Here is a 115,343-nt window from a genome sequence, read left to right as displayed (position 1 = left end):
TACAGATGCAGCAAGGCTCAGAGTAGTGCAAAGCGGCAATGTCCGCCGTGCCCTGAAAGTTTCCAAAAAAGAGCAAAGCGCCCGCAATCAGGCCAAAGCCGGCGAGCTGGATTTGATCACCTTTGATGAGATCGACCAGCTGTACAACAAACACCTGACGGATGCCCAAAAGGAAGTCTTTGTCTGGTACCAAACTAAGGTGCTGGGCCGCGCTATGGAAGGCGGGTGGAAGAAATACTACAACCCGGCTGCTCTGTCCAAAAAAGTGGTGCCCCTGGAGTGGGCCAAACAAGAGCTCGTGTACTGGTTTGATGATGGTTTCCTGCCAGCCTTTATTTACCTGTCCGGCAATATCGCCGAGCGCCGCGAGATGCTCGGCCAGGACCAGCCGAAGATTGAAAGCATGAAAGACGGCAAAGCCATCTTTGAGCAGCAGTCTGCCGCCCTTGGCCAGGTGTGGAACCGGGTTACGCTGCGCCGCAAGCGCCTTGATGCCGAGCGGATGGAGGACCGGCTGATCATCAAGCCCGTTAGCAACCTGGCCAAAAAATACACCATCAGGCACCTGAAAGGCGAAGTCCGGCTCAAAGCCAAAATCCGGCAGAACGGGCAGATCGACTACAGCCGTGCTTTGCAAAGAGGCATACAGCAGGAGCTCAAAGAGCCAATCTCCCTGCAGGGCGCGTTCGTGCTGTGGATGAGCGAGAATGCCCGGGAGCTGGGCATCCGGCGCGGGCTGACCTGGCGTTCCATCAAGGAGCTCTACCTGGAAAGCCGCAAGCGCGGGAAAAAGGAGGACGTGCAGGAGTTCAAGCGCAACAAGTCCGCTGCCCAGCAGGAGGGCATCCGCCTGTTCTCGGACTTCCTGGCCAAAGCCATCACCGATGAAGACCGGCAAGCCATTGAGCGCATCTGGAACGAGCGCTACAATAGCGAAGTGCCGGTAGACTTAGACCAGGTACCCATCGGCTTTACCATGGCCCGCATCTACAACGGCATGGAAATGGACATCCGCCCGGAAAAGCGGGAGGCCGTGGCTTTCGCCCAGATCAGGGGCGCGGGCTGCCTGGCCTACGGCGTGGGGCTGGGCAAGACCTGGTGCGCTATTTTCATCGCCGCCCAGTTCCTCGAAAACGGCTGGTGCAAGCGGCCCTTCTTTGTGCTGCCCAATCAGGTCTACAAACAGTTCATGGGCGAGTGCAGGGGCATACTGCCGCACATCCCCCAAAATGACCTGTACAACCTCAGCGAAGATTACCTTGAAAATATCCCGGAGGAGGGGCCCATGCCCGAAGGCTCTATCACTTTCCTGACCTATCAGGGCTTCAAGCGGGTGGGGCTGGACGATATGCAGGAACTGAACTTCTTCGGGGAGCTGATGTCCATTCTTGACCAGGAGGACCACCTGGCAACGGGCAAAGCGGCCGATAAAGCCTACGAGCGCCTCAAAAACAAGGTCGGGGGGCTGATCGGCGTATCGCAGATGGGCGCCCGGGCCAATATCGACCGCATGGGGCTCGACATGATGGTGGTGGACGAAGCGCACAGCGCCAAGAAGATCTTCACTACCGTCAAGGCCGAGGAGGAGGAGAACCTGGACAACGAAAAGCGCATCAAGCGCTACGATATCAGCTCCGGGGAGCCCTCGGCTATGGGGCTCAAAACCTTTATGATCGCGCAGTACGTCCAAAAGGTGAACCCCACCGGCAACGTCCTGCTGCTGACCGCCACGCCGTTTACCAACTCGCCCATGGAAATTTACTCCATGATCAGCCTGGTGGGGCTGCGCTATTTGCAGGAGCTGCAGCTGAAGAACCTCAAGCAGTTCTTCGACCAGTTTGTCAACACCTCCAATGAGCTGGTCTTCACCATTGCCCTCAACCCGGAGTTCAAGGATGTGTTCGTGGGCTTTTCCAACCTCGATGCCCTTCAGTCCATCATCCGGCGCTTTTTTCTGTACAAGCAGTCGACCAAAAACCTCAAGCGGCCCAACAAGATCGTCCTGCCCCTGCGCCGCAAGGTGGTCAACGGCATGGAGATCAGGCTCGGCGGGGACGAGACGATTGAAACGGTGCTGCCATTCAACGCCTACCAAAAAGAACGCATGGACAGCATCCTGGCCTACGCTGCCGGGCAGATTAGCGTGAACCAGGCTTGCCAAAACGCCAAGGTGGACTCAGACGACAACGGGGGCGGCGTGCGCATGCTCCGTGCGGCAGGCATGGCCAGAAAAGTAGCCTTCTCGCCCTACATTTTGGAGTGCGATGAGGAAACGAAGAACCCCGGCTCCCCCAAAGCCTTCATAGAAAGCTCAGCAAAGCTGGAGTTCATCACCGGCTGCATCCGTAGCGTAAAAGCCTACCATGAGCAGCAGGGCTCGCCTATGTCCGGGCAGATCATCTACAGCAATATGGGCGTGGAGTTTTTCCCCCTGCTGCGCGACTACCTGATCGAAAAAGTAGGCTTCCAGCCGCATGAGGTGGGCATCATCGTTAGTGAAAGCCGTATGAAAAAGATGGGCTTCAAGGACAAGCAGACGGTACAAAATGCCTTCCTGGGCCGCCGTTTCAACCCGGTAACACGCGATTATGAAGACATCCCCCACGAGTTCCGCTGCAAAGTGCTCATCGGCAGCGCCACCATACGCGAAGGCATCAACCTTCAGCGCTATGCCTCCTGCCTTTACATCCTGGAGCTGCCCTGGAACCCCACGGACGTCAATCAGCTCGAAGGCCGGCTGTGGCGGCAGGGCAACATCCACCGCAGCGTGCGCATCGTCAACCCGCTCATGGAGGACAGCATGGACATCTTCATGTTCCAAAAACTGGAAGAGAAAACTGCCCGCATCAATGCCATTTGGGACTTCGATAACAACCAGAGTACGCTGGACACCCGCGACTTTGACCCGGCAGAGCTTAAGTACGTCCTGATCAAAGACCCCTTCCGTATCGCGGAGCTGGAAGCCAAAGAGCGCAGCCTGGAACTGGAAGACGAGATCGTTGCCATTGATTCCCAGCTCACCACCCTGGAAGGGCTGCGCAACGACCGCTATCAGGCATTCAACCGTTTGGAAGAGGTTGCAGAGGCGGTAAGCTACTACCGCGGCCTGCCGGAGGGCGCAGCGCAAGGCCCCGACGAGATGCGGCGGCAGGTTTCCTATATCCTGCGCGCCAAAAAGCTCAAAGATGGGCGGCTGGTAGAAACGCTGCGCGAAGAGGTAGAGCGGGGCTATAAAATCAGCCATTACTACCGCAACCCCTACGAAGATGCCTGGATCAGGCCTGCCGGGGTAACGCCCCCTTATTGGTACTCCAACTGGAAAAAGAGCGTAGCGAAGTACAACCGGGCCGTGGTGGAAATCCTCAAGCCCAAAGGGCTGGACGACTCCGAAGAGGCCATCAAACAAGCGGTTGAGCAGCTCCAGGCAGAAAAAGAACAGAAGAAAAAAGAAAAGGAGGGCTTGCTCAAGGCAGAGCGCCTGCAGGAAAGAGCCGAAGAGATCAGGCTGAAAAAAGAAGCAGAGGGCATCGCTGCGGCTTCTATCGAAGCGCGGGTGGCACAGTTCGCACAGCTCAATTACCTGCTCGATGACCTGCGCGTGGAAGAGCCTCAGGAAAGCATCGCCGGTGAAGCGGCGGATGCGCTGTACCGGGCAGGAGAAACCGTAGGCTATGCCGGTAAAAAAGCCCGTGTTGAGAAGGCTTACCGGGGCAGCAATGGGAAGTTTTACTACCTGGTCAAACAAAGTTCTTATGTAGAGCTGGCCCTTGAGGCGGAGCTGTCCCCGAACAACGCAACTCAGCAAAAACGCCTGCAAGCCCGGCAGATGGGCGGCGTGCAAAAAGAGTTGCCGCAAATGGCTAATGCTAAGACAAGGATACTACTGGCCAAAGCCAGAAAACGCAAAAAACTAAAACTGCTGCAGCTCGCAGCCTAAAACTTGAACAGCTATGAAATCTAAGGCACAAGCGTACATCAAAACGATGGGCATGGACACCGAAAGCCTGCCCCAGAAATACCAGGAAAACTTTGAAGCCATGCGGGACTTCGAGGAAATACTCGATATCGCACAGCCCGGTTCTGAAGACTACAAAGAAGCCCTGTCCGAGTGGGAGGACTACGACGAGCAGATCCTCGCGGCATTGAAAAAGGACTACCCGGCACAGCAAGGCTACGGGGGCACCCTGCGCTGGAACTGGGTCAGGGAAGGGGAAGAAGTGCGGGTGGACTGGGACCACCCCGAACGGTACGTAGACGGGCGGTATTACATTATGCTGCCCAAACCAGCTGAGGGCAAGCTTGCCACTTACGAAAAAGTAGGCGAAGGCGATATCGAATTCCCCGGGCAGGATAAAAGAATACAGGAACTGCTCGCCCGCGCACCGCAGTGGGTGAAAGCCAAGACGCCTAACCCGGAGGAAAAAGAGGGGCTGGCTAATGTCAACCGTGAGTTCCGGCAGTACATGCAGAACCGGGAGAGGGAACGCACAAAGCTCCCGGATTCCCTGCCCTACATGAAAGGCGACAAAATCGTCGATGTAAAAGGCAGAGAGCATAAAGTCTACCTCGTTGTCGATGATGTGCCCCTTGCCATTTCTACCCGCCACCAAAGAGACGATGGGCACAAGCTCACCTTCCTGGAATACTACGACCGGGAGGCCAAGCTTTGGAAAAACGACGGCGAGCCTTACTATCATACCCATGCACCAACTGAAGCGGAGATCCGCGCACGCCCCCGTGGCTTCTTTGAAGAGCGTTCCGAAAGCATGCCCCCGGTGGATGAAAAAGGTAACCGCCGTATTGACAGCCAAGCCCTGGACGCCCTGGAGGCGCACCTGGAAAAGCTGCCGCAGACCAAAGACCTGCACTCGGAGTACGGGGAGTACACCGATGAGCGGAAAAAGCTGCACGATAAGATCATCAAGGAAGAAGTCGAAGGCAACACCTGCATCCGCCGCGAAGCCCCCATCGCCATACTGACCGGCGGGCTGCCAGGCTCCGGCAAGTCGACCTACATCCGCAACAACAAAGACTGGATGGACAACCCGGCCATCTTCAAAGTTGATGCAGACGACATCCGAGCCAAACTACCGGAATACGAAGGGTGGAATGCTTCTCAGACCCACAACGAAACGCAGGATATCGTCAAAACCCTGCTCGGCAAAGTGGGCAAGTTCGGCTGTAGCTATGATGTCATTTACGATGGCACCATGAACAAGTCCAAAAAGTACAAGCCCCTCATCGAAGTGCTCAAAAAGGAAGGCTACCGGGTGTTCATCATGTTCCTGAAAGTCGATAAGGCGACCAGCCTGGAACGGGCAATGGGGCGCTATCAGAAGTCCGGGCGCTACGTCCCCCGTTTTGTCATCGAAGAGGGCGTTCAAAATGGGCTGACGGCTTTTGAAGAGCTCAAGGGCATGGTAGACGGCTACGTGCTGATCGACGGCAAAACTCAAAAAGTGCTGGAAAAGGGCGGGGCAGAAATCCCCGACGACCGGGACTACAGCAAGCTGGACGATCAGCCGTCCCAAAAAACAAGCAAGCCCAAGCCTGGCAAAAAAGCCAAAAAGGTCTACAAAAAAGACTACTACGCCGCCATGGACAAAGCCCATCCGGGGCTCAGCAAAGCGCAGGTCAAAGGCATGAAGCAAAAGGAGTACGAAGCGCTGATGGACAAGCTGGAGCAGGGCGCGAAGGATATGGGGCTTACGGCAAAAAAAGCGTCAGAGTATGCGGAGGCTTACGTCAGCGTGCATTTGCCGAAAGGCAGCACGGCCCAAAAGCCCAAAGGGTTCACGCCACCTCCCTCTATGGAAGTCTTTCTGGTCATGGACCAGCCGGGAGAGCCGGGGCAGTATGATCTGGAAGATGCCGACCTCTACCTGTCCAAAGAAAAAGCCCTGTCCAATAAAGACGAAGGCATAGCCGTGCGGGCTTCGCTCGATATTGAACAGTGGATAGAAGACAACGAGCTCTCTTTCGAGTCTGAAAAAGACTTATTGAAAGAAGTGCAGCAACCGGGCTGGTCATGGGATGGTGTGGTGTCTATTGAGGAGGAAATTGATTACCCGGAGTACACGCTCCCGGAAAGCATCAAAGCCTACGGGGTACTCAGTTTCGTAGACAAGGAAGAAGATTACTATGAATACGATACACTGTCAATCGAGTTCGACAAGGGCCTTGTCGTTAAAACAGCGAAGGATTTAGGCCAGTGGGCGGTCGAATTGGACTTCAAAGCCGCAAAGTGGCTGGACAGGCTCAAACAAGAGGGCGGCCCGGTTCCTGTAATACAGTCTGTGGATGACCTGAAAACCGAAATCCGGGGCGGAGGGTATGAGTACGATGAGGGCATCGTTACTATCGGCAAGGTATTGCATAACCCGGACGATCTTTCCAATTTGAGAAAAAGCACAGGCGCTGAGCCTTCAGCAGGCACTAAGCCTTCCTTTTCCTGGCGTACCGCTGCGGACACCTCCAAGCTGATGCCCATGCTCAACCACTGCCAGGAGTATGCCCTGAAGGTAGACAAAGACTTGCCCGTACAGCTCAAAGGCACCGGCAAGGAAAGCATAACGGTAACCGCCCAGAAAGGGGAATACCTGATCTTCGACGATAAAGGACACCTGGTCTACGTGATGAATGCGGCAAGCTTCAAGCGCAAGTGTATCGAAAACACCACCCTCGAAAAACACCTGAAGGAGAAGCACCAAACCGCGCCCAAGCCCAATGACCGGCCATTGCCCAAAGCGCTGGAAAAATACCGGGGCGTCTTCGGGGATTACGATGGGGACGGCGTACTGAACGTGGACGACCCCGACCCCTACACGCCGGGCGACGGGACAACCGTGGAAGAGGTCAAGCTGGCCGATGAGATCGAAAAGATCATCGACTTCCGAAAGGATTACGATACTGCCCGAAATGAATTTGTGGAGATCCTCAAAAAGCATGCAGAGGGCGAGACGGATATCCTCAGCCGTACCAAAACGCCCTACTCCATCATCAACAAGCTCCGCCGTAAGCGGCTGGCCGGCAAAAAGGGCTTAACAGATGTCATCGGCACCATGGTCGTCTTCCCGGACCAGAAAAGCCTGGAAGATTTCAAAGACAAGGTCAATGCCGGGAAGCTGGGCGAAGTCCTGGAATTCGATGATTACTACAAAAAGCCACAGGCGGGCTACCGCGCCTACCACTGGAATGTCGTCTATAAAGGCTCACCGGTGGAGATACAAGCTAAGACCGAGCGGGTGAAGAAGATCGCCAAAGCCAACCACACCCTTTATAAGGAAGGCAAAGACGATGCCGAAAAGCTGGGCGCGCTGATGCTCCTGGCCAATCAGGCAGACAAAGGCGATCAGGCGGCCATGAAGAAGATCGACCCGGTGCTGAAAGACCCTAAGGCACTCAAACAGTACCTGACGGAGAAGAAGATGGACACCACCAAGGCAACCAAACAGCCGGATGCGCCCAAGGCAGATAAACAGTCAGCCACACCTAAGGCTGCCTCCAAACCGGCCCCAAAAGCACCCGACAAAGCCGCGCCTGAGGGGAGCTGCACAGCCGAAGAGCTGACCACCGCTCAAAAGGTTGCTAAGATCATGAAGATGGTCGATGAGAACACTATGGTCTGGTCGGACATTTTCGACACAAAGCAGTGGAAGAAAACTCGCGAGATTGAGGGCATCTATGAGCTACGTGCGGAAGCAGACAAAGGCAAGATTATAGTCAAAGTCCGAGATTGGAGCGCAAAAGGCAAAAAAGAAGCCGAAAAGTGGTACAGCCTCTGTATCGACTCTTACCGCCTGACCAAGATCGACACGCCACCCCAGGGCAGCTACCGGAGCGTAGTAAGCAAAAGCCAGTTGCAGGCAGCTTACACCACCAAGGGAGAGCGGAAATACCGGAAATGCGCTGCCTTGCACTCAGAGCTTGCTAAATGCCGCATGAAAGGCAACTGCACAACCGAACAGCGCGAACGCTACAAAAAGGAGGTCGACACCTGCGGCAACCTGGCGAAGACTAAAGTAGGTGTACCAAAGTACGTCATCTACCTCCATGCAGAAACCAAAAAGCGTAGAAAAAAAGGCGAGGCATATAGTGATGCACTCGCCCGGGTGGCCGAAGAGCTGCGCAAAGCAGCCGCTTAATCATATCGTTTTTTTCATACATGCTTTTCGTGGGTCGAAGTAAATAATGCTTCGGCCCTTTTCATTAGCTCTATCGGGTTTTGACCAGTCATAGCACAAATAATCAGAAACCGTGACAGATCCAGTTGGTATTTCCCGTTTTTGATCCTGCTCATACCAGACTTGTGGATACCCAGTTTCTCAGCGACTTCCCGGCTTGAAAAGCCTTTGTTTTTGTAGCCGGTAATCATGAGACTGACAATAATTTCTGTCAGTGTTTCAGCCTTCTCAATTGCAGTAATAATGCCTTTGTTCATAATCAGGAAGGTGCTTATTTAAAATGATCAAACTTCTGAGCTTTTTCAGCAATATCCATGTTGCCGGAGCGAAAATAGACAGCTAAGCTGGCAAGGTTTTTCCACCCCCCTAGCATCTTTATTCCATGCTGGCTCATTCCCTGCATATCCAAATTCGTTGCGGCGCTTCTTCGTGCAGTGTGCATACTTACTAATTTCCATTTTGGAACAAGCTCATCCCCATCCTCGACAAGGGTGCTAATTCCTGCTATCTCAGCAACACGCCTTATGCACTTGTTGCGATAGCTGTTAGTGTACCGCGAGCAATCATAATCGTATCTTTTTAAGATTGTTTTTGCCTTGGCACTTACAGGCACAATCACCTGTGTTTTAGTCTTTTTGTTCGTTCCTACGTAAAACACTTTGCTGTTTTTCTCAATGAAATTTGATTTTGAAATAGCCGTCACATCGCTATCTCTAAGCAAAAGGTAGTAGGCAAGCAAAAAGAAGTCTCTTACAATATACTGAGCCTTTGACAGCTCAGAATCTGGGGTTTTTTCGATTTGTGCAATTTCGTTAGGGGTTAAAAAAGGCTTTGGGCGAGCTCTGCCCTGTTTATGCTTGATTTTCTCTACATGTGGATTATCAACCCGCTGGTGCATAATTGCCTTCTTAACTCGACCTAAATGATAAGCAGTTGTAGCCTTAACAAACCCCATCTTCTTCATATAGGTGACGAAATCAGCAACCCATTTTTCGTCAATATCCTTGATATATGATTTGATGGAGTAGTGTTTTTCAAACTGCCTGACTCGGCTTATAGTATTCCGATAAGCTTTTGCAGTACCAGCAGAATATTCACCTTTGTTCAAAGTGATATATTCTTCAAGCGCTTCGGTCAATAGCTTGCTTTTTGAAGATTTCAAAAAGTTTTCAAACGTCCCCCCATTAAGGAAGTGTTCTTCAAGAGCTATTTTCCTGGCTCTGATCTTTGCATTATAAAGCCTTGCGTTGGGGTGTTTAGACTTTACGACTTGCTTGTTCTTATCCCAGAACTTTGATTCGATATAAATACCATCAACCATAAAATATCGCACTACCCCATTAAGGTTAACATATACCTTGACAGCAGCCGTGCCATCCTTTCGCGGTTGGCCCCACAGAACAGTCCGAATTGTCACTATCTTTTGCTTAAAAATGTCTTAAAAAAGTGCTGACCAAAAATAAATAAAAAACACCAAAAACAAGCAAAAGAAAGGTCTGTTACTCTTTTGTAATCAGAGTGAATTATAATTTGTGTATTTGCAAGTGCTATTTGCATTACAAAACTAAGGAAAATATTTAAAATAACAAATTTTATTTAATACCCTGTAATACAGAGTTTTAAAAAGCAATATTTTAAAGTTTATATTAAATCCTTAAAAATTGCCTTATATGAGGTTTTATCTAATGAAGATTTACACCTAGTTTTCGGTATAGGTAAGGATTAAAGCTATTCCACCTGTACGGGAATTCATGAATTATAACTATTTTCCCGCAGGAAAACAGAACGAGCAGCTCGCAATTCTCAGAGCTGTCCAACAAAAAAGCTAAAACCAATGAAGAAAATCCTTGTCGCCAACCGGGGCGAAATCGCACTACGTGTCATGCGGACCGCAAAGAAAATGGGTATACGTACCGTTGCTGTTTACTCTGAAGCAGACCGGCACGCGCCTCATGTCAAATTCGCTGACGAAGCGGTATGCATCGGCCCTCCGGCGTCCGCTCAATCTTACCTCCTGATTGATAAAATCCTTGATGTTGCCAAGTCCCTGAATGTAGATGGCATACACCCGGGCTACGGCTTCCTGAGCGAGAACGCAAAATTCTCTCAGGCTGCCGAAGATGCCGGCATCAAATTCATTGGACCGGGGCCTCACGCTATTGAAGTCATGGGCAGCAAACTGGCCGCCAAAGATGCGGTGAAAGCCTACGATATCCCTATGGTGCCCGGGCTGGACCACGCCATTACGGATATTGACGAAGCCAAAAAAGTAGCTAAAGAGATTGGATTCCCCGTACTGATCAAGGCCTCCGCCGGTGGTGGTGGCAAGGGGATGCGGATTGTTGAAAATCCGGATGAATTTGAAGACCAGATGAAGCGGGCCATTAGCGAAGCGACTTCTGCTTTTGGCGATGGCTCGGTATTTGTTGAAAAATATGTGACTTCGCCCCGCCACATCGAAATTCAGGTACTGGCCGATGAACACGGCAACTACATCCACTTCTTTGAACGGGAGTGCAGCATTCAGCGCCGCCACCAAAAGGTAGTGGAAGAAGCGCCTTCCTGTATTCTGACACCGGAGCTGCGGGAGAAGATGGGCAATGATGCCCTCAATGTGGCCCGTTCCTGTAACTACACCGGAGCCGGCACGGTGGAGTTCCTCATGGATGCCGACATGAACTACTACTTCCTGGAAATGAATACCCGCCTGCAGGTAGAACACCCGGTCACGGAGCTCATTACCGGCGTGGACCTGGTGGAACAACAGATCCTCATCGCACGGGGCGAGCCTTTGCAGATCAAACAGGAAGACCTGAGCATTACCGGCCACGCCCTGGAACTCAGGGTGTATGCCGAAGACCCGGCGGAGAACTTCCTCCCAAGCGTTGGTACTTTATCCCGGTACCGCCGCCCAAAAGGAGATAACATCCGCCTTGACGATGGGTACGAAGAAGGCATGGAAATTCCGATCTATTATGACCCGATGATTGCCAAGCTGGTGACCTACGGTGTTAATCGCGATGCGGCCATTCAGCGCATGATCGAGGCCATTGAGATGTATGAAATCGAAGGGGTGGAAACGACTTTGCCGTTCGGTAAGTTTGTCTGCGAACACGAAGCCTTTACAAGCGGAAAGTTTGACACTCACTTTGTCAAGCACTACTTCACGCCCGAAGCCCTTGAGAAGGGGAATGAAGGTGCCGCAAAAGTAGCAGCCAAGCTGTCTGCATACCTGTTTGAACGCAACAAGATCCAGCTCAACGTTCCGGAAGTGAATCATTCGGAATGGCAGAATCGATAGTCGCTTGTTGAAAGGGCTAAAAAGCCTTTTTCGCACCTGAAAGCGACAATCCTTCATCACGTTACCCGGAACAAATTGAACCGGGACCAAAGTGCCCGCCTCGATTTTACAATCCTGGCGGGTTCTTTTGTTGTTTTAAGGGTGCAGGGTATGAAAAGAGACGACCTTAACCGGTTGCCCCCACATGTGGATGGACATTTCCTCTTCCTCTGGTTTGAGTGTCACTTCGACCGATTCCCCATCGTGCTTGAGCTGTTCGGGCATTTGGACAGGCCGGTACTCCCGCCCGTCATCGGCTACAATGCCCCAGAAGCCGCCTTCCAGCTTCACGTGTTTGATGGTCCCTTTAATCCTGATGTTTTTCATGTGGCTCGGTGGTTGATTTATTATTCAACAAACGCTCCACCGTATCGTTGAGGTTGTTGATAAGCCTGGACTGATTTTGGATGGTTTGCTTGAGGTCCTTCATTTCATCGTGAAGGTAGCGCTTGATGTTTTGCGGGGAAGGCAGGAAAGGGCTGATTTTCGCCCGCACATACCAGATTTCCCGAATATCGCCCAGGTTGAGGTGGTAAGGTTCGTAGAAGTTGTTATCAGAATGCAGCTCCAGGCTTTGCTTCTCTTTCAGATGGTTGAACGCCCGCTTCACCACCACATCGCCCCGGGTAACGACTACATAAACGTAGCTGTCCTTGACTCCGGATTCCCAGAGGGTGGGCTCCAGGTAGCTGCAAATGACCTTGTCCCCTTCAAACAGCGTGGGCTCCATGCTATCGCCCGCTACATCAAAAGACCGGTGAGTTCCAATTTTGTACTTGTAATCCGGCAGCGTGAAATGCGGCAGTTCCTGAATGAAGGTGGGGTCGGTCATCTCGGCAGCATAACCTGCCTGCGCCGGTACGGGCACATGCACAATGCGCTCCTCCTCATTGGAGTTGGTCACGATAGTCAGTACCCGGAAACTTTTATCACCTTCCTCACTCATGAACATGGGGCCCTCACCGGTGTAGATATAGACCGGATTGATCTTATACTGTTCCACGGCTTTACGCAGCAGCTCTATCGTTACGTCGCGCCGGCCCTTCAGAATTTCGCTCAGGCTTTGAGGCAAATAATCAAGCGACAAGGCAAACTGACGGCTGGACCGAACTTGGTTTTCCGCCTTCAGTTTATCGTGGCACTTGACGAAACGCTGGGTAACGATATTACTCATAGGTTATGATTTCTAACAAAAATAAAATTTCTGTCCATAAAATGAGTAGTAACGCGGGTAAGTTTACCAAATAAGTGACACCTATACTCAAAATACTGTCATTACTGTACTGCAATCGTGCCCGGCTCACTGTCCAGCCCTACCAGTTTCTCCCCCAGATTGACCACTTCGATAGCAGTAGGCTGATCAATAATCTGCACCGGGCTTGATTGCCCACTCGCCTTTGCTTCAAAACAAACCGTGTAGAGCGGGTTCCCCGCACTTACCGTCACACCTTTGAGCGCATTATCGATCCAGGCCACCGGCATCACGCCTTCCTGTACCCGGGTTGTACCGAAGTTTTGGATGGTCAGATAAGGCAGCCCAAAGTCCTTTAGCCCCTTGAAGGTAAGCACATCCGGGTTCCATGCCACGGTATACTGCATGGACAAAAGGCTGTTGAAGCCCCTGGCGCGTACCGGCGTGCAGACCGTTTCCCCGGCAGCAACCGTTTGATCGTCGATGCTCAAAAAAAGGACTTCCGTACTCTGCGGGGGCTGATAAAGCGAAGGCTGCGGGCGGGCCTCTTTCTCATCAGGCACAACAGTTGCTGAAGTTGCCGGCTGATTCGTTTCGGATTGCTGATCAGCAGTGGAACCGGAGGCATCGCTCTGGCAGCTCCACAACATGAAAAAGACAGGCAGTAAGAAGATTAAACGGATGGTCATTGGATTATTTTTTCTGCAAAGTTAATGGGCTTACCTTTGGTATTGCAAAAAATCACGAATCAATCCGGCTGAAATAAATCACCGCCTGCAAACTAGACCATTGGAGAGATACGTTAAGAACAGGTGTTTCTGTGATTTCACAAAATTTGGTACATTGCACAAAAAATTTGCAGCATGAAGCCCCTTTTTCCAATTGCCATTTTATTTGTTGCGCTGCTGTCCAGCTGTGTGACCAAGAAGGAGTATCAGGAAATGGAAGAGCTCAAAGCCTTCTACGAGCAGGAAGCCCAGTCCACGGATTCTCTACAAAATGAGTACAACAAACTCGCTGAAGAAACCAGGCAGCTGGAAATTGAGGTCCGTAATACCCGCCTTGAGCTGGAGGAGTACGTTGTGACCAATAAAAGCCTGAACCGCAGCTATCAGGACCTGCTTCAGCGTATGGACCGCATCCTCGAAGAGCGCAATGAGCTTGACGAGACCGCCTCCTATGAAAAGGTAGCCCTGCAGCGGCAGCTCACCCAACAGCAACAAAATCTGGACAAGGACAGAGAACGCCTCGAAGGACTGGAATACGAGCTTTACCAAAAAGCCAACCGCCTCAATACCATGGAGTACGACTATACCGCGATGAAAGGCACCCTTCAGGACCGGAATATCCGTATTCAGGAGCTGGAGGAAATGCTCAACCTCAAGGAGGATAACATGCAGGGCGTTCGGGCCAGCCTGGATGATATTGTCGGGCAGTTCTCCTCCCGCGGGCTTAGCGTGGAAGACCGGGGCGGCAAGCTTTATGTTTCTCTTAGCGCTGAGCTGCTCTTCCCAAGCGGCAGTACCCGTATTGACCCCTCTGGCAAGGAAGCCCTGCGCCAACTGGCCGGGGCACTAAAGAACAACCCGGACATTGACATCCTCGTCGAAGGGCATACCGATTCAGATGGCAGTGAACTGGCGAACTGGAACCTCAGCGTGGACCGGGCTGTTGCCGTCACCCAAATTCTGACTCAGTTTGGGGTATCCCCACAGCGGCTTACCGCTGCCGGCCGGGGCGAAAACATGCCGGTGGCGACCAATAATACTGCTGCCGGAAAAGCACAAAACCGCCGTACAGAAATCGTCATTTCGCCAAAGCTTGACGAGGTATACGAGCTGTTGAGCAATTAAAACTATGTTTCCTGTCACTGCGCGTTTTCTACTGATTTACACTCTATTGAGCAGCGTAGTTGCGCTAGCTCAAGCTCAGCCACGCTGTGCGCTGAACACCCACAACAGCCCCTTGAGAAACAGTGGAGCCATCGTGCCAATACGGGAGCCTGTTGTCATACCCGTGGCTGTGCACGTAGTCTGGCATACCGCTGAAGAAAATATTTCCGACGAACAGGTCGTATCACAGATTGAGGTCCTGAATCAGGACTTCCGAAGCCTGAATGTGGAAGTCCCATTTGTCCACCCCCTCTTCGATGAGCTTGTCAGTGACCTGGAGCTGGAATTCTGCCTCGTTGCCATCACCCGCACTTACACACCGGTGGCGGGCATCACCAATACCTTTTCCAACGGCAAGCGGCGCCTTTGCTATACAGACCTGGGTGGCAGAGACGGCTTCGACCCCGACCGGTACCTGAACATTTGGGTGGCTGGCCGGAACGATGGCGCACTAGGCTCCGCCACTTTTCCGGAAGAGGGACAGGAAACGCCCGCTGAAGACGGGCTGTACATCCGGCCTGATGCCTTTGGCACGACCGGCACTGTAAGCCCCCCTTTTCACCTGGGGCGTACCTGTACGCACGAGCTCGGCCACTACTTCAATCTGCAGCACCTCTGGGGCCCCAATGCCAACAATTTCAACTGTGATCAGGACGATGGCATTGCCGACACCCCACTTCAGGCCGACACCTACCAAGGTACCTGCCCTACCCTGCCCCCGTTTTCCTGCGGCTCACCGGATATGTTTATGAACTTCATGAATTTCACGCAGGACGCTTGTATGTCCCTGTTCACACCCGGCCAAAAAGCGCGCGTGCTGAGCACCCTGCAGTCCTACCGCCCCGGGCTGCTGCAAGGCTCCTGCACGCCTGTTTCCATCCAAACAACGGGCACCTCTTCGTCAGAGGTCTCTATAATTGGGAATCCCGCCAGAGACCATCTTCGAATCCGCCTGCCTGGAAATGAACTGGCACAGCTTGCAATTTTTGACCTTGCCGGCCGTTTAGTACAGCAGGTTGAAGCCGCAGGCCCCGAAGCGGAGCTCAGTGTTGCGGGCTTTTATGCCGGAAATTATTATATAAAAATCCGGTATGGGAATAAAATGCACGTCAAAAAGCTTATTATTGCCCGGTGAGAACGATGGCGGTGGCCAGTAGCTGTAACCAACCAGAATTGTTGTATTATGGCAGTGAATCCGTGTGATAGGACTGAAGAAATGGGTGGCGAGCATTCCATACAAGAAGTTGTACCTGCCCGGCCATTCCGGTTTCTATCCACCGGCACACCCCGCAAGCGGAGCTGTGCTGCCATTATCCACTGCTTAAACCAAACCTTCGTTTCCTGATGAGTATCAATCCTCTCGTTCCCCCCAGGAATCTGGGCTTCCTGCTTTTTTTCGGTGCGGTCCTGACCATGCTCCACAGTTGCGGCTCCCCGGCTTCGGCTTCACTGAGTAAGCTCGACCCCCTCATTGAAATGAGCAAAGGGCCCTGCTACGGACGCTGTCCGGTATTCACCCTGACCATCTACGAAAATGGCATTGCCAGTTACAAGGGAGAACGCTATACCGACCGGCTGGGCACCTTCGTCAGAAAACTGGAAAAATCTGAAATGGAACGCATCCTGGGCGAATTTGACCGGGCCAACTTCTGGCAGTTCCGCGATAGCTACCGGGGGCGTATCCCGGATATGCAGAGCGTCACAATCTCCTACCATCAGAATGGCAAGAAGAAAACGGTGACCGGAAAGGAAATCCGGCCTAATGCGGTCAAATGGCTGGAGTCCCAACTCGATCAAATCGCACAAAGGGAGGGCTGGATCCTTAAAGAAGCACCGGAAGAACAAGTGCCGGACTTCCTAATCCCTGATCAGCTGCTGGTCGAACTGGGCGAAGAGACGGACCCGGAAGAATGGGCGAAAAAGTACACACAGACCGACATGACTTTCCTGCGGTCTCTCAACGATACCGGGTACTGGATTTTCTCCTACGATGATGAGACTATCACGCCGGATCAGATGCTGGAACAGGTGCGTAATGACGAAGAGGTCATTAGCGCAGAGTTCAACAAAAAAATCTACGACAACCTGGAAGAGGAAAAGGAGGCGGAGGAAAGCGCTACTACTAAGGAGGCGGCTCCCGCTTCTGATGCCGGTACCCAAAGCAAGGGAAAATCCAATACCCCTAAATCCGGCAAACAGCAATAAATTAATTGCACAAATAGTTAAGCAGCACCCCCAGCTTGTAAAGGTCGAAAGCCCGCAGGTTGGGGGTTTTGGCGTTTAGAAGGTGCTGCTTGAGCAGGGGCCGGGCCTGATCCAGCAGATAGCAGGCCGGTCGCGCCGCTTTCCAGGCATCAAGACGTTCGTAAGCGCGGAGCAGGCGGGTCTCCCTCAGGCTGCCCTCCTGATACAGAAATGCCAGGTTCTCAATGGCCTGTTCGGATTTGCGCAGAAATGTCTCTGCCGGCTCCAGCCCGGCGTGGATCAGCGGGTTATCGAGGTGCAAAATAGGAATGCCCCGCCGCTGCAGCTCCAGGCCAAAGAGTGTATCCTCATGCCCGTACTGCAACAAGCGCTCATCGAACTGTATCGGGGCAAACAAAGCTTTGGGGATGAGAAAATTATTGGTCATAAAGCTGTGGTAGGGCTGTTTTTGCCGCGCTTCTGCGCGCTGCACTTCCCGTGACCTGCCATAGTGCCAATGAAATCTGAGCCGAGGTGATTCCGGAGGCTCCGGCTGGTAAATCCGCCCACCGTAGAGCAAACGGCCAGGGGTGCAGTGCGACTGGTACTGCTCCAGGTAATCCGCCCGGGTGACCTCAGAGTCGCCATCCATAAACAACAAATAGTCGTACCGCGCCGCTTCCGCCAGGCGGTTTCGTATACGGGAGCGCCCCAGGTTTTCAGGCATCAGCCGATAAGTGACGCCCGGCAACTGCCCAAGGGGAGCGTTTATGTTTTGAAATTCAGGAAGGGACGCATCGTCCCAACAAAGGATTTCCACGGCCCATTCCAAGGCATCAGCCTGTTGGCGCAAAGCCTCCACCAACGGCCGCACGTCATAGTTGTAAACAGGAATCAGTATAGAAAGCCCGGAAGCTGGCATAGGAACATTGGGTTATGGTCGCTCAAACTTAGGTATTTTTTAAACCAACTCCTTTTCCCGGATCGCCATAATATTTTGTAACTTTAAACGGGGTCACTTGCTATCACTATACCGACGATAAAGTGGTTTGCCACAGCAAACCAACTTGATGCCGGCATAAACGCTGGAAAGTGGCCTGCTACGATATCGCAAACCACTTTGTTAAGCGCATACAATCCGGTACCCGCAATGAGAAAACGATTGCTCGCCATAATACTATGCTACGGCCTGATCAGCGGCCTGCATGCCCAGGACTTCATCCTGCAAGGCTGCTACTGGAGCTGCCCGGAAGATGCGCCCGGCAGCCTGCCTGATAGTGCCACCCTTCGTTTTTGGGTAGACCACCTGACGGAGCAATCCCCGGAATTTGCCCATGCCGGCTTTACCGCCATCTGGCTGCCCAACCTCACGGCACAGGCACCACCGCAGGTCCGCACCCTCATTCAGCGCCTCGAAGCACAGGGCCTGACTGTCATTGCAGAAATCGACCTGAGCCAGGACTCCCTTGGCTCGTTGGCGGAACAGGGCATAGCGCTCCGGGAAGCGCTGGGTGTGGAAGCTTTTAGCATTACCGACCTCCCCCTCTCCCCTGCCGAGGCGTTTGCTGCTGATTTTAAAACCCTTGCTGCGGCCGGCGTTGCTCCTAAGTTTGTCATTCGGGGCGTGCCGGGCTTTGACCGTAAGAAAGGACAGGTGCAATGGATACGTAATATCCTCAAAGCACTGGGGCAGGATGCCAGCCCTAAACCGCGCATTTACGATTACCAACTACGGGAGGTGCTCCGCCAGGCCTGTTCTGACTCCACCTACGATGTACGAAAAATTTATCAGGCCAGCATCCGGGATGCTTCCGCGCTATCGGGGTACAATATTGTGACCATGGCCAACCATCCGGCCTATAAAAACCAAAATGCAACGCCCGGCGACTACGATGACCCCATTCCCAGCCCCTTACTGGCCTATGCCTATCTACTGACCAATAATCAACTTGGCATGCCTACGGTTTTTTATGGTGACTACTTTGGTGGCGACTCGGAGCTGGCAGAGTATGCAGACAAAAAGCCCCTGCGGGCTCACATCGACCAACTGCTGGCCATCCACCGGCAGTTTATCTTCAACTCTTCCATGGTGGAATACCTGAATGCAGCAGGCAGTGACAAGCGTTCGGCCTACTACAGCGGAGATTCTACCCGGGCATTAGTTTTCCAGCTGGAAGGCAGTAATACGCCGGCGGGACTAAAGAGCAGCACACAGGGCCCCCGGGACGTGCTGGCAGTCATCAATTTTGGAAGGGACACGCTGTCCATTAAGCAAGAGCTCAACACCTCTAATATCAAAAACGGCGATTACTTCACAGATGTCACCGATCATGCCATTACGCCGAAAGCCACCCTTGTCCATTTCGATTCCCTGGATGCCTCGCCCTCGGCAGTAGCGCTCGAGGTACCTCCCCGGTCTTACGCTATATGGGTGCAGGGCAGAGCTCAAAAGGTCAGGCCCAGCCGTATTCAACTGACTGCCATTCCCTATCCCGACTATATTGAACTCAACTGGGAGGTCGCTTACGAACGCAAAGTGCTGGGGTACCAGATCGAACGCTCAGTCAATGGCGGAGCTTTTGAGCCGATCGGACAGCTCCCTCCGCTTTCCAATGAAAATGAGCCGGCGTCTTTCCTGTTCCTGGATAAGGATATTTTTCCCGAAGAGGAACTGCGCTACCGCGTAAAGCTGATTGATCAGGAAGGCAGGCATCAATTCAGCCCGGTTGCCGAAACCCGGCCTGCACAGCGTAACCTGAAGTTTGAATTAATAAAAGCACCGGAGCAGCACACCTGCGCCTTCAAAATGAGAAGCAATTACAGCGGGCAGGGGGCACTTGCTATTTATGATGCTGGCGGTACGGTTGTTTTTGAACAGCCGCAGACCATTAAAAAAGGGGAAAACGTGACCCGGGTTGATTTATCGAAACTCGACAAAGGCATTTACTACATCCGCTTCCGGGCGGAAGAAGGGGAGCTTTGGAGTACAAAGGTGGTAAGGCTATAGGTCGAGCAGCCCTTCCGGCAGTTGCATTTCCACCCGTTCTGCTTCCGGGTCAATTGCCTGAAGGAAGGTTTCATTCAATGGGATCAGGACTTCCCGCCCCTGATAACTGACCAGTGCCAGAATTTGCTCCGGATAGGCTTCCACGGATAGGATGGGGCCGATTTCGCCTTCCGTTTCCGTCACCACAGTAAAGCCCTCCAGCAGGCGGAAATCCTCAATACCCAGTTCCTCCGCCTCCACCTCCTCAGCGGGCAACAGGATATCCAGGCCCGTTAGTGCTTTGGCGGCCTCTTTCGTGTCCACATCTTCCAGCTTAATGACCAGCGGGCTTTCCAGAAGGACGCCCTCATTAAAATAGGGCACCGGGCTGCCATCAACCGGAGCGAACAGCACTTCTGCTTCAAGGGCCGCATCAAGAAAAGCATCCTCCACTAAGATGCGGATGCCTCCGTTTAGCCCATGCGTTTTGCCGAACCGGCCGACCTTGGTATAGGATTCTTTTGCCATAGTTTTATTTACGCGGCTCTGAGAACAGCTACCCCATCAATTCTGCCGCCCCTCGTCCAAAAAGCTGCCGTGAATAATACCACCGCCCAGCACATCATCCCCTTCGTAAAACACAGCCGACTGCCCGGGGGCCACGCCCTTCACATTAGCGTAAAAGTCAACATGGATATTTTCGCCCATATTGCTTAACTGGCTTAGCGTGCCCTGATCATTATAGCGGATCATGGTAACGGCTTCCGTGCCATCGGGGATTTGGTCGTACTTCATCCGGTTGACCTTGCCGACCATCATGCCATTACGCACAAGTTCCTCCTGCCGGCCCAGCACAACGGTATTCGTGTCGGGGCGGATTTCCGTCACGTACATCGGCTCCCCAAAGGCAACGCCCAGCCCTTTGCGCTGACCGATGGTGTAGAAGGGGTAACCTTTATGGGTACCAATTACGTCCCCTGCGGTATTGACAAACTGCCCCCCATCCACACGCGCTTCCAGCCCGTCGACCCGGCGCTTGAGAAAGCCCCGGTAGTCGTTGTCGGGCACAAAACAGATTTCATAACTTTCCGCCTTTTTGGACAAGGCTTCATACCCCCAGTCGGCAGCCATCTGCCGGACTTCAGGCTTTGTGTAGGGGCCCAGGGGGAAACGGCTGCGCGCCATGCACTCCTGGCTCAGCCCCCAGAGGACATAAGATTGATCCTTGTGCGCATCCACTGCCTTGCTTACATAGTGCCGCCCGTTGAGTTCATTGAGTTGGGCGTAGTGCCCGGTAGCAATGAATTCGCAGTCCAGCGCATCCGCCCGCTTTAGCAGGGCACTCCATTTGATGTGGGTATTGCAAAGGACACAGGGATTGGGGGTGCGCCCCGCCAGGTACTCGTCCACAAAATTGTCGATAACATAATCACCGAACTCATCGCGTATATCGATAATAAAGTGATGGAAGCCCACTTTTACAGCCACCTCCCGGGCATCGTTGATAGAATCCAGGCTACAGCAGCCCGTTTCCTTGGAAGACCCTCCGGAATTGGCGTAATCCCATGTTTTCATGGTGATCCCAACGACTTCATAGCCCATATCGTGCATCATCATAGCCGTGACCGTGCTGTCAATGCCGCCGCTCATGGCTACCAATACTCTTCCGTGCTTACTCATGAAAAAAATTACAGTTTTGATTCTGGCTAACTGCCTTCAAAATCAACACACAAAGGTACAAATTTGGGCGCTGATTAGTTCAACCGGTGGAGTAGAATGTAGTCTAAGGTAGCTTTCCGCTTTTCAATCTCTTCCCAAAGGACGCCTTAACGGAACCAATCTCACGGTTAGCAGGTTTTACGTAAGAACTATTTTACCAATCATGGCAGGAAACAACGACATTAGCTGGGACGAAATCAAAGCCCTGTTTGCAGAGACTAACCGCAAGTTTCAAGAAACAGACCGTTTATTGACTGAAAAGTTTCAAGAGACGGATCGACAGTTTAAGGAGACGGACCGCAAGTTCCAAGACACAGACCGCAAGTTCCAAGACACGGATAGAAAGCTGGATAAGCGCTTCAACGAACTCTATGGGTTGTTCTCCTCCCAGTGGGGGCGCCTGGTGGAGAGCCTGGTGGAAGGTGAATTGGTACGCACCTTTGAGAAGCGCGGCAGCAAGATAGAGCAAACAGCTCAGCGACTCAAGGGCAGCCACAAAGGACAACGCTTTGAATTTGACATCATTGCGCGCAATGGTACGGAAGTGGTGGTCGTGGAGGTTAAAACCATGCTTAAATCTAAGCATATCCAGAAGTTCGTGGACAAAATGGGCTCCTTCAAGACTTTGGTAAAAAGGTATACCCCCAATAACGTCTATGGTGCTGTAGCTTTCCTACAGGCAGATGCCGGAGCGGAGCAAATGGCAGAAAACAAAGGCCTTTTTGTCATCCGCGCTACCGGAGACTCGGCAGCTATTGTGAACAAGGCCGATTTTGTGCCGCGTACCTTTTGATCCATTTGTCTATTCTGATCAATGGTCCTACCGCACGTTTGATACTGCCATACTGCTCATTTTGCCGTCGCTTTTACCGGTCACTCCTTCACAAATTTACGCACCACCTGCTGCGCCCCTGCCTGCAAGCGCACCACATATACCCCACTTGGCCAGTCTGATACATCGACTTGCCAGCTTTGGAGGGTTGGGCTTAGATCCAAAGCTTCAGTATGAAGGGTTTGACCGGACAGGTTCTCGATTTGGAGCTTGCCTTGGGTGGATTGGGGAAACTGAAACTGTAGGTTAAGAGTAGAATTGGATGGGTTTGGAAAAATAACCAAATCATTGAGCAGCGGAAATAGATCGCTATTTGAGACAACTAAATCTGGAGTAACCTGGATTGTCATATACCGGGTTAGAGACTCTGCCATTTCACCATTTAGCCACCCATTGATTCTTACAGCAAATGCATAGAGACCTTCCTCTATAGGCTTGTCCCAAAATATGCAGCAGCGAACCTCATTTGTAGCCTCAGGAAAAGAGTAGCCCTCTTCTGTAGCAGGAATAAATTCATAGCTTAAGGAATCAAGGCTCCCAAAGGGAAGAATAGAGCCAACAACTTCATGATAAACAATACCATCTTCGTCCTGCTCTAACCAGTTAAAATTTAGAAGACACTGCGGAGCATCATTCTTTGCTTCACTTGTGGATTTGGCGTAAACCACTTCCGAAAGAACAAATTCCTTTTCTCCGGAATTTTCAATATTCGATATACCAGGGGCCCAATTACCTAAATTCTCAATTGAAATAGTGTAGAAACCTGTGTCAGGGTATTCATGAGTGCCACCAAGGTTAGAAACAAAGTTTCCATCGCTATCATTACGGAGTAATAATGTATTAAGCGTATCTTTAGTACCATCTCCCCAATCAATTATCCGATCTTCTATGTACGTGTCTAAGGTAGCAATATGTACGTTGACAGTTGCCGATTGATACCCCATAGAAGCTCGGTTTAACTCGCCAGCAATTATTTGTTGAGCGCCTAAAATATTGGTTAGAATCAAACAAATACAAGTAGTTGAAATTAATATTTTCATTTTTTTGCTTTATGATCGCTTTTAATTGTCTTAAGCTCCAAATTCTGGCGCATCACTCCACCACAAACCTCCGCACCACCTGCTCCGACCCTGTCTGCAAGCGCACCACATATACCCCGCTCGGCCAGTCCGCCACATCGACCTGCCAGCTTTGGAGGGCAGGGCTTAGATTCAAAGCTTCGGTATGAAGGGTTTGACCGGACAGGTTTTCGATTTGAAGCTTGCCTTGGGTGGATTGGGCGTGCCGTAGCTGTAGATGGAGGGTGGAAGTGGCGGGGTTCGGGAAAACGCTCAAGCTCAGCTCATTAGATGGCTGATTATAGGAATGGACCAGCAAATCTTCCGTGACCAAAAAAACCATAGCTCGCATGGTTGTAGAGAGAAAAGCAGTGTCAATTTGGCCGTTCTCATTGATATGACGCCTAAATTCCCTGATATTTACTCCAACTGCATATCGCCCCTCCCCTAATGGCCGGTCCCATATCAATGCCCCACCGATTGGGGGGGCCATATAGAGGCTATCTGTTGATTCGGGAAAGGAAAAGCCTTCGGCAGGAAATTCAGCTAGCTTTCCATTATAGACATCTGCTAAGGCATGGAATTCGTCTGATTCTATAGTCATTCCTAAAAAAAGAGAGCCATCCTCGCGTTTTCTGATATGCTCTTGTTTATTAAAAAATACAGGTGATGTGTTGGACTGTAGCTCAGAATTGGCTGGGAGTATATTAACTGTATCATAGAGCGTCAGCACTTTTTCAGCCGAATTTTCAATATTTACGATATCTCCGATGAGGAAACTATCCCGAAACCCCATAGCTAATATACCCGATGTATCAAATGTATGCTCTCCTTTATAGATATTTAAACGGTAAGTATCATTTCCTAAATTCCTTACAAAAAGGTCAGAAACCAATTCTATTGAATCCAGAGGGCTTCCATCTCCCCAATCGTACATGATAAAGGGTTTCGAGCCATTCTGCCGAAACACCCATGCTTCTACCGAAACATGTTCTGAAAAAACCTCTTTATAGACTTCGGCTCCATAAATGCGCTGGGCGTCTAAGTAGGAGAAAGAAACAGAACTGATTAAGAGTATTAATAATATGCTTTTCATGATTTGTTGCTCTTGCTTTTTTGTAAAGTATTTTATGACAAACACATCAGAAGCTTTAATTCATTTTAATAAATCTAGCACTGCCAACTGTAGAAACTATGTAATAAACACCAGGGGGGAAATTCGACACATTTACCTTATAGCTGCCGATTTCAGTGGCTGTAATTGAAGATTGCATTAATTTGCCTTCAGCAGAAAAAAGTCTGAAAGGGAGGTGTTTACCCGTTAAGCTCCGACAATCAAATTCAACCATAATAGTGTTACCTGAGGAAGGATTTGGATAAACGATTACACCTTTCCCTTTTTCTTCAAAATTATTTACATGGATAATGCCTTGGTTATTTAACTTCATTGTTATCCCATCAATACCGAACGCTTCTGATTGTTCATAGGCACCCAAAGGAAACCTTACAGGAAAGTATTCCACGCTACCAGTACGACCTCCTAGATATAGTGAACCGTCTTTTACAGTTTGGCAGCTTACCAAATCGTTATTTTCTCCTCCAAGAAAGGTAGAGTAAACTAGATTCTTATTCACACCTAATGCGCCAATAAATATATCTGTAAAACCAAAGTGAGTTGGTTCAAAAAAGCCGTTAAAACTTCCCGGACAAAGAGGGAAATGATCAGCATCTGGCACACTACAATAGTCATCTGTATCACTACCAGTTGAACATAGAGTACTACCAGAAAAATATAAGACCCCATTTCCATCATAAGCTACATTGCTATGATTCAAAGGGAAAAACGCCTCATCTTCATTACAACCAAAGCTTGTTTTCCATGACAACGTCCTACTCTCAAACTCAGCCAAAAAATACCCCTCTGAAATTCCGCTTAGCTGAAATCCTCCCCCTGTGTTGGATGGCAAGTTATTCAAGAAATTACTGTAACCAATAACAGAAAGTTTATTTTCATGAATCGAAATACTCGACGATGTAGATATGATCTCCGAGAACTGACCACCAAAAAATGTTGACCAATTTAATTCTCCTTGTGAACTAAATTCAGCTAAAAAAACATCTTGACCTAGTCCAACACTGGCTCCATTTGAGAAATCGAATTGTGAACTCCCTGTGGGATTACAATTAGGGAAGCCTGAGTCATTTGGTACACCACAATCAATTAAAGAATAGCTTTTCGTATTTGTATTTCCTGCAATAAAAATTTTACCATCTGAGTCACTGATTTCAATATCCACAACGATATCCATATCATTACCCCCAAAAAAGCTGCTCCATTCTTCTTCTAAATCAAAGCTATATCTAGCAATTAATCCATCACTCGTTCCTCCATTGAATGAACTATCATGAAAAGCCCACAAAGAGCTGATTTCAACATTATAGCTTGGATTTTCAACTTCTCCTCCTACAAAGAGCCCTAAGCTACTACCAGTAAACCCTGCTTGGGAATTAACATCCAAACAATTAAGCTCAGAGCCTTCTCCTAATACAATTGTTTTTTCCAGCTCCCCTGTAAAAGAATCAAATGCAGCGATGAATCCATGACCCACATTTGACGGGATACCAGAGTCAGTAGGAAAATCCTCTGATTCCGTTAATCCTACAGTGTAAATATTCCCATTTATTTCTTTTAAATCATTTGACCGGGTGTGACGGATTTTTGATGTAATTATTAAGCTGCATACCGCATTCTCTTTTTCCAATATTGCTCGTATCTGCCCGCAGACAGCTTGAGCGCACGGACGATAAGCATATCATCGGCATGCACATTAAGCCACCTCATGCCACTACCTCCCAAACGGGCTTTGATCAGCGTCTTGCACCCTGCCTCTACGGTGCCGGAACCGATAGGCAGCCCTTTTTCCTGCATTTGAAAATAATTCATCCGGTGCTGCTGGTTTTCCAGGTATACAACTTGCTGGCGGGCGATTTCGCGCCGCTTCTGCGTCTTGACACCCGCAGCCGCCTGACGCGCGCGCTCCACAACGAGGGCTGCGCCGCCCGGCTCGTTCAGCAGCGTACTCTTTTGCTGGCTTACCCACTGCGCACGTTTTTTGGAGGGCAGGGGCATTACTGCAGCCAGTTTGTAAAGCCGTTCAGTGACGTGGTAGTAGTCCGTTACCTGGTAGTCGGTTAACCGCTCCAGCTGTGTCCAGTTGTCGGGCGCCCCATCTGCAACCCCCACGTAAACCGGCCGTAGCCCAGCCTCTTCGAACTGTGCCTTAAGCCGCTCAGCCTCTTCTTCCAACAGATGGGTGAAAGCCCCTTTTTTCTCTTGCGCGCCAACCCCCAAGTAAATAGAGTGCAGCAACTTGCCCTCATGCCCGTAAAGGCTGATTACGCCGCACATCGCTTCCCGGTAGCCCGGTTTGCGCTTAGGCTTGCCAGGCAGGCCGTCAAGAAGGTGCACCATCGCACCGTCCCGGCTTATGCTCACTGAGCTGACCCCGCAAAGGCTTACCTCTTCCGGCATGGCGTAAGACCAGCGGCTTTCTACTTCTTTAGCGTGGCGGCTGATGCGCAGGCTCACATCACGCACAAGGTCTTTGCTCACTTCGACTTCATGGTGCTCCTTAAACCGGGCTGACACTTTCCTGGCTGAGCCCTCACAATAGTCGCTAGCCAGCAGCTTGGCCAGCCGTGGCGTCGATTTGCCTACTATGCCTGCCGTGCTGTCAGCTGGTACGTAGCTCACGCCGCCACAAACAGGCTGGTAGACGTGGCGCTTGACGCAGACTTTGCCGTAAGGTGTGGACATTAACTTTTTTTTCGCCCCTTGCTCGAAAGGCGCTGCCCTTTGTGGGTGATGGCAGTACCATCCGTATCGAAACGCTCGGCGGCAGCGCGCGTGGCGAGTTTGCCTGCTTCGTTTAGGGCTAGCTGTATCGCTTCTTCCTGGCTCAGCATGCTGCCGTTAAGCTCCATATCAACCTCTATCGTGACCTTACCCCCATCTTGCTTTACTATTCGTGCGCTCATACCTTCTTTTTGCTTTAAGATACGTATCTTTCTGTACATCAAAAATCCGTCACACCCATTTGACCAATCAACTTCCTCGCCTCCTATTATCGCGAGATACTTAATTGAAAGGTCTTCATTAAATTTTGCACCATAGGCATTAAGCGTGGACAAATTTTCACCAAAAGTCATTATACCAGTAACTTCCGGAAAGCTTAAGCTACTTGTTCTACCACCAATGAAATACTCATTTGAAAAATTTATATCATTGCATAAAACGGCATCATTTGAAGAAGTCCCCCCGAAGTAAGTAATCCAATCATCTTGAGAATTAACCGAAGTAACCTCAGGCCTACGCAACTCCACCACCAGCACCTTGGTACTATCATAGCTCCCCGTACTGCTAAAGCTCACCCGGCTGCCCGCAATACTGTATTCCGGTTTCCAGGTCGTGGATACCTCCTGGCCCAGGCTGTCTATCTGGAAAGCTTTAGGAGCTGGTAAATTAAAATCTCCTAATGAAGTGCCCACGAACAGGTTGCGCGCTTTCAAATAAAGAGAGTCTTGCCCGTGAAAATCCAGTTTTAGGTCATCGGGGTCCCCGCCCGGCTCTATGACAAAGTAGTAAACAGTGCCACTCTCATCAGCAAACATTTGCAGGTTGATGCCATCATAAAGGTCGGTTACGGCTACCCTGCCGTACTGGCCGACACGTGACCGGCCTTCCGGGATGTGCCCCAGATAGTAATTCCGGTAGTTGTCCAGTTTGTCCAGCCCGGCTGCGCTCATAAGGGAAGTCTTGCTGTCAAAAAACGTAATGTCAACGCGGTGCAGGGTGTCTGGCGTAGCGCTACTCGTATCTACGCTAGCGGTCACGAAGCTTAGTGTATCTTTCTTCACATACAAGGGCGGAAAACTACCTGTACTGTAAAAGCGCACACCCTCTACCGAAGTACCGGAAGTATCTGTCAGCTGCCCCCGCTGCTCTGTAAAAGCCAATGCTGGCGAAGCAGCCCCATCCCCCGGAGGTATGGTCAGCTCTTTTTTCGCATACCGCACCAGCATGTATTCTGTTTTGCCGCCGGACAGCCCGTTTTTGCCCAGTACGGACAAGCCGCCCTCGCCATCTAAAGATATCGAAGTGGCTTCATCATCTTTGCTGTGCAGCCCATTGAAGCTGGCAGACCATTCCGTTGTGCCGTCGCTGGCTTTCAATATGCGGGTGTGGTAGTCCTTTTGCCCCAGGGTATCTACAGAGCCAGTGGCATAGACCAGCCCATCTTTTCCAGCTACTAAAGCTTTGGCTTCATCATCGCCATGGCTTGCGCCATCGTACAGTGCTGCCCACTGCTGCGTACCGCTGTTATTGTACTTGATCACTGCAAAGTCCTTGCCATTGGAACCTATTGTGTAGCCCCCGACATATACATTGCCTAAGGTATCGATGTCCAGGCTGGAAGGGCGGTCGTCACTATTGGCAGACCCATTGTAAACAGACTCCCAGACCAGGCCTAGGGTGTCATCGAGCATCACCGTGACAATATCGTCCCCGTTACCAGCCGAATCACTGTAGCCAGTAACATATAGGTTCTGGTCGGCATCAGCTGCAAAACCTGTAATCTCGTCCAGGTCAACCTGGCTGTTTTCGGAAAACCCGCTCAGCGTGCTACCATCTGAGGTAGCCAACACAGCAGAGCCAACTCGGTGGGTGCCATTATTAAATTCAAGGCCCACGCCAGTCGTCAGCTCACCAGGGTTCCCTATTGACAAGGTTCCTATTGCTAAATCCCGGTTGTTCACTGTAGTGACATGGTCCCAGACTTCCGTCCCTCCATCAATGTACTTGATGCAAAGCGCACCAAACAATCCCGTGGTATCGGTGATCGCGCCTCCTACATATATGGTGTCACTGTCCACCAACAGGCTGCTGCCGCCATCGTACCCATTGCCAATGCCGTTGTAGGTGCTGTACCAGTCTACCTGCCCATTGATATCATATTTTAGCGTGAGGACATCATAGCTATTGGCGCTTCCACTGTAAACGGTACCTGTGATGAATAATTCTGTCAGGCTACTATTGGTCGTAATGGCTCCGGCAATAATATTTCCCGGGGTGGGCAGGTTAAAGGTGTCCTGGTACGCTATAGCTCCCACTAAATTATAGTGGGTCACTAACAAGTCGTAATATCCACCGCTTTCGTTGTAAGAACTCCCTACTGTATATACGCCTCCTAATCGCGAGGGCGTACTCAGGACCCGGTCTAAACTCACCGCAGGCTGCTCCCCCTGACTGGCCTGCCAGGTCTCCAGGTAGAAGGTGCTTTGTTGGGCCCTTAAGGGAATTCCTGATAAGAATATTGAAATCATCAACACCATACTAATGGGTTGGAATTTTAGGTGTAAACTTTTCATAAAAAATATATTAAATCGGTTAAGTAAATAGGCAATTAAAAAGCTGCTGTTACAAAATCAAGCTACTCCTTTTATCAGCTTACTCCACCACAAACCTACGCACCACCTGCTCCGACCCTGTCTGCAAGCGCAATAAGTAAACCCCAGATGGCCAGTCAGCAACATCTATCTGTTCTGTTCTGACTGCAGAGCTGCCTTCCACTTCGAGGTGGCGCATCATTTTACCTTCCAGGTTTAGGATAGTAACTTCTACGGACTGTCCAGGCGCTGCAAAATCTATATTGACCATAGAAGCTGCCGGATTAGGGTAGATACTGACTACAGCTGGCAATGATTCAGCTCCGGGCAAGGAGGATAGAATTAACTCTTCGGTTACCAGCATCGTCATCGCGCGCATCGTAGTGGATAGAAAAAAGGTGTCTAATTCACCGCTTTGGCTGTTTTGACGCCATTCCCTCACCACTATCCCTACTGCGTAGCGGCCAGGGGCTATGGGGTCGTCCCATATCATCTTAAGCCCTGCTGGATGAGACATGTAAATACTGTCGCTCGCCGCAGGCACACTATAGCCTTCGGACGGGAAAGGGGCGAGCTCTCCACGGTATAGTTCTCCAAGAAAATCTATTGACTCTAAATTAATAGGAAACTCAATATTTCCATCCATCTCTCGAATATTCCCCTGCTGCGTAAAAAACCGGGGCGTTTCGTTGATAGCCAGACTGTGCGTAAACTGAGAATAAATGGCGACCGTGTCAAACACTTCTATAAGTTTATTGCCCGAGTCTTCAATGTTTACGATATCGTCTACTAAGAAACTGTCCTGGAAGCCCATGACGTATACCCCGGCAGTATCAAAATTATGCGAACCTTGATAGCTGTTTAAATAGTAATCTTCACCTTCGAAAAAACCTAAATATTGGCTGTAAATTAAAGGCACTGTATCCAAAGGGCTGCCATCGCCCCAGTCATACAGAATGAAAGGCTTGGAGCCGCCTTGTCGCCATACCCATGCTTCTATATTGACATCGTCGATTAATACTTCTTTATACACCTCAGCGCCGTAGATGCGCTGGGCAGCAAGGGGGACAGCGTAAATTTGAAGTAAAAAGAAAAGCAGAGAAAAGATTATAAATTTTGACATGGCGTACTGTTTTTAATCATTTGAATTGGCAGAGGCTGCTTATCCGCAGCCTAAGCCGCCCCTGCCATTTGAATTGAATTACTGCTTAATAAACCGGCTCGTGTAACTTTCTACCACTACCTGGTAGACCCCAGCAGGTAACCTGCTTATGGGCAAGGTGCTCTCTTGGCGGTTCAGCAAGTATGCCCCAACTAATCTACCCGTCATATCGTAAATACGGGCTGAAAGAGCATTTGGGCCTAGATTTTCGGGTAGCCTGACAGTCAAAAGGTCGGTTGCTGGGTTGGGGAAGACCTTGATGCCTTGGGCTGCCGCTTGCGCTTCCTCAGTGCTTACAATCGTCCCAACATTTAATCTGGCAATAAAGCCGTCATTTTCACCGGCATTATAGCCTTGCTCATAGGCACCTACAGGAAAACTTAATGGAAAACTTCGGTCACTAAAAGTAGTACCTGTGAAATATAACAAATCATCTGCCGCAAGAGCACTTGATATGAATTCAGAATTGTTCCCGCCAAAATAAGTGGCATACTCAAGGGTGTGGCTAGAAGAGAAGGCTGCTAAAAACAAATCTATACCTCCCTGATAAGTGTCTTCAAAAAATACGCCAGCAGCAGGGGGGCAAAGAGCGAACTCGCCCGAAGAAGGAGGGCTGCAGTAATCCATTGAGGAAACTGGAGTGCTGCAATCAGAGCGACCAAGCACATAGTAGTTCCCAGCATCGTCGTAAGTAACAGATTGGGATAAGCCCAGTACGTTCGGATCACCATCCCAGCAACCATAATCGGTTTTCCAGGATAGCGACCTGTTGACAAATTCGGCTATAAAATAGCCTTCGTCTGTAATACTTTGCTGATACCCACCCCCTGTATTAGATTGCACACTGCTCAATTGCTCGCTGCCGCCCATGAGAATCACTTTATCCCCGCTTATATCAATGCTGGAGGAGCTCAGCACTCTGTCTCTTAGCGCCCCGCCTATAAAAGTACTCCAGCTCAGACTGCCTATGGCATCAAACTCGGCGAGAAATATATCGTCATCAATTACAAAGGAGTTCCCATTGGCAAAGGCGAACTGGGAGCTTCCCGATGGTTGGCAAGATGGGAAACCGCTGTCAGCAGGTACATCGCATGAAGTCGCAGAATAGCTCATGGTAGTCGTATTGCCCGCTATAAACAACCTTCCGTCTGCTGTATATTCTATGTCTCGTATACTTTCTTCTTCATTTCCACCGAAGTGAGTACTCCAGACAATATCAAGGTCTTCATTAAATTCGAGCATCAGTCCGTCTCGGCCAAAGCTACTGTTGTTACTGTCGTAATATTCCCAAGAGGGGCTTTCTGTAGTTGAAAAACTACCTACACGCACCTGGCCTCCAACAAAAATTCTTTTGCCCGCAGCCGAGACGCAGTATAGCTCAGTTTCAACTCCTGCTGAAAAATCAAGAACGGTTGACAACATAAGAGACCCATCGGACAACGAAATAGAGGCTATAAAACCTTGAGGTGCGGGCGAGGGTGTACCATTTGTCGCAGGAAAATCGGCAGCAAGTGTCCTTCCAACCAAGTAGGCCTTGTCTGATACTGAAATGTCATAGCCATTCTCGGGCCCAGTACCCCCAATCACGGTTAAGTATTCTAAGGATGCATCTGTGTTAAAACGAGCCATAAATGGAAATTGAAAACCTGGATTTCCTACGATTTGCACCATCCCCGGACCTACTTCTGGAAAAGAGATATTGAATGTAGTTCCGCCTACATAAAAGTTGCCATTTCCATCAATGTCTGAACCGTTTATATTGTCCGAATCATTACCGCCAAAGTAAGTAATCCAGTCCTGGCTTGGTGAACTTGTGACTTCCTCTCGCCGCAATTCCACCACCAGCACCTTCGTACTATCATAACTCCCCGTACTGCTAAAGCTCACCCGGCTGCCCGCAATACTGTATTCCGGTTTCCAGGCCGTGGATACCTCTTGGCCCAGGCTGTCTATCTGGAAAGCTTTAGGGGCTGGCAAATTAAAATCTCCTAATGAGGTGCCCACAAACAGGTTGCGTGCTTTCAAATACAGGGAGTCTTGCCCGTGAAAATCCAGTTTTAGGTCATCGGGGTCCCCGCCCGGCTGTATGACAAAGTAGTAAACAATGCCGCTCTCATCAGCAAACATCTGTAGATCAATGCCGTCATAAAGGTCGGTTACGGCTACCCGGCCGTACTGCCCGACCCGTGCCCGGCCTTCTGGGATGTGCCCCAGATAGTAATTCCGGTAGTTGTCCAGTTTGTCCAGCCCGGCTGCGCTCATTAAGGCTGTCTTACTGTCAAAAAACGTAATGTCAACGCGGTGCAGGGTGTCTGGCGTAGCGCTGCTCGTGTCTACGCTGGCGGTCACGAAGCTTAGTGTATCTTTCTTCACATACAAGGGCGGAAAACTACCTGTACTGTAAAAGCGCACACCCTCTACCGAAGTACCGGAAGTATCTGTCAGCTGTCCCCGCTGCTCTGTAAAAGCCAATGCAGGCGAAGCAGCCCCATCCCCCGGAGGTATGGTCAGCTCTTTTTTCGCATACCGCACCAGCATGTATTCTGTTTTGCCATTAGACAGCCCGTTTTTGCCCAGAATAGACAAGCCGCCCTCGTCATCTAATGCGATAGAGGCCGCTTCATCGTCTTTGCTGTGCAGCCTTTTTTTCATAGGTAATATATTTATCGGTTAAGAAAATAAAGCATCAAGTGTGCCAGATTCAGGGCATAAAGCCTCCGTCTTTCCGAAGCACAAGTCCTCAAAAAGCAGCAACAGGCATATCTATCGGGCAACCGAATAAACGCGAGCGCAGAACTGATGCGGAAGTAAACCATCCACCTCAGAGAAAGGAGCGAACGGGCGCGTCCGGATTTTTGGTAAGATACGCAAATGATAGCAAAGGTGCAATGTTAACAAGGAGAAAGGGGGTATGAATTCCGGCATACCGATAGATCAGCTCAAAAATTGCAGCCTAAAATATTGGCCTGCGCCCGGCAAACCGCAATAAAAACGCGCAAACCTGCGTATCTAATTAAGCTTGCCAATTTTTTTGATTAATTTCAAGCCGTCCAAAAAACGATAATCATGAAGAAACGACTGAACTTAAGCCTCCTCCTTGCCCTTTGTTTTACCGTAGCATTGTCTGCGCAAAGCAATGAAGAATGGGGTATCGCATCGTACTACCACGATAGCTTCCACGGGAAGGAAACCGCCTACGGCGTCAAATACGACAAAAAAGCCATGACCGCCGCCCACCGGGAACTCCCCTACGGCACAATGGTCCGGGTTACCCGGCTTGACAACGAAAAATCAGTCGTGGTGAAAGTGACTGACAAAGGGCCTTACAAGCGTGGCCGGGTGGTCGACCTTTCGCGGGCTGCCGCCGAACGGATTGGGCTGATTCAGGACGGATTGACGGAAGTCAAACTCGAAGTGGTCAAGCGGGGCACAGCAACGCCCGAAAAGCCTTCCAAAAAAGCGCAACGAAAGGAACGGCAGGCCAGTACCCCTTCCTCCTATGATAATACCAGCCGCGGGCGGATCGTAACGGATGCGGGCAATGCCCCTGCTCCGCCCGAAAAGAAGGTCGCCAGTACTACAGCTTCCAAACCTGCTGCCGCCGAAACAAAGCCCAAAGGCCAAGCTAAAGCGGCCGCTCCGGCTGCGCAGCCTAAACTTGTGGGCAAGGAATATCAAAAGTACGGCTTGTACAAAATCAGCATTCAGGAACCCGGCGAGAAAGGTTTTGCCGTTCAGGTAGCCTCGCTGACCAACTACGAGAATGTCTTCAAGCAAGTGGCCGACCTGCAAGCCAAATGGTTTGACAACGTGCTCATTAGCATTGAAGAGGGCAGCCGCATGCCATCCTACAAAGTCCTCCTGGGCCCGTTCAAAGAAGAAGCCGCTGCGGAAAACTACCGCAAAAACCTGCTAAAGAAGCACAAGATCAAAGGCTTTGTGGTAGACCTCAATGCTATTGAATACAGCAAAGAAAGATAGCCAAAGCACTCCTAAGCCTGAACGCAAACAGCTCCGTCTTCTTTAGGCGGAGCTGTTTTTGTTTACTGCAAGGACTCCTCAGGGAAGTACTGAAACGGGATATTAATGTGGAAGGAATCCTGCTCAAACCGGGCAGGGATGATCCGAAGGTGGTGCCCGCCAACGCGCTGCCCCTGCATCGACAGGTAGACTCTTATGCCATCTTGTTTGCTATCTTTTTGCTTGTACAGGTACAAACCGGATGGCACGACCACCGTGCTGTCGATCTTAAAGGTGTAGTAAGACTCCAGGCAGGCTTGCCGCTCCTCCCGCTCTCCATCTTCCCACTCCGGGCCACAATAGGCCTGAATGAGCTCCCGCTCGGTTTTAGGTACCGGCACAAAGACCGTTGCGACTGTCCCCCGAATGACATCGCTGCTGAGCATGGCAAAGCGGATATGCGCTCCGGGCGGCCTCAGGTTTTCGTAACGCTCTGCATACTGCACGCTCTCCCGCCCGGCCAGCCGCTTACGGATACCGGCATTCAGCATAAACAAATTGGAGTCCTGCACCCAAAAAACAAAGCCGATCATGAGCACAACCATATATCCTGCCGTGACCCCGATATAGCGGGTTTTGGAAACGTTGGTAGCCAGTGTCTGCCCAATGTAGGTGAATGGCTCCAGAAAGGGGCCGGCCATGATCCGGACGGAAAACAGATACAAAGGGAACTGTACTTTCTTCACCCAGCTCTTGTCCCGAAGCTTCTTATGATTGAGAAGCCCCTGAAACAGCAGCACCGAAGTAAGTAGAAAAAGTCCGCCCAGTGCGAAGTAGGTCGCGGGCAGCCCTGGAAAAACCATCGATAAAAAGTACCCGATCCCCCAAAATACCACCAAAATGATGGTGATGAAAGAAAAGGTGAGCACACTAATTCCTGCAATAGAAAAAAGGAGACTGCAGAGATTGTCCAGCCGTTGATTAAATCCTTGCAGGTCAGGGAAGCGGGCCTTGAGCCTGGCCAGAAAATGAGGGCTGTACCGATCGGAATGCTCATTGATCCCTTCCGGGAAAACTGATGCCAGACCGATATTCCCAATCCATAGGGTACGGAGGGAAAAATGAAGGATAAAGTTGAAAATCAGTATTAAAGCTCCGAACAGCAAGTAGATGAACAGATACCCGAGCAGTTCCTGCTGTTCAGCCGTGGTGCGCTGCAGGCACCAGTTCAGCAATTGGTCCAGCAGGCCCGGCAGTTGGAATGCCCCCAACAGCGCCACACCCGAGACAATAAGCTCTGCCTGATAGCTTTCCTGCTCCAGGCGCTCCAGCCACTGCGGTTTCGGCTTAGGGTTATTGGGGGCACTACTGCTCATGACCTAAAAGCTGTCCACGATGGCATTAAAGTCCGCCGCTTTGAGGGATGCACCACCAATCAGCCCGCCATCCACATCGGGATTGGCGAATAGTTCTTTGGCGTTGCCGGGCTTCACGCTACCCCCGTAGAGGATGGTGATGCTGTCCGCAATTTCCGGACCGTACTGATCACGGATCAGGCTGCGGATATGGGCATGCATTTCCTGCGCCTGTGCCGGAGAAGCCGTTTTGCCCGTACCAATGGCCCAGACCGGCTCATAGGCGATGACCACCTTTTGCAAATCCGCTGCGCTGAGGTGGAAAAGGGCGGTTTTGACCTGCTCTGCAACCAGCTCATTTTGCTTGCCGCTTTCGCGAACGTCCAGCTTTTCCCCACAGCAGTAAATCGGCTCCATGCCCTGTCCCAGGACGGCATCAATCTTTTTAGCAATGAGCTCATCCTTCTCGCCGAAATACTCCCGGCGCTCCGAGTGGCCCAGGATGACGTATTCCACCCCGCAGGACTTCAGCATGCTTGCGGAAACTTCGCCAGTATAGGCACCGCTTTCTTCCTGATGGCAGTTTTGCGCCGCCAGTTTCAGGTTGGAAATATCTTTGATTATGCTGGCCACATTGCGAAGATGGATGAACGGCGTACCGAGAATCACCAGCGCATCGGAGGGTTGCAGCCCATCGATGACCGCCTTGGTGAGGTCACGGCCCTGTTCATAATCCATATTCATTTTCCAGTTGCCGGCAACAATTTGCTTGCGTTTTGTCATAACTTATTTTTGAATGGCTTTTTTCTTGAGTTTTCCCTTCTTGGTGTATTCCACATGAGCCGGGATACGGTGCCCCGGGCGGCTCCATTTGGGGTTTTCCTTTTTGGCGCGCTCTTCCTCCGTCAGCGGTTCAGGCTGCGGGCGGTCGCCTTTAGCGAATGGCGCGGTGGGCTGTAGCCCCAGGATTTCAAACATTTCCAGGTCCTCGTTCGTAGCGGGGTTGGGGGTGGTGAGCAGTTTGTCCCCTGCAAAGATAGACCCGGCTCCTGCCATAAAGCACAGCGCCTGCCCTTCTTTGGTCATTGACAAGCGGCCCGCAGAAAGGCGTACCGTTGACTTCGGCATCACAATACGGGCGGTCGCTACCATGCGCACCATATCCCAGATCGGCACCGGCTCCTGATCTTCCATTGGGGTACCCTCCACCGCCACGAGGGCATTGATGGGCACAGACTCCGGCTGCGGGTCGAGCTGAGAAAGGGTCAGCAGCATCTTGCAGCGGTCTTCCACGGACTCGCCCATGCCGATGATACCACCGGAGCAAACGGTCAGCTTAGCTTTGCGGACATTACTGAGGGTTTCCAGGCGGTCTTCGTACCCCCGGGTGGAAATCACCTCCTTGTAGTAATCCTCCGAAGTATCGAGGTTGTGGTTGTAAGCGTAAAGCCCGGCCTCCGCCAGTTTTTTGGCCTGCGTCTCCGTGACCATGCCCAGCGTGGCACAGACTTCCATGTCCATGCTGTTGACGGTCTGCACCAGCCTGATGACCTGATCGAAATCCTCGTCGTCCTTCACGTTCCGCCAGGCAGCGCCCATGCATACGCGGGAGGCGCCCAGTACTTTCGCCCGGTTAGCAGCCGTGGTCACCTGCTCTACGGACATGAGGTCATTTTCTTCAATATCTGTGTGATAACGGGCGGCCTGCGGGCAATAGCCACAATCTTCCTGACAACCTCCTGTCTTGATAGAAAGGAGGCTGCTGATTTGCACTTCGTTTGGGTTGTGGTGCTTGCGGTGGACGGTAGCGGCCTCGTACACCAGCTCGAGGAGCGGTTTTCGGTGTACTTCCAGGATTTCAGCTAACGTCCATTCTTTACGTTCTTCCATGTTATGCTTTCTTGCGATTATAGAATGCTTCCATACCGATAGCAACCAGGCCTGCCCCCAGCATCATGAGGGCATTCCAGTACCAGGCTACCGGTGCTTCATTTTCATTGATGACGATGACCGGGGATTCCCAGCTGTAGCCTTTCTCTTTGAGCCGGTCCAGCCCCGTCAGGTTGGCGTCGGGCAGAGGGCGCACTACGCCTCTCAGGGTTCTTGTGCCGGCGGCGATGCAGGTGTCCGCTTCCACACAGGGATCAAAGAAGTCGGCGGTCCAGGCCAGCAAAGCCGGGGTTTGGTCCGGACTGCTTTCCGCAAAAACCGGATAAAGGATAATTGGCGGGCTGCCTGGCTCCTCTGCTTCCTGATACACAAAATCAGGCTCGAACCGGGCATTCGTGATTTCCACGTAGTCGGCATCCCCAATGCCCTTTTCGGCCACCTCTGCCATCTCAAAGGACCGCAGCTTGTGCGTGCCAAAAAACTGGGAGATCAGGCTGTTGCACCCGTTGATGAAAAACACCAGGCACAGGAGAATAATGATAATCCTTACGATCATAAGTTCAAACTATGCCCCCTAAAGTAGGGCCTATTTTTGATTTATCGGAGTACGGTCCGGGTAATTTTCGTCATCCTTCCGAAATCCAAAGCGACAGGTCAGGCCTGCTCCTGCAGCAGAAAGGCAGAAAAGGCGGCTTCCATCGCGCGGTAGGCCTGTTCGAGCTGCTCATTGGTGATGCAATAGGGCGGAATCATGTAAATCAGGTTGCCCAATGGCCGCAGCAGTACGCCCCGGTCCAGAAAATAGTGGTACAACTGATCCCTCAGGTTATTGAAATAGCCCGTGGCTTCCTCGCTTTCAAACGCTACCGCCAGTATGGTGCCCCGCTGCCGGGACGACCGCACTGCCGGGTGCTGCTCAATGCGCGCCCGGAATGCCCGGTGCTGGGCTTCCACCCGTTGACGGTCCCGGGCGGAGCCCTCCGACTCCAGAAGATCAAGGCTAGCCAGTGCAGCGGCGCAGCCCACCGGGTTGGCCGTGTAGGAATGGCCATGAAAAAAGGTCTTGTGCTTATCATCCGACCAAAAGGCTTCAAAAACCTCTTCCGTGCAGGACGTCACCGCGAGGGGCAAGGTCCCACCGGTCAGCCCCTTGGACAGGCACATGATATCCGGCTGCTCCGTCAGGTAATCACAGGCAAACATGCGCCCGGTCCGCCCAAAGCCCGTCATCACCTCATCGGCAATACAGAGGGCACCGTACTTTTTGCACAGCGCCATGAGCTGGCTGAGTATTTCGGGCTCGTACATGATCATGCCTCCGGCGCCCATCACCAGGGGCTCAAAAATAAAGGCGTAAACTTCACCCGTTTTCAGGTGCGCCTCCAGGGCTTCCAGTGCAGCCGCCTCCTGCCCCGGCACCGGGTTGGGAATGCGCTTGACCTCAAAGAGGAAGTCCTGAAATGCCGTAAAGAAAGAGTGGTCGCCACTAGCCGCCATAGCCCCGAAAGTCTCCCCGTGAAAGCCCATATCAAAGGCAACGAGCTGCGTGCGTGGCCGGCCCTGATTGAAAAAGTACTGAATGGCCATTTTGATGCCAATCTCTACGGCAGAGGAGCCATTGTCAGAGTAAAAAATCCGGTTTTGGCGGTCGGGAAGGTGGCTAATCAGGCGCTCCGCCAGCTCTACGGCCGGCGGGTGGGTAAAGCCGGCGAAGATGACGTGCTCCAGTTGCAACAGCTGTTGATGCACTTTTTCTGCGATATAGGGATGAGCATGGCCGTGCAAATTCACCCACCAGGAAGCTACACAGTCAATGTAGGACCGTCCCTGCTCATCGTACAACAACGCCCCTTCCGCTTTCACAACCGGGAGAGGTGGGGCAGCCGTTTTCATTTGTGTGTAAGGATGCCAGATATGCCGGGCATCGCGTTCCGTTAGGTTCATCGTATTTTGTGGTTTGTCTTGGGTAAAGTAAGTAAAAAACCGGCAGGGCTTCCAGGGCCCGGATGACCTGACCGTTTTATGACAAAATCACCCGAGCAGGCTTTTGCAGGCCGCGCCCACCCGCTGCACCTGCCGCTCAAAGCAGGGTTCTGTGAGCGCTTCCATTTCTCCCATACGGAAGAGCGGCTGTATGCCGGTCATTTTTCCGATAATGCTCTCGGTGGAGGGATGAGGGTCACCGTTGAAGACCAGCCCGGCAATCGGGATATTGCGGTGGCGCAGGGCCTCCACACTCAGCAGCGTATGGTTGATGCTGCCCAGGTAGTGGCGGGAAACCAGGACAACCGGCAGCCCGAGTTGCTGAATCAGGTCGATTACACAGTCGTGGTCATTCAGCGGGACATGCAGCCCGCCGGCTCCTTCCGCCACCAGAAAGTTATCGGTCTGTGGCAATTCGAAATGCTCCAGTCTGATCTGTACGCCATCGTCGGCAGCACTGGCGTGGGGCGACATCGGCAGGTTGAGGCGAAAGCGCTCCGGGTGGATTTGCCCGGCAGCAGCTCCGGCCCAGGCCGTGACCTTCATGGTGTCGGTATTATGGAGGTCACCGGATTGCACAGGTTTCCAATAGTCGGCTTTCAGGGCACGGACCAGGAGTGCAGAGACAACTGTTTTGCCCACTTCGGTGCCAATCCCGGTTACAAAAACGCCTTTCGTTTGCTTCATGATCTTTCGTTTTACGAGAACAGCAATTCACTTCGGGCGGCAAAAATAGACTTTTTTCTTACCTTCGGCGACATCACCAACTTCTTCTTCCAGGTATGAAATTTGGCAAACTTCCGGATATCAGTGATGTGGACTTCAGCTTGCCGGCAGATGCGCCGGGCAATGCGCAGCGTTTGTCCGCTTTGCCTGTTAACGGAGCAGCCCCACAGCTTTACATCGGCTGCACCGGCTGGAGCATGAAGGAATGGGTGGGCAGCGTTTATCCTAAGGGTACCAAAGCCAAAGACTACCTCAAAGCCTACAGCCTGCAGTTCAACACCATTGAGCTCAATACCACCCACTACCGCATTCCCAACGCTCAGACCATCGACAAGTGGTACCGGGAGTCCACGGCTGACTTCCGGTTCTGCCCGAAGGTGCCGCAAACGATTAGCCACAGCAAATCGCTGGGATTGGGCACCGATCTGATCCCGACCTTTTGTACCGCCATCGCCGGGCTGAAGGAAAAGCTGGGCTGCTGTTTTTTGCAACTCCCCCCCTACTTTGGCGCCGACCGCCTGCCCCAACTTGAGCAGTTTCTGCAAGCCTTCCCGGCTGAAATCCAACTAGCGGTGGAGGTGCGACACGAAAGCTGGTTCAAGGAGCCAAGCCTTGAGCCATTGCTCACCACCCTGCACCGTCTGCAGCGCAGCATAGTCATCACGGATGTGGCTGGCCGGCGGGATGTCCTACACATGGGCATCACGAATGCCACGGCGATGGTCCGCTTTGTAGGCAACGGGCTGCACCCCACCGATTACGCGCGGGCAGCCGATTGGGTGGAAAGGCTAAAGCAATGGGCACAACAGGGTGTGAAGGAAATCTACTTTTTCCCCCACGAGCCCGATAACCTCCTCGCACCCGAAATGGCTGCCCACTTTTATGAGGCTGCAGCAGAGGGGATTCCTGCCATTCAAACCCGTGGCCCGGAATTATCTGAGCCCGGCGATCCGAAAGGTGAGCAAATGTCCTTATTTTAGCCAGTGAACCTATTTGGCACTCGTCAGGTCAAACTATAAGACTTCTTTCAATGTCCAAACTTGTTGAACACCAGGAAATGCTGAGAAACGAAAACGCGATATCGAATTACGACACCTCTGAACTAATCCACCAAAGCAGTAAGGGTTTCCCTTTGCTGGAGCGCGACATCAGCTGGCTTTCCTTCAATTACCGGGTGCTTCAGGAAGCCAAAGACCCCACGGTGCCGTTGTTTGAGCGGATCAAGTTCCTCGCCATTTATTCCTCCAACCTCGATGAGTTCTTCCGGGTGCGCATGGCTAACCACCGCAACCTACTGCGTGTCGGCAAGAAGACGAAGAAAGAACTGCATATCAACTCCAAGCAGATCGTAAAAGACATCCAACGAATCGTCAACAAGCAACAGGAGGAATTCAGCCGGATTTTTGAGGAGGAAATCATACCCGAGCTGCGCAACCACGGCATTTACATGATCCGCCGCCTCGATCTTAACGATGCCCAGAAAGAGTATGTGGAGACCTACTTCAAGGATCATATGTTGCCTTTCGTGCAGCCGGTGCTTCTGGTCAAGAATAAAATCCGCCCTTTCCTCAACAACGCCGCCCTGTACCTGACCGTCCTGCTGGCCGAGCGCAACAACCCTAATGCGCCCCACAAGTACGCCATCGTCAAAATCCCTTCCGACCATCTCCCGCGTTTCATCCCTCTGCCGTCAGATGGCGGGCACAAGGATGTGATTATGCTGGACGATATCGTGCGCCACTCCGTAAGCTGGATGTTCCCGGGCTACGAGATCCTCGACACCTTTTCCATCAAGCTGACCCGGGACGCGGAGCTGTACATTGACGATGAGTTTTCCGGCGATCTGGTAGAGAAAATAAAAGCCAGCTTGTCCCGGCGGCAGGTAGGCCCGGCTTCCCGCTTCGTATACGACCGGGAAATGCCCGATGAGCTGCTCGATTTCCTTAAAGAGGCTTTCGACCTGGAGAAATACGATATCCTTCAGGAAGGCCGCTATCACAACAACTTCGACTTTTTCAAATTTCCGACCTTTGATATTGACCACCTGAGCAACCCGCCTATGCCGCCCCTGCCCTACCACCCGCTGGAAGATGCAGACGATTTTTACCAGGCCCTGCGGGAACGCGACCATTTGATACATGTTCCCTACCATTCCTATGAGTCCGTGGTGCGCTTTTTTGAGACTGCCGCCCATGACCCTAAGGTGACGCACATCAAGATTATTCAGTACCGGGTGGCCCGTAAGTCGCGCATCATGAAAGCGCTGATGGAAGCGGTGGAAGCCGGCAAGCAGGTCTCTGTTTTCATAGAAGTAAAGGCGAGGTTTGATGAGGAAGCCAACCTGCGCTGGGGCGAAAAGCTGGAACAGGCGGGCGTGAATGTACATTACAGTTTTCCTGGCGTTAAAGTACATTCCAAAGTAGCCCTCGTACGCCGGGTGGAAAACCGCCGGGCCCGGATGTATGCGTATTTATCTACTGGCAACTTCCATGAAGATACCGCGAAGGTCTACAGCGACTTTGGGGTCTTCACCTCTGACGAACGCCTCGTCAATGAGGCGGCACGGGTCTTTTCTTTTTTGGAAACGGTAAAGGTGCCGCAGCAGGGCTTCGAACACCTCATGGTGGGGCAGTTCAACCTCCGTACCGGGCTGGAGCAGCTGATTGACTATGAAATCGAGCAGGCCAAAGCCGGCAACCGGGCAGAGATCATTCTCAAGCTCAACAGCCTGCAGGACGAGCCCATGATAGAAAAGCTTTATCAGGCCAGTCAGGCGGGCGTAAAAATCGAGCTGATCATCCGGGGCATTTGCTCCCTGGTGCCGGGTATAGAAGGCGTCAGCGAGAACATACGGGTCATCAGTATTGTAGACCGGTTTCTGGAACACGCGCGGGTCTTTATCTTTTACCATGGTGGTGAAGAGCTGATTTACCTGTCCTCCGCTGACTGGATGTCGCGCAACCTCAGCTACCGGGTGGAGACTGCTTTTCCAATTTACGCGCCCCACATCCGCAATCAGATTAAGGACTTCATGACTATTCAGATGAGCGATAATGTGAAGGCCCGGGTGATCGACGCCGCCTCTTCCAACCATTACCGCAAGGATGGGTCAGATTTGGCGATCCGGTCTCAGATGGAAACCTATTATTACATCAAACGGCAGGCCGACCGGGAAAGCGGGCACGATCAGGAAGTGGTGCCGGGAATGATGTAAGGGCCCGCTTTTATCGAAATTTCACCCAGCTTAATCTATGCATCTGGCTTTCAAGGGCCTGAAGGATTAGTTTTGGAGCATTAATCAACGAAATCACGTTATGAAATTGCTCCGACTTATCACCCTTGGCCTGTTAGCCGCTCTTGTCATCAGCCTGAGTAGCTGCCAGAAAGACCCCGTCCCGACCGATAGCCTGGCCTACATTCCCGCCCACGCCGCTTCCGTCAGCACCTTCAATCTGCAACAACTGATGGACAAGGCGGATTACCCTACGCTGGTGCAAACGCCAGGCTTTCAAAAGATGGTGTCCGAAATTGCCGAAGACAACCCCACCCTGGCCGCCATCGTAGCCAATCCTGAGCAATCAGGCGTAGACCTGAGCCAGAACGTCTACCTGTCCACCCTGCTTAGCGATACGGATGAGCCCCTGATGGTGTTCTCCGCCTCACTTAGCGACACCGCTGCTTTTGGGCGTATGATACGAAGCACCGAAATCAAGGCATTGCCCGCCAGTCAGCCCTTCAACTATGCCACTACGCCCGACGATGGGGCCATGGCCTGGAACGGAGAGGTCGCCCTCCTTGCCGTATCTCAAAACAAGGATGATGTTCAGGGCCGCCTGAAGGCACTCCTGGACAACTCCTCTAAAGCATCCGTAGCTCAGAATACCAGCCTGCGCAAGCACCTGAATGGCGATTACGACCTGCTGAACTGGCTGTCCAGCGACTTCATCCTGCGCTCTGAAAAAATCAAATCGGGAGGCGCCCTGCTCAACTACAGCGAGAAAGACCTGCAGGGGCAACATATGGCGCATACCCTGACCTTTGAGAAAGGCTATGTGAACAGTGAAGTGGCACTCGACCTGCAGGGGCAGATTAAAAACGACCTCAGCATGCTCTTTAAGGACGAAGTGGAAACCGACTTCGCCACCTTAGCGCCCGCTGGCACGCCCATGTTTATGCTCACCGCTGCTTTCGACATCACCGGTCTGAACCAACTCCTGATCGAGAAGTACACCAAAGGCATGGCAGAAGAAAGCCTGGCTGCATTCGGCTTCGATGTGGAAGGCCTGATTGACGAGCTTGATGGGGACATCATGCTTGCCGCCTACGATGAGCTTAACATCATTTTTGCTGCCAAACTCAAAGACGAAGCCCGTTTCCTCAATAACCTGAATGCGGCGGTGGCGGAAGGCAGCCTTGATCAGTTATCCGACCGGCGTTTCCGCTTCCTGAAGTTCAGGAAAGGCGCACCAGCTGACTCCACCGGGCAATCGCAAGGCATTGACATCGACGGGCAGATTTTAATTCAGGATGGGCTGTTGTATCTTGCCAGCAATCCTGATTTACTGAAGCAGGTGGAAAGTGGCGACACCGGCCTGACAGGCACGGTCGCCGATGCTATGGGCGAGGTGATGATGGAGCAGATATTCACGGCTATCGGAACGCCTGCAGCCCTGTCCAAATGGGATGATGACCTCAGGCGCATTGAAGACGTGCGTGCCGGGGCCACCCGCGAAGGCGTGCAGTTCCGCGTGGACCTGGAAGAAAAGGAAATGAATAGCCTGCGTTACCTGATTGAGCAGATTCAGGAAGAGGAGGCTTCGGAGCTGTAGGAATGTATCAGGCGGCTGTGGGTGAGCTACAGCCGCCTGATGCTATTTGGCTATTTGGTCTCCGGCTTTTTTATGCCGCTCAATATCTTCTAAAGCATCGGAGGTAAATCGTAAACGATGGATCATAGCCCCAAGAGTTCTTCAATTTCCCGGGCGGTTGAAATTTCGATGTATTTTCCATCCTTTGCCTCCTGAGCACTCTTTTTAATTTTTTCAACCATTTTTTCATTGAAGTACAAGTGACCCCCACCTATAGGTGTCAATGCATACGCCTTGTCTTTTCCGCGTTGAACGATAATTTGTTCTCCCTCATCTACTTTATCAAAGTACTTCTTTTGATTCTGCCTGAATTCTCTGCTGCTAATAACTAACATAATCTTTGCTTTTATGTACCAGAATGGTACACAAAATAAATTTAAAAATATAGTTGCATGATATCAATAAATGGAGTGCGTCCCACTTAAATTAAAGTCAGGTTTGGCAAAGCCCCTTCAACTTTCCTGGTAAAGTTTTATGCCAGGCAAAAATCCAAAATCTTTAATATTATAGGTGTAAAGCGGGATATTATGCACTATTGCAGTTGCACCAATTATGGCATCCGGTATAAGCAGACCATGGCTAAGCCTATAATCTTCGATAAACCCTTATGCCATGATAGAAGTCGCTTTATCTATTTGAAGTTTATCATAGAAATTAATTCGCTTTTTCATCTGATCCAGCTCGGCTTTGTTACCCATACCCTGGTATAGCTCCATAACTGTGACCGCAGAGAGTATGATATTTGAAAGCCCGATCTTGTTTAGTTCGTCAATAGTGACAGTGTTACCATTGAAAGCATGTATAAAAATATTAGTATCACACAAAACCATCATTAGACCTTATGTATCGAGAATTACCAAATTCGCGCGCACACACGAGGATTTTGTGCTGTAAGAGTCTCTCAAACTGACTCGTAAGTTATGGAGGCCGACAGCCACCTGCAACGTTTGATCTGCCCGATAGGTTAAGAATTTTCTGACCCTCTCAAATGCTGACCGTAACCGTTTGACCCCTCCAATGGCGTCTTCGACTACTGTACGTATTGAACTGACCCACCGGTTGAACTCTTTTTGAAATTCAGTAATTGGATTGTCCCTAAATGGTTTAAATGGCTCGAGTATATTGATCCCACTAGGCAGATAGCCTTGGTAACCAGCATCTTTTGACAGCCATAAATCAGCAAATACAGGGTGTCCGAATGAAGTGACCTCTTCGTCGACCATGGCTTTGTCATGGATAGCACCTCTCCAGGTAAACCCTGCAAAATGGATGAATTGGTATTCGTCACAAATGATGGTGTTTTTGATGGTATGGCCCGCTTGTTTCCTGGAGTAGTCATTTCGCTGAGCTCCCTTGTCTTTATTGCGCTGGATGGGCCGCTCCGTAACATCTATGTGCATGGAGTCTATATTTTCATCTTTGTCTTTTTTTCTTTGCCGAGTGCGGAATAAGCGGATGAGCTCTTCTGTATTTCTGGCAGCATGTAAGTCCAAGTCTTTTAGGGCTTGTAGTAAAATTGGAGTTAAGACTTTCTTCCAGCGGCTGACTTGGCCTTGGTCCATGTCGAAAGTTGCTCCAGCAACATCCTGCAAAGGGTTTATCTTGTACAAATACAAAATGAAAAACAGTTTTTCCCTGTTTGTGGGCAATGTCTTAGTAGGCGCAAGTAGTTGTTTTGAAGTCAGGGGCTTGGAACGCCGCTTGCCCCGAAAGTTGTAATGCTTATGTGCTTGGAGCCATCTGGGTTCGAAGGCACGGAACAAAACATCAAATTCCTCTGGATAGATGCTAGTAATCGTTGAAAAGCGTTGCTCGTTTTGATATGTCTTCTTAAAGTCCATACCGAGAAGATACAAAATCTTGCGCACACGAGCGCGCGGTCAGCATTTTATGTGCATTTGGTCTATTACTGCTCAAATTTTCTGTCCCATGCAGTGGCACGAACCTGTTGTAAAGTCTTGGGGTGTTTACTCCATATACCAAATAAAGAGGTAGGGTCAATGCTTTTATCTCCCTTAATGTAACTCTCCGATGCTGTTGAGGGCTCAAGCTGAACATTCACACTGTTAATACCTAAAGTCTTGAGTAAATTCAGCACCTTCGCTAAAGCTTCTTTGTCGGCTGTCTGAATGGTAATGGTCATCTGTGGTATTTTTTAATCCAAAAATAAAACGTTTTTCACGATCATTAAGTGCCCAGCTTTTTTCACGATCAATAACAAATAATGCGTGGTTTCAACAACCCTTTTCGGACATTGCAAAATAAATGGTCAACGCTTTTCAGGAAGCGGCCAAAGTTACTCCTCCCCCATTCCCTTCCTAACCTGCGCTTCGCCGCCCACAACCGGTAGCACCAGCTTCGTCTTTTCCAGGTCTACGGTCAGCTCGGTACCCGGGTCTGGCCAAAGCGTAAAATCCCGGTCGGAGGAGAAAATCATCAACCCAATCTGTTGACCAGCGGGAATAACCTGATCATCCGGTTGAAGATCAAAGGAAACGGTATAGTACCGCCCGGGGTTCAGGGGCTCGCTTTCGCGAATGGAGGCGTGGTTCTGCGGGTCTGCCCAGCCGCGGGTGATGATGTTGTCGGTGATTTTGGTGCGGCGGCCTTCCTCCCAGGGCAGGGAGACCAGCCATACGGACAAGTTCGCTGCGGGCTTGCTGCTCGACAGGCGGATGGTCACGCGGGGGACTCCGGAAAGGTGCAGGTCTTCTTTCAGCTCCGGCGTGACATACATCAGCCGGTGGTTAGTGTACTCGGCTTGTGCCAGGGCTTTGCCATCAAAGGAGAAGTTATCGGTCAGCGTTTCCTGCCCGGGCTTTTTGGCGGGCTGTAGTTGCAGTGCCCCCTGCCCCGGTGCGCCACCCTTCAGGTAAAAGGTAACCGCTTCCGCTGCCGGATTCGGATAATCCTCGTAGGGCGTGGGGTTGCTGTTTTCATCCTCCTCTCTGACAATCCAGGCTACGGGGTCGTCCTCTACCCCATTGTCAACGCCATGCAGGTAGCGGGTAAACCAACGGTTCATGATCCGCATGGGTGGTGGGCCGCCGTGCCCGGCCTGATGGTAGTAAATCTGTGCAGGCAGCCCTTTCTCTTTGGCTGCTTTATAAATGCGATAGCTATGCTCCGGCATGACATTCCAGTCGTTGAAGCCATGCGACATCAATAGGGCCGCTTTCATCGGCTCCATGTCATTGAGGTAGTCGCGGCCCGCCCAAAAGTCATTGTAATCCCCGGTTTGACGGTCCATGCCTGCTTTCATTTCCTGATCGCGCACGGTGGCGTTATTGTAGGTCCGCTTCTCCGGATTGCCGCTGTGGATGAAATCATAGAGCACGTCTATATCTTCGCCCAGGTAGCCCCCCGGAGAACGCACCAGCCCGTTGCTGCGGTAGTAATGGTAGTAAGAGGTATTGGGCGCAATGGGAATGATGGCCTCTAACCCATCCACGCCGGTGGTGGCAGCGGCCAGAGGGAGGGTCCCGTTGTAGGACGTTCCGGTCATGCCCACTTTGCCGGTCGACCAGTAGGCTTCCACTTCTTCATCGCCATCGGGCGTAGTGTAACCTTTTACCCGTCCATTGAGCCAGTCGATGACTGCTTTGGGCGCTAAAGACTCATTGTCCCCCCCAACTGTGGGCGCCCCCTGTGACAAGCCTGTACCCGGAGAGGAAGAGTGCACGACAATATACCCCCTCGGCACCCAGGTACGGATATGGGAGTTGGAGATAATGGGGCGGTCCACACGCATTTCCACCTCAGGGTGTGCCCGCTCCGGGCCTATCTCCCCCAGCTCATGCCGTACATTCCAGAACAAGCCCTCCACATCTGGCGCTACACCGGCAAAATAGGGGCTGGATACATAAACGACAGGCAGTTTCAGCCCTTCCGTTTCCGTTTGCTTTGGGCGGGTCACAGCAACGTGCATGCGGTCCGGCTTATCATCGCCATCGGTGTCGAAGGTGGTTTCCACCCAGAGGTCGTGGCGTATCCATTCGTCTGCATTTTCGAAGGCGGGCACAATCTGAGCTTCGCCATCCTTGAATACAGGCTTGGTTTGTGCAAAAACACTGGCAGCAGCCAGGAAGCTGATCAGGGCAGCAAGCATTATGGTTCTGAATCGTAGCATTTAGGCATCGTATTGGTTGCCCGCTGAAGATAAGACAAAAAACTGAGGTGGAATATAGCGCGCAAACACTAGTGCCTTAAGCCGTCCTCCTCCGGCTCAACATTAGTATGTTTTAACTCCTCGGGCAAAACCAGATTGGGCAGTATGGTAGATTTGATGCCCGACAAAGCAGACTGCCATAAATAATGAAAAACAGAGCGGCTGTCGTCACGGTCAGCATGGATTTTTCCCAAACGGTGCTTTTCGCCCGCCAGGTTTTCCTGAGGGAATGCTAACCCTTCCACCACCCCATTCAGTATTTTTTTCACCAGTTTGGAGTCGCTGTCCAAGTACTGAATATCCAAGTCTTTATAAAAAAAACGCATTTCTCCTTCTACCTGCTGTGCATTAGCCACTGCGTTCAGGGTAAGCTCATCGACCATGCCGCTTTTAAAACGAAAGCCCGCTGCCTCCGCCAGAATGGCATTCGCTCTGGGCAACGGGAACTGTTCCAGCCGGGCATTGTACCGAAATGGCGCGCCGGGGTCATTGATGGGGAACTGTGCTGACAAATAAAGGGGCGCTTCTCCATAAAACGAGCATTCTACTTCAAGCGTTATGGGGCTAAAATCCGCATCGTTCCCTACCGTATGGATACTCGCATTCAGGTTTTTAAAGTCTACGGTTCCGAGTTCTTCGTGACCTGCATAAAGCTCTGCATATTGTATGTCTGCCTGCCTTAGCCGGATTTCGTCAACCCTCACGCTCCTGCCCAAGTCTGACAGCCAGGTATGCGGCAAAGACTTCTGACGGGAGGAATCATGAGGCACCCGCTTGTCCATCACCACGCGCAGCTGAGGAGATTCCAGCGTAAGGGAGTGGGCGTGGAGGCTGTCTCGCAATAGTGCTTTATAGCCCAGCCCTTCCACCTGTAGCGCCGGCAATTGCAGCGCGTAGCGCCCCTTCCGGTAGTCCATTTGCCGGGCGAAATCATTGGCATCATGTAAAGATTGAACAGATAGGGCTTTGATACTTAGCGTACTGTCACGGCTGTCCCCTGAGAGCTGCTGCAGGGAAATTTGGTGCAAAAACGCCCGGTCCGGCATTGTACAACTCCGGAAGTTGAAGGAAAGGCAGTCAGCCACCTTTGACGAAAGTCCCTCCCCTGACTGATAAGCGATCCCACCGATAGCTAGCGAAAAGGTATCTATGGTTGCCCGGGCGGTGGTGTCCTGGGCATCGGTGTAAATAAACTGCCCGTTTTGTGCGTAAAGCCGGCCGATTTCAAAGCGGAATTGTTTGCCGGATTGCCCGGAAGCCGTATCTGCCCTGACCTTGCCGGAAGTGTCCCTTTCCAAGTTTATCTGTGGAGCCTCCCATTGCACCTCCGAAACATGAAAGGTGGAACGAAGCAATTTCAACCATCGGATTTGGCGGACATGCAGGGCCTTGGCCTGATGCTGAAAGGCCCATCGCCCCGATGCGGTCTGCAAATCGCCCTTCACCTCCATACCAAAACAGGACACCTGCCGCCGAATGATGCTGACTTCCATTTTGTCATAGGAAAGGGCAACCTGACTGTTCCCGGCAGCCTGCTGAATTTTGTGCTCCACCCAGGAGGGTAAAACATAAAACATCCCCAACCCCAGTGTACAAGCTACCAGGAAGGCAATCAGCAAAAAGGTTTTCGATAGTTTTATTCTGGTCATTAACTATTCCAACCTGTGCTTTTGCCGTGTGTTCGATTTCAAAGGGCCAGGCCAGCCCCTTTTTCATCGGCCAGCCAGCAGGCCTTGCACCACCAGCTTAGGCGACCGGTCCACCCGGAACAAGCCCCAATGTTTCTCCGGCTCCATAGGGTCCGGTGAGCCTTTCCAGGGCTCGTCGAAGGCTTCGAAGACGAAGGTGAGGATTTCTTCTGCATCCGTCCAGCCCATCAGGTCATCGTAATAGGTCTTTTGCAGGGTTTCATTGACGTGGCCGGGGTCTATACCCTGACCGTTGGAGCGGGTGGTCCAGCCGGCCTCTGTGATAACGACCGGTGTATCCGGATAAAGGTTAGCGACACCGTAATAATTTTCTTTGGTGTACTCCAGGGATTCATGGATGTGTTTATACTCCCATACCGGATAAGTGTGAATGGAGATGAAGTCAACCTCCTGTGCCAGCGGGCGCAGTTTGTGCATCCAGGGCACATAGTTTTCACAAAAGGTGACGGGCTGTTCAGTAGCAGCCTTGAGGCGGCGCACAAAAGCAATGACCCGCCCCACCGGAACATAATGGTCGGTCCAGTCCACACAAGCTTCATTCCCGGCTGAGGTGCAGCAGATGATGTCCGGGTAGGCATTGGCCCATTTGATGAGTTTATCGATCTGCGCGTCGTTTTTAGCTTTGTTGGCTTCCAGCTGTTCTTCCGAATACACCCCACCGCCCCAGGGGCAGCCGTAGTTGTTCATTTCCGCTTCGATGTAGGCGCCCTGCATAACTTTGAAGTCCAGCTTTTCCTGTTGGATGACCTGCAAGACGGTCTCCGCATGCGGGTCGCAATCGTACAAACGCAGGTACTTCCAATGCCCCTGCAACATCAGCAAATCTTCTCTTACCTGCTCATAGGCAGGGTATTCACCACCCGGGTGTTGCCCTTCCCGAAACCCCGAGTAGCAAATTGCCCGGCCGTACGGAAAAGGCAAACGGTTGTTTTGATCCATTAAAATTTAAGCTTTTCGTTTTTGTCCCACAGGCCCCAATACGCGCCCACATCCCCTTCATCCCCCACCTTCCAGGACTCATCGAAAGAAGAGAAATAAAAGACTTCAATTTGCTCTGCCATCGTCCACTGCTGAATATTCAAAAAGTAGCGTAGGGCATTAATAGAAGAAGGTTCTGCATCTCCCAGCCCGGTACCCTGACTTGGCCAGCCCGTTTCTGTGATAATGACTCTTTTTCCCTGCCCGGCGTGCAAGGCCTGATAGTACATCTGACGAGCATGAATGAGGCTGTAATCAATGTGGCAGCCTTCCCAGTAAGGGTAGCAATTGGCCAGGATAACGTCACAGGCCTCTGTAATCCTGGGCCGGGCACTGAATTCGTAATAGGCATCCACATACCCTACCGGGATTTCATCTGGCAGAGCCGCTCTTACGCGGGCGATATACTCCAGCAATTCGTCTTCAGTGAGCTCTTTGCGATACATCACCTCATTGCCTACCGCAGCGATGTCTACATAACCAGCTTTTGCCTGACGGATCAGGCCTTCAATTTCCTGCTCATTCAGGTCTTTATCATCGCTGAGCCAGGCCCCAACAAGTGTCTTTAAGCCATACTCCCGGGCCACTTCCGGTACCAATTCATTCCCTTCCACACAGGAAAAACTGCGGACCCACCTGATATGCGGTGCAATAATGCCCATACGGCGCCGAATTTGCGCTTTGGTAAGCAGAGAACCTGGTTCCTGTCCTTCGTCGTAAGCACTGTAGCAAAGCCCGTGCAAACCTTCGCCTAAAACGCTACTAAATAAAGCCCCCAGCTCATCAGTGCGCTTACCGGATAAATCGAGGCCCTTGAGGCCTTCCAGCCTGTTATAACGTATTGACATATTGTTAGTTGGTTTTTACGTTTTGTGAAGCAAACTTGGGCTGTTCGTGCTTGTCCCAAAGCCCCCAGCGGGTACCCACCTCGCCTTCGTGGACCACTTTCCAGGACTCATCGAAGGAGGAGAAGTAAAACATTTCAATACCGTTGGCTTTTGCCCAGTCCTGGGCATTGATGAAGTACTTCATAGCGTTTTCAGCAGAAGGCTGTGCCGCTTCCACGCTCTGCCCCGCACTCGGCCATCCGGTTTCGGCAACAATCACTTTTTTGCCTCTGCCGGCTTCTGCCGCCAATGTGTACATCTGCTGCAGGAACAACAACGCGTGGCTACTGTCCGCTCCTTCCCAGAATGGGTAGCAGTTGATCGGGAGAATATCACAGGCATTAACCAGTTCAGGGCGCTCCAGGAACTGATAGTAGGCATCCACATAGCCCACTGGTATGCCTTCTGGAAGCTGCGCCTTCACCCGCTCAATGTAACCAATGATTTCCTGCTCCGAAAGCTCATTGCGCAGCAGCACTTCATTACCAACAGCTGCTATATCCACCAGGCCTTCTTTGGCCAGCCTTACCAGGGCGTTGATCTCGGCTTCATTCCGTGCTTTGTCTGCGCTGATCCAGGCCCCCACCATTGTCTTCAGGCCTTTCTCATGGGCAATTCGGGGGATCAGTTCATTGCCTTCTGTACAAGAGAACGAGCGGATCCATTCGGTATGCGGCATTATGATTTCCATACGGCGCCGAATCTGTTCTTTTGACAGGATGTCACCGGCAGCCTGACCTTCCACATAAGGACTGAAGCATAGCCCATGCAGATGGCCGTTGAGCTTTTCGGCAAAGAGGGCGCTGATTTCTGCGGTGGATTGGCCTGCAAAATTTATTCCAGTTGCGCCATTAAGATGCAGGTTTTCTTTGAGCGTGAGCAACTTGCCGGGCATATAAGCGGAGGAGCTTCCCTTCGCCATTTTTTTGCGGTCGATAGCGGCACGGACTTCCAGCGCTTTTTCTTCCGTTACATCGTAATCGCGCATGACCCACATCGCAATCAGGGTTCCTACAATAGGCAGTCCGGAGAAAAATATCCGCAGCCCGGTAATGGCCTCAGGCTGATCTGTACCCGGAATGCCTTCCTGAAATCCTACGATGGACAAAATCACCCCACTCAAACCACCGGCAATGGCAAAACCAAACTTCACCATCCACCAGTAAATGGCACCGAAAATACCTTCCCGCCGCTTGCCGGTATTCAATTCGTCCAGATCGATTACATCCGAAGTCATGGACATCATCAGGGTGAACAGGCTACCGATACCAAAGGAAAAGAAGGGCAGCGCAAAAATAAACAGGTAAGGCTTGCCCGGCACCAAAAGGAACCACAGCATCACATACCCGATAATTGAAATACCCTGCGACAAAATAAAAGCTTGCTTCTTACCTATTTTGCGTGACAGCCAGGCCACAATCGGAATAACAATAAAGGTGGTGGAAATCGCGCCAAGGCTACCGAAAAGTGTGGGCCAGAACCCCGCATTCGCAGCATCTGCGTCCCCATTGAACAAGTGGTATACGATGATGAAGAAAGTAAAGGTAGCTACGGTATTGAACGCATTGAAAATGAAGAAGGTGGAAATACAAAGCTTCCGGAACGGCTTGATCTTCAGTGCTTCCTTAAACCCAAGGATGATCTCATTGAAACTCCCGCCAATATTTTTAATTGTCATCGGAGAGTAGTCCTTCTCCAGAGTGGATTCACTTTTGATAAAGATGGCCGGCATCATAGCTACGACCATCAAAATGACGCCCACCCAAATGGCAAGGGTTCGGGTAGCTGTTTCTGCGTCCGGGAACCACCCATCCGGGCCATTATCATACATGATGACCCAAAACCAGGGCGCAATTACCCAGGCCCACTGCCCAATCCACTGCGCAGTGGCCATGATGTTGGTACGCTCGTGAAAATCATCGCTCATTTCATAACCCATAGCCACATATGGCACACTAAAAATGGTCAGTCCCAGATAGAAGACGAATGACCAGATCATGAAGTATGTAAAGTTATAATTCAGGGACACCAGCTCCCCCGTAGCAGGGTCTGTTTTGTAGAGTTGCCACATGGCTACGAACGCGATGCCCATAATAACCGCACCAGCCATCACATACTGCCTGCGCCGGCCCCACTTGGATTTGGTATTATCAGAAATGAAGCCCATAATCGGGTCCGTGAAGGAATCAAAAATCCTGGGGAAGAAATAAATTACCCCCCACATCCAACCCGGAAAGCCCAGGTTTTGTACCAGGACCACCATGAAAATCCCCAGCACAGCCGGGAACATTTGATTGGCGAGCATGCCAAGCCCGAAGGCGACCTTCTGCCCAAAGGGCACTGTATGTTTAGCTGTAGTACTCATCGCTGGTTTTATTTACGGTTTGATCACTATCGTCTGAATCGCTTGCTTGCTTATGGATAGCTGGGCGGACTGCCCGCTTAGTTCGATCGCAAAGTTTTTCTCTTGTCCGGTGGGATTAAAGACAACGACTGCAACGGAGCCGTCCGGATTGCTGACAGCGGTCACCATCATTTCGTCATCCGGATTTTCAAATCCGATGCGGGTGGCGCCGGGGCGTATAAATTTACTAAAATGCGCCAGGGTATGGTAAATAGGCGTAAAATAAACCTCATCCTGCTCAGGGTCGACAATGACCGGCGCCACGCACCAGTTTTTAAACCAGTTGGGGCCGCCCTGCCGGTTGAGGACCATATTCCAGTCCACCCAGCCGTCTACCCAGTTGTTCAGGCAGCCAATGATGTCACGGGCGTAACGGTAGACCGGTACATATTTCGGGTGCAGGTACTTTTGATCTTCCGGTGCCCAGTCCCAGCCCCAATCAGTCGCTTCTTTGGACCAGTACCAATCATCGTTTTTCCATTTGGGCACTTCCGCATCCACGCAGGCTTCGGTCTGAATGAGATGCTTCCCGGGTGCTTTTTTGTGAGCATACTGCAATTCCTCCGGAAAAACCTCATAGGTGCTGGCGTACCAGTGAATTGCTGTACCGTCAAAATATTTGGAAGTGGCTTCGTTTTGGTACATATCATCCACCCATTCTTTGAGGTGTTCCCGGTTCTGATCGTAGCCAAGGATTTTTGCACTATGCCCGTCCGCCTCTAAGCGGGGGCCTAGGTGGTTTTGCACAAAGGCCGTCATCTCCTCCGGGCTGAAGTGCATGCTCTCCCAGTTACTATCATTGCCCAGTGGCTCGTTCTCCACCGTAAATGCCCAGATATCAATGCCCTCTGCCTGATAAGCGTCCAGGTATTTGGAGAAAAACAGCGCCCAGGTATCATAGTATTGGGGCTGCAGCTTGCCCCCCATCCAGTCGTTGTTGTCTTTCATCCAGGGCGGGGCTGTCCAGGGCGAGGAGATGATTTTGAAGCCCTCTTCCGAGACAGCCATTGCATCCTTGATCATGGGGATGATGTCTTCGCGGTCTTCTTTTATGGTAAAATGCTGCAGGGCGGTATCGCCTTCCACCGGGGCATAGGAATAATGCCCCAGGGAGAAGTCGCAGGAGTTCATGTGCGTACGGGTGAGGGAGTACTTTGCGCCTTCCGTTCCGAAGTAAGCATTAATAATTATGCTGCGGTTCTCAGCGCTGAGCTGATTGAGCAGGTAAGCGGATGCTTCGGTAAAAGAGCCGCCAAAGCCCGTGATTGTCTGATAGGTTTCCTCAGGCAGCAGCTTTACCACGATGGGATTTTCAGCCTGGGCGAAATCCGACAAGGGCGTAAGCTGATGGCCACCGGCAGAGGTTTCGTAGACTTCCACCGGTAGTGGTTCCCTGGATTGACAGGCGGCAAGCATCATCAAGACCATCAGACAGGAGGATATGTGAATAGATTTTGTCATAGGTTTTAGCTAAAAAGCTGTTTTATGGTTCTAATGGGCAGGCGCTTCTTCCATCAAAGGAGGTACCTCCACGGATTCCAAAAGTGCCGCTTCGTCCCCATCCATAGTTTTAGTTACCGGCTGGCCGCCGCGCCCTAAACCTTTAAACACCCCGGCATCCACCATGTCCCAAAGGGCATACTTGGCTTTGCCATCGATCGTGAACAGCCCAAAGTGGTTCTCAGAGCCGCCCGGGTTGCCGGCATCTTTCCAGTTTTCATCAAATGCCTCAAAGTAAAAGCAGCTGATGCCATCTTCGTCGGTCCACTCCCGCATGCGCTTGTGGTAGATGGCGGACTTGTACTCATCGGTCGCTTTCGAGCCGCCCGGTCCGTAGAAGCTGTTGGAAGCGGTCGCCCAGCCCGTCTCTCCAATGTGGATGGGCTTTTCAATGCCCAGCCCGCTGATGTAGGCTGCAGTTTGCGCGTATTGCTGCTGCGCGTATTCCAAAGCACGCTCCATTGCGGCTTCAATCTGTTCGGCTTTGGGCTGCTCAGCTTCGGCTTCCGTTACCCCCCAAAAGTCCGGATTGTAGTGGGTGTCGTGCATAGGGTAAGTGTGCAGGGATACAAAGTCTACTGCCCGCAGCAACTGCTCCAGGTCCTCTACATGATACTCTGCACCGCCACCGCCCCAGGACGCAAAATTGTCTGAACTGGTAATCCAGAGGCTTTCGGGCAGTTCGCCATTAGCTTTCAGCCCTTGTAGGTGGTTGACCCATTTGAGGATCACCCCCGGCTGTACAAAATAGCTGGCGGCCCATTTCACCATAGCTTCGTTGCCCACCGCAATAACTTTGACGATATCAGGGTAGGCTTTCGCCATTTCCACTGCACGCGCGATTTCGGCAGCGTTGGCTTCTGCATCTTCGGCACTGTGGTCCGGATTAGCGGTAAAAGCACCTTTGCAGTTGATCCAGGCGCCCAGCATAACGTACATCTCGAAGCCAGGATCTTCGCTTTTCAGCTCGCGGATGGCGGCCAGCAGATTGGAGGCTTGCGCCAGATGGGTGTTATAGGTCCTTAGTACCTTGATGCCCATAGCCTGTAGCAAAAGCATGTCCTCCTTCAGCTGAGCGATGGTAGGCTGTACCTCCCGGCTGTTGGCACGGTAGCCTCCGTAGGAAATGGCCCGGTAAGCCGGGTCGCCAAGGATGTCAGCAGCGGTCACTTCATTTGGTTTTTCAGTTGGCGTTGCCGTTGCCTTTTCTGCAGATGGGCTGCAGCCAATGGCCAGGAAAATAACCACAGCTACACCCAGCAGTATGGACAGCATCAAAGTACTCAAGGGATGGTTTTTTGATTTCCGCATAGCTATTTCAAATCTTTAGGGTTCAGCGACACGACAATCCGGGCAACCTTACCGCTTCGTTCGAACACTTCCTTACTCAAATCAGGGCTTAAAGCGGTTTCCTCTGAGGCATGAACAGTACCATCACTGCCGACCACCATAATCCCGGCTGCATCTCTCAATTGATAGAGCACCGGCACCTGACAGATGGTGAAAGCCAGCGTACCTTCGCCCAGCTCTGCCTGTTGCTCCTCTCCTGCCACATCGCGGAAGGTAAAAGTGCGTGGCCGCTGCAGGAACTCTTCCTTACGGAGCAGACAGGGGTCGAAATGCAATTGCCCCTTTTCAAAAAAGACACCCAGTTCACCAAAGCGGCTCAGGATATCTTCCTTCACCTGCCCGGTCATACCCGGCTGCTGTGCCCCTTTGCCCGCCGGTGTATGCGAGTACGGGTCCGTAGGAAAAGCCCCGTAGAGGTCCGGCGATTTGTGTACGCCTATGCCCTCATTAATTTCGTAGTAATGCTCCAGCAAACGGCCAACCACTTCCTGGCTTGCCCCCTCACGGATGGCCTTCAGGCAGCATTCCTGTACGGCCAGCTGCAGCTTGGAAACCATATGCCAGTAGATGGAGCCCAACCCTTCGTACCCGAAGAAGGTGCCCGACCGGCCGGTGAAGGCTTTGTGGTTAAAGACTTTTTCGAAGGTCTGAAGCACAGACTTGCGCTCGGCTTCTGCCAATGCAGCGTACTGAGTATCCGCCAGGGCATCCAGCGCCACCTTCAGGTCGTTGGCGTTTTTAAAATTGCCATTGAAGTGGTAAGCGCCTTTGACATCCTGATAGAGGATTTGGGCATTGCCATCCGCGACCAGCTCTTGGAGAAGTTTGGACTCGCCCACCATTTTGGCGGGAATGTTGTTTTTGGCCATAAAACGCCCGAGGTCCTTATTGGGGTACAAAATATAGCTGTACTGATCCGGTCGGAAAAGGGCACTGTTTTTCAGGGCATCCAGGACCCGCAGCGCCTCCGTTGCGGAGAGGGAGCCTGCACTGAGCACCGCCACCTGCCCTTCGAGCATTTCATCCAGGTATTCGATGGACACGCCACCATCTTCTTCCACGGCCATGAGATTGTAGGCATGATAAAGCCCATCCTTTCGCTCATTTGCCTTTACAGAGTGGTCCAGGTACCGCAGGCTGAGGCGGACAAAAGTTTTGAGGTCTTCCAGCTTCAGCTCGTGCTTTTGCCCGGAGAAACCGTGATCGTATATCTTAGCCCGGTAACGGCTCGCAGCCTGACCAAGCCCCTGCAGCACGGTCATCCGGTCTTTATCGCTGAAGGTGCCGGATAACAGTTTTTCATTCGAGTCCAGCGCTTTGGCAATCCCTTCGAAGCAGTCCAGCAACTCAGCCGATACACTGACTGACTGGGCTTCTGACTGGGCGAACAGGTCATCAAAAAACTGTAGGAAACGACGCATGTAGTAAAGCGTCACCATTGACACCCCGTTACCTACTAATGCATTATTGGCATCATTCCACTCCGGGCGCTGGGTGTTCATCCAGATGCCTCCTTCGGGAATGAAGTTGGACATTTTGGCAAGCAGGGCCGCTAACATTTTTTCAATGAAGTTCACCTGATAGATCTGCCCGCTCTGATCGGTAAGCAGTGCTCCATCAGCCCCCATCTGATCTCTTTTCTGCCGGATGGCTTCATCTGCTTCATGATCAAACTCTATGGTATCCTTGGAGTCTTCCAGGATTTTCTCGAAGGGCTTGATTTTGTAGGGCACATTCGCGTAAACGAAGAGGTCTTCGCTAAAGTAGTGCTGCAGGTCGCCCGGCGACTGCTTTTCCCAGAATTCCAGCAGCTTCAGCAGGTAGATGATCTGATGGTCGCCCCAGTAGCCGATGTAGGACCAGGCATCATCGGGCTCGATGGTTTCCCAGTCGAAGCCATCCTTGGTCACCCGGTAGGGATTGTAACCATCGAAGGTGGTGGCATTGAGGAATTTGTGCACCATGCTCTCCACGAAGCGCGGGTAAGAATGCGCCAGGGCTTCCCAGTTTTGGAAGATGTCCCGCCAGTTGCCCTCATAGTCCAGTATCTTCGAGCCATCTACCTCACTGCGGGTATTGATGGAGAATTTGTTCCAGGGGCGGCTGGGGTCACCGTGACGGCGGCTGAACTTCAGGGGCATGTACTCCAGGCAAAGGCGGAGTAGATGGGTATTGCCTGTAGCTTGAGCGGCCTTGCGCAGCTCGCTGAGTGGAAAGGTATCCGGCAGTTCAGAAAGCATCGGCTGAGCCGCCTTGAAGACAGTCCTGTTGGCTTTCGCCAGGTAGAGGCTCAGGTCTGCTTTCTCAATCTGGTAGTGATGATCGAAGATACCGCCACGCATGATGTTGAACAGCACGTTGGAGAAGTGGCGGGCATCCCGGAATTCATCCGCCGTCATTTGCAGCCCATCGGCCTGAGCATCCAATGCGATAAGCCGGTCCGTACCTTTGCGGATGTCCTCCTCAATCTCAATGGCCAGGTTCGGGCTGGTCTGAATTTCATGCATAATACGGGCAATGTCCGCATGATTTTTGTTGACATCGGCCATGATCATCCACTCCTGAGTGCCTTTGGCGGGCAGCTCCATCTCTTTACTGACGAAGTAGGCGCCTTTCTCCGCCCGCATATCGACTTCCTCCTCAAGCGGTTTTCCTTTACGGAAAGTATCAAGTTGGCGGGAAGTCAGCAGGTAGGTAGGCGACTCCAGCCCGCAAGACCAGGCAATATTGGCTTTAAGGGCTTCGCTGGGCTCTGCCCGGTCAACGATGATGGCACTAAGGGCGTAGATACCCAGGCCAGCATCTTTTTCCAACTCGCTCTTTTTGTAGGCATCCACGAGGTTGCTGGAGCGCATCTGCAGCTCACTGTTGACCCCGTAGGGCAGGATGTTCTGAATGCCATCCAGCAGGTGGACCGAAACCGCTGCTTCGTTGTGATTGATCAGGGCGGAGCGGCGTACAAATCCAAAGCGGTCACTGGAGCTCCATTCATACTGGAATGTAAGGCCCAGATCGTGATTGACCTCTTCGAAGCGAACCTTATTGCCGTACACATTTTTGTACAGGTTGCGGCTCAGCTTGTACTGCCCTTCCTGCCGAACAGAGAACGGCTCCCAAAGCGCCGAGTCGCCATTTTGCTCCACCCGAAACAACGCCTTGCTGCCCGTTACTTCAGCCGATTCCGTGATTTTGTCATCGGTGTAGTAAGGGAACAACGCGTACTCTGAGTTTTTGCGACCTGCAGTCAGCCCGCCATTGCTGGCAATAAAAAGCCAGTGATTGGAGTCGCTGACGATGCTCATGAAGAAGGGCCGCATGGCATCGCTGTTCGAGATTTTGAAATAAGGTTCGCCATTGATGTTCACCCGTTGGATATCAACGGAAGCAGCGGTTTGGTGGTCACCCATAAAAGTTGACACTTTATTTTTAGCAAATGTTAATTGATGTCTTTAGTTAGGCCCGTTGTAGACCCGGACATAGTCCACTAGCAGGGTTTGCGGAAAAACGGTATCAGGGCCTACTGCCCCGACAAAGTTGCCGCCCACAGCCAGGTTCAGAAGGATGTAAAACGGCTGGTCAAAGACCCATTCGCCCTCCACATCTTCGGGTGTGATCTGATTGTACAGCACATCATCCACATAGTAATTGATGTACTCCGGGCCCCACTCAATACCAAAAATATGGAAGCCCGTATCAAACCGGTCCTGAGGCAGGACGTACTCTTTGCTTACCGCATCTCCGGCGGAGTAGCCCGGTCCATGTACGCTGCCAATGAGGGTTGAGGGGTCCTGTCCGCGGTATTCCATGATGTCGATTTCACCGCACTGCGGCCAGCCCACTTCATCGATATTGCTGCCCAGCATCCAGAACGCCGGCCAGAGCCCCTGCCCCCATGGCAACTGCATGCGGGCTTCAATACGGCCATAGCGCTGCTCCACTTTGCCTTTGGTTGTGATGCGGGCGGAGGTGAAAGCAGCGCCTTCAAAGTTCTCCCGGAGCGCGGTGATGTGCAACATTCCTCCTTCGACTTTGATATTTGCCGGGCGGTCGGTATAGTACTGCAATTCATTGTTGCCCCAGCCTATGGGCAGGCCGTTGTTGACGCCGTTGCCGAGCTCATAATTCCAGGACGACTCGTCAACCGGACCGTCCGTATCAAAATTATCCTCAAAGGCCAGGTCAGTGAAAGTGACCACGGTTTGGGTCTCACTGTTTTCACAAGCCGTGAACCAAAGCCCCAGGGCCAATGCAAAAAGGATGCTGATAGCAGGCCTGCGGGTTTTATAAATTGGTGTCTGCATTTTTATTTCGTTTTAATGGTTATTGCAATGGCTACTGCTGATAGTAATAGACATTGTCCACAAAAAGGGTACCTCCGCCAGCGGGCAGTCCGGAGAAAATGAGCTGTGCCAGGTTCGAAGTCCCGGTCAGGTTCTCAAAGTCAGAAAGTGGAATATCATAGGAAACCCATTGCCCCTGAGCCGGATTATCGAATACCAATTCGTGCTCCGTATCATCTCCGCCACCGAAGGCAGCATCTGCACCAAAATCTACCAGTTTGATCCGGAAGGTGGTCATATTTGGTGTCCATATATCGACCCGGAAATGGGTCATGGAAGAAGCATCGATGAGATTCCCACCAGTGGTTTCTATGCCGACAAAATCAAGAGCGGTGTATTTTTTCACGTCATTTCCTGCGACCTGAATGTCCTCCAGAGTTGCTGCCGACCAGTCTGTCCGCCAGGTATCCACTCCTACGTTGGTGTAGGCATTGCTAAACATAGAGATGACGTCCCCTGCGTTTTGCGAGGGAGTCGGCGCTGCAGCTGTAGGCTCATCTCCTCCTCCACCTGAAGATTTGTAGAAGTAGATATTATCCAGATAGATATCGCCGTTGCCATCAAACTTCATTTGAATAATATCTGCCAGGTCCACAGGTGAGAAATCACCCAGCGGAATGTCCACGCTGGCCCATCCGGATGTAGGCACGGGCAGTGCACTCGCCGTCTCAGTAGGCCCGGTGCTGATCAGGAAAGCGTTCAGAGCAGAAGAATTTTCCGTCCAGTAATCAATGTGCAGGAATTCCATTTCGCTTACATCGGTGCTGCTCTCTAATTCCAGCCCCTGGAAATTCAGCCCGGTGTAGAGTAGGGTGTTGTTGCCCTCAATGCTCACCTGGGAAACCTGAGTGCCCTGCCCCCAGTCCGGGTTCAGGTTGGAATTGATATTCGTATAGGCATCGCTAAAGATGGAAATCACATCCGCAGCACCCGCTGTTGGTGCCGGAGCAGCCATGGTTGGGCCAGTAGGGCCACCTGATCCTCCGTCATTATAAAAGTAGACATTATCCACGTAGATACTGGATATAGTGGCGTCAGAAACGAAGATGACCTGCGCTAAATTAGACCGGCCAGTCAGCCCTCCCAAATCCGAAAACGGCACATCAAGGCTATACCATTCCCCCTCGGTCAGACTGGAACCAGGAATTGAAATTTCGCCGGAAGAATCATCACCGGTGCCAAAGGCATTATCCGGGCCAACATCAGCAACCTGTATGTTCAGATAGTCACCAGGCTCCACCGGCTCTCTGGGCTGAATGTCGATGTGGAGATGGGTCATGGAGGAGGCGTTGATCGTTGGGGCATCGTCGAGAAACTGTATGCCCACGAAGTTCAGTTCTCTGTAGAAAATAATGTTATCACCGGCAATATTGATATCATCTTGCCCCTGAGTGGTCTGGAAGGGAGCCCAGTAACCGTTATAATAGTCTACCGGTTCATTGGTATACGCATCCGAGAAAATGGATATTACATCTGCGGGATCTTGCGTAGGAGTCGGAGCGCCGTTAAACTCACCAGTGACCGTGACCCTGGCCGAACCAGCTGCCTCAACCCCACCTAAGGTAGCAGTGATCACAGCTTCTCCCGGGCTTACGCCCACAATATTGCCTGCCTCATCAACGATAGCGACGCCGGGGTCAGAAGAAGTGAATTCAAAGTAACTGGGCGCGACTGTAAGGGTTTGGTCTCTGCCGTTGCCCAGGTTGACGATTAGTTTCAGGCCGGCTGGCTCTGCGGCCACCCCGACAAAAGTTTGAACCGAGGCATCTGTGCCATCAAAAATCAAAGGCCTTTGCTGGGCTACCTTACCGGTTTTTTCGAACTTCAGCTCATCAATCCAAAAAGAGTAACCTACGCCGTCTTCCGGGCCTTCAGAATACCAAAACAAGCCATCAATCTCCGTCAGCTTGGAGGGATCAGGAATGGCGATGGTATACTGCCGCCAGTTGGTGGTCAGCTCCAGGTTAAGGAGGGTTACTTCATACTTATTTTCTGCAAAGTCTTGTCCAAAACCAATTTCATTGATGGTAGCGGCCTGACTGGCTTTCGCCCAGAACGTGAGGGCATCGAAACCGGAAAGGTCACGCCCGCCGTAGTCCGGGAATATAGCGCCGGCATAAGCGCCGTCCGGGTCCCCGACATTAGGCACGTCAAATCGCATGGCGGATTCGCCTTCGTATACGGTCTGCTCGTCTACGGAAAACGCTTCAAAGTAAGAGTCACCGAAGGGCAGGTATTCCAGGCCCGGGCTAAACCCGTCAATGTATACATCCCCGTTGGCTGGGAAAGTAGCAGGTTTTGCCTCTTCAGAGAGGTCTCTTGTGCAATTGCTAAGGACCAGCACCAGCCCAAATAAAAGTAGGATATTAAGTTTCATGACTATATTCTTCATGGCTTTATTTTTTCAAAATGGCAGTTATTTGCCAATGTTGACGTGGAGGTAAGTTCTGAATTCCCATTCGGTCCCGTTCTCAAAACCTACCGGGCTGATGGTCGGCTCTTCCGCAAACTCAGAAGCCGTCAGGTTGGGCAGGTAGCGGGGAGAGAACTCGTTTAGGCTACGCCACGTCCAGCGTACGCCCAGCTGAGTGCCCGGCAGTATGTACCAGTCTGGTTTGCCCAGCGTAGTGGATATGTCCACCATCAATTGCAGCGGATAGGTAAGGTTGAAGTCCCGGTGGTAATCGAAGGGGCCCCAGTCATTGACTTTGAACTGGGAAACGAACTTGTACTTCTTGTAGATGGCCCGCAGGTCCATAGCGTAGCGTTCAAGCAGCCGGTCGCTGTCCCCGTTAGCCTGAGCTGTTCCGAACAGGATGTTGGCGATGAGCCCCAGGTCCGGATTGACTTTCGAGACCATCCGGATATTGGATTCCCAAAGGTCCTGTGCAGGTGCCGCGCCGGGAAACGCGAAGGAAGTACGATTACCCAGGAAGCCAATAGCTGCATCCATAGAGGTGGGCAGGTGGCGGTAAACGAAGCCAGCGCTCATCGCGAACTTGGCATCTTCCGAACGGTCACTGTCCCAATCGTACATCCAGGTACCTGGCGTAGGGTCGAACGTGATCAGCAGCTCTCCTGCAATGGTTTCCCGGTTACCGTCTCTGACTGCAAAGGGGTCGTCCAGGATATTCCTGAGCCGCCCTGGCCCGCTGACATCACCGGGGATAGGATCAACCAAAGGCTTCTGCCACATAAAATTAGGTGCAATCTGGAAGTTACCGATCAGGTAGGTAAAGCCCGTCAGGAAGTTGTTCATATTGCCGCTGCCGCTGTCCTTAAGCCTCCAGCCGGTGAAGGTGCGGGTCGCATCAAAACCACCATTGGCGACAAGCCCCATCACAGAGCCCTGCGCATACCAGTTGAATGCCCCTTTTGAAAACTTAACCTTGGCTTTGCCGCCCCAGTTATCAGAAGGGTTAATCTGATCCTCGAATACCTCATATCGTCCCGGTTCGCCCTGAACAATCTGGAAGCTTCGCCCATTCAGGGGCGAACCACCCCAGATACCACCTAGTTCGATATCCAGAGGGCCTAATTCCCGTTCTACATGAAGGGTTGCTCTCCGGGTTTTAGGCAGCGGCACGGCAATAGAAGTAACGAATTCGGGAGCATCGTCAATATCTTCGTGAAAGACACCCGTAACTTTGAAGTGCTTGATTTCACGGCCGTATTTCACCAGAACTGCCGGGTTGGCGCCCCACCACAACTGAGGGCCAAAAGCTACATTCAGCCCACTGAATTCATTTTTGCCGTCAATTTCCATACCCAGAATTTCACCATTGTAAATATCCAGGTTGGGGCCGTAGTTCGCTTCCGGGTACAGCCCAAAGAAGTCGCCCTCATATTGCCAGTGATAATGGCCGGTCCGGTAGAAGCCTCTGACATCAAAGTCCTTTCCGGTCCAGTCTACTTCAGCGTTGTACAGCCTTAAATTGCCGTCGCTCCTGTTCCCGGTACGGTCACGTACGATATTTTCGTAAAAGATCTCATCAATTGGGTTATCCGCGACATTGCCAACCAGGTTAAAATTGGCAGTAGCCCTAAGATTTGAAGTGGGATTAGCCTCCACACCAAAGAAGAAGGACTGCATATGGTCGAAGCCCAATTCATCCGGATAAGTCGTGAGGTTCGGGTCGTTTTGAATCGCTGCATCTGGCGCATCGGGAGTTGTGAGCAGCGTACCACCAGTATTGAAGGTCTCAAGTTCAGCCCTGAAACTGCTCAAGCTGAGTTTTTGGTTGTTGCCTAAGGCCGCCTTATCGCCCCGCGCTCTGAGCACGGCATCCATGAGCTGGATGTTGTCAAAATAAGCATAAATTGAAGCTACCGTGGTGCCTTCAGTGTAAGGATTTAGCTGATGCGCTTCCTTCAGGGCATAGTAAGCGGCTCTTGGGTAAAGCGTGTACAAACCGCGCTCGTTGGTAGGGCCTTTGGCGCAAATACCAAACCACTCTTCGTTCATGTTATTCTGGCCTTCCCGATAGTCGATGTAATATCCGCCGTTTGACCAGGAAGCGTTGTTGTCGTGCAGGTCTGCATTTTCCCGGTCATCAAATCCAAATTTCCACCAGCCATCACTAAACTGGAAGGTAAAACCACCGATAGAATTGCCTACGCCTCCGACACCCGCAGCATTCGCATATATCTCTTTCCAGTTTTCTACCATAAAATGGGCCTGCATCTTTTGGTCTTCGGCCATTTCTATGGCGTTGAAAGCATCTGCTCCGAACTCGGTGAACAGGATAGGCTTATTCAGCTTGTCCTGCACCACCTGGAACATATCACCGAAGGACTCGCCCCGGTAGGTGTTCGTTCCGTAGATGTCCACGTCTTTACACTCCTCGGCAATGATGTCGATAAAGAGCACATCACCATTACAAATGGCTACCGGGTGGGAGGAGTCGATGGCTTTCATGGCTTTGGCCGCTTCGTTCATCAACTTGTACATGGGACGTCCGCGGGATTCGCCTATAAAATCAATTCTTGCCTGATCATCGGGAAAGTCTTCCGTTTCGGCTCCCTGCCAGAAGAGGCCGTAGTTGTTTTCATTACCCAGCAGGTACAGCAGAAGCCCTGGCGTATTTTTATATTCTTCCACCAGTTGAGTGACTTCATTCATCAGGAATTCCTGCGTTCTCGGGCTATCGTAGAGCGTAACCGGCGTCCAGACACCATCCAACGTAAGCCCGTACCGGCCAAAAGAGTGGTTGAGCATGGTGTAAATGCCATAATTTTCATAAATATACTGAATCCACCGGGCGGGCACGCCGGTGTACTGCCGGATCACGTTGACGTTCATATTCTTCAGGAGCGACATCTCTGCGTCCAGCCCCGCCTTAATAATGTCATCCGGTTTTTCCCAGAACCCAGCATTCACGGTATTGGTCCCGATAGGGATGTAGTCCCAGTTCATACCATTCACCATGAAGTCGGAACCATTAACGACCAGTTTCATGCCCTGATCGCTTTGCACGACTCTAACGTCGTCTGCCTGCCCGAGCAATTGGAGCGCCAGGAGCGGCATTAATAATAAGGTCAAGCATCTTTTTAACATAAACAAGGATTTAATCAGTTAGGGCGAATGGAGCTTCAGGCAGTATGCACAGTATAAAGACAACCTGAGCGCCACGCTAAAAACCAGTGCTATGTTAACCCAAAAAAATAGTATTTTAACCTCCAGCTTAAAAAACTTAACTCATCATTTCTTTCACTTTTTATAATTTTATCGCCATAAACTTACACACAAACCAAATTAAATTCCTGAATAACAACTTTTTATGTCCAACCAAAACCTGCACATCTTCTCCCGCCTCACTCATCGGGCATTCATCTGTTACTTTTTTCTATGTTCAGTTGTTGTTTTGGTTGCCCAGCCGCTTCAGGGCATCTACCCCATTCAAAATTTCTCTCCTTCGGACTACAAAGCCGGGATTCAGAATATCGACTTTGCACAAAACCGCGACATGCGGCTCTTTGTGGCCAACAACCTTTGTGTCCTGTCTTTTAATGGCAGGGAATGGGGCCGTTATAACTTCAAAAACGGAAAGAAAAACCGCTCGCTGGCCTTCGACGAAACCAACGACCGACTCTATGTAGGGGCACAGGGAGACTTTGGGTATTTCGAAGGCGACTGGGAGTACCAGTCGCTTGCGGCTGCAATTCCGGAGCCTCACACCGAATTTGATGAGGTTTGGGATGTCTTTTTGATTGGCGGCAAAACATACTTTTGCACCTTTCAGGGCATTTACGTTTACGATGGCAGAGAAATCCGGGTGCTCGGCCATGAGGATGGCCTGGAGCGTTGCTTTGCGGTCAACAATAAGCTTTTCGCCCAAACCCAAAAAGGCGTGCTGTATGAAGTGGGCAACAACGGGCTGAACCCGGTTTATGGGTTTGATGCCCTTGACGGGGTGCTCACGGGCATGATCGCTCATAATCAGGGCTATCTACTGTTTTACAATTCCGGCCAAATGGAATACCGTACGCCCATGAAAATGGAGCAGCCCTACCCTATCCTGGAGGAAGCCCTGGAAGGCACCTATGTGAATCATGTACTACAGCTTTCTGACCGCCGGCTGGCCATTGCCACCCAAACGGCGGGTTTGTTTTTATTCAATCCGCAAACTCAGATATTGGAGCACATCACGGTTGATGCCGGCCTGGCTACCAACGCCTGCCTGCGCAGCTATCAGGACTACGAAGGGAATTTATGGATAGGTCTTCAAAACGGCATTGCCCTGGTACACATCAACTCGCCTATGCGGCTGATCGGCAAAAATATTGGGCTGCAAGGTAGCGGGTATGAAGGCTACGAGACCAATGAAGGCACTTATTTCACCACCTCCAGTGGAATTTACTTTCTTCCCCGAGGTGCAGAAAAGAGCCGGTTTTTAAGAGGCACTGAGGGGCCGGCCTACGGTATCTCTGAGGTTGCCGGACGGCTATACGCCGGCCACCATCAGGGGCTGTTCCTGCTGGAAAGCGGTCAGGCCCGGCAGATAGCAGCCACAAATGGAATCTGGAGTGTAAAGCCATTGCGTGCCCAGCCTGGCTATGCCATAGGAGGCGGCTACTTCGGGCTTTATCTTTTCAAAATCAACCCTCAGCAAGTACTCTCGCTGGTTCATCCGCTGACGGGCTTCAGTTTATCGAGCCGTTTTTTCAAGGAAGACCGCGAAGGCCGCATTTGGGTCAGCCAATACTACAAGGGGCTCTACCGGCTGTCCTTGGCACCGGATTTGAAATCGGTAGCAGCCACGCCTATCTCAGTAGATTCTCTGGAGCTGGGCGGCGAACAGATTGCCCTGTCGCAGGTGGAAGAGGAACTTTACCTGGCCACTTCTATTGGCTTGTACCACCTTGACCCAGAAAACGCCCGCATTTCGAAGGCCGGACTGTTTTCGCAGGGAACCGAGCAACAGCCCGTATATTTAGTGGCCCAGGACCAAAAAAACAATATCCATCTGCTCTGCGATACCAGTGTCGGTTTTTATGAGAAAGTCAGCCAGGACAATTACCAATACCAGCCTTCTTCGCTTTACCAGTTGCGCTACCACCTGAACAACGACCTGCTGCATGCTTCCGTGCATATCCGGCAGGGCATCCTGTTCTCCGCCAATGAAGGCTTTGTGCACTACATGCCCGCAGCTGAGGACCAGCCCACCGTACAGCAGCCGATAGTCGCGCGGCAAGTCTACAGCACTTCCAAAGAGCAGGAATTGTATGCGCTGAACCCTTTCGCGCCGGCACCCGAAGCCCCGGCTGATATTGAGGTAGGGCCCGGTACCAAAGTTATCAAATTCAGCATTGAAGCTTTTCAGTTTTCCAACCTGAACGACACTAAATACCGGTACATCCTGGAGGGCTTTGACGAGCACTACAGCCCCTGGACCGGCACCACAAGCAAAGAGTACACCAACCTGAAGCCCGGCACTTACACTTTCCGGGCCCAGGCCCGCAGCTACCTGGGGGCCACCATCACTAGCCAACCCGTACAAGTAACCGTCACGCCCCCGTTCTATCTTAGTAAACTGGCCAAGCTCCTGTATTTACTGCTGGGCCTAGCCGCCCTTATCGCCCTGTTCAACCTGCAGCGAAAGCGCTATCAGCGCAAAGCCTACCGGCTGGAACAACAACAACAGCTGGAATTGCAGAAAGAGCAGCAAAAACTCTCTCAGATTGAGGCAGAAAAACAGCACGCTGTAGACCAGCTGCAACGGGAAAAAGTACGGACAGAGCTGCAGCATGTCAGCAACCTGCTCGCCGCCTCCACCATGAACCTGGTTGTCAAAAACGAGTTTATTGACTCCATCAAGCAGGAACTGCAGTCGCTGAAAGAAAACGGCCGCTGGGCCGAGGCCAAGCAAGCCCTGGAGCGCATCGTCAAAGAAATTGACACGAACCTTAAGCTACAGGAAGACTGGGAACAGTTCGAGTATCACTTTGATAAAGTACACGGTGATTTCCTGTCCCGCCTGCAACAAGCCTACCCCGACCTCTCGCCCAACGAGCAAAAGCTTTGCACACTGCTGCGCCTAAACCTCAACACCAAGGAGATTGCCAACCTGCTGAGCATCTCACAGCGGGGCGTGGAGGTGGCTCGCTACCGCCTGCGCAAGAAGTTGGACCTGGAGAAGGGGCAGAATTTGTCGAAGTTTATTTTGGAGTATTAGGCCCTTTGGTGGATATACCAAAAACGTAAAGGCATCAATCATCTGATTGTAGGTATCAAAAGAGACTGTAAACAAGTCGGCATAAAGGTCGTTGTCCCGTTCGCCCTGCTGCGTAAGGATGGGCATCAAACGCTAAAAAGCCCTGCATTCCAGGAATACAGGGCTTCGTCAGCGTTTCAATGGGTACTATAATTAGTACCCTGTGGTACCCGGAGCGGGGCTTGAACCCGCACGGCCGCAATGGCCACAGGATTTTAAGTCCTGCGTGTCTACCAATTCCACCATCCGGGCAAATTGGGTACTTCTTATAAAAAGGTATGGCTAAAGTTAAGTTCCACTCCGTTGAGTGGCATGCTTACTAGTGGATTGAGCCGTAATTTTTTGACAGTTAAAGGCCACGCACCAGAGAAGGCTTAAGCGTGGAGATCCTATCAATTAATTCGGTCTAGTCGCACTAGCGATCACAAGATAGCCAAAATAGGGGCTACCGGCAAACAAAAAAAGCCTTCTGCGTGCAGAAGGCTTTTTGAGCGGATGACGAGATTCGAATGCAGACGAGGCGAAGCCTGTCTGCATCCCCGACGAAGCAAAGCTTGTCGGGGTCCCGCGACCTCAACATTGGTCCCGGTAACACCGGGAAGCTACATCCGCCTACACTATTTCAAATGCCTGAAGCAACTGCTTTGCTCCAATTATTTGGAGCGGATGACGAGATTCGAATGCAGACGAGGCGAAGCCTGTCTGCATCCCCGACGAAGCAAAGCTTGTCGGGGTCCCGCGACCTCAACCTTGGTCCCGGTAACACCGGGACGCTACATCCGCCTACACTATTTCAAATGCCTGAAGCAACTGCTTTGCTCCAATTATTTGGAGCGGATGACGAGATTCGAACCCGCGACCTCAACCTTGGCAAGGTTGCGCTCTACCAGCTGAGCTACATCCGCTTGTTTGCTTTGCTAAGGCAAAGCTAATCTTATTCTTTCAATACAAAAGAGCAACTTTTTTGCTCCAGTAATTTGGAGCGGATGACGAGATTCGAACCCGCGACCTCAACCTTGGCAAGGTTGCGCTCTACCAGCTGAGCTACATCCGCTTATTAATATTTCAAATGCCCTTTTTTCTAAGAGCGATGCAAATATACTCTAATCCCGAAGACAAAAGCAAACCTTTAGACCGTCTTTTTTTCTACTTTTTCGCAAATCATTGATCCACAGATTAAAGAAATAACCTTATTGGTTAAATCAACAGAAAACAGTAAAGGATAAAACAATACATAATTATTACAGCAAGAAGAATGGAAAATGACGACGCTTGCCTTACTTTTGCTGCACACGCACCTGGATCCCCAACCATTCTTTTCCTTAAAGACCAAAATATGAAATTCCGCTACTGCTCCTCGCAGCTGCGGACCACGCTTTTTATTGATCAGGAACCAAGATGACCATGACTCGAACACTACTCTTGCTTGTTTTTGGTGCACTACTGTTTGGTGCCTTCCCACTCAAAGCACAACTGGACTGTTGCTCTCCCGCCCCACTCGCCGGACCGGGACCCATTAATGTACCTACAGTTGCCGGGCCTGGAAATGATAACGATAACCTGGCTAGTGGTACCTGCCTGGTCGGTGGAGAACACGACACCTATTATTTTATTTTCGAAGCGACCAGCGCCGGAACTTTCGAAATGCTGCTTACGCCTAACAATCTGGGTGCGGATTATGATTTTGCCTTGCTGGCAAATGCCTGCCCGGGGAACGCGGGGTCCCAGCAAATCTCCTGTAATTACGTAGGGCCCATCAATACCCCACCTTTTGTGCCCACTGGCATCGCGACCAACCCGCAGGCTTCCTGGGGGATTACTGGTGCCGCCGAATGGGAAAATACGGTCAACCTGACAGCCGGTACGACTTACCTGCTTATTCTGGACAACATCACCGGTAATGATGTAGGCTTTTCGCTCGAAATCGGGGGTACCGCAACTATCGCACCGGGTGATCCGGGCGGAGGGCCTGATCCTACTATCTTTCCAGCGGGGCCTTTTTGCCCGGAAGACCCGCCCTTTCAACTGACGGCCAACCCACCGGGCGGTACCTGGGGCGGTGATGCCACCAGTACCGGCTTGTTTGTACCCGCGAACAATGGCCCCGGTATTCATGAGGTGACGTACTCTACCCCCGGAGCAATCTGCCCTAATGAGGCGACACTCGATATTCAGGTCCTTTCCGGCCCAACGATCGTCATCAACTCCGGACAGCCTCTTTGCCCGGAAGGGCCTCCGGTTACCCTAACCGCCACTCCACCGGGGGGTATCTGGGGCGGTGTTGCCACACCCTCCGGACAGGTTAACCCCCAAGCTTTAGGTGTGGGCTCCTTTCAGGTAACTTACACCGCTACCGGTCCGAATGGATGTTCAGGGACGCAAACTGGCTTTGTAACGATTCTGCCGCCGCCAACGGTGACCTTCTCTACTCCCGGGCCTTTTTGTATGAGCGAGGGTGTCGTCACCCTGCAGGCTCAGCCTTTTGGAGGCACCTGGGGCGGTGTGGCACTACCCAACGGGCAAGTCATCACCGGGGTCCTCGGGCCGGGCCTTCACACCGCTACCTATACCTATACAGACAATAACGGATGTACAACTACCGAAGATCTGGTTTTTGAGATTGTCCCCGATCCTGTAGTTGCTATTGTTGAGCCGGATCCATTTTGCCAGGATGATCTGCCGGTAGTGCTTGAAGCCTTTCCTCCGGGCGGCACCTGGGGCGGGGAAGTAGCGCCTAACGGCCTATTTGACCCTCAACAGGCTGGGCCAGGCTTTCACCTGGTGACGTACACCTTTACGGATGCGAATTTCTGCACCGCTACGGACGACTTCCTGATTGAAGTTGCAATACCGCCTTTCACCTATATTGATGCGCCACAGGGACCATTTTGCAGCAGCAGCCCACCCGTGCCCCTCACCGGTATTCCCGGCGGTGGCGTATGGGGGGGTGAAGCTACGCCAGGCGGCACCTTCGACCCATCCGGGCGGACCAATGGCACCTACACCGTAACCTATACCTTCACAGATGCCAATGGGTGTGTAGCGGTGGCTACTCTTGACCTTGAAATCAGCTCTGACCTTCAGGTGAGTATTCAAGACCCCGGCCCTTACTGTGAAGGGGCTATGCCGGATACGCTCATAGGCGCTCCGGCGGGCGGCACCTGGTCGGGCGATGTGGATGCACAGGGCATTTTTGACCCCTCTGCACTGACACCAGGCACCTATCAGGCGATTTACGATTACACCGATCCGGAAGGTTGTGAAGGTACCGATACCCTGCAACTGGACATTCTGCCTCTGCCGGTAGTCCTGATTGATTCTGTGGGCACGCTTTGCGAAGATGCAGCGCCCATCAATCTTTCTGCCACACCAATGGGCGGTACCTGGTCGGGCGATGCCTCCACGATCGGGGTATTCGATCCCAATGCCAACGGGCCGGGTACCTACCAGGCTATTTATACTTTTGAGAATGCTGCCGGTTGTTCTGATGCGGATACGATTTCCATCACTGTGAGACCCTTGCCTGCGCCTGTTATCGCTACTGCCGGGCCATTTTGTGCCAATGACACCCTTCAGCCCCTTTCTGCCAGCCCAGCCGGAGGGGTTTGGTCGGGCGCTGCTGATACTCAGGGCAACGTAGACCCCACTGCACTGGGTGGCGGGCTGCATGACGTGACCTATACCTTCACCACAACCGAGGGCTGTACCGCCGCTGATACGCTGACTATTGAAATCTTCGATTTGCCTTCAGGCATAATCAGTGGCAATGGCAGCATCTGCCAGGGCAGCGGGGATACGGTGGCTTTAACACTCGACTTTACCGGGCAGCCGCCTCTCACTTATACCGTGGCTATTGATGGAGATGCTCAGCCTGCCCTGACGACCAATGACCTGACTGCGGTCTTCAATGCCACACTCCCTGGTAGTTACACTTTACTGAATGTAACAGATGGGAATGGCTGTACAGTGACTGGTACCGGCAATGCCGAAGTGGTACTGAACACAGCTCCAACCGTTTCCGGTATCATGACCACCTGCGACTCTACCAACACCAACTACACGCTAAGCTTCAGCATTAGCGGAGGGGACAGCACCACCTATCAGTTGCAATTCAGCGATGGCACGATTGTGAATAATACCCCACCGGATTATACCACGCCGCCCCTTGCGAATGGCAGCGCCTACAGCATCACCGTCACCGATGCCAATGATTGCAACCCCACGGTCGTTTCCGGAACTTTCTCCTGCGATTGTGCTACGGTCGCTGGCTCCATGGCCACCGATCTGGTCACCGCTTGTGAGGATGAGGCCGCTACATTGATTTTCAATCAGGATGCTCAGCTAGACCCCAATGACACCCTGCTGTTCGTATTGCATGACAACAACGGCACTTCACTGGGTTCCATCTTTGCAGAAAACGACAGCCCGGTATTCAACTTTCAGGCGGGCATGAATTTTGGCCAGACCTATTATGTATCCGCAGTAGCTACAGATGTCACCCCGGGCGGCGCTCCCGACTACAGTAGCCCCTGCCTTTCGGTTTCCATTGGTGCGCCTGTAGTATTTTACGCGCTGCCAACTGGCACCCTAACCGGAGATACCGCTATTTGTGAAGGGGCTACAGCCCTGCTTACCTTTGACTTCGCCGGTACTGCCCCCTTCGATTTCACCTATGAAGCCAATGGGGTACCCAGTACGGTTGAGAATGTCAACTCGCCTTATTCACTGCCGGTGATGCCGGATGGAGCCGCGACTTATGTGCTGACCGGAGTTAGTGGCAGTTCCCCTGCCGGTTGCAGCAACATATTGTCAGACAGCGCCACTGTAATCCTCAATTTCCCAACGAGTGCCAACCAGACATTGGAAATTTGCCAGGGGGACAGCCTGCTGCTGGGCGGTGCTTTCCAAACCATGCCAGGCACCTATGTGGACACCCTGGTCGGTTCCAATAGCTGCGACAGCCTGTTGTTTTCCACCCTTGTGGTCAACATTCCGGATACGACCCTGCTCAGTGACACCAACTGCGATCCGGCGCAAACCGGGACTTTTACGGAAGTGCTGACCAATACCGATGGCTGCGATAGTGTCATCATAACCACCGTCTCTCTGCTGCTCAGTGATACGGTCATGGTGCAGCTCGAATCCTGTGACCCGGCAGAGGTGGGCACAACGGAGGAGCTCTTTAGCAATCAGGACGGGTGCGACAGCCTCGTTATCACCACCACTACCCTGCTGCCCAGTGATACCACTTTCGTGGAAATCAGTTCCTGTGACCCGGCGGATGTTGGCACTACGGAAGACCTCCTGATGAATCAGTTTGGGTGCGATAGCCTCGTCGTAACGACAACGCTTTTCCTGGAAAGCGATACCACGCTGCTCGATGCGACCACCTGTGACCCGATAGAGGTAGGCACAACGGAGGAACTCTTTAGCAATCAGGACGGATGCGACAGCCTCGTCATCACCACCACTACTCTTTTGCCGAGCGACACCGTCTTTCTGGATGCCACCAGCTGCAACCCGGCGGACGTGGGTACGGCCGAAGTCCTGCTGACCAATCAGTTCGGGTGTGACAGCCTGGTGGTTACAACAACGACATTACTACCCAGCGACACGACCTTCCTCGATGCGGCCAGTTGTGATCCGGCTGAGGTGGGCACAGCAGAAGTGCTGCTGACCAATCAGTTTGGGTGCGACAGCCTGATCGTGACCACCACCACCCTCCTGCCTAGCGATACGGTGCAAGTGGCAGCGGAGACCTGCGACCCGGCAGAGGCAGGTACCACGCAGGAATTGTTTGTAAATCAATTCGGGTGCGATAGTCTGGTGATCACCTTTACCAGCCTGCTGCCCAGCGACACCACTGTGGTTGAAGCAGGAAGCTGCGATCCGGCTGATGTAGGGACAGAGGAAGTTTTACTGACGAATCAATTTGGCTGTGACAGCCTCATCGTGACCATCACGAGCCTGCTGCCCAGTGATACCACTTTCCTGACTCAGTCCAGTTGCGACCCGGCCGATGTAGGCACAGAGGAGACCTTATTGTCTAATCAGTTTGGGTGCGACAGCCTGATCATCACCACCACTACCCTGCTAACGAGCGACACCACCATAGTAAGCGCCAGCAGTTGCGACCCGGCTGATGTAGGGACTATGCAGGAATTATTCACCAATCAGAATGGGTGCGATAGCTTAGTCATTACCACCACTACCCTCCTGCCTTCAGATACCACACTGATCAATACCGCTTCCTGCCAGCCGGAGGATGTGGGGACCGTGACCGAAATCCTAACCAATCAGTTTGGGTGCGATAGCGTGGTGATTACAACCACCACCCTGGCCCCGCTGGAAATTGCTGCAAATGTAACGTCCAGCTACGGCCCGTTTGAGGTCAGCTGTGCCGGTGGCGATGACGGCATGGCTGCAGTAGATATCCTCAGCAACGAATTTGAACCGCCCTTTAGCTACAGCTGGTCCACCGGGGCGAGTACGCCAGAGGTCGGCAATTTACCGGCAGATACCCACTACGTGACGGTCTCCAGTGCCAATGGCTGCATTGCGGTGGATTCTGTGACGCTCACTGCCCCGGAGGATCTGCTGATCAACCTGAACGTGAGCCCTATCTCCTGCTTTGGAGAAACCGATGGGGCTGTACAGGTTGTGGCGGAAGGAGGCACACCGCCTTACGTTTATGCCCTTGACGGTGGTGCTTTCCAAAACAACAGCACCTTTACCGGGCTGGAAGATGGCAACTATACCGTTGCAGTACAGGATGTGAATGGTTGCGTGACCACCGCTGCTATCCTCATCAATCAGCCACTTGAGCTGGAAGTCAGTTTGGGCGAAGACATCGACATTCAGACCGGTGCATCAGCTATTCTGGCCATTGAGACCAACATCGAACCTGAAGATATCGACACCATCATCTGGGAGCCCCGCTTCCCAACCGAATGCCCCGATTGCCTGGAGCAGGTAGTCACGCCTCTGGTCACCACGGCCTATTCGGTGATGGTGCAGGACATCAATGGCTGTATGGCGGGAGACCAAGTCAACGTCATTGTGGACCAGCGCCAAAGTGTGTACCTTCCCAACGTCTTCTCTCCTAATGAGGATGGCGTCAATGACATCTTCTATGTTCAGGGAGATGACCGGGTAGAGCAGGTCGATGAATTCCAGGTTTACAACCGATGGGGAGAGCCCGTCTTTGAAGCCTACAACTTCCCCATCAATGACGATCAGTTTGGCTGGGATGGCACCTTCCGCGGCGACCTCATGAATAGCGGCGTCTTCGTGTACTACGTAACGGTGACCTTCAAGAACGGTACCACTGCGCAGTTCAAAGGCGATGTGATTCTGATGCGGTAAATTTGACTGTCTGCTAACGACGACGCCCGGTAAGCAACAAGGCTCACCGGGCGTTTTTTATTTACAGGCGCAGAGTCGGTCCTAGCAAATCAGCTCCTTCTCTTCCAGGATCGTCAGCACCGCTTCATCCATCAGGATTTGAGCCAGGCTGTCGACTTTCGCCAGTTCGTACTTGTAGAAAAACTTAAGGGTATGCACCTTGCTCTCGTAGAAAGCCGTAGTGTACGTATCATCTCCGGTGACGAGAGCCTGCTTGGCAGCAGTCGCCATTTTGAGCCATTGCCAGCCCACCACTACAGTGCTCATCATCTGCATGAAAAGGGTCGCGTCGGACAGGTAGCGCTCATACTGTCCTTTCATGGCGTAGGGCATCAGCTTGCCCAGTACTTTTTGCACCAGCTGTAGTTTTTGGCCCAGCATACCAGCGTAAGGCTTGAGCTCATCGTAGGTCAGTGCCGCTTCCATGTCCCTTTGCACTTCGGCAGCCAGGTATTCAAGGGCTTTGCCTTTCTGCATCGTCACCTTGCGCCCCAGGAGATCCTGCGACTGAATGCCAGTGGTGCCTTCGTAGATAGACATAATCCGGATATCTCTCAGGTATTGCTGCAGCACAAAATCAGTACAGAAACCATAGCCTCCCAGCACCTGCAGCCCATTGTCCACGGCTTCCCGGCACTTCTCAGACGGATAGGTTTTGGCAATCGGCGTGAGCAACTCCAACAGGAGATAGTACTTTTCATGGTCTTCCCCTTCGGATACCATTTCCAGGTCATGGTACAGTGCCGTCTGATTAACCACGCTCAATGCCCCTTCGTATATAGCCTTTTGCAGAAGCAGCATCCGGCGTACATCCGGGTGGTTGATGATGAGCGTCTGCTCTTCGGAGACATCCTTCGTGCCATCGTTTTTCAGGCGGCGGCCCTGCGGGCGCTCCTGTGCGTACTGCAGGGAAGCGTGATAGGCAGCCGAAGCGATAGATACCGCACCTCGCCCTACCGCGATCCGCGCCTCATTCATCATTTGGAACATGTACTTCAGCCCCTTATGCGGCTCACCTACGAGCCAGCCGGTAGACCCTTCATTTTCTCCAAATACCAGGTGGGTGGTACAGTAACCCTTTTGGCCCATTTTTTGGTAATCGCCTGCCGTGATGACATCGTTGGGTACCAGGTTGCCTGCTTCCGGGCGCTTTTTCGGCACCACAAACAGGGAAATACCCTTTGTCCCTGCCGGTGCGCCTTCGATGCGGGCCAGCACGAGGTGCACGAAGTTGTCGTTGTGCTCATGATCCCCTCCGGAGATGAAAATTTTCTGCCCTTTGATCCGGTAAGTGCCATCCTCCTGAGGGTAGGCGGTAGTGGTGATATCCGAAAGTGAGCTGCCTGCCTGTGGCTCCGTGAGGCACATGGTACCGCCCCACTGACCGCCCAGCATTTTGCCCACAAAGGTTTCGTTCAGCCATTCGTTGCCAAAGGCAATAATGAGGTGAGCAGCACCGGCGGTCAGCCCCAGGTAGCCCGGTATGTTATTGTTGGCTGCTTCCATAATATAGTAGGCCGCGTGAAAGGCCATGCCCGGCAGTTGAAGCCCGCCGGCTTCCATATCGTAGGACGCGCCAATTACGCCCAGTTCGCCTCCTTTTTTCATCGCTTCCCCTACAGCAGGGTGCACAACGATTTTGCCATCCTTAAAGTGCGCCGGGGCTTCATCCATTTCCCGGAAGGAAGGGTATAAATCCTGATCGGAGAAATCCTTGATGGAGTCCAGAAAGATATCCACTGCATCCTTATCGTATTCCGCATAACGGGCATACTGAAAAAGCTGCGGCATATCGTGCACCTGATAAAGCTGAAAGCGCAGGGTGTCCATATTGACGTACTCGGCCATGGGTCTAACTCTTTTTTATAGGTAATGATTTTACCCGCATAATATCGGCATATTTGACCGGACACGCAATAAAATTTAGCGAAAATTCGCTAAAGTCTTTAAATCCGCTCCAACGCTCCCACCAAATACCGCCAAAACTTCTGCACCGAAGCAATATTTACCTGCTCATCGGGCGAGTGGGCGTGGTGGATCGTGGGCCCAAAGGAAATCATATCCAGCTCCGGCATGTGCTGACTGAGAATACCGCATTCCAGGCCGGCGTGACAGGCAGAGACCTTGGGGGCATCGTCGAAGAGGTCTTTGTACAGGCCTTCCATCGTACGCATGATTTTGGAATCGGCATCAGGGGCCCAACCGGGGTAGTCGCCATCGTTGACCACTGTCGCACCAGCGGCTTCAAAGGCAGCACGAACGGCAGCAGCCACATCATGCTTACCCGACTCAATGGAACTGCGCTGCAGGCTCTGCGTCACAAAACTTCCGTTCTTCACAATCACCCGCGCCAGGCTACTGGAGGTTTCCACCAGATTGGGGATATCGGGGCTCATGCGCCAGACGCCATTGGGGACGGCGTAAAGAGCAGCGAGGACTTTTTCCTGGTCTTCCAACCGCATGACCTTTTCGGGGATAGTGGTTTCAGCCTGTTCAATCGTCATTCCAGGCTCAATACTGGCAAACTCACGCAACATTTCCCGGCGGCGGGCTTCAAAGGCTTCCAGAAAGGCAGTCAGATGCCCGTTGGGAACCACCACTATGGCTACAGACTCCCGGGGAATGGCGTTACGGAGGCTGCCGCCATCAATGGAGGCGATACGGAGCCCATAGGGTTCACCGGTTTTGTACAGCAGGCGGTTCATTAGTTTATTGGCATTCGCCCGCCCTTTGTGGATATCCATACCGGAGTGGCCGCCTTTCAGCCCGCGGACAGTTAGTTGCAAAGCTGTACTGTTGACGGGTGGGGCTTCTTCCATGTAGTCCATTTGGGTATTGCTGTCAATACCGCCTGCACAGCCAATAGTTAGTTCGTCGTCTTCTTCGGAATCCAGGTTAAGCAGGATGCTGCCCTCCAGCATGCTCGCATCGAGCCCCTTGGCACCGGTCATGCCTGTTTCTTCATCTATGGTAAAAAGGGCTTCAATGGGCGGGTGCTTCAGGTCATCGGCTTCCAGCACAGCCATGATGGCAGCCACGCCAATACCATTGTCTGCGCCCAGCGTGGTGCCTTCTGCGGTTACCCATTCCCCCTGTATAGTGCTACGGATACCCTCGGTATTGAAGTCGAAGTCGGTGCCGGCATTTTTTTGATGCACCATATCGAGATGAGATTGCAGAATGACTGTGGGTCGGTTTTCCATGCCGGGCGTCGCGGGCTTTTTGATGACGACGTTGCCCAGTTCATCGACCAGGGTGGGCAGTTTCAGGCTTTCGCCGAAGGCGCGCATGAAGGCAATGACCCGGTCTTCCTTTTTGGAAGGGCGGGGCACAGCGTTCAGGGCTTCGAAATTTTTCCAGATGGGCTTGGGCTCAAGGCTTAGGGTGGGAATTTGACTCATGGTATTTTTTGCTATTGTTGTCTTGTTCTTATGATTTAACAGCTTGGGGGGCTTGCAAGGTTCACGGAGGGGTTTCACGCGAAGGCCGCAAAGGGGTTCGCAAAGGTCGCAGAGGCTTGCAACTAAGCATAGCTGCTAAGGGTTTCAGCCGCAACCGTTACCGGTTTTTCATATTAGGATACCTTAAAAAGACGGTAAAAACGAAAAGACGGTCATCCAAAACGCCCAACCGTTGTTTTCAAAAATAACCTTATCGGCTTTACCGGTTATTCCCCGGAAATCTAGCAGAAAAAATCAAATTTCACTAATTATGGATGCGAGAACTTGTCCAAACTGCCAATACCGATACAGCCCCAAAGCGTACCTCAGCGGCATGCTATTCCGTAGCCTGGGGGACACCTGGCCCTGCCCGGAGTGTGGGACGGACCTCCGCTTTGACCGCAAACGGCGGTTGCTGGTAGCCCTTGGATTTACGGTATGGATGGGCGTGCTATTCCTGCTAAAGGAAGCTCTTGGGCTAAACGGTGCTCAAATTTTGTGGTTGCTACCGCTTACCCCGTTTGGGGCGCTGTTTTACCTGTTGGACCGCTTCAGGCGGGCGGCGTCCTAATGCTGCAACAACCAGCAGTAGTGAATCTTAGGATTGCGGAAATCCTTGGGGATGGTAGCGCCGGTGATGTCTTTGATGCGGCTGGCGTGCAACTTTTCCGGTTCCAGTTTGAACTTGCGGAAATTGGTGGAAAAATACAGCAGCCCTTCCGGTGAAAGGCGTTTCAGGCAGCCGTTGATGAGCTCGGGGTGGTCACGCTGGGTATCAAGGATATCATACATGGCTTTGGAGTTGGAAAAGGTAGGCGGATCGAGCACGATGAGGTCGTACATTTGCGCCACCGGCTGTTGCAGCCAGGCTTTGACGTCAGCGCGGACGTATTCGTGCTGGGAGCCCATGAGACCGTTCTGCTCCAGGTTGCGCTTAGCCCAATCCAAATAGGTATTCGACAAGTCCATGGTGGTGGTTGCAGTTGCGCCGCCCGCTGCCGCATAAACGGTAAAGGAGCCGGTGTAGGCAAAAAGGTTGAGCACGCGCTTACCTTCGGCCTGAGCACGGACGGCTTCCCGGGTGGGGCGATGGTCCAAAAACAGCCCGGTATCCAGGTAGTCGGCCAGATTGACGATGAACTGCAGCCCGTTTTCCTGTACGATGATTTCTGATTGCTGTTCGCTCAGCTTTTCGTATTGCTCCCGGCCTTTTTGAGGTTTGCGCTCTTTGTAGTAAATGTTGGCATTGGGCACCTCCAGGGCTTCGCTCAGTGCCCGGCGGGTGCCGGCCCGCCACAAACGGTAGGAATCCTCATCCATGCCGTGGTCTTTTTTGTACTCCGCAACGTGAAGATAGGCCTCGTACCGGTCTACCGCCAGAGGGAAACTCGGCAGGTCAGCATCGTACACCCGGTAGCAGGTGATGTTTTTTTTACGCGCCCACTTGCGCAGGTGCTTGTCCATTTTGCGCAGGCGGTTGGCGAAGCTGTCGAAGTCAAAAGAGCTCATATAAAATATTTGTGCCCAAGGTAATAATCCGCACCCTGGGCACAAAACACTTTTTACCGGACGATCTTCTTTACACCCGGTTAATCAGCAGTAATTGCTTCGTGGTGAGTTTGCCATCTTGCTGAATGGTCAGGAATAGATTCCCGGGCGTAGCGCCACTCAGGTCGATTTCCTCATCAAAATAGCCATCAAACTGATTGAGCTGCTGCTGATACACGACTCTGCCGGAGACATCTGTGACCTGCACGCTTACCGGTGCCTCCTCAGCGGCAAACTGTACCCGGATCAGTCCGTAGCTCGGATTCGGGAATGCCCGGTAATTGACAAGCTCAAGGGTGCTTTCCGGTATGTCCATCGCTTCCTCAACGATGGCGGGAGCCTCTTCTTCCACGCGCTCGCAGATATAGAATTTTGCGCCTAAATCCTTAATCATACCGCCCCGGTTGATGGTGAGCATAAACTCATCGCCGGGTTCATGCTTATTGCGTTCTTTGAGCAATTCAGCATTGCCTTTGACCTTCACCCCATCCATAGCCAGGATGATATCGCCGGGCTGTACGCCGTATTCCTCAGCCGGTGTACCACCGATAATATTGGTCACCTGCACGCCCTCGCCATTCGCGCCGGTACCGCCAACGTAGACACCGATAAACACATCACAGGGTTCCCGGTCTTTATTGAGCACCGTGCGCATGTATTCCTTTTCACCTAACACAACAGAAAGGGTCTGTGGCTGTCCATCGCGCAGCACCTGAACCTCCACCTGCTGCCCGGGCTCCAGCTTTTGCAAAACGCCACTCAGCCCATAGGTGCCATTGGTGGCATAACCGGCAATCGACTGAATCACATCGCCTTTCTGAATGCCGCCGGTCTGCGCACCAGTCCCATCGACTACACCGCGTACAGCAACCCCTGCATTATCATCGGTACTGCCCGGGTAAATCCCTAAAAAGGCTTTGACCGCTTTGACTTTTTTGGTGCGGCTGTTGGGGTGTGGCCCACGGATGCGTTCCTCAATTACTTTCGTGAAATCGCCGGCATCCCCATTCATAAAAATGCGGACTTCCTCAATTTCTTCGTTTTCATCATCTGAATTGGCACGGCGGAAAAACAGGACCGGCTCATCGTCCGCCTCACCGGAAGGCTCCTCTCCCATGACCACCTGAATATCAACGGATACGGCTCCTTCATCTTCGGTCAGGGTTTCCAGGTAAGCTTCCGGATCTTCATCACCGGAGAGCCGCTTCTTAACCGTGGTTACGGTGCCGTCCTCATGGGTCACGGTCTTGATTACAGTAATGGACGAACCGCTTTCCTGCGCCTGCAAAGGCGTGCTCAGGACCAGGCAAAAGGCACAGGCGGCCATAAAAAGATAGGTAAACTGCTTTTTCATAAACGTCGGGTGTTTTGATTTTTTAAATTAAATCATCGCCCGGAAGACGATTGATTTACCCAAAAAGTTACATACACCCTTAGGGACAGATAATTATTTGGAGCGTTGCATAAAACACAAGATAGTTGAATTATCGATTTTGCTCCAGAAGCTGCTCAAGCATAAACATTACCTTTTCTTTTTCCCCCTTCTTCAATTGCACCTCATCAAGCATTTGCACTTTTAAAAAATCCCAAAGTGCCTCCACATCAGCCTGTTGAATTTTATTCTTAAACGCCGTCACTTTGTCCTGAGAAAGTTTGCTGAGCTCTGATAAATCTGATACACTCAATGTTGGTAGCTTAAGCTGAAGTTGAAGAAAAGTAAGTAGGCGCTCTTTTCTGACACCCTCCTCACGCCCTAATTCCAAAAACTGCTCCAAAGTACTCATAGCATCCGGTTTAGTGGTGAATTCTATTTGTTCCAACTCTTTCATAAACGCTGCTGGCGACCGCTCCGCAACTCCTAATATGTAGGTAATTGTCGCCCGCATTTTGTCTTTATCCGTTGCTCCTTCAAAAATAACATCCAAATACTGAATTATCAAGTCAGGTTTATGCCGCATTGACATGGTAAGCAGCAAACTCCTGAAGTAACTAAGTTCGAGTTTAGCCATTGCTTCCGGAGACAAACGCCCTACATCTTCAAACAGGAAATTGAAGTCCGGCAGGTACTCCTTTATCATCTCATAGTAGGGCGCTTTATCAAACAATGCTCCGATCGTTTTGGGAGACCAGGATTCTTTCCCGTTGTAAAACACCACGGGCAGTACAGGTTCCGGTTCTCTCCTACCCTGCTTAACAACATTATACATCAGTTGAAATACATATAGCCCAACCTGAATAGCTACATATTTTTCAGGCTTCGATTTATGTTCAAATAAGAGGCAAAAGTAAAAGCTTGACCCCTCCTCTCCTTTGAAACGGCATCTGTAGACAACATCAGCATCAAACAATTGAAGGTTTGGATGAATAGCTGTAGTTTGCTCTTGCTTCAGGCTTTTCAAATCAGCAATCGCTGCAATAGCAGGATAAAAATAGGTTAGATAATCACTTACAACCTGTGGATCACTCATCGCCTGACGAAAAAAACGATCGTCAGGCTGAAAGACTTTTTTATTCTTTTTCATACAGAGGGCGATTAGTCACCCCTAAAATAACACAAAATATATTTAATTACAACATTTTTAAACAAAAAAAATCACGATACCACCCGCACCATACTAAACCCATTCCCCTGCTTCGTCACCTGCACCTGCGTAGCGATGCGCTCTTTCAGGGCTTTGACGTGAGAAATGATACCGATAGTTTTCCCGCTCGCCTGCAGGTTTTCCAAGGTGGCTATAGCCAAATCGAGGGTATTCTCATCCAGAGTGCCGAAGCCTTCGTCAATAAAAAGGGACTGTATTTGCGTGTCCCGCCCGGCCAGTTCGCTCAGGCCAAGGGCCAGGGCCAGGCTCACCAGGAAGCTTTCCCCTCCCGAAAGCGTATTCATGGAGCGCCGGTTGTCGGCCTGATAGGTGTCTACGATGTCGAGCTCCAAGGTATCGCCTTCCCGTTTTTGGATGAGGTAGCGCCCGTGGAGCTGCTGCAAATGGATATTGGCCAGGTGGGTCAGCTTTTGCAGGGTGAGCCCCTGCGCGAACATCCGGAACTTCTTCCCATCCGCCTGCCCGATGATGTCGTTGAGGGCGGCCCAGCGTTGGTAGCCTTTGCGTTGCTGCGCCAGTTGTTCTGCCAGACCGGCGGCCTTAGCCTGTTGTGCCTGATGACGGCGCTGTTGTTCTGTGAGTGCACCCGTTCGCTGTTGCACATCTGATAAAGCTTCTCCGGCTGCTTCCAGGGCCGTTTCCAGCTCGTCGGCAGGGCGGTCCGTGAGGGCGCGGGCTTTTTCCTGCTCCAGTTCGGCTTGTGTCTCTTTCAGGCTCTGTTGAAGCTGCTGTTGTTGCTGCCGCAGGGTTTTGGCCTCCGTTTCGAGGGACTGGGCTTCCGATTCGGTTAGTAAGGCAGACTGCGCAGTAGCGGCATCTTCGAAACCTGCGGATCGGGCGGCTTTGGCCAGCTCGTCTTCAAATCCTTTAACCTTGGCAGACTGGCTGATTTGCTGTTCCTGCTTTTCCTTAAGGCTGGATTGGGTGGTGAGTACGGCCTGCTCTGCCTTGACGGCGGCGTCCTGTGCTTCGTCCCGCTGCGCTTCGGCCTGCTCCTGCTGTTCCTGTAGTGCCTGCCCCACCTTGATCGGGTCTTTGTCGCCAAATAAGGCTTCGCGTTCCTGCTGTAGTTGGGCAAGGGTTGATTCGGTTTCCTTTACGGCGGCTTCCTGTTCCTGTACGACTGCCTGCCGTTCTTCCAGCTGCTGATTGAGCTGCTCCAATTGGGCTTCCAGCACGGCGGTTTCCTTTGCTAAGGCATCGGCTTCTCCTTTTTGGGCAGCCCAGGCTTCCCGCCGCTCTTCCAGGGTTTGGAACATGGCTTTGGCGGTCTTCAGCTCGAAGGCAAAACCGTGGGGCTCCAGCAACTGATTAATGCGGGCGGTGCCTTCCTCAAATTGCCGGGCTTTTTCGGCCTGCTCCTGTTGCAATCGGTTGACTTCAGCTTCCAGCAATCGCTGATCAGCGGCGGCATCATGGTAGCGGCGTTCGGCTTTTTCCAGGTCTGCCTTTATCGCATCCAGTGATTTCAGGACCTGCCCCAGGGTTTTTCGGTCGGCCTGCCGCTGTTCCAGTTCGGCTTGTACAGCGTTTAGCTCGCCACTCAGGGACGAAGCTTTCACCCATTGGCTTTCTTTGGGTTGAAGGGCAGCGATCTGCTCTTCATGGGCCACGAGTTGCTCGTACTGCTCCTGCAATTTGCCGGCAAGGTCTTTTTTCTCATCGCCCTGCAACTGCTCGATGCGCATTTCGATCTGCTGCTGCTCGGTCAGGAGTTGCCGTTGCTGCTGCTGGGCTTTTTCCAGCTGCGCTTCTGCACGCTTCAGGTCCTCCCGTGCTTCATCCACAAAGGGCTTCACTTCTTTTTCCCGGAAGGGATGATGGGTGGACAGGCAAAGCGGGCAGACCTCGCCTTCTTCCAGGTTAGCACGGTCCTTCTCATAGTTGGCAATAGCCTGCTGCTGCTCAAAAATCCGGCTGCGGTACTGCCGGGTCTTTTGTAATTGATCGATCTGATCGAGGGTACCCAGGACTTCGGTGTTCAGAATGCGGTCGCGGGACTGCAGCTCCTCCAATTCGTTTTCCAGACGACTGTAGTTCGCCAGCAGTTTTTCGTAATCCCGGCTGAGGGTTTGTAGTTTTTCCAGGCGGGTTTGCCGCTGGGTCAGACCGGTGATTTCCTCGTGCAGGCGGTCCAGCAGGGAGCTGGTATCGGTGGTGAAAGACCTGGGCGCCAGTTGCTCCAGCCGGCTCAGTGTTTGGTCTCTTTTTTGTTTTAAATCATCGGGCTGTTGCTGCAGTGTGGACAGAGCGGCGGCGCCTGTCTTCTGCCTGTTTTCCTGTTCTTCCAGCTTTTTGCTGATGGACTGTTGTTCCTTGAAGCTGCCAGCCAGCTGTTTCCGTTGCTCGCGGATGCCCGGCAGGTCTTCGGCCAGTTTTGACCAGGGGGCGTGGGTTTCCAGCCATTGGCCAACCGATTCCGCCTTTTCTCTGGCCGTTTGCAAAGCGGTGGCTGTTTTTTGCTGTTGCTGCGTAGTTTTCTGCAGGTCCTCCCGGGCATGGGCAAGGGCTTGCTGCTGTTTTTCCAACGTCGGAAGCTGACCAGCGATGGTCAGATCCAGGGCTTTGACCTTTTCCAGCACCGGTGCCTGCTTTTGCTGTGCTGCTTTGGCCGATTTGAAGGCATTGGCAGCGGCGGTGCTGTTGTTTTTTGCTGCTTCGAGCTGTTGCTGTAAGGTCGGGAGGGCCTGTTCGTCCTTTGCAATACCTTCGTTGAGGGCCTGCAGCTGCCCGGTGGCGTCCTGCAGGCGCTGAATGGGCAATTGCAGGGGCAGGGCTTTGCGGTGGAGGGCAAGGCGCCCGGCTTTGGGCTGGAAAGCGGTAAATTGTTCTTCCAGGTTGTTAGCTTCCTGCTGCAGGCATTGTTCTTTTTGCTGCAGTTTTTCCAGTTGAAGCAGCCAGTTGAGTTGTTCCCGGAGTTGCTGCTCTTCTGCCCGGTGGGATTTGACGGTATTTTGGAGTTCTTTTAATTGCTGATCAAGCGCAGCGGCTTCTTCTTCGGAAAGCAGGTCTAGCATTTCGAGCTCCTGTTCCAGGGCTTCCAGCCTCTGCTTTTCCAGTTTGTGGCGCTCAAAGGCGGCTTTACTAAGGTCAGAATAGATAGCGGTACCGGTGATGCGCTCCAACAGTTCGCTGCGGTCGCGCTCGTCTGCTTTGAGAAAGGCGGCAAAATCGCCCTGGGACAGCAGCACGGACCGGCAAAAGCGGTCGTAGTCCAGTCCTGTGATCTCAACGATTTTTTCATTGACCTCCCGTTTTTTCTCTCCGATGATTTCGAAGACCTGCTTTTCGGCATTCCAGTGGGACAGTTCCCGGCGGGAAGCCTGCAGGGCGCCCTCCGCTTTTTCATGGGCCCGCCAGATGCTCCACTTGCTGCGGTAGCGTTCCTGACCGACTTCAAACTCTACCTCAGCCAGACTTTTTCCGGTGCCGTAGGACATGATTTCGCCTTCATCTGCCTTCCGGGGCACTTGCCCGTACAACGCCAGGGTGAGGGCATCAAGAATGGTGCTTTTGCCCGCACCCGTATCTCCGGTGATGGCAAACAGCCCACTTTCTGACAAGGGGGACTGGTCAAAACGAAGTTCCTGCTCCGTGCGCAGGGAATTGAGGTTCAGAAAGCGTATGGTATTGATTCTCATCAGTTAAAGTCCAGGGTATTAAAGCTATACTTCTTCTTGTTCGGTCATCCAGGACTGCAACTCCCGGAAAGTAGCGAGCAGTTCGTCCATTTGGTCGGGCGAGCTACCGTATTGTTCACATTTCATTTTGAAGACTTCTTCGGCTTCCAGGGTGTCGAGGTCGGGGGCATTTTGCTGGGCCAGCTCCTGCCGGTGCGGGTAACGGGCCTGTATCTTTAGAATGGATGCGCCGCCGCCGTTGGCTTCCAGGGCGTCCTGCAAAAGGGTGCTCAGCTCCGGCACCATGCGGTCCAGTTCTACACTGACCTCAATCCAGGGTTCCAGCCCTTCCCGGTCTTTTTGGACGAAGCGGGACAGGCTTTCCAGCACTTCTTCCAGATTCCCGCTGATGCCCTTTAACCGCCGGAATACCGGAACCGGCAGGCTGCGTATGTTATCCAGCGTTTTGCCAGACCATTCCAATACATAAATGGCTTTCTCATCCTTCGTTTCACTAAAGCTCAGCGGGATAAGCGAGCCCGAATACCGCACGTGGTCTAATCCACCCACCACCTGCGCCCGGTGAATATGCCCCAGTGCCACATAATCAAATAAATCCGGAAACTGCCGCGCCTCGATGTTTTCTGTATTGCCGATGTAGATATTGTCCTGCCTGCCGGAGGCACCTGCCCCGGTGGCGTAGAGGTGCCCGGTCGCGATCACCGGCACGCCCGAGGTATCGAACTGCTCCGAAAGGTAAGCCGCCACGTCATCGTAGTGTTTTTTGATACCGGCGCGGATTTGCTCCACCCGGTCGTAGCCCGTTTCCCCAGCCACACTGTAGCGCAGGTCGCGGTCGCGCAGAAAAGGGACCGCTGCGATGATCGCCTCTACCCTGCCGGCTTCGTCTTTCCAGGCCACAATTTCCTCTGCCGGATCATCGCCTGCCGCGCCCACCACATGCACATTCAGTGCCTGCAACAGCTCCCTGGGCGCATTGAGCATAGCCGGAGAATCGTGGTTGCCCCCGGTGATCACTACATGCCGGCAGTTGGTATTCAGCAGTTTGCGCAAAAACTGATAGTATAGGCTGCGGGCGTAATTGGGCGGATTGCCAATATCGAAAATATCACCGGCAACAATAAGCCCGTCGGCCTGCTCTTGTTCAATAGCCTGCAATAGCCAGTCCAGAGCCAGGCGGTGCTCTTCTTCCCGGTCGTTGTACAATAGTTTCTGGCCCAGGTGCCAGTCGGAGGTGTGGATGATTTTCATAATATTCCGGTAAGGAAGCAGTATACGTTTTTTTAGCCAATCAGCGCTACTCAACGACCGATCAAATGCATTTCCACCCAATTCAGCACCGGGTCAGCGGTATTCAGGTAGCTGTCCTTATCTGCTTCTACCCAATGATCTGGAAGAAGCACGTCTTTTGGAGCTTCCGGCGCTGGCCGCTTTTTGTACCAGACCGAAATTGAAATTTCTTCCTTGCTGTTAGGCAGGTTCACTCTGGATACAGCGGTTGCCCCTTCCGGCCGTTCACTAACCACCGTCCCAACCAGCTGCCCAATGCCATTGTCTTTTACCAGCGTAGCCAAACCGGCAGCGGCGCTACCAGTTTGAGGCCCAACCAGAAAAATAACCTGCCCGTCATACTCGGGTACGGGCGGCCGAAAGTATACCGGAGACCTGGGGTCCATGACAGGAGCAAAGAAATCAGCTTGTTCTAATCCGGCAGCGATTTCCAGACTGTCTACATTCACGAGTGTGCCATCGGCGGGCAATGATTGATTGAGTTTTTGGCAAGCACGGTCCAGCGCTTTCCACTCTTCCTGGAATTGGGACATTGATAAGGGAGAAAGGTAAATGTAGTCCTGTATGGGGCGCACAGCTGCCTGCGGGGCCAAAGCATAGAGTAAAGGACGGGCCATTTCCAGATCGCCTCCACCGTTATTGCGCAGGTCGATAACCAGAGTCCGAAGGTTTTTAGCGTTTAAATCGTTAAATACCTCCTGTAAAAAGGCATCAAAGTCCTCAGCATTGGGCCTGATCCAGCGGGTAGATTTGCCCTTTAATGCCCTCCGGTACTCCCGCCTGAGGAATAGTCGGGCGAGCGGGCGGATAGGTGCCCGGACGTAGGTCTTCAGGCCATCCATCACTACTTCCCGGTCAAACATACCATTGAATTGAAAGTACCCGTATCCTTTATCTTCGATGGCCTGATACCAGAACCCATCCTGGCGAGGTTTGGAATGGCTACGGCGGGGCTTTTGGCTTTGCAGGTTGAAAGACTTACTGGGACCGGGGGCAACCCTAAGCTGCCTGGGCCCATCCGGGCAGGAACACTCAAGGGATAGGCCCTGTGCCGTATCGACATCCATCCGGGCCAGGAGGCGGGGCCGGGAAAACAGCCAGCGCCGGTAGAGGTCGTCGCGAATGCCATATTCATGTTCCCGGGCCGTCATTTCCCCAAACGCTGCGGACAGGCTGTCCAAGCTACGGTTGCCAATTTGATCCACCCAACAGCCAATCCAGGATGCCCCATAAATGGAATCGATGCGCTCAATATACCAGCCATAGCCTTCGTTTCGGGGGGCATAATTCAGCTGATAAGGATAAAACAGAGGTTCTTTCGGGTACCAGGACTTTAGCTGCCGGGTATGGTCATTACGGAAGGTGGCCAGTAATCGCTGCAATTCCCACCGGAATTCCTGTGGGCTGCATGGCAGGGCTAACGCTTCGAGTCCAGCTTGTTCCACGGAGTCAAACGCTGCCGGCGAAAGGATAGATTCCCAATCGGGATAACTTTCACGTATCAGGCGGGCTGCGAAAAGGTAGTCTTGCTGATAAGGGCTGAGCGCCTTGTAAGCTGGTGTTTGAGTGACCGGGTGGCTGACCGGCTTGGTGCCTTTAAGCAGCACCTGTTCAAAGGAGCAGGAAGAGAGCAGGAGGCCAAATAGCAGTAATGTAAAAACCTTCTTCATCGGGGTGCGCATTATTGATACAATGAAAGTACGCAATTCTTTCCTAAGAAAATCGGCACAATCCGTGAATTGGCTCTACCGAGGCATTTCATCCTGGAAGTCAACTTCTAATTGATCTCCACCTGATACTGCAGGACCGCCATCCACAGCCGGTCGGTTTCGAAGACGCCGTTTTCCTGTGCCTGGAAAATGGGGCGGTTCTGTGCGCCCAGCGTCAGCTTGCTGTTGTGCCCGTTGAACAACAGGTTGACCACCAGCTCATAGGCCAGCATAGGGTCCGAAAGCCGGTCGTAACGGGCGTATTCCACGGAGGCATTGGGCTGCAGGCGGGCTTGAGTTGGCGTGACCCCTTTTGGCAATAAATAGCCGGTTTGCCAAAACAGCACCTGCCCGGTACCGATCATTGGGAAGGCAGCGCCGGTGCCATTGAAGCTGGCTTCGCTCAGTAATAAGCCGGTGGCAGGATTGTTGGCGCCTAGGTTGCGCAGGTAGCCGGGCCCAAAGTCATAATTGAAAAAGCCGAGGTAAGCCGTGAAGGCATCGGCGGTACCCTTAAACACGGGCCACTCCACGTACAGGTCTGCGGCAAAGTGGAACATATCATGGTAATCGGGGCTCAACGCGCTGCCCGTCCACATCGCGCGGGGCTGCCAGGCAAAGCCTGCGCCCAGGTTGAAGATTTTCTTTTTGCCCAGGTAAGTACCGGCTCCAAAGGGCCCGTTTCCCTCATGGTCAGCAAACTGATGCTTGAGGTAGAAGGACCAGCGCAGGCGTGGGCGGGTATTGGCCCAGTCAGCGTAGGCACCGGGGTCGCCACTATCGTACTTTATCGGATTGTTCATGACGGCGCGGTAATCCCAGTTGCCAGCCTGCCCCTTCACCCAAATGCCCAGGTTGCGCCCCAGGTGATCGGTCTGGTTGACAGAGTAAAGGGAAAACAGGGGCGCATCCAGCCCCAGCATGGAGCGGCTGCTGCGCAAATTCAGGCGGCTCAGCCCGTGGTAGCCGGATTTCCCAAAACCAACGGCCAGGGCCCGGTGAAAGGCATACTCTGCGTAAAGATCCAACACCCCGATTTGGAAGTCTGCATTGTTGCGGTAGTTGAGGTTGTTATTGCCAAAACCAGCGTAAACGAAAAGCTCGGGGGTCAGCTGCCCGCAGAAGTTCATCCGCAGGCGGCGGATGGATACATCGAAGTACTCACTGGTGGGCTCGCCGTAGATAACGGTACCGGGGTTCATCTGCGTATACCGCCCCCAGAGCTGGGCACGAAAACTGGCTTTGAGGTAAGTCTGCCCGGTAGTATCCAGGTTGTACCGCAGTACGCCCTGCCCTTGCAGCACGCTACACCCCATCATCAACACCACCACAATTTGCAGGAACCGTTTCATATCGTCATGCTTTTGCCCGCAAGGAACAAAAGGCAGCACACTTCCGCAGTGACTTATCTCAGGGGGAGGGGTGATTTAGTGTTAAAATTACACTATGTGAACCTAAATTAGCATCCTGGAGTAAAAATTCTTTTTCAAGCGCTCTGCCCCAGCTTGACCTACAGAGCAAACCTCCTCACCCCTAGCCCTAATCCACAAATAATATGCGCCCGCTCGTGGTACGCTGAAACGGCTGTTGATCCAACTCCCTGAAGCAGTCAAGCCTTGCGCGCCAGAAATAAATGCCCGCAGCCAAAGAAAGCTTTGTCTGGCTCAGGCTTTCCTGATCGCCTGACCAGACTTTCTGCCCGGCGGCATTGAAGAGTTCAAGCGTGTAATTTTCCACATTACGGGAAGGTAAAGGACGCAATTCGGCAGGCAGCCGGCTGGGAGAAGGAAAGGTAATATCACAGAAACACCCATCGGTTTCAACGGTAAAGGATTGCTGGAGGATATCACATCCATAGTAATGATTGAGCGTATACCTTCCTGGCCTCCGGGTTTGCAGCACAGGTTCTGTACCTTCCCCAACCCAGTAATAACCATCTGCATCAGGCAACCCTTCGAGCATTGCACTGCCACTATCGCAAATCACAGTATCTTTTGGAGGCAATTGTGTGACAGAGCTGCCTGTTTCTCCGCATCGTTCCAACACGACCTGATCTACGTAATAGTAAGCCCAGGGCAAAGCATTCTCAACCCCTGTTTCCTCAAAAGTGGTACGTGCCTGATCGTATAGATTACCAATAAGCAGGTATTCTTCGCCACCCTCAGCCAGGTACTGCCCCCGGATTTCCATCCATCCGGAAGTATCCGAAAGGACACGACCTTCAAGGTTTTTTACCGAATAATGGTACCTGCTCAAGCTGTCCTGTTCAGGCCGGTTGTGCAACAGCATAGCCCCAAAATCATCAGTCCGGAACTTTGACCGCTCCAAGAGACTAACCTGAAAACTTAGGGTATAAACCTCTCCCGGCTCCAATGGCGCTGTCAACTGCACTGCAAGAAACTCCCGGGAATGCAAAGGATAAACAATAATGCCTGCATATCCATCTCCGATATAAGGCTCCTGAAATCCACGATGATTAGCCGGCACACTGGCAACAGCGGCATAAGACCGATGAAAAAACTCTGTCGTAAACAGCAATATGAACCAGTCTACAGAACGATTGACCCCTGTTGGCCTGAATTCCGGATCATCAATTACCAGCTCAAAGGACGGATTCGGCACCAGGTTTTGAGCGGATATATGCTGAATCATTAGAGCGTGAGCCAAAAGGCAAACACCTACACGGAGGAAAAAAGAAATCACACTCAAAATTTTGATGGACATAGTTGGCAAGAGAGGTTTTTTCATAGCTTAAACAATGTACCACGTAAGATGCAAAAAAAAAAACAGAAGCTCCTAACTTTTAACACTTAAGGGGAAGAAAACTGAAAGGTAGGATGAGCTATCCGTTTGCCGGTTACACGGTTTTGCCAGGAAATCTGCCGGATACCGGTAAACTACCCGCGAGGTAAGCTCCGCGACAGGAGTACTGGCTGCTGGGGTAGAGCTTAAGCCTGGTCCTTCCCAGGCGCTCTGCTCCAGCTTTCCCAGGTAGAACCTGCCAGATCCCGGTAAAACCGGGACACGAAAGGAGGGCTTTGCTGCTTGGGTAGAGCTTAAACCCGGAAATTGCCAAGCGCTCTGCTCCAGCTTCTGCCATGGAAACCTGCCGGATACCGGTAAAGACCGGGATACGACAAGAGCACCGAGCTGAAGTGAGGGCGCGAAGGGAATGCGCACCCTAACAAGCTGGGGCTCAGGGATACAGCAAATACCCCTCCCGCATCTCCCGGTAAGCCGTCAGCCCTTCTGCCCAGGAGGCCCGGATTTCCTCCGCCGATTGACCGGCGATGATGGCCTTACGCAAGGCATCTGTGCCCGCCAGCTTGTCGATAAAGAGGGTCTCCAGAAAGAAGTTCGCCTTGTCCGGGTAGGCTTGGTAGAAATCAACGAGGTAGTCAAGGTTCAGGTAGCCTTGCTGTCGAATGTGCTCAGGTGCAGTGGTGGCCAGGGAAAAGCCGCGGCAGCGCTTGCCTTCCAGTTTGGGATATTTGGCGCCCGGCATGGGCTCCGGCGTGAAGTAGTAATCCCCAATGGTGGCGTCGGGATGGCCATAGACCTGGAATTGGGTGTTCGTCCCCCGCCCTACGCTGACCACCGTGCCTTCAAAAAAACAGAGCGACGGATAAAGGTAAATGGAGCGGTTGTTGGGCAGGTTCGGGCTGGGCTTTACCGGCAATTCGTAGGGTGTGGAATGGGTGTAGTTCAGGCAGGGCACCACTTCCAGTTCACATTTGATGCCACCTTTTAGCCAGCCTTCGCCATTGACCATTTTGGCATATTCCGCAACCGTCATGCCATGTACAATCGGCACCCGGTGCATGCCTACAAAGGACTTGAAATCCGGGTCAAGGATTGGCCCGTCCACGTAATGCCCGTTAGGATTGGGGCGGTCGAGGACGAGGACTTTGATGCCTTGTTCCGCACAAGCCTCCATGACGTAATGCAGGGTGGAAATGTAGGTGTAAAAGCGCACACCCACGTCCTGAATATCGAAAACCACAACATCCAGGCCTTGCAGTTGGGAAGGTTTCGGCTTTTTATTGTCGCCGTAGAGGGAAATGATAGGCAGCCCGGTTTGTTTGTCTTTGCCATCCGTCACCGTCTCTCCGGCATCAGCTATGCCCCGGAAGCCATGTTCCGGTGCGAAAATTTGTCGGACGTTGACGCCCTGAGCCAGGAGCGTATCCACCAGATGCGTGCGGCCCACCATCGAGGTAGGGTTGACGACCAGCCCCACGCCTTTGGCTTTCTGCAAGTCCGGCAAATAGGCGTCCATACGCGCTGCACCAAGAACGAGCGTGCTATCGATGTCCACAGCCGATGGTATATCAACCGGCTGCACCGCCTTTTCTGACACACTTTTTGCACAATTTAGTGGCAAAAAGCCCAGCATTACAAACAAAATTTTTAACTTCACAACATATTGTTTTTACTGACGGAGATTAAACTATGCAACCCAAGCGTTACGCGATTGTCGACCTGGAGACTACCGGAGGCCGGGCTTCCCGCCACAAGATCATTGAAGTGGGCATTGTCCTTCACGATGGGCAGCAAGTCCTCGACACCTACAGTTCTTTGGTCAACCCCGAGTGCTACGTCCCCTACGGCATCACACAACTAACGGGCATTACGCAGGAAATGGTGCAAGACGCGCCCAAATTCTACGAAGTAGCCCGAAAGATAGTGGAAATGACGGAAGGCGCCATTTTCGTAGCCCATAATGTGCGCTTTGACTACAGCTTCCTGAGGGAGGAGTTCAAACGGCTGGGCTATACCTATTCCCGGAGGAACCTGTGCACGGTCCGCCTGAGCCGCAAAGCTTTCCCGGGGCTGCCATCCTACAGCCTGGGCAACCTCATCAAATGGATGGGCTGGAAAGCCGATGCCCGCCACCGCGCACTGGATGACGCCCTGGCTACAGCAGAGCTGCTGCGCCGTATCCTGGCAGAAGAAGACAATCAAAAGCAAGTCGTTGACATGGTCAACCTGGGCATCAAAGAATCCCTGCTGCCCAAGTCCTTCGATATGGAAAAGATGCATGCCCTGCCTGAGGAATGCGGGGTGTACTACCTGCACAACGCTCAGGGAGAAGTGGTTTACGTAGGCAAGAGTATTAACATCAAAAAACGCATTGCCGAGCACTTCGCCGACAAAACAGAGAAAGCGGGGAAGCTGCAACGGCATGTGCACGATATCACCTACGAAATTACCGGCAGCGAGCTGGTGGCCCTTTTGCTGGAAAGCCACGAGATCAAACGTCTCCATCCGCCCATCAACCGGGCACAGCGGGTGCGGCGCTTCCCTTATCTGGTGCATACCTTTACAGATGAGGCCGGATACATTTGCTATGAGGCCACACAGGCAAATGCTGCCCGCCGGAAAACCCTGCAGGTCATTTCGGAGTATCCCAAATTTGCCCACGCCCGCAACCACCTCAACCGCGTCCGGGAAGCCTTTGAGCTTTGTGCCCGGCTTTGCAAACTACAGCCCGGCAACAGCGGTCCCTGCTTCCACTACCACATCAAACAGTGCCACGGTGCCTGTGCTGAACAGGAATCAGTGGAAGACTACAATGAGCGGGCCCTGGCAGCCAGGGAAGTCCTTTCCACGGTATTCGAAGAAGACTTTTTCCTGCTGGATGAAGGCAGGGAGCCCGGAGAATTGGCAGTCATTCTGGTTGAAAATGGCAATTACCAAGGCTTTGGGTACCTCGATGAGGAAGGGCTGAATGGCAGCATGGATAACCTCCGGGACGCCATTACACCCTACGCCGGCAATCCGGAAACCACGCGCCTCATACAGCGCTACCTGAACAAAAAGCCACACCTGAAGCGCATTCCGGTGCAGACGGAAGCAGTGGAGTGGTAGAGGGTTAGAACAACAGCCAGCGCATCAGGAGGTAGCCCCCGGCTAAAATGGCCCCAATCAGGAGCCGCTCCACCCACAATCGCCGCCGTGTTTACTGAACAACAAATTTAATGGTCCCCCTTCCTTTCCCATTATCCAATTCCATGAGGTAATTCCCCTTAGGCAGAGATTCGACATCGACAGGGAAGACTTGCTGACCAATGGTTGCCATCTCTTTCTGCTGCCTGAGCAGGACGCCGTTTATGTTGTATACGCTTATCGTGACTTCGCTGATTTCTGCTGAATCGTAGCTTAAGAAAAGCATAGGCGAAGTGGAAGGGTTGGGAAATACAGTGAACGAAAGCGTAGTTTCTGTTTTCGAATATTCCATTGAAGAAGACTCAACTCCCTCATTGATGTACAGTTTCGAGATAAAATTACCCGGGCCACTTTGTCCAGTGATGAGTACATCCAGATTGCCGTCACCATTTACATCTGCAAAGGCACTTGAGCCGGAAGAGGCGTCATCGAATGGCACATTTGGTAATTCAGAAAAATTGCCCGCCCCATCATTGACATACAATTTTGATATTGCAACTTCTGCACTGACACTTCCTGTGAGGAGTACATCCAGGTCATCATCATTGTCTACATCCGCAAAGGCAGTTGAACTTCCTGATATAGGTTCGAAGGAAGCACCCTGCATTTCGGTGAAATTGCCTTCGCCGTCATTAATATATAATTTCGAGATTCTCGAATCTGAGTCATCTCGCCCGGTAAGCAGCAGATCTTGATCATTATCGCCGTCTACATCCGCAAAGGCAATTGAGCCCGCATCAATACTCTCTAAAGTAGTCTCTAGCATCTCGGTGTAATTACCCGCTCCATCGTTTACATAGAGTTTCGATATTTTAACCTCCGAACTGTTTTGCCCGGTAACTAGTAAATCTTGGTCATCGTCACTATCTATATCTGCAAAGGCAACCGAACTCAAAAAAACGCCCTCTAAGAACAGATCTGCTTTTTCGGTAAAAGTACCCGCACCATCGTTAAGGTATAGCTTAGAAACCAGTAGTGGTCCGGGAGGAAGCCTTAATCCTGAAATCAGTACATCTAAATCATTGTCATTGTCTACGTCCGCAAAGGCGATCGATCCGAACGCAACTCCATCGAAAGTTGTGCCCATCACTTCCGTAAAATTACCTATCCCATCATTAGTGTAGAGTTTAGAGATATGACCGGATGAACTGCTTAGCCCTGTAATAAGTACATCCTGGTCATTATCGCTATCTATATCTGCAAAGGCAACCGAACTTCCATATACGGGTTCGAAGGGGTTGGCTTGTACTTCAGTGAATTTACCTAAACCATCATTTGTATACAGTTTTGATACACGGTTAGTCGAGATATCTCCTCCTGTAATCAATACATCCTGGTCATTATCACCGTCTATATCCGCGAAGGCAACCGAACTCAAAAATACAGCTTCAAATGGTGGAGTGGGCGTTGCCTCTACAAAGGTTTGTGCGGAGAGCGTTTGCGATAGCATAAGAAACGAGAGTAGCCATTTAAACTTCATTGGAATTGGTTTTTGACAATTAATAAACAGGTTCCGTTATCAGCCCTGCTGCCAATGCCATACCTACCTGCGAGACACCGCCAGCAGTTGCTTACTATATACCTATCACACCAATTACTATTTGCTCCTAAGTTACCAATTCCTGCACAGTAATGCAAGGTATCTTTTTCGTATTAATGCCTAAATGCAGAATCCTGCTGCCGGATTGGTTGATGGGATTGACGCTCTTCCCAATGACAACCCCGTCTTCAGGGCAAAAGTACTCCTTGACTGTTTTTCCAAAAATGGTCTTTACGGCGGCAATTTTATCGCCCTTCTTTAATTGCTGCCCGAGCTGCGGGAAGACATTGAGAATCCCCCCTTCATCAGTGTACAGCCAATAGGAGGAGTCGCATAGGGTAATTTCATCTGCCGGGCAAAGGATTTCACCGGGCAGCATCTTCAGGTCGTAGAGTATGTTTCTGACGCCTACCAGGCTGTCGTTGATCACATCCCGCTGAAACAAATGAGGATCTCGCAACTCTATAGTGATGGTCTTGATGCCATGGATCGCGGCCCGCCCCCTTAGCGTTATGCCGATTGGAGTGTGGTTGAGAATGATCTCGGGGTTCTGCAGCCTTGCCATCCTTGAGCTCATTTCATCAGACATATCAGCTCGGATATAATAGGTGTTCACACGCCCGAAACTTGCGGTATGCAAATCGATCAGGTAGTCAAATTTCTTGACGATCCTTTCAAAAAGCCGGTAGACATACAGCTCGCTTTGGGTACCATCGCGCTTGCCCGGGCTGATCCGGTTGAGGTCGACACCATCGTTGAAAGCCCTTTGCTCCAGCAGCAGCCCGGGGACATTTGCGACGAGTACGCCCACTATAGTCCCCCTGAGTTCATCCAGATTTAAGTCGTTGATGAGCTTCTGGATGACCGGGATGCCGTTCAGCTCATTGCCGTGCAGGGCGGCATTCAGCCCAAGCACCGGACCGTCTTCCTTGCCCCGGGCAATAATGATGGGTATCCGGACCGGCTCACCAATCCCATTGTTGATGATGTGTAACCACGCTTCGCTGATCTGCCCCTTTGGGAAGCTTTCAATATTTAGCTCTTTGATCCGATAAGAATGCTGTCCTTCCATTGCCCTGTTGTTTTTTATTCATGACAACCAACGGTACAATATACGAAAGCCCTGTTCATCGTTGCCTAAATTCCAGCCGGTCTCCATCGTCATTAAACCGGATCGTGTTTTGGTCAATAGAAATGAAATACCAATCGTCATCGAGCTCGTCAAAGTTTCCGACATTAGGAAAGTCCATGTACAATTCCACCCTCCCGTCATCACGAAAAACATTATATGTCCCTGTAACAGTATCACTATCACCCACTGCCGCTACATTGCCGTTTGAACTGAAGTTAAAAACATAGGACTCAAAATAATCGGTCTCATCATCTCCATCATCTGTCAAAAGGGTAATGATTAAACCTGCATCATGCATCAAGAAAGAAGTAACAGCGCCAGCATCATTTGTTGATGGACTAACGTCGCTGCCATCATTCTGACTACATCCGATAAACACCAATGAGCAAGCCAGCATGAAAGCAAAACATAAGAAAGCATTACAATTATTTTTCATAGCATTACTTTAATTTTTAAATTTCATTGCCGTACACTTTTAGTTTACGGGAAGTTCTTTGAAAATTGGAAAGAAAGATTCATAGCATGCCTGACATAAAATCGGACAGCTCTCAGTCCAATCTGAAACACGGACAAGCTGTCGATTCGGTCTTTACGGCAGAATTTGCCCAACTGAGCTGAGGTTCGGGCATCAAACTCGAACAAGATACAGATGATGAAAGCCAGGCTAGCCACGATCAAGAGATTGAACAAGGTTTGAGGCTCTTCAATCCTGGTTTTATGAATGTGGAATCCGCGAGATTTGATATCGCCGAAAAAGGTTTCAATGTGATACCTCTTTCGGTAATATGTTTCGGCTTGTGGGCCATATTCCAAGCTGGTCAACAGATACAAAGGTCGGTCATATCGGGTCCGGTCATGCCAGAACAAGACATTGACTGGCCCAAACCCTTGCTTAGCCACATACATTTGGGGCAGGAACAAGCTTTTTTGACCGATACTTGCGGCCAAATGGCCAAAAGCCGAAGCATGCTCCATGTTCGGATGATCGGCTACCAAAGTATCCTTCGCCGTTTTTAGCACGTACTCCCAACCGTGAGCCAAACAAGACTGTTGCAACTCGCAGCCGTCGAATTCGGCATCTCCCAGCAGGAAAATCCGGCAATCCTGTTCCAGGATACTGTCCATAAGCATCGCCACTTGACCGATAATGGCCACGTGCATGTGTTCCGGGAAATGGCCTTTGGGAGCTTTACGAACTACCCAACAAATGGGAATGGCTCGCCTGCGCCAGATTACACTGACCATCAGCGCCATGCAGTCTTTGCCCACACAGGAGCCATCGATGGCCAGAACTAACTCTCCAGCCTTGCTCAGAGAGTGGAGAATCGGAAGAAGGTAGGGTATAAAGTGTACCGTGACATCGGTCCACTTATTTTGCAACCAACGCTTGGCCTTCTTGACCCGACTTTCCAGGTCTGTAGGGTCTTCCATATGGCGGCCCAACTCTGATAAAGATGCCCGGCCACCTTTGATTAAGGCACCTAATAAACCAGATAAGACAGTTAATCGACGCAAGGCGTTGCCTTGTGGAACCTCAGATTGATGCTTTATCAACCATTTTTTAGATCTTTGCAGAACGACATTTTGAAAGGGTTTTCTGTAAAGATTTTAAAATCTCAGAAAACCCTTATTTTTTCTGTCTCTCTTTCCAAACTTTCAATGAACTTTTTGCCGAGCTAAAAGTGTACGGCAATGAATTTTAAATAATACCCTATTGACACCTTACCTTAATTTTGGTTCTGCCGTCAGCATTTTTTTATTCAAAAAAACGCTACGCTCCCCTGTCATCGCAATGCCCGCTGCATCCGCTTTATCCGCCCGGGATAAAGCACCAGCTGAATGAAGTTGAACTCCAGCTGCCGGAAGGAGACTCCACCCTCAGGTCCTATATTTTGAGTTGGCGTATACCGCAAATTGGTGCGCAGGATAAAGCCCTGCAGCTGATTGGGGCGGATATCCCAGCCGAAGGTCACGCCCGGCACCCATTGTACTTCGCTGCCCTCGTAAGGCGTAGACCGCTGCACCGTTTCCTCCATGCTGAGCCACTCGCGGCTGAGGTGGGGGCCAATAAACGGTACGAAGCCATGGTAATCAAAGAGGAATTTATAGGCTTCGAGGGTTAAGGCCCGGCGTTGCAGGACCTGAGCAGTGCCGTAAGCCGAACGCTCCGACCGGTTCGCCCGGAAAGCCAGGTTCAGGTGGGCATCCCAGGGATAGTGGTAGTAGCCCAGCCCAAATTCCGGGAAGATCGCCGCACCGCTATGGCGGCCTATCGCCGGGTACAGTTTATCATTGCGCGGTGAGCGGCCTAGTATGAAGGCAGATGAAGGGCCCACGGCTACCGACCAGCCGCTGAGGGCTCGCTTTTCTTCCAGGCGCTCCACAGTTGCAGCCGTCTGACCGCTCTTCCAGCTTTTCTCCGCACTGAGGGTCGTCTCTATCTGCCAGTTGCAGCCCAGCCAGAAGTAGGTGGAGGGGAGCTCAATCTCTACCGCATCATTCGGGCTGACGTAGTAGTCCGTTTGGTTATTCAAAAACTGACCCGCGCCCAATTCAAACAACAGCTGCTTGCGCTGCCAGGTCAGCCCCAACTGTACCGGAAACCGCGTCTGATGCGCAAATGCCCCCGAGCCCCGGTTGCTGTTCTGTTGCCAGTCGCTTATTGCAAAGGCGGCACCGGCGAAAGGCCGGAGTTTCTTTTCCTCAATGCGCCAGGGGTATACCCGCAGCCCGGTTTCCACGCCGGGGTTGAAGGTGTAATCTCCACCGAAAGGCACACTGCTGTCCAGCACATTCGCAACGGGTATGGAAATATAGAAATTGGCATGCCCCCAAAAGTGCGTCCCTGCGATATTGATACGTGGGACAAGGGCTGCAGTGGGCGTAAAATCCGACAAGCTGCCGTCTCCATCCAGCGCGAAAGTCTGACCGGAAGCCGGCAAGTACATCGCATCCGCCCCAATCAGCAACTGAGCAAAGCGGTGGCGGGTCTTCCCGCCCGAAACATAAGGCTGAGCCAAAGACGGCAAACACAACCACCCGGCAAACAGGTAAAGCAGTAAGTAGCGCATACATCAGGTTTTATCTCCGAAAGATAGGAAACCTTCCTAATAATTATACCAAAATCAAATAAAGCAACAACACCCCCGCCAAGACCGTAACGCCCTGCGCGGCGGTGATCAGCGTAAAACTCCGGTACGCCTCCCGCATTTCCATGCCGCTAAACTGCGTGACCACCCAAAAGTAACTGTCGTTGGCATGAGAGACCGTCATCGCGCCACCGCCAATGGCCAATACCATGAGCGACAGTTCCACCGGGCTCTCCATCCCGAGTTGCAAGGCCACCGGCGCCAGCAGAGAGGAGGTAATCACCAGCGCATTGGTAGAGGAGCCCTGCGCCGTTTTCAAAAACGCCGCAATCAGAAAAGCGACCACCAGCACACCTGCTCCGGCATAACCGCCACTGCCCAGGCTGCCTTCCACCAGCTCCGCTACCGGTGTGGCTTTCAGAACGCCCCCAAAAGCACCACCCGCACCCGTTATAATGAGAATAGGGCCTGCCAGTTTGATGCCCTCTCCTATCCAGCCACTGAGGTGCGCGCTGTCCCATTTGGGCATTAGCCACAGGGCTGCCACCGTACCCAGCATGAGGGCAATGAGCGGGTGGCTGAGAAACAACATTACGGACGTGCCTGGCCCATCGTACCCGAGCAGTTTGAGGACGGAACCCGCTGCGATGAGCATAATCGGGAGCAGTATGGGCAAAACGGAGCGCCCCAAAGAAGGCAATGTATCCGTCTCCGGCGCTTCTGCTACCAGCTCCGGCAGTTCCAGCCGCTGCCCCAGCCGCTTAGCCAGGAATACCGCGACCAGCATCGTGGGCAGGGCCACCAGCAGCCCAAGCAGCATAATCGTGCCGAGATAATCCGCAGCGCCGAGGTTGCCGGCGGCGGCGATTGGGCCAGGAGTAGGCGGCACCAGGGTGTGGGTAGTGTAGAGCCCCGCAGAGAGGGAAAGCGCCAGCACGCCTTTTTTAACGCCCGACTGCCGGGCTACTGCATCATTCAGCCCGGACAGGATGATGAACCCGCTGTCGCAAAAAACCGGAATGCTGGTTATCGCTCCAATTGCCGACATCGTCAGGGCGGGGCGCCCCTGCCCTACGCCACTGAGCAACGCAATCGCCAGCCGGTGGGCAGCCCCCGATTTCTCCAGAATATAACCTATGATACTCCCGAATACCACGATAAGCCCGATATACCCCATCAGCCCGCCGAAGCCTTCGTTAATGGCAATAATCAGGCCGGAGAGTGGCATGCCTGCAACCAGCCCCAAAAACAAGGTAGCGCTCAAAAGGCTGAGCAGGGGATGCACGCCCAACCGGGCAGACAGCACAATAATCAGTACAATGGCTGCAATAATCGCCAGCAGCAATGGGATTCCGGTGAGCATAAGCTATAGGTTTTGAAGCAATGCAGCCATAGAGGTTTGCAGAGCTTGAGCGGCACTCCTTGCTTTTTCTGCAAAGTCCTCCCCCTCCCCGGCAAAAATGATGCCCCGGGAAGAATTGACCAGCAGCCCCACATCCGCATTGGCACCGTGGCGGGTCAGGGCTTCAAGATCGCCGCCCTGTGCGCCAACACCAGGCACCAGCAGAAAGTGCTCCGGAGCAATTTCCCGGATTTCCTTAAACTTCTCCGGGTGGGTGGCCCCAACGACGTACATCAGATTTCCGGGCGTGCCCCATTCCTGCGCCTTTCGCATGACCTTCTCATACAAAGGCTGGCCGTTTTCCTGCCGGTCGAATTGGAAATCCTGACTCCCCTTATTGGAGGTCAGCGCTAAAAGGATCACCCATTTGCCTTCAAACTCCAGAAACGGTTTTACAGAATCCACGCCCATGTAAGGGGCTACCGTAACCGCATCAAAGCCCATCTCCCCGAAAAATGCCTGTGCATAAAGGCGGGAGGTATTGCCAATATCGCCCCGCTTGGCATCGGCTATCGTGAAGTGCTCATCGGGGATGTATTCCAGGGTCTTGCGGAGGCTTTCCCACCCTTTGCTGCCAAGTGCCTCGTAAAAAGCCAGGTTGGGCTTGTAAGCCACACACAAATCTTTGGTCGCGTCAATAATGGCTTTGTTGAATTCAAAAACCGGGTCATCTTTGTCCAGCAAGTGGCGGGGCAATCGGTCAATGTCGGCATCGAGGCCTACGCACAGGTAGGATTGCTTTTGCCGGATTTGGGCGCTGAGTTCAGCTCGGGTCATATTCTTTTGGAGCGAAAATAGGAAAAAGTGTACATTTCAACTCTATCCCTCCTGTTGTGTTACTATGGCTGGCACAACCGTCTAACTAAAGGAACCCAAACCGGAACATGACCATAACCACCAACCGGCAAACCGCTCAGCAGCGGATGAATGATCTGGGCAAAGACCGCCGGCCTTTCATTTTTCTGATCGACTTTGAAATGCAACAGCCCGTTGTGCTCCCCCTTGATACCATAGACCCGGAGCAGTTGCAGTTTGCCATTCACAACTATAGGAATGACCAGGGAAGGCCTTCTGCTACAGACTTCCACTTCGAACGCCACCCGGTATCTATTGCACGGTATGCCGCCGCATTCGAACAGGTGCAAAAAGCTTTGCACGATGGCAATACCTACTTGCTCAACCTGGCCTTCCCTACTGCCATTGACACCAACCTGAGCCTGCACGATATTTTCCTGCTTAGCCAGGCGAGTTACCGGATTTGGCTGAAGGGGCAGTTTACCTGCTTTTCCCCGGAGCCTTTTGTACGCATTAGCCGGGGTGGGCGCATCGCTTCCTTCCCTATGAAAGGTACCATTGACGCTACCCTGCCCGGTGCCGAACAACAATTGCTGAGCAATGATAAAGAGCGGGCAGAACATGCCACGATCGTCGATCTCATCCGTAATGACCTGAGTATGGTGGCTAAAAAAGTCCGGGTAAAGCGCTACCGCTACGTAGAGGCTATCACTACACATACGGGAAGTCTTTTGCAGACCAGCACCGAGATTGAAGGGCAGCTGCCGGCCAGTTTCCATCAGCATCTGGGCGACCTGTTTTTCAAACTGCTGCCAGCCGGCTCCATCAGCGGAGCACCAAAGCAGAAGACGGTGGAGATCATCCGGTCAGCGGAAGGGCAGGACCGTGGGTATTACACCGGTGTATGCGGCATTTACGATGGGCAAACGGTAGACAGCGGTGTGATGATCCGTTTTGTGGAAGCTACCCCTGATGGGCTGGTATTCAAAAGTGGCGGAGGGATTACCGCCCGCAGCCGGATGGAAGCGGAGTACGGAGAATTGCTTCAGAAAGCTTATCTGCCCTTTGCCACTGCAGCCGCACCGTTGCTATGAGGCCCCGCCTGCTCGAAACCATCTGCTGCCAAAATGGGCGACTGAAGGGGCTGGCATTTCACCAGGACCGCGTCCGGCGCAGCGCACAGGCCCTTGGCTGGAAGACCTTTCCTGACCTCTATAGCATTACTATCCCTCAGCAAGCTCGAAAAGGGCGCTGCAAGTGCCGGGTGCTCTATCGGGAAAACATCGAAGAAATTGAATTCACACCTTATTATATACGCCCTGTGCAACGGCTGACCTTAATCAAGGCCGACCATATTGACTACGCCTGCAAGTACGAAGACCGGGCGCTGATCAATGCTGCCTTTGCTGAACGCGGAGAAGCCGATGATGTCCTGTTCGTCAGACATGGCTTGCTCACCGATACCTCCTACGCCAATATTGCCCTTTGGGATGGCACCCGCTGGCTGACGCCCAAACAGCCACTGCTTGGAGGTACAAGGCGGGCACAGCTGCTGGAGCAAGACCGCATCTGCATGGCGGATATTTTCGTTACTGACCTACACCAATTTGAAAAACTGGCGTTGTTCAATGCCATGATGGACCTGGAGGAAGGGCCCGTAATTGCAGTGCAGCCAACCAACATTAGACTAAGCAGCCCGTTTACAAAAAAATAACAGCGGGTAGCTTGTTTATCCCATTTTGAAAACCATACCTTACCCGCAAAAAAAAGGAAAAGCACAACGCATGAAGTCCCAACTATTCCACCCCGGACAATTTGAACCGGAAGACCATTGGTATGCTAAAGCCCTGAACGCTACCATCCACCCTATGATCTCTTTTTTTCTCAACCTGAGCCAGGAACGCATCATCAAGCGTTATTGCCACCTCCACCCTATTGTGAGCCCGGATACGCTGCGCAAGCTGCTCAAATACAAACCCAGGTATTTCGTCTGGGCGGGCGCTGACCTCATGCATGTAACGAGTGAGAAGGGCAAACGCCAAATGGTGGTCATTGAGAACAACTCCTGCCCCTCCGGCCAAAAGTCTATGCCCCTGCTTGATGACAATCAGGAGCAGGGTGGCTATCGCCTGCTGATGGAGCGGACCTTCAAACCCCTGACCAAGGCCCGCCGGGGCCCTGCCGGTGAGCTGGCAGTAGTTTATGATAAGAACCCGATGGAAGCTATCGGCTATGCCAAGGCTATGGCTGATGTTTTTCAGGAGCCGGTGCATACTGTAACTTACTACAATAATGACGAAGACCCGGCTGTGCGTTTCAAAGACGGCGTTATGTACGTGCTCGGCACTGATGGGGAATGGCACAAGATCAGAATGGCCTTCCGCTACCTCACCCAAAGCCCATGGAACCGGCTGCCGGTGATGAGCAAAACGCAGATTTTCAACCCTATCGTTGCCTGCCTGGCCGGCGGGCGCAATAAAATGCTGGCCTCCAAAGCCTACGACCTCTTCAATGCCGAACTGGAACAAGCCGGGCTGGAAATCCTGACACCGGAGACCATCTGGGACGTCAGCCTGGAGGAAGTGCCCATCTGGGTGGCTAAGCTGGGCGGGCAGGCTGTGGTCAAAAACCCGTACAGCAACGCCGGACAAGGGGTCTACACCATTGTTAATGAGCAGGAACTGGCAGAGTTCATGAAGCAGGACTTCAAATACTCCCGCTTCATCGTACAGTCGCTTATCGGCAACTACAACTGGAGCTCCACGAGCAGCAAGGGGAAGCTTTACCACATCGGCACTGTGCCCAGCAGTAAAGGCAATGCCTATGTGGCCGACATCCGCATGATGGTGAGCTACACTGCAGAAGGTATCAGGCCCCTGTCTATCTACGCCCGCCGCGCTGCCGAACCACTGGCTGACCATATCGAAGGGGGCACCGACTCCTGGTCCATGCTCGGCACCAACCTTTCCATTAAGGAGGGGTCCAACAGCTGGGGCTCAGATACCAACCGCCTGCTGCTTATGGACCGCCGCGATTTCAACAAGCTCGGTATCGGGCTGGATGACCTGGTGGATGCTTACATCCAAACGGTATTATCGATGATTGCCATCGACAAGATGTCCATACAGCTCTTTAATTCCAAAAACAAATTCCGCACCCGCCTCTTCAAGTCCCTGGATGACGATCAGGCACTACTGGATGAAATCATGCTGTCGTAATGGAGCAACTCAAACCGTATGCGCTTTTTTTAGGGATCATAGCTGCCACCATTGTGCTCGCTGCTATTTTCAGCTGGCTTTTCCGGCGGTTTCTCAAGCGGTCGACCATCATTATCAGGAATGATCCGACCAACTATATTTTTCTGAGACATGCCATCACCGGGCTCATTTATATTGTAGGTATAAGCTGGGCAGTATATACCGTGCCCAATATGCGTGCTATTGCCAATTCGCTGCTGGCTGGCGCTGGCATTTTGGCTGTAGCGGTTGGCTTTGCCTCCCAGCATGCGCTGAGCAACATCATCAGCGGGATATTCATCATTATTTTTAAGCCTTTCCGGGTCAATGACCGGCTCAAATTCCAGTCAGGGCTTCAGGGTGCGGTGGAAGATATCAGCCTAAGGCATGTGGTTATACGGGATTTTGAGAACCGACGTATCCTCATACCCAATTCGGTGATTAGCGAAGAAGTGATTATCAATTCTGATTTTGGGGGTGACTCGATCTGCAAGTGGCTGGAGTTCTCGCTAAGCTATGATACCGACCTGGAGTTGGCCAAGTCCATTCTGACTGAAGAAGCCATGGCCCACCCCAATCTGCTGGACAACCGCTCGGAGGAAGAGAAAGCAGAGGGCTTTCCTGTAGTCAGAATCAGGGTTATTGATTTGGGGGAAAGCGGATTGCGCCTCCGTGCCTACCTTTGGGCAGAAGATAATGCAAGTGCTTTTGCCATGGGGTGCGATGTGATGGAGCGCCTGGTGTCACGATTTAAGGCTGCCGGAATTACCTTCGGGCTGCCACAGCGAGTAGTAAGCATGCGGGAAAACCCAGACTCCGGAGTATAAAAAAACCGCACTCAGACGAGAATGCGGTTCAGCAAATTAATTAGTATGAAAAAACTCTGGTAAATTTAACTCGATAGGCCGGCTTTTGTTTCACTTTTTTAAAATTTTTAATAAAAGATCACACTTAATTAGCAAAGGGCTTACAAATAGTTAACCATTTACCTGTTTTTTCGCTTTTCTGCTGATATATATCATTGAAACAGCCAAAACTAAAGTGGATTATACCTGCCCTTAAACAGGTATGACCTAACCAATACCAAACCAGATAAAACCACACATGAATCGAGACATTGAAATTGCTCAGCAGGCAACGCTTCAGGATATTGGAGCGATTGCCGCCAAACTGGGCGTGCCTGAAGGCAGCCTGGAACGCTACGGCCACCACAAAGCCAAACTCCCCCTCTCCCTGATTGATGCAGAAAAAGCCAGGCAAAGCAACCTTATCCTGGTAACGGCCATTTCCCCAACGCCCGCTGGAGAGGGCAAAACCACTGTATCTATCGGGCTGAGCCAGGGGCTGCAAAAGATCGGGAAGAAAACAGTGGTGGTGCTTCGGGAGCCCTCCCTGGGCCCGGTTTTCGGCATCAAAGGGGGTGCTGCCGGCGGCGGGCAGTCGCAAGTACTGCCCATGGAGGACATCAACCTCCACTTTACAGGTGACTTTAGCGCTATTGAGAAGGCCCACAACCTGTTGGCCGCCCTCATTGACAACAACATCCAAAGCAAACAGGGCAATCTGGGCATTGACCCAAGGACTGTGCTCTGGAAACGGGTTATGGACATGAACGACCGCGCCCTCCGCCAAGTCATCGTCGGGCTGGGCGGCACGGGCAACGGACTGCCCCGGGAGACTGGCTTTGATATCACTGCCGCCTCAGAAATCATGGCGATCCTGTGCCTGTGTGAGAACCGCACTGATTTAAAAACGCGCCTTGGCAATATATTCATTGGCTTCACTTATGACCGGAAACCGGTGTATGCCCGTGACCTTGGTGCGCAGGGCGCGATGGCAGCACTGCTTAAGGACGCCATCAAGCCTAATCTGGTACAGGCCCTGGAAGGCGTACCTGCCATCCTCCACGGTGGCCCTTTTGCCAATATCGCACAGGGGACCAACTCTGTTATGGCTACACGAATGGGGCTGAGCCTGGCGGACTACGCCGTCACAGAAGCGGGCTTTGGGGCCGACCTGGGCGCTGAGAAATTTCTGGATATCAAATGTCAAAGCGCCGGCTTATCGCCAAAAGCAGCAGTGCTTGTCGCTACCATCCGGGCTTTAAAATATCACGGTGGCGTAAGCCTTGACGACCTGAAGAACCCCGATCCTGAAGCGGTTAGAAAAGGTATGCCCAATCTTGAGAAGCACCTGGAAAACCTACAGCAGTTCGGCCTGCCGGTCGTGGTGGCCATCAACCGGTTTGTTTACGATAGCGAGGAAGAGCTCGCCACGGTGGAAGCCGCCTGCGCAGAAAAAGGCGTTAAGGTGGCCCGGTCTGATGGCTGGGCTAATGGAGGCGAAGGGACCCGCGCACTAGCGGAAGCAGTGGTGGAACTTACAGAAAACGGCAATACCCGGTTCAAGCCTTTATACGAATGGAATATGCCCGTAAAGGAAAAAATCAAGACCATTGCCACAACAATTTACGGCGCTGCTGATGTAGCCTACAGCCGGGAAGCAGAGCGCGATTTGCGGCGGATCCGAAAACTTGAGCTGGAAGGCTTACCAGTTTGTATAGCCAAAACGCAAAAATCTTTGTCGGATGACCCCAAACTAACAGGACGTCCTGAAGGCTTCACCCTTCATATACGAGGCATCGAAATAGCTGCCGGTGCCGGCTTCCTGGTGCCGCTTAGCGGAAATATGATGCGCATGCCAGGCCTGCCCGCATCGCCTGCCGCCCTGAATATTGATATTGATGATGAAGGGGTGATTTCTGGCTTGTTCTAGCAGGCCATCAAGCTTAATTCATGGGTTGAGCCTTAACAGACCACTAGCAGCCTGTCGGAGATGTGCTGATGCGGCGAGAGCGAGCAAATATTGTTCTGAACAAGGCGCGAAGAAGGAACATAGCCTGAGCTACGTGACTGATGAGCAACGAAGTGCAGAATAATATTTGCCGTTCGCAGACCATTGAGCGCCTCTCCGACAGGCTGCTAGTCCTGATCCTTGTCGATGAGGTGGTCTTCCAACGGCAGCCCATGCCGGAGCAGTTGCAGCCGGTCCTGGCATTTCTCACAATTACCCAAGTGAGTAATCAGGTGACGATGCGGCTCACTGCCCGGTCTTAATTTCCCACGCCAAAAGGCTGTGAGCACCTCATTCGATGGGCATTCATATACCCGGAGAATTTGCCGTACCGCCCGGTAAACGATGTAAGCCGCAATGAGAAGGAATATTGTAAACATCAGCACTTTATTGGCCCGAAAGATAAATAGAATCGTATCCTTATGCTTTCCAGGACGTAAAATAACGGGCAAAGTTTTACGCTGTTTTGCCTGCCAGGCAAAAAACCCAAAACTTTCAAAATTGAACTATTTATTTGGGAAAGCCGTTTCTTATAATGTAGCAAGTTGTTTAAAAGTTTGTATTTAATTCGGGTTTTCTTGTATTTCCCCTCTAATCGCCTGATAACCAATTCAATCGAATTTTCTTTCGGAGGTTTTTTTTGATAGCGGAGGAACTCCCTGATAAACGCTGGAAAATCTATGTTGCTACATCCAAAACAGGAAAACACATTAACCAGGAAAAAAATTTCATGGCAAAAATTAAAACCCGCAGGGTGCAAGTTATCGAAGCCGGCGCGAAATATGTTACATTGCTCTTTCTCGATCAGCATTGCCAGATTCAGCTGCCCAGACTAACCTTTCTTCACCGGAAAGAGATGGGGCTGTATGAAATTTTGAATCCTGAATTCATGAAACCTGCAGTATAAAACCAAGAATACCATGTGGTTAAAGAAAGTTGTGACCTACTTCACTGGAGAGGACGAATCATTTGAAAAGAAAGGCAAAGTCAAGTTTTTTAACCGCAAGCGCGGCTATGGCTTCATAGAGCCCGAAAATATGGATAGAGATGTGTTCGTCCACGTCACCAGTCTTGAAGACAAGATTTCAAAAGGCGACGAAGTAGCCTTCGAGGTTGAAGCCAGTGATAAGGGACTGGAAGCTCGTAAAGTCCGGTTGATTTAGTATCCGGTCGCTTTGGATTCATTCTATTTTATTCACTAAACTATTACTATGAAATTGCGTAAGAACTTTGCAATGGGTAAAGGCAAGTACTACTTTACGATAAAATCTGTCCCCAACAATATTACCATTTTCAGAAAATCAAAAGACGCTGCTATTTCTACTTTCAAGAAGTATCAGAAAGCAGGAAAGGAAATCGAGTGGCTTGGCAAATGGGATGGCAAAAAATTTGTGGAGAATTCCATGCCCGCTGGCCTGGCTTCCTGATTTGCCCGGATAGAAAGCAAAGCCCAAGCGGCTACAGTTGTTCCCGGTCAGTTCCGTTTATTGACGTCTTTTAAGTGCAAACATTTGCGCGGATCAGTCTTACAGCCCGTGCTGACCAAACATTAATCTGCTTTTTTGAAACTTGCGCCCCTGGCATTCAGTATACTAATCATGAATCCTGGTCGCCACTCGAAATAAAGTTTTGCCTATTCTATCGCACTTCATACCTCTTCCCTGGTTTTATCAGGGAAGGCGCAATTAGATATTGTTCCAATAATTAAAAGCCTCCATGATATGGTTACGTCTGAGAAAGATGAAAAAGTTTACGAAAAGGCTATTACCTGGGTCAGGCAAAGAGGTTACTCCAAAGTAAAAGCCAACGTAGAAGACGAGGAAATCGACAAGCCCACGTCTTTCAAGCAGCCCCCCTCCTCCCCCGATGAGGAAGAGTCGTATAT

Annotated in this window: 79 protein-coding genes and 3 tRNA genes (2 of these 82 only partly in view); 25 read left to right on the top strand and 57 right to left on the bottom strand. The window is 51.9% G+C overall.

Going from position 1 to position 115,343, the window contains the following annotated elements:
- Together ACO08I_RS29760 and ACO08I_RS29755 are read left to right on the top strand one after the other, a co-directional pair.
- A protein-coding gene (locus ACO08I_RS29760; protein ID WP_421948029.1) for a helicase-related protein crosses the window boundary here: on the top strand, nucleotides 1-3,937 show its 3' portion. Its footprint begins 200 nt before the window's first position; the window shows 3,937 of its 4,137 coding nt (coding positions 201-4,137); the start codon falls outside the window, past its left edge; its stop codon occupies nucleotides 3,935-3,937.
- A gap of 13 nt (nucleotides 3,938-3,950) precedes the next feature.
- Nucleotides 3,951-8,144, top strand: coding sequence for a zeta toxin family protein (locus ACO08I_RS29755; RefSeq protein ID WP_421948028.1), 4,194 nt, complete (start codon nucleotides 3,951-3,953; stop codon nucleotides 8,142-8,144).
- A gap of 14 nt (nucleotides 8,145-8,158) precedes the next feature.
- On the opposite strand, the gene ACO08I_RS29750 is transcribed toward ACO08I_RS29755, so the two are convergent.
- Together ACO08I_RS29750 and ACO08I_RS29745 are read right to left on the bottom strand one after the other, a co-directional pair.
- Complete coding sequence (locus tag ACO08I_RS29750; RefSeq protein WP_044225273.1) at nucleotides 8,159-8,440, bottom strand: helix-turn-helix domain-containing protein; 282 nt, start codon at nucleotides 8,438-8,440, stop codon at nucleotides 8,159-8,161.
- A 14-nt stretch (nucleotides 8,441-8,454) separates the two neighbouring features.
- The gene (locus ACO08I_RS29745) at nucleotides 8,455-9,600 is read right to left on the bottom strand and encodes a tyrosine-type recombinase/integrase (protein WP_421948027.1); all 1,146 of its coding nucleotides are present in this window, start codon (nucleotides 9,598-9,600) and stop codon (nucleotides 8,455-8,457) included.
- Between the two features lie 417 nt (nucleotides 9,601-10,017).
- Here ACO08I_RS29745 and accC point away from each other — a divergent pair, with 417 nt between their 5' ends.
- Nucleotides 10,018-11,484 carry an acetyl-CoA carboxylase biotin carboxylase subunit gene (gene accC, locus ACO08I_RS29740; RefSeq protein ID WP_282774180.1) on the top strand — a complete coding sequence of 489 codons (1,467 nt, stop codon included), beginning with the start codon at nucleotides 10,018-10,020 and terminating at the stop codon, nucleotides 11,482-11,484.
- 135 nt (nucleotides 11,485-11,619) lie between these two features.
- Here accC and ACO08I_RS29735 read toward each other — a convergent pair whose 3' ends face one another.
- From ACO08I_RS29735 to ACO08I_RS29725, 3 genes are all read right to left on the bottom strand, one after another.
- Nucleotides 11,620-11,850 (bottom strand): hypothetical protein, encoded by a 231-nt coding sequence (locus ACO08I_RS29735; protein ID WP_421948026.1) that lies wholly within the window; start codon nucleotides 11,848-11,850, stop codon nucleotides 11,620-11,622.
- Entirely contained in the window at nucleotides 11,831-12,697 is an 867-nt protein-coding gene (locus ACO08I_RS29730; RefSeq protein WP_282774177.1) for a S24 family peptidase, read from the bottom strand. Before ACO08I_RS29730 ends, ACO08I_RS29735 begins: the two co-directional genes overlap by 20 nt.
- A gap of 101 nt (nucleotides 12,698-12,798) precedes the next feature.
- Nucleotides 12,799-13,404, bottom strand: coding sequence for a cohesin domain-containing protein (locus ACO08I_RS29725; protein ID WP_421948025.1), 606 nt, complete (start codon nucleotides 13,402-13,404; stop codon nucleotides 12,799-12,801).
- A 174-nt stretch (nucleotides 13,405-13,578) separates the two neighbouring features.
- Between ACO08I_RS29725 and ACO08I_RS29720 the strand changes: the two genes are divergently transcribed.
- The 3 genes from ACO08I_RS29720 to ACO08I_RS29710 all read left to right on the top strand — a co-directional run bounded on the left by ACO08I_RS29720 (nucleotide 13,579) and on the right by ACO08I_RS29710 (nucleotide 16,812).
- The gene (locus ACO08I_RS29720; protein ID WP_052516249.1) at nucleotides 13,579-14,568 is read left to right on the top strand and encodes an OmpA family protein; all 990 of its coding nucleotides are present in this window, start codon (nucleotides 13,579-13,581) and stop codon (nucleotides 14,566-14,568) included.
- 4 nt (nucleotides 14,569-14,572) lie between these two features.
- On the top strand, nucleotides 14,573-15,742 hold the full coding sequence (locus ACO08I_RS29715) for a zinc-dependent metalloprotease (RefSeq protein WP_421948024.1): 1,170 nt from the start codon (nucleotides 14,573-14,575) through the stop codon (nucleotides 15,740-15,742).
- Between the two features lie 209 nt (nucleotides 15,743-15,951).
- The gene (locus ACO08I_RS29710) at nucleotides 15,952-16,812 is read left to right on the top strand and encodes a DUF6438 domain-containing protein (protein ID WP_421948023.1); all 861 of its coding nucleotides are present in this window, start codon (nucleotides 15,952-15,954) and stop codon (nucleotides 16,810-16,812) included.
- A gap of 1 nt (nucleotide 16,813) precedes the next feature.
- On the opposite strand, the gene ACO08I_RS29705 is transcribed toward ACO08I_RS29710, so the two are convergent.
- Nucleotides 16,814-17,713 (bottom strand): glycosyltransferase family 2 protein, encoded by a 900-nt coding sequence (locus ACO08I_RS29705; protein WP_421948022.1) that lies wholly within the window; start codon nucleotides 17,711-17,713, stop codon nucleotides 16,814-16,816.
- A 228-nt stretch (nucleotides 17,714-17,941) separates the two neighbouring features.
- On the opposite strand from ACO08I_RS29705, the gene ACO08I_RS29700 reads away from it, so the two are divergent.
- The gene (locus ACO08I_RS29700) at nucleotides 17,942-19,798 is read left to right on the top strand and encodes a T9SS type A sorting domain-containing protein (RefSeq protein WP_421948021.1); all 1,857 of its coding nucleotides are present in this window, start codon (nucleotides 17,942-17,944) and stop codon (nucleotides 19,796-19,798) included.
- Here ACO08I_RS29700 and rimM read toward each other — a convergent pair.
- Together rimM and mnmA are read right to left on the bottom strand one after the other, a co-directional pair.
- Complete coding sequence (gene rimM, locus ACO08I_RS29695; RefSeq protein WP_044225253.1) at nucleotides 19,793-20,305, bottom strand: ribosome maturation factor RimM; 513 nt, start codon at nucleotides 20,303-20,305, stop codon at nucleotides 19,793-19,795. The two genes, ACO08I_RS29700 and rimM, sit on opposite strands and share 6 nt — an antisense overlap.
- Nucleotides 20,306-20,341: 36 nt before the next feature.
- On the bottom strand, nucleotides 20,342-21,457 hold the full coding sequence (gene mnmA / locus ACO08I_RS29690) for a tRNA 2-thiouridine(34) synthase MnmA (RefSeq protein ID WP_282774165.1): 1,116 nt from the start codon (nucleotides 21,455-21,457) through the stop codon (nucleotides 20,342-20,344).
- A gap of 202 nt (nucleotides 21,458-21,659) precedes the next feature.
- On the opposite strand from mnmA, the gene ACO08I_RS29685 reads away from it, so the two are divergent.
- A complete protein-coding gene (locus ACO08I_RS29685; RefSeq protein WP_421948020.1) occupies nucleotides 21,660-22,289 on the top strand; it encodes a hypothetical protein in 630 nt (209 codons plus the stop codon).
- An 80-nt stretch (nucleotides 22,290-22,369) separates the two neighbouring features.
- Here ACO08I_RS29685 and ACO08I_RS29680 read toward each other — a convergent pair whose 3' ends face one another.
- The 7 genes from ACO08I_RS29680 to ACO08I_RS29650 form a co-directional block, all read right to left on the bottom strand.
- The gene (locus ACO08I_RS29680; RefSeq protein ID WP_421948019.1) at nucleotides 22,370-23,368 is read right to left on the bottom strand and encodes a T9SS type A sorting domain-containing protein; all 999 of its coding nucleotides are present in this window, start codon (nucleotides 23,366-23,368) and stop codon (nucleotides 22,370-22,372) included.
- A 52-nt stretch (nucleotides 23,369-23,420) separates the two neighbouring features.
- Nucleotides 23,421-24,482, bottom strand: coding sequence for a T9SS type A sorting domain-containing protein (locus tag ACO08I_RS29675; protein WP_421948018.1), 1,062 nt, complete (start codon nucleotides 24,480-24,482; stop codon nucleotides 23,421-23,423).
- Between the two features lie 55 nt (nucleotides 24,483-24,537).
- Nucleotides 24,538-26,148: a T9SS type A sorting domain-containing protein gene (locus tag ACO08I_RS29670; protein WP_421948017.1), complete on the bottom strand. Its 1,611-nt coding sequence runs from the start codon at nucleotides 26,146-26,148 to the stop codon at nucleotides 24,538-24,540.
- Nucleotides 26,118-27,203: a hypothetical protein gene (locus ACO08I_RS29665; protein ID WP_421947395.1), complete on the bottom strand. Its 1,086-nt coding sequence runs from the start codon at nucleotides 27,201-27,203 to the stop codon at nucleotides 26,118-26,120. The genes ACO08I_RS29670 and ACO08I_RS29665 overlap by 31 nt, the downstream gene beginning before the upstream one ends.
- A complete protein-coding gene (locus tag ACO08I_RS29660; RefSeq protein ID WP_421948016.1) occupies nucleotides 27,203-29,815 on the bottom strand; it encodes an SBBP repeat-containing protein in 2,613 nt (870 codons plus the stop codon). Before ACO08I_RS29660 ends, ACO08I_RS29665 begins: the two co-directional genes overlap by 1 nt.
- A gap of 79 nt (nucleotides 29,816-29,894) precedes the next feature.
- Nucleotides 29,895-30,956, bottom strand: a complete 1,062-nt coding sequence (locus ACO08I_RS29655) for a T9SS type A sorting domain-containing protein (RefSeq protein ID WP_421948015.1) — start codon at nucleotides 30,954-30,956, stop codon at nucleotides 29,895-29,897.
- Nucleotides 30,957-31,034: 78 nt separating this feature from the next.
- On the bottom strand, nucleotides 31,035-33,647 hold the full coding sequence (locus ACO08I_RS29650; RefSeq protein WP_421948014.1) for a T9SS type A sorting domain-containing protein: 2,613 nt from the start codon (nucleotides 33,645-33,647) through the stop codon (nucleotides 31,035-31,037).
- A gap of 414 nt (nucleotides 33,648-34,061) precedes the next feature.
- Here ACO08I_RS29650 and ACO08I_RS29645 point away from each other — a divergent pair, with 414 nt between their 5' ends.
- On the top strand, nucleotides 34,062-34,976 hold the full coding sequence (locus ACO08I_RS29645) for a septal ring lytic transglycosylase RlpA family protein (RefSeq protein WP_421948013.1): 915 nt from the start codon (nucleotides 34,062-34,064) through the stop codon (nucleotides 34,974-34,976).
- Between the two features lie 62 nt (nucleotides 34,977-35,038).
- Here ACO08I_RS29645 and ACO08I_RS29640 read toward each other — a convergent pair whose 3' ends face one another.
- The 6 genes from ACO08I_RS29640 to bioD form a co-directional block, all read right to left on the bottom strand.
- Nucleotides 35,039-36,331, bottom strand: a complete 1,293-nt coding sequence (locus ACO08I_RS29640; RefSeq protein WP_421948012.1) for a hypothetical protein — start codon at nucleotides 36,329-36,331, stop codon at nucleotides 35,039-35,041.
- Nucleotides 36,332-36,334: 3 nt separating this feature from the next.
- The gene (tpiA, locus tag ACO08I_RS29635) at nucleotides 36,335-37,093 is read right to left on the bottom strand and encodes a triose-phosphate isomerase (protein WP_421948011.1); all 759 of its coding nucleotides are present in this window, start codon (nucleotides 37,091-37,093) and stop codon (nucleotides 36,335-36,337) included.
- 3 nt (nucleotides 37,094-37,096) lie between these two features.
- Nucleotides 37,097-38,200 carry a biotin synthase BioB gene (gene bioB, locus ACO08I_RS29630; RefSeq protein WP_044225238.1) on the bottom strand — a complete coding sequence of 368 codons (1,104 nt, stop codon included), beginning with the start codon at nucleotides 38,198-38,200 and terminating at the stop codon, nucleotides 37,097-37,099.
- A gap of 1 nt (nucleotide 38,201) precedes the next feature.
- Nucleotides 38,202-38,756 (bottom strand): hypothetical protein, encoded by a 555-nt coding sequence (locus ACO08I_RS29625; protein ID WP_421948010.1) that lies wholly within the window; start codon nucleotides 38,754-38,756, stop codon nucleotides 38,202-38,204.
- A 98-nt stretch (nucleotides 38,757-38,854) separates the two neighbouring features.
- Nucleotides 38,855-40,144 (bottom strand): adenosylmethionine--8-amino-7-oxononanoate transaminase, encoded by a 1,290-nt coding sequence (gene bioA / locus ACO08I_RS29620; protein ID WP_421948009.1) that lies wholly within the window; start codon nucleotides 40,142-40,144, stop codon nucleotides 38,855-38,857.
- A gap of 87 nt (nucleotides 40,145-40,231) precedes the next feature.
- Entirely contained in the window at nucleotides 40,232-40,870 is a 639-nt protein-coding gene (gene bioD / locus ACO08I_RS29615; protein WP_421948008.1) for a dethiobiotin synthase, read from the bottom strand.
- Between the two features lie 95 nt (nucleotides 40,871-40,965).
- Here bioD and ACO08I_RS29610 point away from each other — a divergent pair, with 95 nt between their 5' ends.
- From ACO08I_RS29610 to ACO08I_RS29600, 3 genes are all read left to right on the top strand, one after another.
- Nucleotides 40,966-41,889 carry a DUF72 domain-containing protein gene (locus ACO08I_RS29610; protein ID WP_282777279.1) on the top strand — a complete coding sequence of 308 codons (924 nt, stop codon included), beginning with the start codon at nucleotides 40,966-40,968 and terminating at the stop codon, nucleotides 41,887-41,889.
- Between the two features lie 50 nt (nucleotides 41,890-41,939).
- A complete protein-coding gene (gene ppk1 / locus ACO08I_RS29605; protein ID WP_421948007.1) occupies nucleotides 41,940-44,123 on the top strand; it encodes a polyphosphate kinase 1 in 2,184 nt (727 codons plus the stop codon).
- A 100-nt stretch (nucleotides 44,124-44,223) separates the two neighbouring features.
- The gene (locus tag ACO08I_RS29600) at nucleotides 44,224-45,738 is read left to right on the top strand and encodes a DUF4836 family protein (RefSeq protein WP_421948006.1); all 1,515 of its coding nucleotides are present in this window, start codon (nucleotides 44,224-44,226) and stop codon (nucleotides 45,736-45,738) included.
- 122 nt (nucleotides 45,739-45,860) lie between these two features.
- Here ACO08I_RS29600 and ACO08I_RS29595 read toward each other — a convergent pair whose 3' ends face one another.
- The 14 genes from ACO08I_RS29595 to ACO08I_RS29530 all read right to left on the bottom strand — a co-directional run bounded on the left by ACO08I_RS29595 (nucleotide 45,861) and on the right by ACO08I_RS29530 (nucleotide 68,670).
- Complete coding sequence (locus ACO08I_RS29595; protein WP_421948005.1) at nucleotides 45,861-46,112, bottom strand: type II toxin-antitoxin system Phd/YefM family antitoxin; 252 nt, start codon at nucleotides 46,110-46,112, stop codon at nucleotides 45,861-45,863.
- A 504-nt stretch (nucleotides 46,113-46,616) separates the two neighbouring features.
- Entirely contained in the window at nucleotides 46,617-47,618 is a 1,002-nt protein-coding gene (locus tag ACO08I_RS29590; protein ID WP_421948004.1) for a transposase family protein, read from the bottom strand.
- 65 nt (nucleotides 47,619-47,683) lie between these two features.
- Complete coding sequence (locus ACO08I_RS29585) at nucleotides 47,684-47,920, bottom strand: hypothetical protein (protein WP_421948003.1); 237 nt, start codon at nucleotides 47,918-47,920, stop codon at nucleotides 47,684-47,686.
- Nucleotides 47,921-48,073: 153 nt separating this feature from the next.
- Entirely contained in the window at nucleotides 48,074-49,885 is a 1,812-nt protein-coding gene (locus ACO08I_RS29580) for a Xaa-Pro dipeptidyl-peptidase (protein ID WP_421949741.1), read from the bottom strand.
- 89 nt (nucleotides 49,886-49,974) lie between these two features.
- The gene (locus tag ACO08I_RS29575) at nucleotides 49,975-51,594 is read right to left on the bottom strand and encodes a DUF748 domain-containing protein (protein ID WP_421948002.1); all 1,620 of its coding nucleotides are present in this window, start codon (nucleotides 51,592-51,594) and stop codon (nucleotides 49,975-49,977) included.
- 63 nt (nucleotides 51,595-51,657) lie between these two features.
- On the bottom strand, nucleotides 51,658-52,593 hold the full coding sequence (locus ACO08I_RS29570; RefSeq protein ID WP_282775231.1) for a glycosyl hydrolase family 17 protein: 936 nt from the start codon (nucleotides 52,591-52,593) through the stop codon (nucleotides 51,658-51,660).
- A complete protein-coding gene (locus ACO08I_RS29565; RefSeq protein WP_282775232.1) occupies nucleotides 52,593-53,480 on the bottom strand; it encodes a glycosyl hydrolase family 17 protein in 888 nt (295 codons plus the stop codon). The genes ACO08I_RS29570 and ACO08I_RS29565 overlap by 1 nt, the downstream gene beginning before the upstream one ends.
- 4 nt (nucleotides 53,481-53,484) lie before the next feature.
- The gene (locus ACO08I_RS29560) at nucleotides 53,485-55,884 is read right to left on the bottom strand and encodes an MFS transporter (RefSeq protein ID WP_421948001.1); all 2,400 of its coding nucleotides are present in this window, start codon (nucleotides 55,882-55,884) and stop codon (nucleotides 53,485-53,487) included.
- Between the two features lie 12 nt (nucleotides 55,885-55,896).
- A complete protein-coding gene (locus ACO08I_RS29555) occupies nucleotides 55,897-57,351 on the bottom strand; it encodes a glycoside hydrolase family 30 protein (protein WP_421949740.1) in 1,455 nt (484 codons plus the stop codon).
- A gap of 63 nt (nucleotides 57,352-57,414) precedes the next feature.
- Nucleotides 57,415-58,701, bottom strand: a complete 1,287-nt coding sequence (locus ACO08I_RS29550) for a glycosyl hydrolase family 17 protein (protein ID WP_421949739.1) — start codon at nucleotides 58,699-58,701, stop codon at nucleotides 57,415-57,417.
- 35 nt (nucleotides 58,702-58,736) lie between these two features.
- The gene (locus ACO08I_RS29545) at nucleotides 58,737-62,180 is read right to left on the bottom strand and encodes a hypothetical protein (protein ID WP_421948000.1); all 3,444 of its coding nucleotides are present in this window, start codon (nucleotides 62,178-62,180) and stop codon (nucleotides 58,737-58,739) included.
- Between the two features lie 42 nt (nucleotides 62,181-62,222).
- The gene (locus ACO08I_RS29540; protein WP_282775237.1) at nucleotides 62,223-63,074 is read right to left on the bottom strand and encodes a glycoside hydrolase family 16 protein; all 852 of its coding nucleotides are present in this window, start codon (nucleotides 63,072-63,074) and stop codon (nucleotides 62,223-62,225) included.
- Between the two features lie 31 nt (nucleotides 63,075-63,105).
- Nucleotides 63,106-65,505, bottom strand: coding sequence for an Ig-like domain-containing protein (locus ACO08I_RS29535; RefSeq protein ID WP_282775238.1), 2,400 nt, complete (start codon nucleotides 65,503-65,505; stop codon nucleotides 63,106-63,108).
- A 24-nt stretch (nucleotides 65,506-65,529) separates the two neighbouring features.
- Nucleotides 65,530-68,670 carry a glycoside hydrolase family 2 TIM barrel-domain containing protein gene (locus ACO08I_RS29530; protein ID WP_421947999.1) on the bottom strand — a complete coding sequence of 1,047 codons (3,141 nt, stop codon included), beginning with the start codon at nucleotides 68,668-68,670 and terminating at the stop codon, nucleotides 65,530-65,532.
- A gap of 223 nt (nucleotides 68,671-68,893) precedes the next feature.
- On the opposite strand from ACO08I_RS29530, the gene ACO08I_RS29525 reads away from it, so the two are divergent.
- Nucleotides 68,894-71,788, top strand: a complete 2,895-nt coding sequence (locus ACO08I_RS29525; protein WP_421947998.1) for a triple tyrosine motif-containing protein — start codon at nucleotides 68,894-68,896, stop codon at nucleotides 71,786-71,788.
- A gap of 203 nt (nucleotides 71,789-71,991) precedes the next feature.
- Here ACO08I_RS29525 and ACO08I_RS29520 read toward each other — a convergent pair.
- The 3 genes from ACO08I_RS29520 to ACO08I_RS29510 all read right to left on the bottom strand — a co-directional run bounded on the left by ACO08I_RS29520 (nucleotide 71,992) and on the right by ACO08I_RS29510 (nucleotide 72,881).
- Nucleotides 71,992-72,079: transfer RNA gene (locus tag ACO08I_RS29520), tRNA-Leu, on the bottom strand.
- A 577-nt stretch (nucleotides 72,080-72,656) separates the two neighbouring features.
- Nucleotides 72,657-72,732, bottom strand: a tRNA-Gly gene (locus ACO08I_RS29515).
- A 73-nt stretch (nucleotides 72,733-72,805) separates the two neighbouring features.
- Nucleotides 72,806-72,881, bottom strand: a tRNA-Gly gene (locus ACO08I_RS29510).
- Between the two features lie 350 nt (nucleotides 72,882-73,231).
- Between ACO08I_RS29510 and ACO08I_RS29505 the strand changes: the two genes are divergently transcribed.
- Nucleotides 73,232-79,192: a gliding motility-associated C-terminal domain-containing protein gene (locus ACO08I_RS29505; protein WP_421947997.1), complete on the top strand. Its 5,961-nt coding sequence runs from the start codon at nucleotides 73,232-73,234 to the stop codon at nucleotides 79,190-79,192.
- An 81-nt stretch (nucleotides 79,193-79,273) separates the two neighbouring features.
- Here ACO08I_RS29505 and ACO08I_RS29500 read toward each other — a convergent pair whose 3' ends face one another.
- A complete protein-coding gene (locus tag ACO08I_RS29500; RefSeq protein WP_282780969.1) occupies nucleotides 79,274-81,079 on the bottom strand; it encodes an acyl-CoA dehydrogenase in 1,806 nt (601 codons plus the stop codon).
- A 98-nt stretch (nucleotides 81,080-81,177) separates the two neighbouring features.
- Nucleotides 81,178-82,623, bottom strand: a complete 1,446-nt coding sequence (locus tag ACO08I_RS29495; RefSeq protein WP_421949738.1) for an aminoacyl-histidine dipeptidase — start codon at nucleotides 82,621-82,623, stop codon at nucleotides 81,178-81,180.
- Between the two features lie 319 nt (nucleotides 82,624-82,942).
- Between ACO08I_RS29495 and ACO08I_RS29490 the strand changes: the two genes are divergently transcribed.
- Nucleotides 82,943-83,242 carry a hypothetical protein gene (locus tag ACO08I_RS29490; protein WP_421947996.1) on the top strand — a complete coding sequence of 100 codons (300 nt, stop codon included), beginning with the start codon at nucleotides 82,943-82,945 and terminating at the stop codon, nucleotides 83,240-83,242.
- On the opposite strand, the gene ACO08I_RS29485 is transcribed toward ACO08I_RS29490, so the two are convergent.
- The 9 genes from ACO08I_RS29485 to ACO08I_RS29445 all read right to left on the bottom strand — a co-directional run bounded on the left by ACO08I_RS29485 (nucleotide 83,239) and on the right by ACO08I_RS29445 (nucleotide 97,882).
- Nucleotides 83,239-84,180 (bottom strand): class I SAM-dependent methyltransferase, encoded by a 942-nt coding sequence (locus ACO08I_RS29485; protein WP_421947995.1) that lies wholly within the window; start codon nucleotides 84,178-84,180, stop codon nucleotides 83,239-83,241. The genes ACO08I_RS29490 and ACO08I_RS29485 overlap by 4 nt on opposite strands.
- Nucleotides 84,181-84,250: 70 nt before the next feature.
- A complete protein-coding gene (locus ACO08I_RS29480; RefSeq protein ID WP_421947994.1) occupies nucleotides 84,251-85,573 on the bottom strand; it encodes a PDZ domain-containing protein in 1,323 nt (440 codons plus the stop codon).
- Between the two features lie 130 nt (nucleotides 85,574-85,703).
- Nucleotides 85,704-86,741 carry an Rpn family recombination-promoting nuclease/putative transposase gene (locus ACO08I_RS29475; RefSeq protein WP_282780976.1) on the bottom strand — a complete coding sequence of 346 codons (1,038 nt, stop codon included), beginning with the start codon at nucleotides 86,739-86,741 and terminating at the stop codon, nucleotides 85,704-85,706.
- A 71-nt stretch (nucleotides 86,742-86,812) separates the two neighbouring features.
- Nucleotides 86,813-90,463, bottom strand: coding sequence for an AAA family ATPase (locus ACO08I_RS29470; RefSeq protein ID WP_421947993.1), 3,651 nt, complete (start codon nucleotides 90,461-90,463; stop codon nucleotides 86,813-86,815).
- A gap of 24 nt (nucleotides 90,464-90,487) precedes the next feature.
- Nucleotides 90,488-91,714, bottom strand: a complete 1,227-nt coding sequence (locus ACO08I_RS29465) for an exonuclease SbcCD subunit D C-terminal domain-containing protein (protein WP_421947992.1) — start codon at nucleotides 91,712-91,714, stop codon at nucleotides 90,488-90,490.
- A 50-nt stretch (nucleotides 91,715-91,764) separates the two neighbouring features.
- The gene (locus ACO08I_RS29460; RefSeq protein WP_421947991.1) at nucleotides 91,765-93,423 is read right to left on the bottom strand and encodes a S41 family peptidase; all 1,659 of its coding nucleotides are present in this window, start codon (nucleotides 93,421-93,423) and stop codon (nucleotides 91,765-91,767) included.
- 107 nt (nucleotides 93,424-93,530) lie between these two features.
- Complete coding sequence (locus ACO08I_RS29455) at nucleotides 93,531-94,814, bottom strand: porin (RefSeq protein WP_421947990.1); 1,284 nt, start codon at nucleotides 94,812-94,814, stop codon at nucleotides 93,531-93,533.
- Between the two features lie 187 nt (nucleotides 94,815-95,001).
- Nucleotides 95,002-96,186, bottom strand: a complete 1,185-nt coding sequence (locus ACO08I_RS29450) for a hypothetical protein (protein WP_421947989.1) — start codon at nucleotides 96,184-96,186, stop codon at nucleotides 95,002-95,004.
- A gap of 472 nt (nucleotides 96,187-96,658) precedes the next feature.
- Nucleotides 96,659-97,882: an exo-beta-N-acetylmuramidase NamZ family protein gene (locus tag ACO08I_RS29445; protein ID WP_421947988.1), complete on the bottom strand. Its 1,224-nt coding sequence runs from the start codon at nucleotides 97,880-97,882 to the stop codon at nucleotides 96,659-96,661.
- Nucleotides 97,883-97,914: 32 nt separating this feature from the next.
- Between ACO08I_RS29445 and ACO08I_RS29440 the strand changes: the two genes are divergently transcribed.
- The gene (locus ACO08I_RS29440) at nucleotides 97,915-99,333 is read left to right on the top strand and encodes an exonuclease domain-containing protein (RefSeq protein ID WP_421947987.1); all 1,419 of its coding nucleotides are present in this window, start codon (nucleotides 97,915-97,917) and stop codon (nucleotides 99,331-99,333) included.
- Nucleotides 99,334-99,424: 91 nt separating this feature from the next.
- Here the strand turns inward: ACO08I_RS29440 and ACO08I_RS29435 are convergent, their stop codons facing one another.
- The 7 genes from ACO08I_RS29435 to pyrF all read right to left on the bottom strand — a co-directional run bounded on the left by ACO08I_RS29435 (nucleotide 99,425) and on the right by pyrF (nucleotide 107,351).
- A complete protein-coding gene (locus ACO08I_RS29435) occupies nucleotides 99,425-100,891 on the bottom strand; it encodes a T9SS type A sorting domain-containing protein (RefSeq protein ID WP_421947986.1) in 1,467 nt (488 codons plus the stop codon).
- Between the two features lie 127 nt (nucleotides 100,892-101,018).
- The gene (locus tag ACO08I_RS29430) at nucleotides 101,019-102,023 is read right to left on the bottom strand and encodes a succinylglutamate desuccinylase/aspartoacylase family protein (protein WP_421947985.1); all 1,005 of its coding nucleotides are present in this window, start codon (nucleotides 102,021-102,023) and stop codon (nucleotides 101,019-101,021) included.
- A gap of 55 nt (nucleotides 102,024-102,078) precedes the next feature.
- Nucleotides 102,079-102,519 carry a hypothetical protein gene (locus ACO08I_RS29425; protein WP_421947984.1) on the bottom strand — a complete coding sequence of 147 codons (441 nt, stop codon included), beginning with the start codon at nucleotides 102,517-102,519 and terminating at the stop codon, nucleotides 102,079-102,081.
- 44 nt (nucleotides 102,520-102,563) lie between these two features.
- Nucleotides 102,564-103,637: a transposase gene (locus ACO08I_RS29420; RefSeq protein ID WP_421947983.1), complete on the bottom strand. Its 1,074-nt coding sequence runs from the start codon at nucleotides 103,635-103,637 to the stop codon at nucleotides 102,564-102,566.
- A 230-nt stretch (nucleotides 103,638-103,867) separates the two neighbouring features.
- Entirely contained in the window at nucleotides 103,868-105,154 is a 1,287-nt protein-coding gene (locus ACO08I_RS29415; RefSeq protein ID WP_421947982.1) for a hypothetical protein, read from the bottom strand.
- A gap of 43 nt (nucleotides 105,155-105,197) precedes the next feature.
- Entirely contained in the window at nucleotides 105,198-106,535 is a 1,338-nt protein-coding gene (locus tag ACO08I_RS29410; RefSeq protein ID WP_421947981.1) for a GntP family permease, read from the bottom strand.
- A 3-nt stretch (nucleotides 106,536-106,538) separates the two neighbouring features.
- Nucleotides 106,539-107,351 (bottom strand): orotidine-5'-phosphate decarboxylase, encoded by an 813-nt coding sequence (pyrF, locus tag ACO08I_RS29405; RefSeq protein ID WP_421947980.1) that lies wholly within the window; start codon nucleotides 107,349-107,351, stop codon nucleotides 106,539-106,541.
- Nucleotides 107,352-107,458: 107 nt separating this feature from the next.
- Here pyrF and ACO08I_RS29400 point away from each other — a divergent pair, with 107 nt between their 5' ends.
- From ACO08I_RS29400 to ACO08I_RS29380, 5 genes are all read left to right on the top strand, one after another.
- Nucleotides 107,459-108,463: an aminodeoxychorismate synthase component I gene (locus tag ACO08I_RS29400; RefSeq protein WP_421947979.1), complete on the top strand. Its 1,005-nt coding sequence runs from the start codon at nucleotides 107,459-107,461 to the stop codon at nucleotides 108,461-108,463.
- Nucleotides 108,460-109,083, top strand: a complete 624-nt coding sequence (locus ACO08I_RS29395) for an aminotransferase class IV (RefSeq protein ID WP_282783014.1) — start codon at nucleotides 108,460-108,462, stop codon at nucleotides 109,081-109,083. Before ACO08I_RS29400 ends, ACO08I_RS29395 begins: the two co-directional genes overlap by 4 nt.
- A gap of 70 nt (nucleotides 109,084-109,153) precedes the next feature.
- The gene (locus tag ACO08I_RS29390; protein ID WP_282783016.1) at nucleotides 109,154-110,587 is read left to right on the top strand and encodes a hypothetical protein; all 1,434 of its coding nucleotides are present in this window, start codon (nucleotides 109,154-109,156) and stop codon (nucleotides 110,585-110,587) included.
- Complete coding sequence (locus ACO08I_RS29385; protein ID WP_421947978.1) at nucleotides 110,587-111,432, top strand: mechanosensitive ion channel family protein; 846 nt, start codon at nucleotides 110,587-110,589, stop codon at nucleotides 111,430-111,432. Before ACO08I_RS29390 ends, ACO08I_RS29385 begins: the two co-directional genes overlap by 1 nt.
- A 277-nt stretch (nucleotides 111,433-111,709) precedes the next feature.
- Nucleotides 111,710-113,380, top strand: coding sequence for a formate--tetrahydrofolate ligase (locus ACO08I_RS29380; RefSeq protein ID WP_282783018.1), 1,671 nt, complete (start codon nucleotides 111,710-111,712; stop codon nucleotides 113,378-113,380).
- 206 nt (nucleotides 113,381-113,586) lie between these two features.
- On the opposite strand, the gene ACO08I_RS29375 is transcribed toward ACO08I_RS29380, so the two are convergent.
- Nucleotides 113,587-113,838, bottom strand: a complete 252-nt coding sequence (locus ACO08I_RS29375; RefSeq protein ID WP_152605164.1) for a hypothetical protein — start codon at nucleotides 113,836-113,838, stop codon at nucleotides 113,587-113,589.
- 350 nt (nucleotides 113,839-114,188) lie between these two features.
- On the opposite strand from ACO08I_RS29375, the gene ACO08I_RS29370 reads away from it, so the two are divergent.
- The 4 genes from ACO08I_RS29370 to ACO08I_RS29355 all read left to right on the top strand — a co-directional run.
- Nucleotides 114,189-114,365 (top strand): hypothetical protein, encoded by a 177-nt coding sequence (locus ACO08I_RS29370; RefSeq protein WP_282783020.1) that lies wholly within the window; start codon nucleotides 114,189-114,191, stop codon nucleotides 114,363-114,365.
- Nucleotides 114,366-114,378: 13 nt separating this feature from the next.
- Entirely contained in the window at nucleotides 114,379-114,621 is a 243-nt protein-coding gene (locus tag ACO08I_RS29365) for a cold shock domain-containing protein (RefSeq protein WP_282783021.1), read from the top strand.
- Nucleotides 114,622-114,669: 48 nt separating this feature from the next.
- Nucleotides 114,670-114,885, top strand: coding sequence for a hypothetical protein (locus tag ACO08I_RS29360; protein ID WP_282783023.1), 216 nt, complete (start codon nucleotides 114,670-114,672; stop codon nucleotides 114,883-114,885).
- Between the two features lie 294 nt (nucleotides 114,886-115,179).
- On the top strand, nucleotides 115,180-115,343 hold the 5' portion of the coding sequence (locus ACO08I_RS29355) for a hypothetical protein (protein WP_282783025.1). Its footprint extends 223 nt past the window's final position; the window shows 164 of its 387 coding nt (coding positions 1-164); its start codon is at nucleotides 115,180-115,182; its stop codon lies off the right edge, out of view.

The organism is Phaeodactylibacter xiamenensis, assembly GCF_965229835.1.
GTDB lineage: Bacteria > Bacteroidota > Bacteroidia > Chitinophagales > Saprospiraceae > Phaeodactylibacter > Phaeodactylibacter xiamenensis.
Note: the sequence above shows the minus strand (reverse complement) of the source record. Positions and strands in the feature narration are given on the sequence as shown.

Bases quoted from the DNA above. Each gene is read 5' to 3' on its own strand.
- ACO08I_RS29480 (WP_421947994.1), bottom strand. From the start codon at position 85,573: ATGAAAAAGCAGTTTACCTATCTTTTTATGGCCGCCTGTGCCTTTTGC.
- ACO08I_RS29390 (WP_282783016.1), top strand. From the start codon at position 109,154: ATGAAGTCCCAACTATTCCACCCCGGACAATTTGAACCGGAAGACCAT.
- ACO08I_RS29535 (WP_282775238.1), bottom strand. From the start codon at position 65,505: ATGAAGAATATAGTCATGAAACTTAATATCCTACTTTTATTTGGGCTG.
- tpiA (WP_421948011.1), bottom strand. From the start codon at position 37,093: ATGACAAAACGCAAGCAAATTGTTGCCGGCAACTGGAAAATGAATATG.
- ACO08I_RS29375 (WP_152605164.1), bottom strand. From the start codon at position 113,838: ATGTTTACAATATTCCTTCTCATTGCGGCTTACATCGTTTACCGGGCG.
- ACO08I_RS29475 (WP_282780976.1), bottom strand. From the start codon at position 86,741: ATGAAAAAGAATAAAAAAGTCTTTCAGCCTGACGATCGTTTTTTTCGT.
- ACO08I_RS29580 (WP_421949741.1), bottom strand. From the start codon at position 49,885: ATGCTTGCTGCCCTGATCAGCTTCCTGGCTGCTGCCAGTGTTTTTGCA.
- accC (WP_282774180.1), top strand. From the start codon at position 10,018: ATGAAGAAAATCCTTGTCGCCAACCGGGGCGAAATCGCACTACGTGTC.
- ACO08I_RS29650 (WP_421948014.1), bottom strand. From the start codon at position 33,647: ATGAAAAAAAGGCTGCACAGCAAAGACGATGAAGCGGCCTCTATCGCA.
- ACO08I_RS29755 (WP_421948028.1), top strand. From the start codon at position 3,951: ATGAAATCTAAGGCACAAGCGTACATCAAAACGATGGGCATGGACACC.
- ACO08I_RS29490 (WP_421947996.1), top strand. From the start codon at position 82,943: ATGGATGCGAGAACTTGTCCAAACTGCCAATACCGATACAGCCCCAAA.
- ACO08I_RS29525 (WP_421947998.1), top strand. From the start codon at position 68,894: ATGTCCAACCAAAACCTGCACATCTTCTCCCGCCTCACTCATCGGGCA.
- bioB (WP_044225238.1), bottom strand. From the start codon at position 38,200: ATGGAAGAACGTAAAGAATGGACGTTAGCTGAAATCCTGGAAGTACAC.
- ACO08I_RS29585 (WP_421948003.1), bottom strand. From the start codon at position 47,920: ATGACCATTACCATTCAGACAGCCGACAAAGAAGCTTTAGCGAAGGTG.
- ACO08I_RS29555 (WP_421949740.1), bottom strand. From the start codon at position 57,351: ATGGTCTTGATGATGCTTGCCGCCTGTCAATCCAGGGAACCACTACCG.
- ACO08I_RS29700 (WP_421948021.1), top strand. From the start codon at position 17,942: ATGAGAAAACGATTGCTCGCCATAATACTATGCTACGGCCTGATCAGC.
- ACO08I_RS29705 (WP_421948022.1), bottom strand. From the start codon at position 17,713: ATGCCAGCTTCCGGGCTTTCTATACTGATTCCTGTTTACAACTATGAC.
- ACO08I_RS29680 (WP_421948019.1), bottom strand. From the start codon at position 23,368: ATGAAAATATTAATTTCAACTACTTGTATTTGTTTGATTCTAACCAAT.
- ACO08I_RS29560 (WP_421948001.1), bottom strand. From the start codon at position 55,884: ATGAGTACTACAGCTAAACATACAGTGCCCTTTGGGCAGAAGGTCGCC.
- ACO08I_RS29665 (WP_421947395.1), bottom strand. From the start codon at position 27,203: ATGTCCACACCTTACGGCAAAGTCTGCGTCAAGCGCCACGTCTACCAG.
- ACO08I_RS29370 (WP_282783020.1), top strand. From the start codon at position 114,189: ATGGCAAAAATTAAAACCCGCAGGGTGCAAGTTATCGAAGCCGGCGCG.
- ACO08I_RS29750 (WP_044225273.1), bottom strand. From the start codon at position 8,440: ATGAACAAAGGCATTATTACTGCAATTGAGAAGGCTGAAACACTGACA.
- ACO08I_RS29725 (WP_421948025.1), bottom strand. From the start codon at position 13,404: ATGACCATCCGTTTAATCTTCTTACTGCCTGTCTTTTTCATGTTGTGG.
- ACO08I_RS29470 (WP_421947993.1), bottom strand. From the start codon at position 90,463: ATGAGAATCAATACCATACGCTTTCTGAACCTCAATTCCCTGCGCACG.
- ACO08I_RS29450 (WP_421947989.1), bottom strand. From the start codon at position 96,186: ATGTCCATCAAAATTTTGAGTGTGATTTCTTTTTTCCTCCGTGTAGGT.
- ACO08I_RS29380 (WP_282783018.1), top strand. From the start codon at position 111,710: ATGAATCGAGACATTGAAATTGCTCAGCAGGCAACGCTTCAGGATATT.
- ACO08I_RS29610 (WP_282777279.1), top strand. From the start codon at position 40,966: ATGAAATTTGGCAAACTTCCGGATATCAGTGATGTGGACTTCAGCTTG.
- pyrF (WP_421947980.1), bottom strand. From the start codon at position 107,351: ATGACCCGAGCTGAACTCAGCGCCCAAATCCGGCAAAAGCAATCCTAC.
- ACO08I_RS29715 (WP_421948024.1), top strand. From the start codon at position 14,573: ATGTTTCCTGTCACTGCGCGTTTTCTACTGATTTACACTCTATTGAGC.
- ACO08I_RS29430 (WP_421947985.1), bottom strand. From the start codon at position 102,023: ATGGAAGGACAGCATTCTTATCGGATCAAAGAGCTAAATATTGAAAGC.
- bioD (WP_421948008.1), bottom strand. From the start codon at position 40,870: ATGAAGCAAACGAAAGGCGTTTTTGTAACCGGGATTGGCACCGAAGTG.
- ACO08I_RS29625 (WP_421948010.1), bottom strand. From the start codon at position 38,756: ATGATCGTAAGGATTATCATTATTCTCCTGTGCCTGGTGTTTTTCATC.
- ACO08I_RS29435 (WP_421947986.1), bottom strand. From the start codon at position 100,891: ATGAAGTTTAAATGGCTACTCTCGTTTCTTATGCTATCGCAAACGCTC.
- ACO08I_RS29440 (WP_421947987.1), top strand. From the start codon at position 97,915: ATGCAACCCAAGCGTTACGCGATTGTCGACCTGGAGACTACCGGAGGC.
- ACO08I_RS29640 (WP_421948012.1), bottom strand. From the start codon at position 36,331: ATGAGCAGTAGTGCCCCCAATAACCCTAAGCCGAAACCGCAGTGGCTG.
- ppk1 (WP_421948007.1), top strand. From the start codon at position 41,940: ATGTCCAAACTTGTTGAACACCAGGAAATGCTGAGAAACGAAAACGCG.
- ACO08I_RS29545 (WP_421948000.1), bottom strand. From the start codon at position 62,180: ATGGGTGACCACCAAACCGCTGCTTCCGTTGATATCCAACGGGTGAAC.
- ACO08I_RS29675 (WP_421948018.1), bottom strand. From the start codon at position 24,482: ATGAAAAGCATATTATTAATACTCTTAATCAGTTCTGTTTCTTTCTCC.
- ACO08I_RS29685 (WP_421948020.1), top strand. From the start codon at position 21,660: ATGGCAGGAAACAACGACATTAGCTGGGACGAAATCAAAGCCCTGTTT.
- ACO08I_RS29570 (WP_282775231.1), bottom strand. From the start codon at position 52,593: ATGGATCAAAACAACCGTTTGCCTTTTCCGTACGGCCGGGCAATTTGC.
- ACO08I_RS29600 (WP_421948006.1), top strand. From the start codon at position 44,224: ATGAAATTGCTCCGACTTATCACCCTTGGCCTGTTAGCCGCTCTTGTC.
- ACO08I_RS29540 (WP_282775237.1), bottom strand. From the start codon at position 63,074: ATGCAGACACCAATTTATAAAACCCGCAGGCCTGCTATCAGCATCCTT.
- rimM (WP_044225253.1), bottom strand. From the start codon at position 20,305: ATGGCAAAAGAATCCTATACCAAGGTCGGCCGGTTCGGCAAAACGCAT.
- ACO08I_RS29465 (WP_421947992.1), bottom strand. From the start codon at position 91,714: ATGAAAATCATCCACACCTCCGACTGGCACCTGGGCCAGAAACTATTG.
- ACO08I_RS29400 (WP_421947979.1), top strand. From the start codon at position 107,459: ATGACCATAACCACCAACCGGCAAACCGCTCAGCAGCGGATGAATGAT.
- ACO08I_RS29455 (WP_421947990.1), bottom strand. From the start codon at position 94,814: ATGAAACGGTTCCTGCAAATTGTGGTGGTGTTGATGATGGGGTGTAGC.
- ACO08I_RS29385 (WP_421947978.1), top strand. From the start codon at position 110,587: ATGGAGCAACTCAAACCGTATGCGCTTTTTTTAGGGATCATAGCTGCC.
- bioA (WP_421948009.1), bottom strand. From the start codon at position 40,144: ATGAACCTAACGGAACGCGATGCCCGGCATATCTGGCATCCTTACACA.
- ACO08I_RS29720 (WP_052516249.1), top strand. From the start codon at position 13,579: ATGAAGCCCCTTTTTCCAATTGCCATTTTATTTGTTGCGCTGCTGTCC.
- ACO08I_RS29575 (WP_421948002.1), bottom strand. From the start codon at position 51,594: ATGACCAGAATAAAACTATCGAAAACCTTTTTGCTGATTGCCTTCCTG.
- ACO08I_RS29710 (WP_421948023.1), top strand. From the start codon at position 15,952: ATGAGTATCAATCCTCTCGTTCCCCCCAGGAATCTGGGCTTCCTGCTT.
- ACO08I_RS29730 (WP_282774177.1), bottom strand. From the start codon at position 12,697: ATGAGTAATATCGTTACCCAGCGTTTCGTCAAGTGCCACGATAAACTG.
- ACO08I_RS29530 (WP_421947999.1), bottom strand. From the start codon at position 68,670: ATGTTAAAAAGATGCTTGACCTTATTATTAATGCCGCTCCTGGCGCTC.
- mnmA (WP_282774165.1), bottom strand. From the start codon at position 21,457: ATGAGTAAGCACGGAAGAGTATTGGTAGCCATGAGCGGCGGCATTGAC.
- ACO08I_RS29485 (WP_421947995.1), bottom strand. From the start codon at position 84,180: ATGAGCTCTTTTGACTTCGACAGCTTCGCCAACCGCCTGCGCAAAATG.
- ACO08I_RS29645 (WP_421948013.1), top strand. From the start codon at position 34,062: ATGAAGAAACGACTGAACTTAAGCCTCCTCCTTGCCCTTTGTTTTACC.
- ACO08I_RS29395 (WP_282783014.1), top strand. From the start codon at position 108,460: ATGAGGCCCCGCCTGCTCGAAACCATCTGCTGCCAAAATGGGCGACTG.
- ACO08I_RS29460 (WP_421947991.1), bottom strand. From the start codon at position 93,423: ATGAAGAAGGTTTTTACATTACTGCTATTTGGCCTCCTGCTCTCTTCC.
- ACO08I_RS29735 (WP_421948026.1), bottom strand. From the start codon at position 11,850: ATGAAAAACATCAGGATTAAAGGGACCATCAAACACGTGAAGCTGGAA.
- ACO08I_RS29505 (WP_421947997.1), top strand. From the start codon at position 73,232: ATGACTCGAACACTACTCTTGCTTGTTTTTGGTGCACTACTGTTTGGT.
- ACO08I_RS29425 (WP_421947984.1), bottom strand. From the start codon at position 102,519: ATGAAAAATAATTGTAATGCTTTCTTATGTTTTGCTTTCATGCTGGCT.
- ACO08I_RS29500 (WP_282780969.1), bottom strand. From the start codon at position 81,079: ATGGCCGAGTACGTCAATATGGACACCCTGCGCTTTCAGCTTTATCAG.
- ACO08I_RS29660 (WP_421948016.1), bottom strand. From the start codon at position 29,815: ATGAAAAGTTTACACCTAAAATTCCAACCCATTAGTATGGTGTTGATG.
- ACO08I_RS29360 (WP_282783023.1), top strand. From the start codon at position 114,670: ATGAAATTGCGTAAGAACTTTGCAATGGGTAAAGGCAAGTACTACTTT.
- ACO08I_RS29595 (WP_421948005.1), bottom strand. From the start codon at position 46,112: ATGTTAGTTATTAGCAGCAGAGAATTCAGGCAGAATCAAAAGAAGTAC.
- ACO08I_RS29565 (WP_282775232.1), bottom strand. From the start codon at position 53,480: ATGTCAATACGTTATAACAGGCTGGAAGGCCTCAAGGGCCTCGATTTA.
- ACO08I_RS29365 (WP_282783021.1), top strand. From the start codon at position 114,379: ATGTGGTTAAAGAAAGTTGTGACCTACTTCACTGGAGAGGACGAATCA.
- ACO08I_RS29655 (WP_421948015.1), bottom strand. From the start codon at position 30,956: ATGTCAAAATTTATAATCTTTTCTCTGCTTTTCTTTTTACTTCAAATT.
- ACO08I_RS29415 (WP_421947982.1), bottom strand. From the start codon at position 105,154: ATGCGCTACTTACTGCTTTACCTGTTTGCCGGGTGGTTGTGTTTGCCG.
- ACO08I_RS29410 (WP_421947981.1), bottom strand. From the start codon at position 106,535: ATGCTCACCGGAATCCCATTGCTGCTGGCGATTATTGCAGCCATTGTA.
- ACO08I_RS29590 (WP_421948004.1), bottom strand. From the start codon at position 47,618: ATGGACTTTAAGAAGACATATCAAAACGAGCAACGCTTTTCAACGATT.